General features: G+C 63.9%; 93 protein-coding genes and 1 tRNA gene (2 of these 94 running past the window's edge). 29 read left to right on the top strand and 65 right to left on the bottom strand.

Going from position 1 to position 115,343, the window contains the following annotated elements:
• Together OPIT5_26195 and OPIT5_26190 are read right to left on the bottom strand one after the other, a co-directional pair.
• Positions 1-558, bottom strand: the 5' portion of a protein-coding gene (locus OPIT5_26195) for a sugar-binding protein (protein ID AHF93188.1). Its footprint begins 159 nt before the window's first position; only the first 558 of its 717 coding nucleotides appear in the window; its start codon is at positions 556-558; its stop codon lies beyond the left edge, outside the window.
• 46 nt (positions 559-604) lie between these two features.
• Positions 605-3,061, bottom strand: a complete 2,457-nt coding sequence (locus OPIT5_26190) for a calcium-binding protein (protein AHF93187.1) — start codon at positions 3,059-3,061, stop codon at positions 605-607.
• 293 nt (positions 3,062-3,354) lie between these two features.
• Between OPIT5_26190 and OPIT5_26185 the strand changes: the two genes are divergently transcribed.
• The gene (locus OPIT5_26185; protein AHF94765.1) at positions 3,355-5,319 is read left to right on the top strand and encodes a hypothetical protein; all 1,965 of its coding nucleotides are present in this window, start codon (positions 3,355-3,357) and stop codon (positions 5,317-5,319) included.
• A gap of 154 nt (positions 5,320-5,473) precedes the next feature.
• Positions 5,474-8,041, top strand: coding sequence for a hypothetical protein (locus OPIT5_26180; protein AHF93186.1), 2,568 nt, complete (start codon positions 5,474-5,476; stop codon positions 8,039-8,041).
• Between the two features lie 74 nt (positions 8,042-8,115).
• Here OPIT5_26180 and OPIT5_26175 read toward each other — a convergent pair whose 3' ends face one another.
• The 3 genes from OPIT5_26175 to OPIT5_26165 are packed head-to-tail and all read right to left on the bottom strand — an operon-like array spanning position 8,116 to position 11,916.
• Positions 8,116-9,990, bottom strand: coding sequence for a cytochrome C biogenesis protein (locus OPIT5_26175; protein ID AHF93185.1), 1,875 nt, complete (start codon positions 9,988-9,990; stop codon positions 8,116-8,118).
• Between the two features lie 21 nt (positions 9,991-10,011).
• Positions 10,012-11,190, bottom strand: a complete 1,179-nt coding sequence (locus OPIT5_26170) for a ResB protein required for cytochrome C biosynthesis (GenBank protein ID AHF93184.1) — start codon at positions 11,188-11,190, stop codon at positions 10,012-10,014.
• 51 nt (positions 11,191-11,241) lie between these two features.
• Entirely contained in the window at positions 11,242-11,916 is a 675-nt protein-coding gene (locus OPIT5_26165; GenBank protein AHF93183.1) for a hypothetical protein, read from the bottom strand.
• Between the two features lie 229 nt (positions 11,917-12,145).
• Here OPIT5_26165 and OPIT5_26160 point away from each other — a divergent pair, with 229 nt between their 5' ends.
• From OPIT5_26160 to OPIT5_26145, 4 genes are all read left to right on the top strand, one after another.
• Positions 12,146-13,423: an arabinose ABC transporter permease gene (locus OPIT5_26160; GenBank protein AHF93182.1), complete on the top strand. Its 1,278-nt coding sequence runs from the start codon at positions 12,146-12,148 to the stop codon at positions 13,421-13,423.
• Between the two features lie 100 nt (positions 13,424-13,523).
• A complete protein-coding gene (locus OPIT5_26155; protein ID AHF93181.1) occupies positions 13,524-15,686 on the top strand; it encodes an AMP-dependent synthetase in 2,163 nt (720 codons plus the stop codon).
• Between the two features lie 282 nt (positions 15,687-15,968).
• Positions 15,969-16,706, top strand: coding sequence for an orotidine 5'-phosphate decarboxylase (locus OPIT5_26150; GenBank protein AHF93180.1), 738 nt, complete (start codon positions 15,969-15,971; stop codon positions 16,704-16,706).
• Positions 16,707-16,772: 66 nt separating this feature from the next.
• Positions 16,773-17,450 carry a 2-C-methyl-D-erythritol 4-phosphate cytidylyltransferase gene (locus OPIT5_26145; GenBank protein AHF93179.1) on the top strand — a complete coding sequence of 226 codons (678 nt, stop codon included), beginning with the start codon at positions 16,773-16,775 and terminating at the stop codon, positions 17,448-17,450.
• 270 nt (positions 17,451-17,720) lie between these two features.
• On the opposite strand, the gene OPIT5_26140 is transcribed toward OPIT5_26145, so the two are convergent.
• Complete coding sequence (locus OPIT5_26140; protein ID AHF93178.1) at positions 17,721-20,549, bottom strand: pyruvate phosphate dikinase; 2,829 nt, start codon at positions 20,547-20,549, stop codon at positions 17,721-17,723.
• A gap of 193 nt (positions 20,550-20,742) precedes the next feature.
• On the opposite strand from OPIT5_26140, the gene OPIT5_26135 reads away from it, so the two are divergent.
• Positions 20,743-20,859 (top strand): hypothetical protein, encoded by a 117-nt coding sequence (locus OPIT5_26135; GenBank protein ID AHF94764.1) that lies wholly within the window; start codon positions 20,743-20,745, stop codon positions 20,857-20,859.
• On the opposite strand, the gene OPIT5_26130 is transcribed toward OPIT5_26135, so the two are convergent.
• Positions 20,853-21,047, bottom strand: a complete 195-nt coding sequence (locus OPIT5_26130; GenBank protein ID AHF94763.1) for a hypothetical protein — start codon at positions 21,045-21,047, stop codon at positions 20,853-20,855. The genes OPIT5_26135 and OPIT5_26130 overlap by 7 nt on opposite strands.
• A 231-nt stretch (positions 21,048-21,278) precedes the next feature.
• Between OPIT5_26130 and OPIT5_26125 the strand changes: the two genes are divergently transcribed.
• Positions 21,279-21,788, top strand: coding sequence for a preprotein translocase subunit TatC (locus tag OPIT5_26125; GenBank protein ID AHF93177.1), 510 nt, complete (start codon positions 21,279-21,281; stop codon positions 21,786-21,788).
• Positions 21,789-21,852: 64 nt separating this feature from the next.
• Here the strand turns inward: OPIT5_26125 and OPIT5_26120 are convergent.
• Both OPIT5_26120 and OPIT5_26115 read right to left on the bottom strand, forming a co-directional pair.
• Positions 21,853-21,937 (bottom strand) — tRNA-Leu (locus OPIT5_26120).
• Between the two features lie 174 nt (positions 21,938-22,111).
• A complete protein-coding gene (locus OPIT5_26115; GenBank protein AHF93176.1) occupies positions 22,112-22,396 on the bottom strand; it encodes a LysR family transcriptional regulator in 285 nt (94 codons plus the stop codon).
• Between the two features lie 235 nt (positions 22,397-22,631).
• On the opposite strand from OPIT5_26115, the gene OPIT5_26110 reads away from it, so the two are divergent.
• Complete coding sequence (locus tag OPIT5_26110) at positions 22,632-27,011, top strand: ATP-dependent helicase (protein AHF93175.1); 4,380 nt, start codon at positions 22,632-22,634, stop codon at positions 27,009-27,011.
• A gap of 93 nt (positions 27,012-27,104) precedes the next feature.
• On the top strand, positions 27,105-27,917 hold the full coding sequence (locus OPIT5_26105; GenBank protein ID AHF93174.1) for a hypothetical protein: 813 nt from the start codon (positions 27,105-27,107) through the stop codon (positions 27,915-27,917).
• Positions 27,918-28,145: 228 nt separating this feature from the next.
• On the opposite strand, the gene OPIT5_26095 is transcribed toward OPIT5_26105, so the two are convergent.
• Genes OPIT5_26095 through OPIT5_26080 form a run of 4 tightly spaced genes read right to left on the bottom strand, consistent with a single transcriptional unit; the run spans position 28,146 to position 31,509 of the window.
• Complete coding sequence (locus tag OPIT5_26095) at positions 28,146-29,021, bottom strand: hypothetical protein (protein ID AHF93173.1); 876 nt, start codon at positions 29,019-29,021, stop codon at positions 28,146-28,148.
• A 12-nt stretch (positions 29,022-29,033) separates the two neighbouring features.
• Positions 29,034-29,471, bottom strand: a complete 438-nt coding sequence (locus tag OPIT5_26090) for a hypothetical protein (GenBank protein AHF93172.1) — start codon at positions 29,469-29,471, stop codon at positions 29,034-29,036.
• The gene (locus OPIT5_26085) at positions 29,468-30,388 is read right to left on the bottom strand and encodes a protoheme IX farnesyltransferase (GenBank protein ID AHF93171.1); all 921 of its coding nucleotides are present in this window, start codon (positions 30,386-30,388) and stop codon (positions 29,468-29,470) included. Before OPIT5_26085 ends, OPIT5_26090 begins: the two co-directional genes overlap by 4 nt.
• Positions 30,385-31,509 carry a cytochrome oxidase assembly protein gene (locus tag OPIT5_26080; protein AHF93170.1) on the bottom strand — a complete coding sequence of 375 codons (1,125 nt, stop codon included), beginning with the start codon at positions 31,507-31,509 and terminating at the stop codon, positions 30,385-30,387. Before OPIT5_26080 ends, OPIT5_26085 begins: the two co-directional genes overlap by 4 nt.
• Before the next feature lie 194 nt (positions 31,510-31,703).
• Between OPIT5_26080 and OPIT5_26075 the strand changes: the two genes are divergently transcribed.
• Both OPIT5_26075 and OPIT5_26070 read left to right on the top strand, forming a co-directional pair.
• Positions 31,704-32,642 carry an electron transporter SenC gene (locus OPIT5_26075; protein ID AHF93169.1) on the top strand — a complete coding sequence of 313 codons (939 nt, stop codon included), beginning with the start codon at positions 31,704-31,706 and terminating at the stop codon, positions 32,640-32,642.
• Between the two features lies 1 nt (position 32,643).
• A complete protein-coding gene (locus tag OPIT5_26070) occupies positions 32,644-33,747 on the top strand; it encodes a hypothetical protein (GenBank protein ID AHF93168.1) in 1,104 nt (367 codons plus the stop codon).
• A 32-nt stretch (positions 33,748-33,779) separates the two neighbouring features.
• Here OPIT5_26070 and OPIT5_26065 read toward each other — a convergent pair whose 3' ends face one another.
• Positions 33,780-34,499: a hypothetical protein gene (locus tag OPIT5_26065; GenBank protein AHF93167.1), complete on the bottom strand. Its 720-nt coding sequence runs from the start codon at positions 34,497-34,499 to the stop codon at positions 33,780-33,782.
• A gap of 107 nt (positions 34,500-34,606) precedes the next feature.
• Between OPIT5_26065 and OPIT5_26060 the strand changes: the two genes are divergently transcribed.
• A complete protein-coding gene (locus tag OPIT5_26060) occupies positions 34,607-36,718 on the top strand; it encodes an ATPase P (protein ID AHF93166.1) in 2,112 nt (703 codons plus the stop codon).
• Positions 36,719-36,738: 20 nt separating this feature from the next.
• Positions 36,739-38,037, top strand: a complete 1,299-nt coding sequence (locus OPIT5_26055) for a mechanosensitive ion channel protein MscS (GenBank protein AHF93165.1) — start codon at positions 36,739-36,741, stop codon at positions 38,035-38,037.
• Positions 38,038-38,199: 162 nt separating this feature from the next.
• Here OPIT5_26055 and OPIT5_26050 read toward each other — a convergent pair whose 3' ends face one another.
• Positions 38,200-38,739: a peptidylprolyl isomerase gene (locus OPIT5_26050; protein AHF93164.1), complete on the bottom strand. Its 540-nt coding sequence runs from the start codon at positions 38,737-38,739 to the stop codon at positions 38,200-38,202.
• 22 nt (positions 38,740-38,761) lie between these two features.
• The gene (locus tag OPIT5_26045; GenBank protein ID AHF93163.1) at positions 38,762-39,091 is read right to left on the bottom strand and encodes a hypothetical protein; all 330 of its coding nucleotides are present in this window, start codon (positions 39,089-39,091) and stop codon (positions 38,762-38,764) included.
• A 130-nt stretch (positions 39,092-39,221) separates the two neighbouring features.
• On the opposite strand from OPIT5_26045, the gene OPIT5_26040 reads away from it, so the two are divergent.
• On the top strand, positions 39,222-41,186 hold the full coding sequence (locus tag OPIT5_26040) for a phosphoglucomutase (protein ID AHF93162.1): 1,965 nt from the start codon (positions 39,222-39,224) through the stop codon (positions 41,184-41,186).
• Positions 41,187-41,310: 124 nt separating this feature from the next.
• Here OPIT5_26040 and OPIT5_26035 read toward each other — a convergent pair whose 3' ends face one another.
• The 7 genes from OPIT5_26035 to OPIT5_26005 all read right to left on the bottom strand — a co-directional run bounded on the left by OPIT5_26035 (position 41,311) and on the right by OPIT5_26005 (position 50,386).
• A complete protein-coding gene (locus OPIT5_26035; protein AHF93161.1) occupies positions 41,311-42,720 on the bottom strand; it encodes a biopolymer transporter Tol in 1,410 nt (469 codons plus the stop codon).
• Between the two features lie 140 nt (positions 42,721-42,860).
• Positions 42,861-43,691, bottom strand: a complete 831-nt coding sequence (locus OPIT5_26030) for a hypothetical protein (GenBank protein ID AHF94762.1) — start codon at positions 43,689-43,691, stop codon at positions 42,861-42,863.
• A 17-nt stretch (positions 43,692-43,708) separates the two neighbouring features.
• On the bottom strand, positions 43,709-45,280 hold the full coding sequence (locus tag OPIT5_26025; protein ID AHF93160.1) for a sodium solute transporter family protein: 1,572 nt from the start codon (positions 45,278-45,280) through the stop codon (positions 43,709-43,711).
• A 56-nt stretch (positions 45,281-45,336) separates the two neighbouring features.
• Positions 45,337-46,674, bottom strand: coding sequence for a hypothetical protein (locus OPIT5_26020; protein AHF93159.1), 1,338 nt, complete (start codon positions 46,672-46,674; stop codon positions 45,337-45,339).
• 55 nt (positions 46,675-46,729) lie between these two features.
• The gene (locus OPIT5_26015; GenBank protein ID AHF94761.1) at positions 46,730-47,425 is read right to left on the bottom strand and encodes a hypothetical protein; all 696 of its coding nucleotides are present in this window, start codon (positions 47,423-47,425) and stop codon (positions 46,730-46,732) included.
• A 26-nt stretch (positions 47,426-47,451) separates the two neighbouring features.
• Positions 47,452-48,471, bottom strand: a complete 1,020-nt coding sequence (locus tag OPIT5_26010; GenBank protein AHF93158.1) for a dihydrodipicolinate synthetase — start codon at positions 48,469-48,471, stop codon at positions 47,452-47,454.
• Positions 48,472-48,538: 67 nt separating this feature from the next.
• The gene (locus OPIT5_26005) at positions 48,539-50,386 is read right to left on the bottom strand and encodes a hypothetical protein (protein ID AHF94760.1); all 1,848 of its coding nucleotides are present in this window, start codon (positions 50,384-50,386) and stop codon (positions 48,539-48,541) included.
• A gap of 135 nt (positions 50,387-50,521) precedes the next feature.
• Between OPIT5_26005 and OPIT5_26000 the strand changes: the two genes are divergently transcribed.
• Positions 50,522-51,727 carry an AraC family transcriptional regulator gene (locus OPIT5_26000; GenBank protein ID AHF93157.1) on the top strand — a complete coding sequence of 402 codons (1,206 nt, stop codon included), beginning with the start codon at positions 50,522-50,524 and terminating at the stop codon, positions 51,725-51,727.
• Positions 51,728-51,901: 174 nt separating this feature from the next.
• Here the strand turns inward: OPIT5_26000 and OPIT5_25995 are convergent, their stop codons facing one another.
• Entirely contained in the window at positions 51,902-53,008 is a 1,107-nt protein-coding gene (locus tag OPIT5_25995) for a transcriptional regulator (GenBank protein AHF93156.1), read from the bottom strand.
• Between the two features lie 146 nt (positions 53,009-53,154).
• Here OPIT5_25995 and OPIT5_25990 point away from each other — a divergent pair, with 146 nt between their 5' ends.
• A complete protein-coding gene (locus tag OPIT5_25990; protein ID AHF93155.1) occupies positions 53,155-54,843 on the top strand; it encodes a ribulokinase in 1,689 nt (562 codons plus the stop codon).
• A gap of 154 nt (positions 54,844-54,997) precedes the next feature.
• On the opposite strand, the gene OPIT5_25985 is transcribed toward OPIT5_25990, so the two are convergent.
• Positions 54,998-56,515 (bottom strand): hypothetical protein, encoded by a 1,518-nt coding sequence (locus OPIT5_25985; GenBank protein ID AHF93154.1) that lies wholly within the window; start codon positions 56,513-56,515, stop codon positions 54,998-55,000.
• A gap of 28 nt (positions 56,516-56,543) precedes the next feature.
• A complete protein-coding gene (locus OPIT5_25980; GenBank protein AHF93153.1) occupies positions 56,544-57,968 on the bottom strand; it encodes an FAD-binding protein in 1,425 nt (474 codons plus the stop codon).
• Positions 57,969-58,323: 355 nt separating this feature from the next.
• Between OPIT5_25980 and OPIT5_25975 the strand changes: the two genes are divergently transcribed.
• Positions 58,324-58,770 (top strand): hypothetical protein, encoded by a 447-nt coding sequence (locus tag OPIT5_25975; GenBank protein AHF93152.1) that lies wholly within the window; start codon positions 58,324-58,326, stop codon positions 58,768-58,770.
• 46 nt (positions 58,771-58,816) lie between these two features.
• Here the strand turns inward: OPIT5_25975 and OPIT5_25970 are convergent, their stop codons facing one another.
• From OPIT5_25970 to OPIT5_25940, 7 genes are all read right to left on the bottom strand, one after another.
• Positions 58,817-60,040 (bottom strand): transporter, encoded by a 1,224-nt coding sequence (locus OPIT5_25970; GenBank protein AHF93151.1) that lies wholly within the window; start codon positions 60,038-60,040, stop codon positions 58,817-58,819.
• Positions 60,041-60,087: 47 nt separating this feature from the next.
• Positions 60,088-60,852 (bottom strand): oxidoreductase, encoded by a 765-nt coding sequence (locus OPIT5_25965; protein ID AHF93150.1) that lies wholly within the window; start codon positions 60,850-60,852, stop codon positions 60,088-60,090.
• Between the two features lie 57 nt (positions 60,853-60,909).
• Positions 60,910-64,104 (bottom strand): transporter, encoded by a 3,195-nt coding sequence (locus OPIT5_25960; GenBank protein AHF93149.1) that lies wholly within the window; start codon positions 64,102-64,104, stop codon positions 60,910-60,912.
• Between the two features lie 143 nt (positions 64,105-64,247).
• Positions 64,248-65,522: a membrane protein gene (locus OPIT5_25955; protein AHF93148.1), complete on the bottom strand. Its 1,275-nt coding sequence runs from the start codon at positions 65,520-65,522 to the stop codon at positions 64,248-64,250.
• Positions 65,523-65,585: 63 nt separating this feature from the next.
• Positions 65,586-66,200: a TetR family transcriptional regulator gene (locus OPIT5_25950; GenBank protein AHF93147.1), complete on the bottom strand. Its 615-nt coding sequence runs from the start codon at positions 66,198-66,200 to the stop codon at positions 65,586-65,588.
• Between the two features lie 105 nt (positions 66,201-66,305).
• A complete protein-coding gene (locus tag OPIT5_25945) occupies positions 66,306-67,361 on the bottom strand; it encodes a hypothetical protein (GenBank protein AHF93146.1) in 1,056 nt (351 codons plus the stop codon).
• 163 nt (positions 67,362-67,524) lie between these two features.
• Entirely contained in the window at positions 67,525-68,292 is a 768-nt protein-coding gene (locus tag OPIT5_25940) for a short-chain dehydrogenase (protein AHF93145.1), read from the bottom strand.
• 236 nt (positions 68,293-68,528) lie between these two features.
• Here OPIT5_25940 and OPIT5_25935 point away from each other — a divergent pair, with 236 nt between their 5' ends.
• On the top strand, positions 68,529-69,821 hold the full coding sequence (locus OPIT5_25935; GenBank protein ID AHF93144.1) for a hypothetical protein: 1,293 nt from the start codon (positions 68,529-68,531) through the stop codon (positions 69,819-69,821).
• 401 nt (positions 69,822-70,222) lie between these two features.
• Here the strand turns inward: OPIT5_25935 and OPIT5_25930 are convergent, their stop codons facing one another.
• From OPIT5_25930 to OPIT5_25920, 3 genes are all read right to left on the bottom strand, one after another.
• Positions 70,223-72,661, bottom strand: coding sequence for a glycosyhydrolase (locus OPIT5_25930; protein AHF93143.1), 2,439 nt, complete (start codon positions 72,659-72,661; stop codon positions 70,223-70,225).
• Between the two features lie 79 nt (positions 72,662-72,740).
• Positions 72,741-72,863 (bottom strand): hypothetical protein, encoded by a 123-nt coding sequence (locus tag OPIT5_25925; GenBank protein AHF94759.1) that lies wholly within the window; start codon positions 72,861-72,863, stop codon positions 72,741-72,743.
• Positions 72,864-73,487: 624 nt separating this feature from the next.
• Entirely contained in the window at positions 73,488-74,366 is an 879-nt protein-coding gene (locus tag OPIT5_25920; protein AHF93142.1) for a hypothetical protein, read from the bottom strand.
• 94 nt (positions 74,367-74,460) lie between these two features.
• Between OPIT5_25920 and OPIT5_25915 the strand changes: the two genes are divergently transcribed.
• From OPIT5_25915 to OPIT5_25905, 3 genes are all read left to right on the top strand, one after another.
• On the top strand, positions 74,461-75,573 hold the full coding sequence (locus OPIT5_25915) for a LacI family transcriptional regulator (GenBank protein AHF93141.1): 1,113 nt from the start codon (positions 74,461-74,463) through the stop codon (positions 75,571-75,573).
• The gene (locus OPIT5_25910; protein ID AHF94758.1) at positions 75,563-75,694 is read left to right on the top strand and encodes a hypothetical protein; all 132 of its coding nucleotides are present in this window, start codon (positions 75,563-75,565) and stop codon (positions 75,692-75,694) included. The genes OPIT5_25915 and OPIT5_25910 overlap by 11 nt, the downstream gene beginning before the upstream one ends.
• Before the next feature lie 341 nt (positions 75,695-76,035).
• The gene (locus OPIT5_25905) at positions 76,036-76,272 is read left to right on the top strand and encodes a hypothetical protein (protein ID AHF93140.1); all 237 of its coding nucleotides are present in this window, start codon (positions 76,036-76,038) and stop codon (positions 76,270-76,272) included.
• 9 nt (positions 76,273-76,281) lie between these two features.
• Here the strand turns inward: OPIT5_25905 and OPIT5_25900 are convergent, their stop codons facing one another.
• Positions 76,282-76,584: a hypothetical protein gene (locus OPIT5_25900; GenBank protein AHF94757.1), complete on the bottom strand. Its 303-nt coding sequence runs from the start codon at positions 76,582-76,584 to the stop codon at positions 76,282-76,284.
• A gap of 56 nt (positions 76,585-76,640) precedes the next feature.
• On the opposite strand from OPIT5_25900, the gene OPIT5_25895 reads away from it, so the two are divergent.
• Together OPIT5_25895 and OPIT5_25890 are read left to right on the top strand one after the other, a co-directional pair.
• Positions 76,641-76,919: a DNA-damage-inducible protein J gene (locus OPIT5_25895; protein ID AHF93139.1), complete on the top strand. Its 279-nt coding sequence runs from the start codon at positions 76,641-76,643 to the stop codon at positions 76,917-76,919.
• Positions 76,916-77,182 (top strand): hypothetical protein, encoded by a 267-nt coding sequence (locus tag OPIT5_25890; protein AHF93138.1) that lies wholly within the window; start codon positions 76,916-76,918, stop codon positions 77,180-77,182. The genes OPIT5_25895 and OPIT5_25890 overlap by 4 nt, the downstream gene beginning before the upstream one ends.
• A gap of 137 nt (positions 77,183-77,319) precedes the next feature.
• Here OPIT5_25890 and OPIT5_25885 read toward each other — a convergent pair whose 3' ends face one another.
• The 3 genes from OPIT5_25885 to OPIT5_25875 all read right to left on the bottom strand — a co-directional run bounded on the left by OPIT5_25885 (position 77,320) and on the right by OPIT5_25875 (position 80,264).
• Entirely contained in the window at positions 77,320-78,348 is a 1,029-nt protein-coding gene (locus tag OPIT5_25885; GenBank protein AHF93137.1) for a lysophospholipase, read from the bottom strand.
• 225 nt (positions 78,349-78,573) lie between these two features.
• Positions 78,574-80,046: an FAD dependent oxidoreductase gene (locus OPIT5_25880; GenBank protein ID AHF93136.1), complete on the bottom strand. Its 1,473-nt coding sequence runs from the start codon at positions 80,044-80,046 to the stop codon at positions 78,574-78,576.
• Positions 80,043-80,264: a sulfite reductase gene (locus OPIT5_25875; GenBank protein ID AHF93135.1), complete on the bottom strand. Its 222-nt coding sequence runs from the start codon at positions 80,262-80,264 to the stop codon at positions 80,043-80,045. The genes OPIT5_25880 and OPIT5_25875 overlap by 4 nt, the downstream gene beginning before the upstream one ends.
• A 152-nt stretch (positions 80,265-80,416) precedes the next feature.
• Between OPIT5_25875 and OPIT5_25870 the strand changes: the two genes are divergently transcribed.
• Entirely contained in the window at positions 80,417-81,187 is a 771-nt protein-coding gene (locus OPIT5_25870; protein ID AHF93134.1) for an AraC family transcriptional regulator, read from the top strand.
• Between the two features lie 49 nt (positions 81,188-81,236).
• Here OPIT5_25870 and OPIT5_25865 read toward each other — a convergent pair whose 3' ends face one another.
• The 10 genes from OPIT5_25865 to OPIT5_25820 all read right to left on the bottom strand — a co-directional run bounded on the left by OPIT5_25865 (position 81,237) and on the right by OPIT5_25820 (position 93,570).
• Positions 81,237-82,148: a lipase gene (locus tag OPIT5_25865; protein ID AHF93133.1), complete on the bottom strand. Its 912-nt coding sequence runs from the start codon at positions 82,146-82,148 to the stop codon at positions 81,237-81,239.
• Between the two features lie 26 nt (positions 82,149-82,174).
• Positions 82,175-83,167, bottom strand: a complete 993-nt coding sequence (locus tag OPIT5_25860; GenBank protein AHF93132.1) for a glyoxylate reductase — start codon at positions 83,165-83,167, stop codon at positions 82,175-82,177.
• A gap of 34 nt (positions 83,168-83,201) precedes the next feature.
• Complete coding sequence (locus tag OPIT5_25855) at positions 83,202-85,994, bottom strand: glycoside hydrolase (GenBank protein AHF93131.1); 2,793 nt, start codon at positions 85,992-85,994, stop codon at positions 83,202-83,204.
• A gap of 77 nt (positions 85,995-86,071) precedes the next feature.
• Entirely contained in the window at positions 86,072-87,088 is a 1,017-nt protein-coding gene (locus tag OPIT5_25850) for a molecular chaperone GroES (protein ID AHF93130.1), read from the bottom strand.
• Positions 87,089-87,223: 135 nt separating this feature from the next.
• On the bottom strand, positions 87,224-88,399 hold the full coding sequence (locus OPIT5_25845) for a hypothetical protein (protein ID AHF93129.1): 1,176 nt from the start codon (positions 88,397-88,399) through the stop codon (positions 87,224-87,226).
• Positions 88,400-88,801: 402 nt separating this feature from the next.
• Entirely contained in the window at positions 88,802-89,224 is a 423-nt protein-coding gene (locus tag OPIT5_25840; GenBank protein AHF93128.1) for a 50S ribosomal protein L14, read from the bottom strand.
• A 103-nt stretch (positions 89,225-89,327) separates the two neighbouring features.
• Positions 89,328-90,233: a hypothetical protein gene (locus tag OPIT5_25835; GenBank protein ID AHF94756.1), complete on the bottom strand. Its 906-nt coding sequence runs from the start codon at positions 90,231-90,233 to the stop codon at positions 89,328-89,330.
• Positions 90,234-90,248: 15 nt separating this feature from the next.
• A complete protein-coding gene (locus OPIT5_25830; protein AHF94755.1) occupies positions 90,249-91,040 on the bottom strand; it encodes a hypothetical protein in 792 nt (263 codons plus the stop codon).
• Entirely contained in the window at positions 91,037-92,806 is a 1,770-nt protein-coding gene (locus tag OPIT5_25825; protein ID AHF94754.1) for a hypothetical protein, read from the bottom strand. The genes OPIT5_25830 and OPIT5_25825 overlap by 4 nt, the downstream gene beginning before the upstream one ends.
• A gap of 44 nt (positions 92,807-92,850) precedes the next feature.
• Positions 92,851-93,570 carry an N-terminal cleavage protein gene (locus OPIT5_25820; protein ID AHF93127.1) on the bottom strand — a complete coding sequence of 240 codons (720 nt, stop codon included), beginning with the start codon at positions 93,568-93,570 and terminating at the stop codon, positions 92,851-92,853.
• A gap of 82 nt (positions 93,571-93,652) precedes the next feature.
• Here OPIT5_25820 and OPIT5_25815 point away from each other — a divergent pair, with 82 nt between their 5' ends.
• Positions 93,653-94,675, top strand: coding sequence for a LacI family transcriptional regulator (locus OPIT5_25815; protein AHF93126.1), 1,023 nt, complete (start codon positions 93,653-93,655; stop codon positions 94,673-94,675).
• A gap of 120 nt (positions 94,676-94,795) precedes the next feature.
• Here OPIT5_25815 and OPIT5_25810 read toward each other — a convergent pair whose 3' ends face one another.
• The 5 genes from OPIT5_25810 to OPIT5_25790 form a co-directional block, all read right to left on the bottom strand.
• Entirely contained in the window at positions 94,796-96,934 is a 2,139-nt protein-coding gene (locus OPIT5_25810; protein ID AHF93125.1) for a hypothetical protein, read from the bottom strand.
• A gap of 94 nt (positions 96,935-97,028) precedes the next feature.
• On the bottom strand, positions 97,029-97,769 hold the full coding sequence (locus OPIT5_25805; protein ID AHF93124.1) for a short-chain dehydrogenase: 741 nt from the start codon (positions 97,767-97,769) through the stop codon (positions 97,029-97,031).
• 39 nt (positions 97,770-97,808) lie between these two features.
• Entirely contained in the window at positions 97,809-98,624 is an 816-nt protein-coding gene (locus OPIT5_25800) for a short-chain dehydrogenase (protein ID AHF93123.1), read from the bottom strand.
• Positions 98,552-99,970, bottom strand: coding sequence for a sodium:melibiose symporter (locus OPIT5_25795; protein ID AHF93122.1), 1,419 nt, complete (start codon positions 99,968-99,970; stop codon positions 98,552-98,554). The genes OPIT5_25800 and OPIT5_25795 overlap by 73 nt, the downstream gene beginning before the upstream one ends.
• A gap of 142 nt (positions 99,971-100,112) precedes the next feature.
• Positions 100,113-100,841, bottom strand: coding sequence for a demethylmenaquinone methyltransferase (locus tag OPIT5_25790; protein ID AHF93121.1), 729 nt, complete (start codon positions 100,839-100,841; stop codon positions 100,113-100,115).
• A gap of 104 nt (positions 100,842-100,945) precedes the next feature.
• Here OPIT5_25790 and OPIT5_25785 point away from each other — a divergent pair, with 104 nt between their 5' ends.
• Positions 100,946-101,869, top strand: a complete 924-nt coding sequence (locus OPIT5_25785) for an AraC family transcriptional regulator (GenBank protein ID AHF93120.1) — start codon at positions 100,946-100,948, stop codon at positions 101,867-101,869.
• A gap of 31 nt (positions 101,870-101,900) precedes the next feature.
• Here OPIT5_25785 and OPIT5_25780 read toward each other — a convergent pair whose 3' ends face one another.
• Entirely contained in the window at positions 101,901-103,028 is a 1,128-nt protein-coding gene (locus OPIT5_25780) for a glucuronyl hydrolase (GenBank protein AHF93119.1), read from the bottom strand.
• Positions 103,029-103,055: 27 nt separating this feature from the next.
• Between OPIT5_25780 and OPIT5_25775 the strand changes: the two genes are divergently transcribed.
• On the top strand, positions 103,056-103,952 hold the full coding sequence (locus OPIT5_25775) for a transcriptional regulator (protein ID AHF93118.1): 897 nt from the start codon (positions 103,056-103,058) through the stop codon (positions 103,950-103,952).
• Positions 103,953-103,991: 39 nt separating this feature from the next.
• Here the strand turns inward: OPIT5_25775 and OPIT5_25770 are convergent, their stop codons facing one another.
• The 9 genes from OPIT5_25770 to OPIT5_25730 all read right to left on the bottom strand — a co-directional run bounded on the left by OPIT5_25770 (position 103,992) and on the right by OPIT5_25730 (position 114,038).
• Positions 103,992-104,570 carry a FeS assembly SUF system protein SufT gene (locus OPIT5_25770; GenBank protein ID AHF93117.1) on the bottom strand — a complete coding sequence of 193 codons (579 nt, stop codon included), beginning with the start codon at positions 104,568-104,570 and terminating at the stop codon, positions 103,992-103,994.
• A gap of 89 nt (positions 104,571-104,659) precedes the next feature.
• Complete coding sequence (locus OPIT5_25765) at positions 104,660-106,012, bottom strand: FeS assembly protein SufD (protein ID AHF93116.1); 1,353 nt, start codon at positions 106,010-106,012, stop codon at positions 104,660-104,662.
• A gap of 87 nt (positions 106,013-106,099) precedes the next feature.
• Positions 106,100-107,560 (bottom strand): Fe-S cluster assembly protein SufB, encoded by a 1,461-nt coding sequence (locus OPIT5_25760; GenBank protein AHF93115.1) that lies wholly within the window; start codon positions 107,558-107,560, stop codon positions 106,100-106,102.
• 57 nt (positions 107,561-107,617) lie between these two features.
• Positions 107,618-108,391 carry an iron ABC transporter ATP-binding protein gene (locus tag OPIT5_25755; protein AHF93114.1) on the bottom strand — a complete coding sequence of 258 codons (774 nt, stop codon included), beginning with the start codon at positions 108,389-108,391 and terminating at the stop codon, positions 107,618-107,620.
• A gap of 68 nt (positions 108,392-108,459) precedes the next feature.
• Positions 108,460-108,891, bottom strand: a complete 432-nt coding sequence (locus OPIT5_25750; protein ID AHF93113.1) for a Fur family transcriptional regulator — start codon at positions 108,889-108,891, stop codon at positions 108,460-108,462.
• A gap of 136 nt (positions 108,892-109,027) precedes the next feature.
• The gene (locus OPIT5_25745; protein ID AHF93112.1) at positions 109,028-110,275 is read right to left on the bottom strand and encodes a hydrolase GDSL; all 1,248 of its coding nucleotides are present in this window, start codon (positions 110,273-110,275) and stop codon (positions 109,028-109,030) included.
• 131 nt (positions 110,276-110,406) lie between these two features.
• Positions 110,407-111,345: a dihydrodipicolinate synthase gene (locus tag OPIT5_25740; protein AHF93111.1), complete on the bottom strand. Its 939-nt coding sequence runs from the start codon at positions 111,343-111,345 to the stop codon at positions 110,407-110,409.
• 264 nt (positions 111,346-111,609) lie between these two features.
• Positions 111,610-113,217 carry a histidine kinase gene (locus OPIT5_25735; GenBank protein ID AHF93110.1) on the bottom strand — a complete coding sequence of 536 codons (1,608 nt, stop codon included), beginning with the start codon at positions 113,215-113,217 and terminating at the stop codon, positions 111,610-111,612.
• Positions 113,218-113,366: 149 nt separating this feature from the next.
• Entirely contained in the window at positions 113,367-114,038 is a 672-nt protein-coding gene (locus OPIT5_25730) for a histidine kinase (GenBank protein ID AHF93109.1), read from the bottom strand.
• A 474-nt stretch (positions 114,039-114,512) separates the two neighbouring features.
• On the opposite strand from OPIT5_25730, the gene OPIT5_25725 reads away from it, so the two are divergent.
• Positions 114,513-115,343: the 5' portion of a glutamate dehydrogenase gene (locus OPIT5_25725; protein AHF93108.1), read on the top strand. The gene runs 513 nt beyond the window's last position; only the first 831 of its 1,344 coding nucleotides appear in the window; the start codon lies at positions 114,513-114,515; its stop codon lies beyond the right edge, outside the window.

Raw genomic sequence — 115,343 nt, 5'->3', positions numbered from 1 at the left:
CCAGTTGTCATCGATGCCGTTGCCGTCGGTGTCGACAAAACCGGGTGGCCCCGATGGCACGGTGAAGCTGAAGACGTGTTTGATCTGCCCGATGTTGGCCAAGGCGTAGTTGTCGGTACCTGACGCGTCCGATGGCCACGGATAGGGCTGACCATCCGCCAGAGGAGGACCGCCATAACCGGCGACGGCCAGCCGGTCGTAAAACAGCTTCGCCACCGCCTTCAACTGGCCAAGGTTGAGCGCGGCGAAGTCGTCATGGGTTACGCCTTCGGCAGGCGGTTGTTGCCAGGAGGTAACGAGGGCGTTGATCGCCTCGCCGGCACCGCCGGGCAGTTTTGCGTTCATCTCTGCCGTCGCCTGCGTCGCAATATGTTTGAGCTGACCTATGTTGGCGGCCGCGTAGTCGTCGGGCGTGGCTGCGGGATCGATCACGCCCTGTTGCGTCCACCAGTCGGGAGCCTGTCCGAAAAGGCTGAAAAACTGAAAGCTGAAGGCTGAAAGCAATCCGGCGGCAAGCAGGGCTGACAGATAATAGCGTTTGCGAGCGGAGGCGGTCATGGGGAAGTTCGTTGAGGGTGGACCGGGGCTGGGGAAACCGGCGGGTTTATTCGTTTTCGTAGCGGAGGCCGGCGTCGAGGGCACGGGGGTCGTTGCCTTGCGTGAAGGTGCCCATCGGGATGTCGCCGCCCGGCGGAATGCGGATGCCAAGCTTTGACTCGATATAACCGGATGACCGGAGTGTGCCGTTTTTGTGGATGACTGCGGCATTACTGTCCCCTGTATTCGAATCCCCATTGCCGACTACAAAAAGATCATCGGTGGGTATCCATGCCGTTTTATTGCCTTGAGGCACATTGCGTCGTCCGATGGCAAACAGATTACTGGCTTGTGACTGGATATGCTCACCGAAGGCAGCTGTATAATTTCCACTAGCAGAGTTTTCCACTCCAATGGCCGCCGACGAGTATCCTGAGACTATAGTGCCCCAACCAGCGGCAACAAAGGAATAGTCACCTGACACATTGTTAGATTCGCCTCCCAAAATAACGGAGCCCAATCCGGAAACTACGCTATCAAATCCGCCCACCGAAACCGAACGCCTGCCCGACGTCGTGCTTCCATATCCACCTGCGATAAAGGAATAATCACCCGATGCGATATTTCCCGCCCCGGCAGCAAAAGAACCTTCACCTGATGCGGTATTCGATCCAGAAAAGGCAATGGCATTATAACCAACTGCGCTGGCATATTCGCCCAAAGCGATTGCTCCGTCTCCCGTGGACACAGCATGTTCACCCAAAGCAATAGTGCTACGTCCTGTGGCTGCGGCACCCAAGCCAAGGCTTACGGCATTCCGCCCGGTAGCGATAGCGTTGTCCCCCACGGCAATAGTAGATGCGCCGGCGGCCACAGCATTGCCCCAAGCGATGCTGGTTGCCATTGGACGAGGGGCTTCGACTGGCGCTTGATCCGCAGGCATGGACACGATAAAATATGTCCCGCTTCCACCAACCGCCATATTCCCAATCATAAAGTTCTGAGAACTGCAACCAGTGGCTGTAAGTGTACCATCAGGCGGGAAGCTCAACCTTAACGAACTAGCCGGAATCACTTTGACCCATTGCCCTGCCCCGGCACTGTTGAGCTTAAGCATATAACTATCATCCTGAGTCTGCGCGATAACGGGAATCCCCGCCAAACTGATTGTCTGGACGACAGAAGAGCTTAATCCTCCTGTGATGTATACATTAGCCAAAGGATCTACGGCGACACTCGGAACCGAATTGTAATAGCTACTATACGACAGACTTTGAGCCCATTGACCAACCCCTGCGTTGTTGAGTTTGAGCACATAACCATTTTCGGGATCTTGGGCGGTGACAGAAACTCCGGCGAGGCTGAGCGTCTGTCCGGCAGCACGATAAAAATACCCTGCAACATAAATATTGCCTGAAGCATCCACCGCTACGCTATGGGCCTGATCATTACCGGTGTGACCGAGCACCTTGGCCCATTGGCCGGTTCCAGCACTATTAAGCTTGAGCACATAGCCATCATTAGTGCCTTGGGCGGTGACAGAAACTCCGGCGAGGCTGAGCGTCTGCCCGGCCACACTATAAAAATACCCCGAAACGTAAACATTACCTGAAGTATCCACCGCCATACTCAGGGGAGCCCCGTCAGCAGACCAGACGTTATACCACAAAACTGCCCCGGATGAAGTGCATTTGACGACAAACTGATGCTCTCCCACGTCAGAATCAGCCCAGATAGTCGCATTGCCAATCGTAAGCGAGGATCCAGAAAAAGCTCCCGCCACATATTGGTTACCCGTAGTATCGTAGACCACTACGAGATCCTTGGCCTTTGGCACTGCTGCACCCTTAACATGCGTAGGTGTCACCGGGTTCTCCTGGTAACCCAGGTTTTGGAGGACGGTGTTGAGATAGGAAGTGCTGCCTTCGGTCAGGGTAGCGGTCGGGTTTTGACCGATGGCGATGCCGTTTGCGAAGGAAACACGGCCATCCTCGCCGACCTGCGCGACAATCTGGCCGGCCGCGTTGTACAGGGCAGTGCTGCGAAGAGAGGCTTGATTCGCAATCAGGGTGCCGTCCGATAGCCGGAAGCCGCCCGGAGCTCTGACCTCTCCGGTGGAAGGCGTCAAGGTGATCGTGGCCGCACCGGCGGCGTCGTGGAGCGTGAGCGTGTTGTCCGCGCCCAGCGTCATCTTGGGCGAGGCCGTTCCGGCATCGGTGGAACCTTCCTTCCAGAGGTATTCGACTGCGTCGCGCGCAGCGTAGACGGTCACCTGCCGGGTCTCTCCGTTTTCCTGATAGGTGAGTGACAGGGCAACCTGCCCGTCCCCGGTTGTGCCGAGGTCGACGTGGTTGCTTTCAACATGGAGCTGTCCGGAAACGGTGAGCGAGCCGGTGTCGTCCGGACCGGGCTCGATGACATGGTCGCCGGTCAGGGAGACGGGGTCGGCATGGGCGACGGTTGTAAACGCGGCGGCAAGGATCGCCAGCGTGGCAAACAGGCGGGTGGTGCGGGATGTATTCATGGCGGGGATACGATTGGCCAAGTCAGGGGAGACGCGGGCGATGGAGGAAAGTTGAAAGGACGGGGGAGGCGGGCAGGTGGCAGACTGGCTTCGGATGAAGCCGGCAAATGAACGCCGCTTCAAATCCAAATGCTCCGCAATTATTGGCGGGGTAATCAGTTGTGCTAATAAAATCCCTCTATCAGAAGTTGTAATGATAAAAGGGGTTCCCGGCGGCGCTCTTGATGCACGCGGCGGACTTTGTGAGTCTTGCCATCCGGGTGCTTTCGCTCCGGTTTCCTGTTTGCCGAATCATGTTTCCCTCCTTCGCCAATCCGCTCGCGTTCTGGGCGCTCCTTGGAGTGCCGGTGGTGGTGGCGATCCATTTTCTGCAGCACAAGGCGCGCGAGGTGCGCACGAGCACGCTGTTTCTCATCGAATCGCTCGCGCCGGAGAGCCGCACGGGGCGGTCGTGGGAACGGTTGCGGGTGTCGCGGGCGTTCTGGTTGCAGATTCTGGCCGTGCTGCTGGCGACGTGGGTGCTGGCGGGGCCGCGGTGGGTGCGGGAAGAGTCGTCGCAGACCGTGGTGGTGGTGATGGACGACGCGGCCGGGATGTCGGCGTTTCGCAATGAGGCAGTGATGGCGGCGCGAGCCAGGATGGGGGAGACCGCCGGCCGGGCGCGGCATACGGATTGGGTTATCATGACGAGCGATCCGCGGCGTCCGCCGCTGTATCGGGGAGCCGACCGGGCGCGGGCGGAAGCGGCGCTGGCAGCGGAGTGGAGGCCGCGGCGCGGGTCGCACGATTACGGAGCGGCGTTGCGGCTCGGGCAGGCGCTGGCGGGGAGCGACGGTGTGTGCTGGTTCGTGACAGATTCACGCGCCAAGGTCCCGCCCGGTCAGGCGGCGGTCGGGGTGGGGCGAGCGCTGGAGAATGTCGGATTTGCCGGGGCGTCGGAGGAAAGCAGGGGGAGGGAGAGTGTAAGGGAGGGAGGGGGAGAGGTGCGGTGGCGGGTGCTGGTGAAAAATCATGCGGCGACGGAGCAGCGGCGGCGGTGGTGGATGGAATCGGAGGCGGGCGCGAAGGGGCCGGCCCAGGAACTTGTGCTGCCGCCGGGCGGGCTGGTGGAAATCGGGGCGGGGTTGCCGGAAGGCGTGGCGCGGGCGGTGCTCGCGCTGGAGGGCGACGCGTTCGCGCTCGATGACCGGCTGCCGCTGGTGCGTCCGCGGGCGAAGGTTTTGCCGGTGAGCGTGGAACTGGAGGGCGAGGCGGGAGAATTTTTCCGGCGCGTGGCGGAGAGCGTGCCGGGTGTGCGGATCGTCCCGACGGCGGCCGGCGGAGGGGATGCAGCGGGAGTGAGGGGGAGCGAGGGAGCGAGGTTGCGGATCGGGCGCGGGATGGTGGCGGAGGATGCGAACGGGCGCGGCAACCTGGCGACAATCGTGCTGGCGCCGCGCGCGGGCGTTGAGGGAGGGGATGTGCGGGTGCAGCGCGCTCCGGTGGTGGCCGAGCGGCATCCGCTGGTGGACGGGCTCAACTGGCAGGGGCTGATCGGACCGGGAGCGTGGCGGCTGGAGCGGAGCGCGGGCGACGAGGTGTTGCTCTGGCAGGCGGACAAGCCGCTGGCGTGGCTGGGGACGAGCGGAGGGGGCGCGGGGCGCGGCGATGCGCGGGGGTGGCGGCTGGTGTTCAATTTCGACTGGGAGGCGGGCAACGCGTCGCGGCTGCCGGCATCGGTGCTGATGCTGCGTCGGTTTGTCGAGGCGGTGCGCGATGCGCAGCCGGGCGGATATGCGGCGAATTTCGATACAGGAGCACGCGTGCCGGTGGCGGAGGCAAGCGTGGCGGAGACAAGTCCGGGAGGCGAGGTGCGGCTGGTGACCGGGGCGCTTGCGGGGGGGAACTCTGACGAGGGAGCGAGCGGGAGAGGGAGTGAGGGGGGGCACGGGTTGTCGGCGGGGGAACTGGCGGTGTTGCGGGCGCCGGGCGAGCCGGGATTTTTCCGCGTGGTGGCGGATCGTGCGGCGGCGGGCGGCGGTGAGGCTTCGGGGTTCGACGGGGTGCTGGTGGAGGGCGCGGCGCAGTTTTCCGATGTGCGGCAGGGGGATTTTTCGCAGGCGGAGACGTTCGACACCGGGTTGCCGGCGGAGTCGGCGGCGGCGCTGGAACGGGCGATGCGGCCCGATCCGCTGGCGAATGTGTGGCTGGCGGTCATGGGCGGGGCGTTGCTGTGGAGCTGGTGGCCGGGCGGCGGAAGGAGGCGGTCGCCAACATGAGAGAGGGCGTGTATCGGGAAATTGGCGACGCGGAGCGTCGTCACCACAGGCAGATTGGCGGAAAAAGCCTGTGGCTACGTAGCGGCATGCTTTTTTTGCCGATACGCATGCCGGAAGCGGGCGGGACGCCCGCGGCACTTTTTTTTAACCGATGATGTTTCACGCTCCGGAATGGTTTTTTGTGGTGCCGGCGCTCGTGGTGCTGGGGTGGCGGTTTCGCGTACTGCGGTTGCATGAACCGGTGCGCGCGCTGGCGTTGCTGGCGCTGGTCGTGGCGCTGGCCGATCCGCGGGCGCGGGTGGGCGGGAATGCGCTGGATGTGTGGGTGCTGGCCGACCGGTCGGATTCGGTCGCGGCAACGGCGGCGGCGCAGGCGGGCGAGGTGGCGTCGATCCTGGAGCGTTCGAAGCGTCCGGAGGATCGGGTGTTTTTTGTGGACTACGCGGTCGACGCGGTGCGGCGCGACCAGGGCGATCCGGTGTTTCGCGGCGGCACGTCGCTGACGCGCACGGGCGTGGCTCTGGAACTGGCTCTGGCGCAAATGGCGGAGGACCGGGCGTCGCGGTTGCTCGTGCTTTCGGACGGCTTTTCGACGGAACCGCTCGGCGACGCGGCGGAAAAGGTGCTGCGACGCGGCGTGGCGCTCGATTACCGGCTGACGGGTGACGGGCAGGCGGAGGATTACCGCGTGGGCGCGGTGGGCGCGCCGGCGCGGGTGCGGCCGGGCGAGGCGTTTCTGGTGGAGTTTGTGATTACGGGGCGCGGTGGCGCGGGTGCGGCGGCGTCCGCGGACGCCGTGCGGGTGCCATGGGAGGTGTCGCGCGACGGGCGGGTGGCGGCGCAGGGCGTGGCGGAGTTGCGCGACGGGGTGGCGCGGGTGCGGCTGACGGACCGGGTGGGCGGCGGGGGCGCGGTGCGTTATGAGGCGGCGATCCGGCCGGCGGCCGACGCGCATCCGGAAAACAACCGCGCCGAGGCGTGGGTGGAGGTGGCGGGCGGAGCGCGGGCGTTGCTGGTCACCAACTACCCGGACGATCCGGTGACGGGGCTTTTGCGGGCGCAGGGATTCGGTGTCGAGATTGTGGATACGCCGTCGGCGTTGTCGGCGGCGTCGCTGACGGGAGCGCGGCTGGTGGTTTTCAACAACGTGCCGGCGCATCGCGTGGCGCCGGAGTTTTTGGGGGCGCTGGATTTTTTTGTGCGCGAGCAGGGCGGGGGGCTCTTCATGGCGGGCGGTGAAAACAGTTTTGGCGCGGGCGGGTATTTTTCCTCGCCCGTCGATCCGCTGCTGCCGGTGTCGATGGAGCTGCGCAAGGAGCACCGGAAACTGGCCACGGCGATGGCGATCGTGATGGACCGTTCGGGCAGCATGGCGGCGAGCGCGGGCGGCGGTTTGTCGAAGATGGACCTGGCCAACACGGGCGCGGCGCGCGCGGTGGAGTTGCTCGGCGAGCAGGACGCGGTGGCGGTGTTTGCGGTGGACTCGACGGCGCACGAAATCGTGCCGCTGACGTCGGTGGGGCCGAATCGCGGAAAAATCATCAACGCGGTGCGGCGGGTCGAAAGCATGGGCGGCGGCATTTATGTTTACGAGGGGCTGGCGGCGGGCTGGAAGCAATTGCAGCGGGCGCAGACGGGGACGCGACATCTGATCCTGTTTTCCGACGCGGCGGATTCGGAGGAACCGGGCGATTACAAAAACCTGCTCGCGGAGATGCGGGCGGGCGGGGCGACGGTGAGCGTGATCGGGCTCGGATCGACGGCGGATTCCGATGCGCGTCTGCTCGAGGACATCGCGCGGCTGGGCGGCGGGCGGATGTTTTTTAACGCCAACCCGGCGGACCTGCCGGCGATTTTCGCGCAGGAAACGGTGTCGGTGGCGCGGTCGGCGTTCATCAAGGAAAAGACGGCGGGCGAGGGCACGCCGGGCTGGGCGGAGATCGCGGCGCGGGCGCCGCCGTGGCCGGCGGCGGTGGATGGCTACAACCTGAGTTATCTGCGCGACGGGGCGACGGCGTCGTACGTGACGACGGACGAATACCGGGCGCCTCTGGTGGCGGCGTGGGCACGGGGCGCGGGGCGGGTGGCGGCGGTGTCGTTCCCGCTCGGCGGCGATCACTCGACGGCGGTGCGCGGGTGGGCCGGTTACGGGGATTTTGTGCAGACACTGGGACGCTGGCTGGCGGGCGAGAATGTGCCTCCGGGGCTGGGCCTGCGGACGAAGGTCGAGGGCGAGCGGCTGTCGGTGGAACTGCTCCACGACGAAACGTGGGCGGCGCGCGTGGCGGCGGACGGGCCGGTGGTATTCGTGAGCGCCGCCGCGGCGGGCGCGGGCGGAGGGATGGAGCAAACGCGGGAGTTATTGTGGGAGAAAATCGAGCCGGGGCGGTTTCGCGTGACGACAGGGCTGCCGCCGGGCGGCCGGGTGCGCGGCGTGGTGCGCGTGGGGAAGGCGACGCTGCCGTTCGGCCCGGTGACGGGCGCAAGCGGAGCGGAATGGAGTTTTTCCAGGGAACGGGTGGAGGAGTTGCGGCAGCTTTCGGTGCGCAGCGGCGGACGCGAGCGGCTGGACCTGGCGACGATCTGGGATTCGCCGCGGGTGGTGTCGGAACGGAGCCTGCGCGGGTGGGCGCTGGCCGGCGCGCTGGCGCTGGTGCTGCTGGATGCGTTGCTGACGCGGGTGGACGTGTCGCTGGTGAGGCGGCGGAAGAGTGTATCGTAGGGGCGCACTTCACGTGCGCCCGTTTGCAGGACGAAGCTTCAATCGCCATTCGCGGGCGCACGTGAAGTGCGCCCCTACGAGGAAGAGGCGGGCCGGGACCGGGTCGTGGCGACGGGGCTGCGCCAGTTTTCGGGCGGGAAAAGCCCGAGGGCGATCAGGGCGAGTTGCGAGAGCATGAACAGGCCGAGGATGATCGCACCCTTTTCCGTAAAACCGTAGCTGTGCAGGCCGACGCCGAGGAGATTGGTGCCGAACCAGCTCCAGCCGGTGATGATGTTGCCGCCGATGGCGAGGTTCATCAGGCCGCGCTGCTTGACGAGTCCGCCCCAGCGGGCGTGGAGGATGACGGCGTTCCAGAGCACGATCATGAGGGCGCCGTTTTCTTTCGGGTCCCATCCCCAGAAACGTCCCCACGACTGGTCGGCCCAGATGCCGCCGAGGATCGTGCCGACCATGCTGAAGAGCGTGGCGAAGCATACGATGCCATAGACCATGCCGGTGAGGTTTTTCGCGAGTTGCGGCGTGAGCAGGCGGGTAAAGAAACCGAGCACGACATAGAGCACGGCGAGCGCGCCGGCGACGAAGGTGGCGGCGTAGCCGACCGTGATGACGATGACGTGCGTCGCCAGCCAGAAATTGGAGTCGAGCACGGCGCGCATCATCTCGAGGGTGTCGCCGCCGAGCGACAGGTAGTGCGCGATGATGTGCGTGGCAAAACCGATGAGGCCGGCGGCGGCGGTGCCGATGGCGGTGCGGTAAAACCATTCGAGGGCGATGCAAAGCAGCACGGAAGCCCAGCCGATGAAGACGGCCGACGAATAGAGATTGGTCACGGGCGGGCGGCCTTCGAGCCACATGCGGATGGCGATGCCCGCAGTCGAGGCGAGGAAGGCGAGCAGCATCAGGTAAAAGGCGCTGCGGCCGAGCGCGCGTGGCCAGCGCAGCCAGGAGACGATGGCGAGGAGGAACACGGCCACGTAGAGCACGGTGGCGGAGTAGAAGGGGGCGGCGGCGTTGAAGCGGGTCTCGATGTCGCTCTTGCGAAGCTCGGTGGCGTAGCGGGGTTCGAGCGCCTGGCGATAGAGCCGGAGGATTTCGTTGAACTGCGCGGGTTGCTGCGCGCGCCAGGCGTGGGCGAGGCCGGCCCAGGTAAGGGCGGCGGGATTAATGGCGCCGGTGTCGAAGGTTTCGAGAAGCGAACCGCCGACTTTTTTCCAGGAGAACTTTGCGACATCGCCGTCGGGCGGCGGGATGGCGAGGAGGATGCCGAAGTTGTCCATGATCTGGAAACGCCGGGTGAGATCGATGACGCGGCGGGCGGCGGCCTCGTCGTGCGGCTGGTTGTTGACCTGGGCGCGGACGGCGGCGACGTCGGTGTGGAGGTTTTGCTGGAGCCCGGTGAGCGCGCCGAGCCAGTCGGCGGCTTCCGGATCGGCCAGGCTGTATTTGATCTGCTGGTACAGGGTGATGTTGCCGTAGAGCTGCACGGCGGCGTGCTGGAAGGGCGTGCGCTGTTTGGCCTCGACATTGGCGGCGAGCTGGAACTGGCGTTCGAGGTCGGGAACGCGGGGCTCGAGCTGGCGGAAGGAGTAGCGTTTGCCGCCGTCGCCGTCTTCGGCGGTGACATGCATGAGGGCGAGGAGTTCGGGATGGGTGATCTCGAAAGTCTTGAGCGGGTCCACGGTCGCGGGGTCGAGCACGAGGCGGGCGAGCCATTCGACGGGCTGGAGCGCGCGGCCTTCGTCGGTGGCGACGCGCTGGCGGCCCTGGAGTTGCAGCAGGGTGGTGCGGGCGACGGTATCGAGCGGCTTGATACGGCCGTTCTTGACGACGGGAAGGCGGCCGAAGGAGCCGAGGTCGAACTCCGTCGGCTGGCGGGGCGCGCGGAGGGTGGAGCCGAGGTAAACGGCGCCCAGGACGAGAAGGAGGATCGGGAGGATGCGGGACATCGGTCGGTGCGGGAAAGAGAATCAGGTGCGGTTGGCGACGGCGCGCTTGCGGGCGAAGCCGACGAGGTGGATGCCGAACTGGATGAGGAGTCCGGCGGCGAGCATCACGCAGGAGATGTAGGGCAGCATCCAGCCGGGGTTGCGGACAACCTGGAGGATGGTGGTGGTGTCGTTGTTATCAAAACCTTGCTGGTAGAAGGTGAGTCCGTCGTAGCGCAGCGGGTTGTTCATGTAGATGAGCACCTCGCGGTCTTCGCCGCGCGCGGGGTATTGCAGGCGGAGGTGACTGGAAAAGTTTTTGGGGATGTCGGTGCCGATCCAGGTGTCGTGCGCGAAGTCGATCAGTGTGAGTGACCAGGGGTGATATTCACGCTGGAAGCGCATATGCAGGCGCCAGGTGCGTCCGGCGTAGTCGAACGTTTGCGGCTCGACGAGCCAGGCGGAGGCGAGCCAGATGCCGAGCGAGGCGCCGCCGGGGCCGCGCAGCTCGACGAGGGCGGCGGGGAGGTTGCGGGTGTTTTCCGTGAACGTGAGCGGGCGGGGATAGAGGGCGAGTTTCTCGCCGATGTCGCGGTTGGCGCCGGAGGGCGGGGCGGCGGGGTTGGCCTCGCGCATCTCGAGAGCGGAGTTGGGGAAATATTCCAGAATGTTGAGCGTGAAGGGGAGACGCGGATGCTGGATGGCGCGGGCAGGGTTGCCGCGGACGCGGGCAAGCTGTCCGGCGGGGATGGCGACCACGGTGTCGGTCGCCGGATCGGTGGCGTCGATGACGGCGAGTTCCACCTCGCGCGGGCTTTCGGAGTAGTTGCGCGTCTGGCCCTCGTCGAGGCGCATCTGGAACTCCTCCTGGACGATGCCGGTGTAGAGCTCGCCGACGAGAAGCAGGATGAGGCCGGCGTGGGTGATGAGGATGCCGGATTTTTTGAGCGAAAACCGGAAACGGTAAATGTGCGATGCGACGAGGTTGATGAGCAGGAGTCCGCCGATGAAGTAGCCGCCGGGGAACACGGGGACAGGGATGCCCTTGATCTCGTGCAGGACGATGAAGCTGCGGAACCACTTTTCCTGTACGGCCCAGATGCCGAGCGTCACCTGGTTGAGCGTGGCGAAGAGCACCAGGAAGATCGACAGGACGAGGAGAACGACGGTGAGCCTGAGAGAGGTGAAGAAGCGGACGAATTCCTGCCAGACGGAGCGCATGATGGTGAAAAATGAAGGAGGGGGAGTGAGTGAGCGGGGAAGGAGCGACCGTTAGCGCGAAGGGGCGGCGGGGCCGGCGGGCCGGAGGGTTTTGAGGAACGAGTCGAAGGCGGCGCGTTCGCGGGCGACGAGGGCGGCGGGCCCGGTGAGCTTGAAAAACCAGGTGGCGCCTTCGTACGGGACAATGGCTCCGAGGACGCGCGGCGGCGGGGAGCCGGCGGTGGCGGCGAGTTCGATCACGTCGATGTGCAACGGGCCGACGTCGAGGTGGCGGAGGTCTTTTTCGAGTTCGGCTGCGCCGATCGGGGGGAGCTGGATCTGCTGGCGCCAGCGGTTGACATTGGCGAGGTTGCCGCCGACGTCGCCGGGAAAAGCGGTGACGGTGAGTTCAGCCGTGCCGCCGCCGGCGTCGTCGGCGATGAGGTACGTGGCCTTGCGCATGGGTGCGTCGGGGCCGGGTTTCCAGTGCGCGGGGGCGGTCCAGGAAAGGCCGTCGCCGCTGGCGGTGACGACCGGCGTGCCGGCCATGTTGGTGTTGCCCGAGCCCGGAGCGCCGGTGGCGGGCGGCAGGGCGGCGTCGGTCGCGGCGAGCGGCGGGTGGATGGCGGGTTGTTCTTTCGGGATCGTGTAGGAGGTGATTTCGCGGTCTCGGCAGCCAGCTCCGGCAAGGATCAGGGCAAAAAGGACGAGGTTCAGCGTGGTCGGCGCGAGGCGGTACAAGGTCATGAATCGGAACACGGATTGTGAAAAGCGGGCGAACTGCAAACCAATCCGCCCGCTTATAAGCCGGACCGGAAGGCCGGGAAGAAAAACTGATGGATGACCGATGCCAGTCCTGGAGAGGGAGGGGAGGGGGGCGCCTTGCGGACAACGGGAGGCAGCCATCAGCCATAACGCGTATTGAATTTATCAATTATCGCTGCTCCCTGAGGTCCTGTATGTTCAGGCAACTCGTATGAAACCCGCTTCCAGCGCCTCCGGCACCTCCCGCAATTACCCGCTCCTGCTCGCCGGGCAGTTTCTGGGTGCATTTGGCGACAACGCCATCCTCGCCGTCATCGTCGGGCAACTCACCTGGCTGCACCAGGCGGGGAGCATCACCGAGGGGGCGCTGCGCACGGCGAGCACGTTTTACACCAGCCTGCTCTTCATCCCGTACGTGCTGCTCGCGCCGTTCGCGGGTTACCTCAACGACCGCCACGCCAAGACCCGCTGGCTCGTCGGTGGAAACGGCCTCAAGGTCATCGGCACCCTGCTGTGCGCGGTCAGCATTTGGGGAGGGGCGTTCTGGCAGGGCATCGGCTACCTTGTGGTCGGCATCGGCGCCTGCGTGTATGGCCCGGCCAAATACGGCATCCTGCCGGAAATCCTTCCACGCGAACGGCTCGTCAAGGCCAACGGCACCGTCGAGCTGCTGACGCTCCTCGCCATTCTCTCCGGTGCGATTGCCGGGGCGCAGCTTTCCGACGCATTTCACGACAACGTCCTCGTTTCCTTCGGCATCCTCGTCGCAATCTATGGCGGCGCACTCCTGCTCAGCGTTTGCATGCGGCCCACGCCGGCCAACCCGGGCGTGCGCCTGGGCGCGAGCATCGGCGAATTCGGCCGGCACACGCGCGATCTGTGCGCTTCGCCGCGCCTGCGCAAGGTGCTGCTCGGCACCGCGCTGTTCTGGGTGTGCGGAGCGACGATGAAAATCAACTTCCAGCCGTGGGGCATCCAGGTGCTCGGGCTGGCGAACAACACGCAGATCGCGCTTCTCGGCCTGTGGCTCAGCGTCGGCGTGATGATCGGCAGCATCCTTGCCGGACAGTTCCACAAGGTCGGCGACCTGCGCGCCGCCCCGCGCTACGGCTTCGGCCTGGCGGTGATGCTCGGGCTTTTGTACAGCGTGGAGTCGTTCGGTTTCTGGCGAGGGCCGGTGTTTCACGTCGCGTCGATCCACATCATCGTGCCGGTGACGGCCTTGCTGATCGCGACGGGCATCGTGGCCGGGCTTTTTCTGATTCCGCTCAACGCGGCGCTCCAGGCCGAGTCCGACCCCGCGCGGCTGGGCAAGACGATCGCGGTGCAGAATCTCTTCGACAACATCGGCATGTGCATCGCCGGCGCCTACACCTTCCTGGCGGTGAAGGCGGGGATGTCCGCCAGCGCGGTGTTTCTCGGACTGGCGGTGGCCATTGCGGCGATTGCGCTGCTGATGCGGCAGCGGAAACCGGGCCCGGTGGCATAGGCGATCGAGCCTATGGGACTTATGGGACCCATGAGACTTGTGGGACTTATGCTCCGGGCACTCTGACTATTCTCTCTCACTCTCTTTCTCCTTCTCTTTTATGAAAACGCTTGCTCGTCTCCTCGTTCGCCTGCTTTTCGGCTTCCGCGCCCGCGGCACCGCCGCGCTCTCGACGCCCGGACCGGTGTTGCTCATTCCCAACCATGCCTCGTGGCTCGACTGGCTGTTCCTCTACGCCACGCTCGATGACGACTGGCGGATCGTCACCTCCTCGGTCACCGCAAGGATCAGCCGGCTGCATCGCCGGCTCATGGTCAATCACCGTACGTTCCCGGTGGATACCGCCTCGCCCTACGCCGTGCGCGAGATGATCGATTACCTCAACCGGGGCGGACGCCTCGTGCTCTTCGCCGAAGGCCGGATCACCCGCACCGGCTCGCTCATGAAGATCTACGACGGCACCGGGTTCCTCATTCACAAGACCCGCGCCCGCGTCATCACCTGCTACCTGCGCGGGGCCACGCGGCTGCCATTCGTGCGGCATACCGGCTGGAAACAATGGTTCCCGCGTGTCAGCGCCCATTTTTCCCCGGCGCTGCAGGCTCCCGATTTCAAGCAACACTCCAACACGGTCGCCCGCGACAAGACGACGCTCTGGCTCCGCGACCAGCTCGTGCGGCAACAGTTCGAGGTCGATCTGGCCGAGGGTGCACAAACCCTCCCTGCCGCCATCGCCGAAACCGCCGCGCACCTCCCGGCTCACGTCGCGTTCGAGGACGCCACCGCCACCGAGCTGACCTACCGCCGGCTCATGACCGCGACCGACGCCCTCGCCACCGTCTGGCCGCGCCTCCTCGGTCCCGCGCGCGGCGAACGCGTCGGGGTTGTTCTTCCCAACGTCAACGCCATGCCGCTCGCGCTCCTCAGCCTCTGGTCGGAGGGCAAGGTGCCGGCGATCCTCAACTTCACCACCGGCACGTCCGTCATGCTCCAGTGCGCGCAGCTTGCCGGTATCCGGAATATCGTTACATCGCGCCAGTTTCTCGAAAAAGCCCGGCTCGATCTCGCTCCGCTCGTCGAGGCCGGAATCACGCTCGTCTACATGGAAGACGTCCGCCCGCGCATCGGCCTCGCGGCCAGGCTCCTGGCCGCCCTCCGCAACCGTCTCGCCTGCGGCCGCCGCCTGCGCCGCGCGCCGGTGACGGCGGAGGACACCGCCGCGATTCTCTTCACCAGCGGCTCCGAAGGCGTGCCCAAGGGCGTCGAACTCACGCACCGCAACATTCTCGCCAATCTCCGCCAGGCCATCGCCACGATCGACGTGACGGACCACGACCGCATTTTCAACGCGCTCCCGCTCTTCCACAGTTTCGGCCTCACCGCCGGCCTGCTGTTTCCGCTCGTGCGCGGCTGCTACACGTTTCTCTACCCGACGCCGCTGCACTACCGCATCGTGCCCACGCTCGTTTACGACCGTTGCTGCACCGTGCTGTTTGGCACGAACACCTTCCTCAACGGTTATGCGCGCAAGGCCCATGCCTACGATTTCAACACGCTGCGTTTCCTCTTCGCCGGCGCGGAAAAGGTGCAGGCGGCGACATACGATACCTGGGCGCGGAAGTTCGGCGTGCGCATCCTCGAAGGGTACGGCGCCACCGAATGCAGCCCGATCCTCAGCCTGGCCAACCGCATGGAGCCCGGCAGCGGCACGGCCGGCCGCCTGCTCCCGGGCATCGAGTACAGACTCGATCCGATCCCCGGCGTGGACGACGGCGGGCGACTCTTCGTGCGCGGCCCCAACATCATGAAGGGTTATATCAACCCCGAAGCGAACGCGGAATTCCAGCGCGGCGGCGGCTGGTACGACACCGGCGATATCGCCTTCGTGGACGACGAGCGCTACGTCCACATCCGCGGCCGCATGAAACGCTTTGCGAAAATCAGCGGCGAGATGGTGAGCCTCACGGCGGTCGAGGACGCCCTTGCCGGTGCGTTCCCGCGCTACGGCCTGCGCTGCCAGGTGGCGGTGGTGGCCGTGCCCGATGCCGACAAAGGCGAAAAGCTCGTGGCCGTGACCAACGAATCGCGCCTGCAACTGGCCGACATCCGCGCCGTGCTCCGCGACAAGGGCCTGAGCAACCTCGCCGCGCCCCGCGAGCTTCGCGTGGTCCAGGCAATCCCGAAGCTCGGGACGGGAAAGATCAACCACCGCGAACTGCTGCGGCAACTGGCGGAGGAGAACCAGGGCAAGCGTTCAGCGTAGCTGCGAACCTGGTATCCGTTGAGCGACGAGGCGCGTCAGCGCCTCGCCCGATGCCTCACCGTCCGAACCGGCGACGCGTTGCGTCGTCTGCAGCGGCAAGTACCGAGGCCGAAGGCCGACAGCTTGCCATGCCGCCGCTCCGTCACACGCCGTCGTCGCTCAACAGTTACCGAACTTGCGTTCGCAGCTACAGGGGGCGGGCTGGCCAGACAGATACGAAGTGCGCCCCTGCCTTCCGTTTTTCAGGCTCGCCCCATTCCGCGCTGCCCGCATTCAGGAATCATGTCCTGCGAACTCATTCTCGCTCTCGATGTGCCCACGCGCGAAGAAGCCGCGCCTCTTTTGAAAAAACTCCGCGGCTCGCTCCGCCGGGTGAAAATCGGACTCCAGATGTTTACCGCCTATGGTCCCGACTACGTGCGCGCGGTCGCCGACGAGGGGTTTGATCTTTTTCTCGATCTCAAGCTGCACGACATCCCCAACACCGTGGCCAAGGCAGTCGAGTCGCTGGCGTCGCTCCCGATCGGGATGCTCACCCTCCACGCGTCCGGCGGACGCGAGATGATGCAGGCCGCGCTCAAGGCGCAGCAACAGACCCGCCCCGACCTGCTTCTTCTCGGCGTCACCGTGCTCACCTCGATGGACGCCGCCGGGCTCACGGAACTCGGCATCGGCGCGGAGCCGGCCGTGCAGGTGTCGCGTCTCGGCGGCCTGGCGGCCTCGGCGGGTTTGCGCGGGCTGGTGTGTTCGCCGCTCGAAGTCGGCTTGCTGCGCGGCCAGCTTCCGGCTGACGTGAAACTCGTGACGCCCGGCATCCGCCCGGCGGGCAAGGCAGGCGGCGATGACCAGAAGCGCGTGATGACGCCGACCGACGCCGCCCGTGCCGGTTCGAGCTACATCGTGGTGGGCCGGCCGATTCTCAATGCGCCCGATCCCGCCGCCGCCGCCCGCGCCATCCAGGACGAATTGCGAAATGCGGAACTGCCAAATGCGGATTGCGGATTGCGGAATGCGGAATAACGCTTCGCGTCTTCCTTCCTCCGGTCACTTTCCCGCATTCCGTTATTCCGCAATCCGCATTTCAACATGAGCCGCACCGCCGCCATTCTCCTCGCCGCCGGAAGCAGTCGCCGCATGCAGGGCGCGATCGAGGACAAGATCCTCGCCCCGCTCGCCGGACGCCCTGTTTTTCACCACTCGGCCTCGGCCTTTCTTGAAAGCGGCGTGGCGGATTTTTACGTCGTGGTGTACCGGGACCAGCGTCAGATGATCGAGCTCTCGGCCTACGCGCCGACGCCCGCGGTGTTTGTGCGCGGGGGACGCGAGCGGCAGGATTCCGTGGCCGCCGCGCTCGACGCGCTGCCGCCGGACATCGGCTACGTTTTTATCCATGACTGCGCCCGTCCGTTCGTGCGTCCCGAGCAGCTTGTCGGCCTGTTCAAGGTCGTGAAAAAGGAGCACGCCGTCGTGCTTGCGCACCGGGTGACCGATACCATCAAGGAGCACCGCGACAGCGGGCACCTGCGCAATCTCGACCGCGAACGCCTCTGGGCGATGGAGACGCCGCAGGTGTTTGACCGCGACCTCATCACCCGGGCGTACGAGAAGGTGCGCGCGCGCAAGCTCCGGATTACCGACGACGCCGCGGCGGTGGAATTGCTCAAGCACCCGGTGGCCTTGCTGGAAAACACCACGCCGAATCCGAAACTGACGACGCCGGCCGACCTGCCGTGGTTCGAGTTTCTGCTGGCGGGAGCGCAGTGACCAGGGGCGTGTTGCCACAAAACAGCTACGCCTGGCCCGGGAGGAGAAGGAATGGCCACAAAAAACACAAAATGACCTGCCGCGCATGAAGCCTTCCATCGCGCTTATAAGCGCGCGGGAGAATTTTCGCCGGTCGGGAAGAAATTTTGTGTTTTTTGTGGCCATATTGTCCGTTCTTCGACGCGACGAAGAACGGGCGTAATGCAAAAGCCCCGCGCTTTCCGGGCGCGGGGCTTTTGCGGTGGCGGATGCGCTGGCGTGCGCGATCCGTTACTTTTTCTTTTTGGCCGGAGCGTTCTTCGCGGCGGCGAACGCCTCCTCGACGGCGGCCTGGGCGGCGGCGAGGCGGGCGACGGGCACGCGGTACGGAGAGCAGCTCACGTAGGCGAGGCCGACGCGGTGACAGAATTTCACCGAATCCGGGTCGCCGCCGTGCTCGCCGCAGATGCCGAGCTTGATGCCGGGACGCGTGGCGTTGCCCTTGGCGATGGCGATCCTGATGAGTTCGCCCACGCCCGTCTGGTCGATGGACGCGAACGGGTTCTTCTTGACGATCTCGTTCTCCTGGTAGGCGCCGAGGAAGCTGCCGGAGTCGTCGCGGCTCATGCCGAGCGTGGTCTGCGTGAGGTCGTTGGTGCCGAAGCTGAAGAACTCGGCGGTCTGCGCGATTTCATCGGCGGTGAGCGCGCCGCGCGGCACCTCGATCATCGTGCCGACGGAGTAGGTGAGCTTCACCTTCTTCTCGGCCTGGACGGCCTTCGCGGTCTCGTGGACGATGCCGACCTGGAGATCGAGCTCCTTCTTGAAACCGACGAGCGGGATCATGATCTCGGGCTTGGCCTTGATGCCTTTTTTGAGCGCATCGGCGGCGGCCTCGAACACGGCGCGAGCCTGCATGCGGGTGATCTCCGGATACTTGATGCCGAGGCGGCAGCCGCGGAAACCGAGCATCGGGTTGAACTCGTGCAGTTCGTGCACGCGCGTCATGATCTTCTCCACCGGGATGTCCAGCTTGCGGGCGAGGTCCATCTGCTGCTCCTTCGACTGCGGGAGGAACTCGTGCAGCGGGGGATCGAGGAACCGGATGGTCGCCGGGAAGCCTTTCAACGCCTTGAAAATGCCGAAGAAGTCGGCGCGCTGGTAGGGGAGCAGTTTGGCGAGCGCTTCCTCGCGCGCCTCGAGGGTGTCGGCGAGGATCATCTCGCGCATGGCGTCGATGCGGTCGCCCTCGAAGAACATGTGCTCGGTGCGGGTGAGGCCGATGCCGGAGGCGCCGAAGGCGATGGCATTGGCGGCCTGCTCGGGCGTGTCGGCGTTGGTGCGGACCTGGAGTTTGGTCGCCTTGGCGCACCAGGCCATGAGCTGGGCGTAGTCCTTGTACTTCTGGGTCTTCTGCGCGGCCTTGTTACCGTGGAGGAGGCCGGCGATGATCTCGGACGGAGCAGTCTTGATCTGGCCGGCGTAAACGGTGCCGGCGGTGCCGTCGATCGAAAGGTAATCGCCTTCGGCAAAGGTCTGGCCGGCGACGGTGGCGACCTTGCGGTCGTAGTCGATCTGGATGGCGGCGGCGCCGCAGACGCAGACCTTGCCCATCTGGCGGGCGACGAGCGCGGCGTGCGAGGAGACGCCGCCACGGGCGGTGAGGATGCCTTCGGCGGCAATCATGCCGCGGAGGTCCTCGGGCGAGGTCTCGACGCGCACGAGGAGGACTTTCTCACCTTTCTCGGCGGCGGAGACGGCGCGGTCGGCATTGAAGTAGATCTTGCCGGTGGCGGCGCCGGGACCGGCGGGAAGGCCGGTGGCGATGACCTTGGCCTTCTTCACCTCGGCGAGATCGAAGATGGGAGCGAGGAGCTGCTCGAGCTGGTCGGCCGGGTTGCGGAGGATGGCGGTCTGCCAGTCGATGAGCTTCTCCTTCACCATGTCGATGGAGAACTTGAGCGCGGCGGCGGCGGTGCGTTTGCCGTTGCGCGTCTGGAGCATGAACAGCTTGCCTTCCTGGATCGTGAATTCGATGTCCTGCACGTCCTTGAAGTGTTTTTCGAGGATGGCGCGAACTTTCAGAAGCTCGGCGTAGGACTTCGGCATCTGCTTGCGAAGCTCGGCGACGGGCTCGGGCGTGCGCACGCCGGCAACGACGTCCTCGCCCTGGGCGTTGATCAGAAACTCGCCGTAAAATTCGTTGGTGCCGTTGGCCGGGTTGCGCGTGAAGGCGACGCCGGAGCCGGAGGTGTCGCCGGTGTTGCCGAAGACCATGGCCTGCACGTTGACGGCGGTGCCCCACTCGGTGGGGATGTTGTATTTGCGGCGGTAGACGATGGCGCGGTCGTTCATCCAGGAGCCGAAGACGGCGCCGGCCGCTCCGCGGAGCTGGTCCCAGGGATCGTTGGGGAACACTTTTCCGGTGCGTTCCTTGACGAGGGCCTTGAAGCGCTTGACGAGTTCCTGCTGGTCCCCTGCGGTGAGTTTCGAGTCCTCGATGTCCTCGTGATAGACCTCGTGCTTGTAGGTGTGGATGACGGTCTCGAACGGTTCGTGATCCTCCCCCTCGCGCTTCTGCACGCCGAGCACGACGTCGCCGTACATCTGGATGAACCGGCGGTAACAGTCCCAGGCGAAGCGCGGGTTTCTGGTCGCGTTTTCGAGGGCGACGACGGTCTGGTCGTTGAGGCCGAGATTGAGGATGGTGTCCATCATGCCCGGCATGGAATCGCGCGCGCCGGAGCGGACGGCCACGAGCAGCGGGAAGCCGGAGGCGTCGCCGAACTTCGTGCCCATGATCTTTTCCATGTTGCGGATGCCGGCCTCGATCTGGGTCTGGAGGGAGGCGGGGTAGGTCTTTTTGTTGGCGTAGTAGTACGTGCAGACCTCGGTGGTGATGGTGAAGCCGGGAGGCACGGGAAGACCGATGCGGGTCATCTCGGCGAGGTTGGCGCCTTTGCCGCCGAGGAGGGGTTTCATGCCGCCGTCGCCATCGGCCTTGCCGGCACCCCAGGTGTAGACGTACTTGACGTTTTTGGAGCCTTTGGTGGAGGCGGATTTGATCGAGGATTTCGCGGAGGATCTGGACGCCGCGGTCTTCTTGGTTTTGACTGCCATGGTTGGATGTGGGTGTGGAAAAACAGAGGGTTGCCCGAACGGTCTCTCCGCACCCGGGCGCAGCGAAGGCGCGCAGGCGCGGAAAGGTTGAGACGCAATGCCTGCGCATGCGGGGTGTCAACGGCGGAGGAGGAGCAACGCTTATGCGCGTGTGAATTTTCAGGAATAACGACACGCGAACAGCCCGCACGGAATGCCGGCCTCGTCCCCGCTCCGGCCGCAAGGGGGGGGCGAAACCGAAATTCCCGATCCGTTTCCGGGCTTCCTGGTTGAAATGCGGGCCGGCGCATCTTTCCTGCTCCGTCAGTGAATCGCGACGATCCAGAACCCGCAGACGAACCCGTTGATGGCGAAAAAGTGCCGGAGGCTGCCGAACCGGAGGACGACACGGAGGTCGCCGACGACGACGGGGAAGGGGATGACGAGTGGATGGAGGGCGACGATGACGCCGGGGAGGATATTCCCGAGGGCGAGCGCCCGATGGGTTTTTTCGATCATCTCGAGGAGCTGCGCTGGACGCTGATCAAGTGCGTGATCGTCTTCGGCGTCTTTGTGGCGCTGATCGGATATTTTCTGAAAGAGTCGAACGAATTGCTGCTCTGGCCGCTGCACCGGGTGCAGGGAGAGGCGGGCAATGCGTCGCTGAGTCTCGACCTCGGCACGCACTCGATCATGGAGAGTTTCACGATCGTCATCCAGATGTGCTGCATGGGCGGCCTGGTGCTGGGATTGCCGTTCATGTTTTTCTTTGTCGGCCAGTTTGTGGCGCCGGCGCTGCACGAGCGGGAAAAAAAACTGGTGCTGCCGGTCTGCCTGTCGGCGCTGGCGCTGTTTGTCATCGGGGCGGCGTTCAGCTTTTTTCTGCTCGTGCCGAGCACGATCCGGGTGTCGGTCGAGCTCAACCACCTTTTCGGTTTCGTGACGCGGTGGACGCCCGAAGCGTATTACAGCCTGCTGATGTGGCTGGTGCTGGGTGTGGGCGCGGCATTCGAGTTTCCGCTGCTGATCGTGGTGCTGGTCTGGCTGGGGCTGCTGACGACGCGCAAGCTCGTCGGCTGGTGGCGGCATGCGTTGCTGGTGATTTTTATCATCGCGGCGATCGTCACGCCGACGCCCGATCCGGTCACGCAAACTGTCCTGGCGACACCGCTCTATGCGCTCTACTGGCTGGCGATTCTGGTGGGGCGGCGCGTCGAGAAGCGCCGGGAGCGCCGCGAGGCGGCCCTGTCTTCCCGCTGATCAGGCGGGCTCCGGTCATGCCGGCCGCAAAAAAGCCGCCAGATCAACTGGCGGCTTTTTTTGATGGTGCCCAAGGCGGGACTCGAACCCGCACACCGTGAGGCACAGGCTTCTGAGACCTGCGTGTCTACCAATTCCACCACCTGGGCATTACAGAGAGGCGCCCAGAAAATGGACCTGCCGGGGTCTGGCAAGTCCTGATTTCCTTTTTATTTGCAACAGTTCCGGACGGACGGGAGTTGCCGCAGTTTGTTTATCCGGAAAGACGAGGGCAGGGAGAACTGCGCTTTTCGGGGGTTTTGTGCGGCAAAAACAGCGAGAGGCTACTCCTTGGCCGTTTTCAGGGCCGCGAGGTTTTCCCTGGCCAACTTCATTTCGTTCATGATGACGTTGGTGTGCTCGAGCAGCTTGGTGCCGGAAGCCGTGATCGTGACGGTGCGGCCGAGGCGGTTGAAAAGGCGTGTGCCGAGGTCTCGCTCGAGGCCGGCAATCGCATGACTGATGGCGGACTGCGTGAGGTTAAGCTCGCGGGCGGCGGCGGTGAAGCTGCCGACTTGCGTGAGGGTGATAAAAGCGAGCAGTTTGCGGCTGTCGATGATTTGAGTCATGATAGGTGGTAGCGGAGGTTCGTATTCTGGAACGGGAAAGAAAAAAATGAGCCTGGCTCACTGGAATTTTTTAATAATTAAAGAGAGTATTACGAATACTGAATGAATGGATCACATCAAGTGTCGAGTGGCGTTTTGACGGGCAATCGACAGGATGCAGGTCTCGATTGTCCGATTCAATTAATATTGCGCACGGAAATTTTTGCCAGTCTTGTGCGCACTTTTTTTCATTTCCGTGTCTGCGTTCCGCATTGATTTTCCGCCCGAACTCCCGATCAGCTCCCGCGCGGGAGAGATCGTTGATCTGATCGGGCAGCATCCGGTGCTGATTCTTGCGGGCGAAACGGGGTCGGGGAAAACCACCCAGATACCGAAGATGTGCCTCGCCGCCGGGCGCGGCCGGGCTGGCCTGATCGCCTGCACGCAGCCGCGGCGCGTGGCCGCGCTCTCGGTTTCCCGCCGGGTGGCCGAGGAACTCGGGGTGGAGTGGGGCCGGCAGGTGGGCTGCAAGATCCGGTTCGACGACCGCACCTCGCGGGACACGGTGATCAAATTCATGACCGACGGCATGCTGCTGGCCGAGGTGCAGGGTGATCCGATGCTGCGCGCCTACGACACGATCATTCTCGACGAAGCCCACGAACGGTCCCTCAACATCGACTTTCTCCTCGGCCACCTGCGCACGCTGCGTTTCCGGCGGCCGGAACTGAAGATCATCATCACTTCGGCCACCATTGATACGCAGGCTTTTTCGCATGCGTTTGACGATGCCCCGATTATCGAGGTCTCCGGGAGGACGTTTCCGGTCGAGGTGATCCATGAGCCGCTCGACGGACTGGGCGACGACTCGGCCGAAGGCGACGAACCGGAGGCCCGTTCCGAAGCGTTGCACTACATCGACGGCGCCGTCGAGGCCGTGGAGCGTGTCGTCCGCGAAAGCCGCACGGATGGCGGGGGCGACATCCTCGTGTTCATGCCGGCCGAGCGCGACATTCGCGAGGCGCGGGAACTGATCGAGGGCCGGCGGCTGCCCGACTGCGAGGTGGTGCCGCTCTTCGGCCGGCTCTCCAATGCCGACCAGCAACGCGTGTTCGCACCCTCGCAGCGGCGAAAGATCATCGTCGCGACCAATATCGCCGAGACCTCGCTGACCATTCCCGGCATCCGGTTCGTGATCGACACCGGGCTGGCGCGGGTGAGCCGCTACTCGCCGCAGGCGCGCACGCGACGCCTGCCGATCGAGCCGGTGTCGCAATCGAGCGCCGACCAGCGCAAGGGCCGCGCCGGCCGCGTGGCCGCGGGCGTGTGCATCCGGTTGTATTCCGAAAAGGACTACGAAGGGCGTCCCCGTTTCACGCAGCCCGAGATCCAGCGCGCCAACCTCGCCGACGTGATCCTGCGCATGAAGGCGTTTGGTCTCGGCGACATCGAGCGGTTTCCCTTCATCAACATGCCGGCGGCGAAATCCATCCGCGCCGGTTACGCGCTGCTCGAGGAAATCGGCGCGCTGGAAAAACCCGGCGCCGGGGCGGCGGCCGACACGTCCGTGCTCACTCCGCTCGGCCGCGAACTGGCCCGCCTGCCGGTCGATCCCACGGTGGGGCGGATGATTCTCCAGGCGCGCGAGGAAAAGGCGGTGCGCGAGGTGCTCGTCATCGCCGCCGGTCTCTCGATCCAGGACCCGCGCGAGCGTCCGCTCGAAGCCCGCGAGAAAGCCGACGCGGCGCACCGGCGTTTCGCGCATCCCGATTCGGATTTTCTCACCCTGCTCAACATCTGGGATGCGTTCCACGACGAGGTGGACCGGCTTTCGCAATCGCGCCTGCGCCGGTTCTGCAAGGATCACTTTCTCAGCTACACCCGCATGCGCGAGTGGCGCGACGTGCACGCGCAACTCCTCGACGTGCTCGAGCAGCGGCGCGACTTCCGGCTCACCTCGGTCTTCGACGGCCTGAAGCCGCACGAGATCACGCCGGACAAGGAAGCCTTCGGCACGCCCGCCTACCGCGCCATCCATCGCAGCATCCTTGCCGGCCTGCTCGGCAACATCGCCTCCCGCGACGACGAGAACGGCGGCTACAAGGGCACGCACGACCGCCGCGTGGCGATTTTCCCCGGCTCGGTGCTTTTCCGCCGCGAGGAAAAACCGAAAAAACACACCGACGCCAACCGCGCCGCCTCCGTCAAAGCCGCCGCCGCCGACAAACGCGGCCCGCGCTGGCTCCTCGCCGCCGAAATCATGGAGACCTCGCGACTCTATGCCCGCACCTGCGCGCGGCTCGATCCGCTCTGGGCGCTGGAACTGGGCGCGCACGTCGTCCGTGTTTCGCACAGCGATCCGTTCTGGAACGTGGACAACGGCCGCGTTCTCGTGAAGCAGCGCACGCGCCTCTACGGACTCGAGCTCGAATCGCGCGCCGTTTCCTACGGCCGGATCGACCCGGCGCACGCGACGGAGATTTTTATCCGCGAAGGGCTCGTCAACGACACGATCACCTGGCCGTTTCCGTTTCTCGAACACAACCGCGCCGTGCGCGCCGAAGTCGAGAGCCTGCTCACCCGCACCCGCGACGCCAGTTACCTCAATCTCGACGAAGCGTTTTTCCGATTCTACGCCGCCCGGCTCGGGACCAGCCTGAAGGCTGAAGAAGAGAAGGCCGGGCAGAAAACCGGCGGCGAAGCCGATGCAACCTCCCGAAACTCCGGGTTTCAGCCTGCGGCCTTTCCCCACGGCGTTTCCTCCGTGCAGGAACTCGTCAAGCTTGCCCGCGCCCGCGCCGGGGCGGACCCCGACTTCCTGAAAATCGTTCCCGCGGACCTGCGCGACCCGGAGGAACTGCGTGTCGATGCCGAGGCGTTTCCCGAGGCCCTGCCGCTGCAAAACACCGCGCTCCCGCTCAACTACGCCTACAAGCCCGGGCAGGCCGACGACGGCGTGACGCTCGACGTCCACATTCGCGACGCCGCCGCTCTCACCCCCGCCGCGCTCGACTGGGCCGTGCCCGGGCATCTGCCCGAGCGCATCGAACATTGCCTGCGCGCCCTGCCGAAGGAGCTGCGCCGCGGTTTTGTGCCGCTGGCCGAAACCTCAAAAACCCTCGCCGCCGCGGCCGCCGCCCGCGACCGCCTCACCGGCCGGCGCGAGACCCTCTCCCAATCCCTCGCCGCCTGCATCGCGGAAAAACACGGCGTGCGCGTCGATCCCGCGCTCTGGACCGAAAACGAAACGGCCCGACCGCTGCCCGACCACCTGCGCGTGCGCATCCGCGTGCTCGACGACGATGGCCGGGAAATCTGCGCCAGCCGGGATCTCGCCGAAATCCACGCCCTCCTCGCCACCCGGGGCCGCGAGGCGAGCCGGAGCGTGGCGCAGGAAGACCCGGAAAACTGGCGCCGCGCCCGCCTCCGCTGGGAAAAAGCCGGGCAATCCGCGTGGACCTTCGGTGACATCCCGGCGCGCGTGCCCGTCGGCGATCTGGCCGGCGTTCCTGTATTCGCTTTTCCGGGACTCAAGCCGACGCCGGCCGGGGATGTGTCGCTGCGCCTTTTCAAGACGCCCGAAGCCGCGCAGGCCTCTTCGCGTGAAGGCATCGCCCGGCTGCTGGAACTCCATCTGCGGCACAAACTCGCCTGGTTGCAAAAAGACCTGCGGCAGCTCCGCGAACTCGGTGCGCTCACCGCGACGCTGGCTTCGATGAACCAGCTCCAGGACGACGCGATGGCCATGTTGCAACGCTGGCTCTGCGACCCCGCGCGTCTCCCGGAGCGGCGGCATTCCTGCCGCTGCGACGAGGCGCAACGCGCCTCGCCTCTTGCCGGAGCAAGCTACGAATTTCCCGAACCGGGCGACGCTTCGCGTCGTCACAGCGGCAGGTACCGAGGCCAAAGGCCGACAGCTTGCCATGCCGCCGCTCCTTCAATCCCTCCGCCATCGGATACGCTTCTCTCCGCCGCGGACTTCACCGCCGCCGCCGCGAAGGCCGAGGATGACCTGCGCGGGCTCGTGCCGCGCCTGCTCGATCTGCTCCGCGAAATCCTGACGCTGCGCCAGGCGTTGCTCGTGCACCCGCAGCCGTATCCGGGTCTCGAAAAGGATCTCGCCGCGCTGCTGCCCTCCGGCTTCCTGCGGACGACACCCTGGCCTCGCCTCCGTCATCTGCCCCGCTACCTGAAGGCGATGAAACTGCGCGCCGACCGCTGGCGGCAGAACGCACCCAAGGACGCCGAACGCGCCCGCACCCTCGCGCCCTATGTGACCGCGTATGCCCGCGGCGACGGACTCGATGCCGACGCGCGCGAGACCCTGCGCTGGCTGGTCGAGGAACTGCGTGTGAGCCTCTTCGCGCAGGAACTGGGCACCGATGGCCCCGTCTCGCCCGTGAAACTCGACCGGATGCTGGCGGCCTGGCGGCAGGGGAAAGCCGCGGCGGCCGGCGACGGCCCGGCAGGCGCCCCCGTCCCCGGCAGTCCGGTCCCGACGACGCCATCACCGGCTCCCTCGCCGTCCCCGGCGCCGAAAACCTCGCCGATCGTGGCCGCGCCGGTCGTCCGCCCGGCGGAGAAAAAATCGCCGATGAAGAGTTTTGGCGCGCTCGACACCCTCTTCCGCCGCTGAACCCGGAAACCTCCGCCGCGACTCCAACTCCGTCACTGTCTTGCTTTTCTCCCCGCACTCGACTCAGTTGCACGAGATCAACTCCTGACCCTTATGGCACAACAATCTTCCCTGCTCAAAAAGCTCTTCGTCCTGCTTTGCCTGGTGGTGGCGCTCGTCGTCGTCGGGCTGGTGGTTCTCAGCATGTACCTCGGCCCGATCATCAAGAAAGGCGTGAATACGGCGGGGCCGCGCCTGACCGGCACGCGCGTCGAACTCGAGTCGGCCAAAGTGTCGCCGCTGGCCGGCGGCGCCAGCCTGAAGGGGCTGTTCGTCGGCAACCCGGAAGGATGGAAATCCGACAAGGCGTTTTATCTCGGCGAAATCCGGGTCAGGATGAGCCCCGCGTCGCTGCTCGGTGATGTGATCAACATCGAGGAAATCTACATCGACCAGCCCGAGTTCGTTTACGAAAAGAGCCTCACCGGCTCCAACATCAAGGACCTGCTGGCGCAGATCGAAAAAAACACCGGCGGCACGTCGCCCGCCGAAACCCCGGCCCCGGACGGTTCCGGGGCGGGTCCGGCGAAGAAATTTGTTGTCAAGAGCTTCCGGCTCCAGAACGCCAAGGTAACGCTCGCCCTCGGCGACCGGACGGCCGAGGTGAGCCTGCCGACCGTTTCGCTGAACGACCTCGGGGTGAAGGAAGGCGGGATCACCTCCGAGCAACTGGCCTCGACCGTTCTCAGAAAAGTGCTGGCCGACGTGACGACCGCAGCGGTCGATGGCCTGGCAAACATGGGGAAGTCGATAATCAGCAACCCGGCCACGGCCGAGGAAAGCGTGCAGCAGGCGAAGGACAACGTGAAGCAGGGCCTCGACGATGCGAAGGCCAAGGCCCGGTCGATTTTCGGCGGTTCGAAGTAAGACCAAAGCTCCAGAGCTTCCGGATTTTTACACAAAGGCCGCAAAGAGCGCAAAGGATTGCCGTTTATCTCCTTCGCGTCCTTTGCGGTCTTTGTGTAAAATCAGAAACATCCGGAATACCGGTACAAAACCGGCGGTCGCTGGTTGCCGGAAAGGACAGAAAGGACGAAACGGCTGCCTTCCTGCTTCCCTTGCGTCCTTTTTGTCCCTCCGCGAAGCGCGCCCCTGCTATTCCACGTTGGCGATCTGCTCGCGGATGCGTTCGAGCTCGTTCTTTTGTTCGATGACGGCGCGGGCGATCTCGAGATCGTTGGCCTTGCTGCCGATGGTGTGAACCTCGCGGCCGATCTCCTGCAGGATGAACTCGGCTTTCCGGCCGATCTCGCCGCGGCTTTTGAGGAGCGCCTCGAACTGCTGCAAATGACTGCCGAGCCGGGTCAGTTCCTCGGCGATGTCGCAACGGTCGGCGAAAAGCGCCACCTCCCGGAGCACGCGTTCGTCGCTCACGTCGAGCTCGAGTCCGGCCTCGCGCAGGCGGCGCAGGAGGTTTTCACGGTACGCGGGCGCGACTTGCGGCGCGCGTTCACCGACGGCGGCGACGTGTCCGCGGAGTTTTTCGAGCCGGGCGAGGAAATCGGCGAGGAGCGCGGCGCCTTCCTTTTCGCGCATCGCCACGAAAGCGCGCAGCGCCTCGTCGAGCGTGGCCAGCACGGTCTCCTGCACGGAGGCCGCTTCGGGGAGATCGGAGCCGCGGCGCTGGGCGCTGACGATTTGCCAGACGAGTTCGGCCGTCGGCGTGAAGGGCACGCTGGCGCGTTCGGCGAAGACCCGCAACTGGCGCAAGGTGGTCTCGGCGGCGGCCTCGTCCCACGTGGCGGCCGCGGCGGCTCCGGTGCTCGCGGTGAGCTCGACGCCGACGTGGACTTTTCCCCGCGCGGCGTATTTGCGGACGGCCTCGCCGAATGCCGGCTCCAGCTCTTCCCACGCGCGCGGGAGGGCGAGTGTCAGGTCGAGCGTTTTGCGGTTCACCGAATTGACGGTGATCGTGAGCGTGTCGTTATCGAGCGGAGCGGTGGCGCGTCCGAAGCCGGTCATGCTTTTCATGGGCTCCCAGCATCACTTCATCGGCCACCAGACGTAGAGGAAAAAATAAACGAGGACGCCGGTCACGCTCACGTAGTACCAGATCGGAAAGGTCCAGCGCGCCCATGCGCGGTGGCGGACAAAGTCGCCCTTGATCGCGAGCAGGAAGGTGCGCGGCACGAGCCAGGCGATGGACATCGCCAGCAGGATGTGCGAGATGAGCATCGTGTAATAGACGCTCCGGATGATCCCCTCGCCGCCGAAGGGAGTATGGACGCCGCGGATGAGAATCTTGTGGGTCACGTAGCCGACGAGAAAGACCGCGGAGACGACGACCGCGGTCATCATGAGCTTGCGGTGGATATCCTGCCGGCCGGCCTTGATGCAGATGAAGCCGGCCGTGAGGAGCACCGTGGCGATGCCGTTGAGCGTGGCGTTGAGGGCAGGGATTTCCTGCACGGTGAGCGTCATGGAGCGAAAAGGAAACGGTCGGCGACGAGGACACCGAGTTGCAGGGGCAGCCAGATGATCGAGCAGAAAAAGAGTTTCCGGGCGGTGCGGTCGCGGTCGCCGCGGCGCAAGAAGGCGACGGCGCGCCAGAGAAACCACGCGCCGAGGAGCGCCGTGACGGCCACGTAGGCGAGGCTGGCGCCGGCGATCCAGCGCGGCAGGAGCGAGGTGGCGACGAGGAGCAGCGTGTTGACGAACGACCAGCGGGCGGCGCGCACGCCGCTCGGGTCGATCACCGGCAACATCGGGAAGTGGACGCGTCCGTAGTCCTGCCGGTACGTCCAGGCCACGGCCATGAAGTGGGGGATCTGCCAGAACAGCAGGATGCCGAACAGCACCAGGCCGAGCCCTCCGGCGCCGCCGGTGGCCGCGCTCCAGCCGATGAGCGGCGGAAACGCGCCGGCCACGGCCCCGATCTCGGTGGCGCGGGGCGAGCGGCGCTTGGCCGGCGTGTAGAGCGCGAGGTAGGTGGCGATGGTGAGCAGCGCGAAGAGCGTGGCCACGCCGTTGGTCTTGACGAAGAGCATGCCGAGACCGGCGGCGCAGAGCACCCAGCCGAGGACAAACGCGCTGCCGGTGGACACGCGGCCGGCCGGGATGGGCCGGTCGGCGGTGCGCTCCATCTGGCCGTCGGTGTCGCTCTCCATCCACTGGTTGAGCGCGGCGACGCCGCCGGCGCAGGCGGCGGTGCCGAGGATCGTGAAAAAGAACTCGCCGGCAAACCACCCGGGCCAGGCACAAAGGTAACCCACCAGCGTGGTGACGACCGAAAGAAAACTCAGCCGCGGCTTGGTCAGCTCGAGGTAGTCGCCGAAGCGGGCACGGGGGGTCGCGGCGGAGCCGGCGGGAGAGGAAGAGGCAGTGGCGGGGACGTTCATACGGAAGCGGAAGGAGCGGCGGCATTGCTGCCGCTGCGACGACGCGGAGCGTCGCCCGGACTGGCAGCCTGATGGCCCGCGCCGGCAAGCGATACGGGATCGGAGCCGCCGGCCGGCCGCCAGCTCCACCAGGTGAGCCCGAAGGTGGTGGCGAGGAGCAGCGCGCCGACGATGACGTGGGCGGTCGTGTAATGGGGATTCCGGTACGTGAGCACCGAAAGCGCGCCGAGCGTGACCTGGAGGGCAACCAGAGCGACGACCGCACCGGCGGCGATCCGGACGCCGGCGGAGGCCACACGATCGAGCCAGATGCGGACGACAAGAACAGCGAGCGAGATCGTCAGCGCCAGCGCGAGCACGCGGTGCGCGAAGTGGATGCCCACCCGAAAATCCCACGCTGCGGGCAACCAGCCGCCTTCGGGCGTGCTGTGCGGGAAGACCGGAATCGCGAGGCCGGCGAAACTGTGCCGCATCACCGCGGCGACGCCGAGTTGCGCGAGCAGGAGCGCGCAGCAGAAAACACCGGCCCGCCGCCAGCCGGGCGTCCGGGCGGCCTCGGCGCCAGCGTCCTGTCGGTCCCTTTCGTCCTTTCCGTCCCTTCCTCCCGCCGCGTCGATCCACGCCCGCGAAAGCGACAACGCGATCGCAAGCAGCACGCAGACATAGATCTGGGCGAGGCAGGCGTGACCCATCGCGAAAAGGCGGCCGACGCTGGTCTCGATGGCGTCGATGTGCAGGTGGTCGAGCAGCACGCGCAGACCGCCGAGCAGCGCCTGGGCAAAAACGAGAGCGACGGCGAGATACCCGAGCCGGCGCAACCACGGACGCGCTTCCCTGCGCCAGAGCCAGAGGGCGAGGGCGAGGGTGATGAGCGACATCAATCCCGCGCTCAGGCGGTGCGAGTGCTCGGCGAACATCGCCACGTCGCTGAGCCATCCGGCGGGGTTGAGCGAGCCGTTGGAAAGCGGCCAGTCGGGGAAAATCATGCCGGCCCCGATGCTGGTGGTGAACGCCCCGAGCAGCACGAGGACGAAGACCTGGAAACCGCCGATCGCGGCAAACCACGCCAGCCCGGGCTGGTAGCCGGCAGTGCGGCGGCCAGTGCCGTCGGACGCGGTCACGGGAAGGCTCGCGCCTCGGGAAAGCGGCGCGGACGGGTCGTGGCGGTGTGTGGTCCTGGTCGGGTCGGTCATGGTCGGCGCCCTCGGCGGGCGCAGGTCGTGGCAGTGGCGAGCAACAGCAGAGCGAGCGCGGGAAGCCGCTTTTGGCAATGCCCTTTGACAATTTTTTGACCCTGGTGGAACGATGGAGGCTGATGATCCAGGAATTTTTCAAAGGAGCGGCGGCATGGCTGGCCGTCGTCATGCTGGTGTCGTTCCCGGCCGGTTGCACGCGGCAGGAGGCGGCGCGGCAGCCTGCGGCCGCACCGGGGGAAAAACGGTTTCCGGTAAAAGGGCAGGTGGTGTCGGTGGACCGCGAACGGGGCACCCTGCTGGTGGATCACGAGGAGATTCCCGGTTACATGCCGGCGATGGCGATGGAGTTTGCCGTCTCGCCGGGCGATCTGGCCAATGCGACCGAAGGACGGCGTTTGCAGGCCGAACTGGTGGAAGAGGACGCGGCGCCGGGCGAGGCGGGAGCCGCGCCGGTGCTGCGGCTGGAAAAGGTGTGGTACGTTGACGAGGTGGCGGATGCCCGCGTCGCCGCCGCGGCGGATGCGTTGCGCCAGGACACTTCGATCCGCGGGCGGGGTGCGTACCGCGAAATCGGGGAAAACCTGCCGGGTTTCACGCTCTACAACCAGAAAGGCGAGGCGGTGTCGGCCGACCGGTTTCGCGGCAAGAAGATCGTGCTCAACTTCATCTACACGCGCTGTCCGATCGACACGATGTGCCCGGCCTCGACCCGCAACATGAAAACCGTGCAGGAAAAGGCGAAGGCGGCCGGCGTGACGAATCTCGAGCTGATTTCCATTTCGTTTGATCCCGAACACGACACCCCCGGCGTGCTTCGCGACTACGCCGAGGCGCACGGGATCGATACGGGGAATTTTTCGCTGCTCACCGGACCGGAGCGCGCCATCAAGGATCTGTTGCGGCAGTTCGGGGTGATCGCATCGGAGCGCGACGGGCCGATCATCAAACACTCGTTGTCCACGCTGCTGATCAACGAGCAGGGGCGGATCGTCTGGCGCGCCGACGGCAGCGGCTGGAATCCGGACGATTTTGTGCAGCGGCTCAAGGGAGGAGCGTGAGATGGCAGCCGAAACCGGATCACGGGCCGGAAGACCGTCTCCTGTCGCGGGCGATCGACAGGACCGGCAGGAAAAACCCGCGCCCCGCCGTGGAGCGGAGGCCCCCCCCGGGGGGGGGGACCGCCGGCGGCGCGAGTGGCGGCAGGTCGCCTGGATCACGGCAGGAGCGATCGCGTTGTATTTCGTGGCCCGCTGGCTGCCGACAGGGACCAACCTGAGCCATGCGGATTTTGCGGCCGGCAGCCGGCCGGGAGAAGGCGGCGTCAGCGCGCTCGATCTGTGCGATCCGGCGAATCCGCAATTTTTGCCGGTCATGGCGGTGCGCTCTCCGGTGAGCACGACGCTGCGCAGCGACGGACCGGCGGTGGCCGGAAAGGAAAGCCGGTTTGTGCTTTCGCTGACGACGGCGAGCGGCAAACCGATCGGACCGGACGATCTTTTCCTGGTGCACACGCAAAAGCTGCACCTCATGATCGTGGACCCGACGCTGGAGGATTACCGGCACCTCCATCCGGAGCCGGGCGAACGGGAGGGGGAATGGGTTTTCCGGATGACACCGCAGCGGGGCGGGGATTATCGGCTGTTTGCCGATTTTATGCCCGTGGCGACGGGCCGCGGGCTGTACGCGATGGCGGAGTTTGCGGCGGCGAGCGGCGCAGCTGATGCTGGCGCGGAAGGCGAAGCGGGCGGGGAGTCCGCGTCCCTTTTCCGGAGCGGGCGATTGGCAGAAAAAGCCCGCGGCACGGGCGCCACGGTGGTGGTGCGCGACGGATACCGGTTCGAACTGTCCGCGTCGGCGCAACCGGTGCGGGCCGGGCAGCAGGCGGAGCTGGCGTTTGCGGTGACGCGCGAGGGCGGGGGGGCCGTGCCGCTGGAGCCGGTGATGGATGCCTATGCGCACCTGGTGGCGTTTGACGAGGCGCGGAGCGGATTTGCGCATCTGCACCCGCAGGAGGCCGATTTGTCGAAAAAACCGGATGCGGAGCATCCTCGCCTGACGTTTGCCGTCACCATTCCGCAAGCCGGCCGTTATGTGGTCTGGGCGCAGGTGGATCTCGCCGGAGCCGAAACCTTCGTGCCGTTTCCCCTCGAGGTGGCGCCGTGAGGCGCGGCTTGCGAAGACACGGGAGGGGACTGCTACCAGCCGTCCTTCTTGAGTTCTTCGGAGGTGGCGTATTCGGCGACCATGATCTTGCCGCGGTAGATGCGCAGCCAGATGCCGTCGAGTTCGTCGGCAGTGCCGCGTTTGTTGGTGTCGGCATAATACCAGTCGGCGCGCAGCTTGCGGCTGAGGAGGGTAATGGTCTCGGTCTTGAGATCGATTTTGGATTTCCTCTGGATGTAGTCGGCGGTGAGATTGCCGGACCGCTCTTTTTTGCGACGGTTGCCGGTGACCTTGCTCCCCACGGCGTAGCGGTAGTTGTCCTCCTTGTAGATGCGATATTCGATCTCGAGACCGGTCAGGTTGACCATGGATTCGTTGAAAAGGCTGATGACATAACCCGCCTCCTCTTCCTTGTAACTGACGGCCGTGCCTTTGGTTTTTTCGGTGGTGTCCTTGAACTTGCTGACGTTGATGCGCAGACGGCCGGCGGCGGCCATGATCTGCGCGTCGAGCCAGTCGGCGATGTAGTCGCGGTCGGTTTTGGAAAGGGTGTTGAGCGGGAGAGTGAAGGTGCGTCCGTCGGTGCGGCGGACTTTGGCTTCCTTGTCGTCGGCATCGAGCAGTTCGGCCTCCATGGAGCGGCCTTGCGTATCGGTAAAGGTTCTCGGATCGGCCTGGGCAGTGAAGGCGGCAAGGGCGGCGATGAACGGGGTAAGGGTACGGAGCAAGGTATGGGATACGTGAGGGATCATGACGCTAATCGATATACCAGGTTGAGGATTGAAGCGGAAGTCCGAATTTTGACGATTTGCCGTTTTCTCATGCACTCTTCTGGCCGGGCCAAAACCGTAAACATCCCGTGAGCGACGATGCTGCGACTCTGGCGTCTCCCGGCGGCATCGAGCCGGGTTTGCAGGCTGACCAGCGGCTGGTGGATCGCGCCTGGCTGCGGATCGGGATCGGCCTGGCGGTGACGGGGCAGGCGATGGTGTTCAGTCTGGGGGTCAATATTACGGCCGCCGAGGGCGCCGGCTATTGGGTGGTGCATGGCGGATTGATGGCGAGTGCGTTGCTGGTGCTGGTGTTTCTCGGCGGCGATCTGGCGGGCTCCGCATGGGCGGCGATCCGTGAACGGCGGGTGAGCGTGGATCTGCTGTTTCTGGTGACGTTGCTGGGGGCGCTGGGTGGTTCGCTGGTAAGTACATTAACACGCACCGGACCGGTTTATTACGAAGTGGTGGCGATTCTGGTCGTCGTGCATACGACGGGAAAGATGCTGGGGGCGCGGAGTCGCGTGGCCGCGCTTGCAGGCGTGGAGGCGATGCGGCGCCGTTACGACCGGTGCCGGGTGCTGGGGGGCGATGGTACGGTGCGCGACATCGCGGTGCGGGACGTGACCGCGGAGGATCGCGTGGTAGTGGAGCCGGGAGACGAAATCTGTGTGGACGGCGAAATCCTGGTGGGTTGCGGCTACGTGGAGGAAACCGCCCTGACCGGCGAATGGCGACCGGTGTCGCGCGGGCCGGGGGAGCGAGTCATGGCCGGGACACGGTCGGTGGACGGGCGACTGGTGATCCGGCCGGGCGGCGAAGGAGACGGAAGAGAGGGCGAGGGAGAGAGCGGGGGAGGGGGAAACCGGGGGGTCGGGAGACGGAAGATCGACGCGATTTTCGATGCGGTGGCGCAGGCCCGGCTGGCGCCGTCGCGCTGGCAGCGGCAGGCGGACCGGCTGATGGCGTGGTTTTTGCCACTGGTCGTCAGCGTCAGCCTCGGGACGTTTGTCGTCTGGTGGTGGATACTGGAGGCGGGCTGGGACCGGGCGCTGTTCAACGCGATGGCGGTGCTGCTGGTGGCGTGTCCGTGCGCGATGGGCCTGGCGACACCGGTGGCGGTGTGGGGCGGGCTGGCCCGGCTGGCATCGTTTGGCGTGGTGGCGCGCAGCGGGGATTTTCTCGATGCGCTGGCACGCGTGGACACCGTCTGTTTCGACAAGACCGGGACGCTTTCCGAATCGCGCGTGAGCGTGCTCGAGTGGCGCTTCGCGGACGCATGGAGCGAAGAGGAGCGCCGGGCGTGGCTGCGCGCAGCCGTGGCCGCGGCGGAGCGCCGTGTGGAGCATCCGGTGGCGCGGGCGCTGGCGGAGGCAGGGGGGGCGCCGACAGGAGGCGTGCGCGTCAGCCGCGTGACGCCCGTGCCCGGCCGGGGTCTGGTGGCGGAAGTGGTTTCCGCGGACGGCGCAGGAGCGCGTACACGCGAGCTTCGCATCGGCGAGCGCTCTCTGGGCGGAGCCGATGCGAGCGCTGACGACGACGGCAGCGATCCGGCGGGCAAGCGGATCCATGTATTCGTTGACGGCCTACATGCCGCCTGCGTCACGCTGGGAGAAACGTGGCGCGAGGGGCTGACGGCGACGCTGGCGGCGCTGCGCGAGGCCGGTGTCATCGTGGAGGTGCTGACCGGCGATCCGCATCCACCGCCGGATTTGCAGGCGGCAGGCGTGACGGTGCGCGGCGGCCTGTCGCCGGAGGAAAAGGTGGCGCGGGTGCAGGCATTGCGCGCGGAGGGACGCACGGTGCTGTTTGCCGGCGACGGCGTGAACGACGCGGCGGCGATGAGCGCGGCCCAGGCCTCCATCGCGATGGGCGGCGGCAGCGAACTGGCGCGCGTGTCGGCGATGGCGGTGTTTGCGGGCGACGAGTTGCGCTGGCTGCCGGATGCCATGCGGATGGCCCGGGCGGTGGCGGGCGGGGTGCGCGGCAATCTGCTGTTTGCCGCTTCGTACAATATCATCGGCATGGCGCTCGCGGCGGGCGGCGTGCTGCATCCGGTGGTGGCGGCGCTGCTGATGGTGGTTTCGAGTGTGTGGGTGAGCGGGCGAGCGCTGCGCAGTTCGCGGAGCAGGGAGCGATCGTCAGGCGCGGAAGGGCAAAAATCGAAAACGGCGGTTGATCCTGACTCGCAGGGCCTTTGAGTGCGATGATGCACTCATTTATCAACTGGTTGAGCGACTGGGTCGTAAAGCAGGGCGTTTCGCAGGAAATTGCGGAACTGATCGTGCGTGGCTGCCTGTTTCTGGTGGTTCTGGTGGCGGGGTATATTGCTCTGGTCATCGTGCGTGCCACGGTTGTGCGAACGATCCGGAAGGTCCTGATCGCGACGAAAGCGAAGTGGGACGACAAACTGATCGAGGCCGGGGTGCTGGCCCGGGCGTCGCACATCGCGCCGATGATTGTCATCAAGTGGCTGGGCACGATCGTTCTTCTCGGCAACGACCAGGCGCTGGTCTGGCTGGATACGTTCCTGAAGGCTTATCTGCTGATCATCATCATGGCGGTGTTGAGCGCGTTCATCAACGCCGCCCAGGCCATCCTCGCATCGACCCGGGCGGGCGCAAACATGCCGCTGAAAGGATTTTCGCAGGCGATCAAACTCGTGATTTTCCTGATCGGCGGCATCCTGCTTCTCTCGATCCTGCTGGGACGTTCGCCCTTGTTTTTCTTTTCCGGCCTTACCGCGCTGACCGCCGTCCTCATGCTGGTCTTCAAGGATTCCATCCTCGGCTTCGTCGCCGGCATCCAGATTTCCGTCAACCAGATGGTGCGCATCGGCGACTGGATCGAGATGCCGAAACAGGGCGCCGACGGCGACGTGATCGACGTGTCCCTCACCACCGTGAAGGTGCAGAACTGGGACAAGACCATCTCCACGATCCCGACCTACGCCCTCATTTCGGAATCGTTCAAAAACTGGCGCGGCATGTCGGAATCGGGCGGACGCCGCATCAAGCGTTCGATTTACGTGGACATGCAGACGGTGCGGTTCGCCGACGAGCCGATGCTGGAAAGCTGGCAAAAAATCCGCCTGCTCAGGCCGTATCTGACCGCGCGGCTGGCCGAGATTGCCGAGGAGAACAAGGAGCGCGGCGAGGATCTCGGCATCCTGGGCAACGGACGTCGTCTGACGAACATCGGCACCTTCCGCGCCTACTGCGTGGCCTACCTGCGGGCGAGCCCGCACATCCACCAGACGATGACCTTCCTTGTGCGTCATCTGCAACCGACCGAGCACGGATTGCCGATCGAGCTGTATGTATTCACGAGCGACACACGCTGGGCGGTTTACGAGGGCGTGCAGGCCGACGTGTTCGACCACCTGCTCGCGATCATGCCGCAATTCGGTCTGCGCGTGTTCCAGACGCCGAGCGGCAACGACCTGCACGATGTCATGCAGGCGCTGGCCAAGCCGAAGGAAGTGAGCCATAGCCCCGAAGCGTCACGGCAGGGCGGGTGAGTTTCGGTCAAACCTGAATAGCCACAAAAAGCACAAAGAGACTCTCTGCCCGTCGAGAGTTTTCCGTGCGCTTATAAGCGCGATGGAGAGTTCCTATGCGCGGCGCATTTTTTCGTGCTTTTTGTGGCCATTATTGACTGTCTCGCGCCGGCTTTCCGGTCCTTACCGGAAATCCACCAGCTCGACGTCGAAGATCAGCGTGGCGCGCGGCTCGATCTTGCCGCGGATGCCTTTCTCTCCGTACGCGAGCCAGAAAGGGACGATGAGCGTGCGCCGTTCGCCCTTCTTCATGGAGAGCACGGCTTCGTCCCAGCCGGCAATCACCCGGCCCATGCCCGCCTGAAAATTGAACGGCCCGCCGTGCTCCGCCGAGGAGTCGAACGGCGTGCCGTCGACGAGCCGGCCGGTGTAGTTGACCGTGGCGACCTGACCGCGTTTCGGCATGGCCTCGCCAACGCCGGGTTTTTGTACGATGTAGCGCAGCCCGCTCTCCGTCACGACGACCTTGTCCGCGGCAAACTGCTGTCCGATCACCTTGGCATCGTGTGTCGGCAACTCGCGGGCCTCGTCGGCCAGCGCCTGCCGCATGGCCGCATTGATCGGCACGCCCGGGTGCTTGCGGGCGGCGATTCCCGTGCGCACGACGATGCCGATCGCCAGCAGGATGAAACCCAGCAGCAGGACGTAGAGAAAGCTGCGCATGGTGCAGGAGAGGAGGTCGTGGTCAGCTCAGGTAGGAGCAGATATACTCGGTGATGCCCTCTTTCACTTCGATGGTGAAACCCGAGTGGGCGGGCACATCGAAGTGGCTGCCCGCGGCGTACTCGTTGGTGACGATCTCGCGATCGAGCGTCACCCGGCAGGAGCCGGCGACGATTTCCATGCGTTCGGCGGCGGATGTGCCGAAATGGTACGAGCCGGGACGGATGAGCCCGAGGGTCTTCCGGGTGCCGTCGGGGAACGCCACAATATGGCTGACGACATTGCCGTCGAAATAAACATTGGCTTTGGCTGTCACAGTGACGCCGGTGAATTGAATCGGGAAGGAAGACATGATCGGAAGAGCACGCTGAGCCTTCCCGGGCCGGAGCGGAAGACGGAAAACAGGAGAAAACGGAACTTCCGCCAACGGCAAACTTGCACCGGACAACGCCCGCGCCTCACAATCCCGCCACTTTTTACATATGAGCACACTCTCCAGGATTCAGGCTGCCGGCCAGGCCGGCCACCTTTTGCCGTCCACCGTTGAAAATCTGGCCTCCTGGCTCGCCGTCTCGCTCCCCGCCTGGGCCGTGGCGAGCATCGACGAACTCGTGACAAAGGAAGCCTGGGCCGAGCTCAACGACCGCTTCTATCGTGACATGGCCTTCGGCACCGGCGGCATGCGCGGCCGCACCATCGGCGTCGTCACCGCCGCGGCCGAGACCGGCACGCCCGACGCCCGGGGTACACCCGAACACGCCGCCATCGGCAGCAACATCCTCAACGATTTCACGCTGATCCGCGCCACCGTCGGCCTCTTCCGTTACACGAAAAACTACCTCGCCGGCTCCGGCCGCGCCGCCACCGCGCCGAAACTCGTCATCGCCCACGATGTGCGCCACTTCTCGCGTCACTTTTGCGAACTCGCGGCCTCGACCTGGACGCGGCTCGGCGGCGAGGCCCTCATCTTCGATGGCCCCCGCTCCACGCCGCAGCTCAGCTTTTCGGTCCGCAAGTACGGCGCCCACGCCGGCGTCGTCATCACCGCGAGCCACAATCCGCCCCACGACAACGGCTTCAAGGCCTACTTCGAGGACGGCGCCCAAGTCGTGCCGCCCCACGACGCCGGTATCGTCAGCGAGGTCAATGCCGTGCCGCTCGCCGAACTCGGCGTGTACCTCGAAAAGGATCTCGCCAAGGTCACCACCCTCGGCGCCGATGCCGACGCCGCCTATCACGCCGTCGCCGCGCAGGCGGTGATCGACACGGAGGCCGTCCGCAAGGCGAAGCTCGCGCTCGTCTTCACCAACATCCACGGCACCGGCGCTGTCGCCTCTGTGCCGCTGCTCGAGGCCGCCGGCTGCGAGGTGCATACCGTGCCCGAACAACTCGCCCCCGACGGACGTTTCCCGACCGTCAAGTCGCCCAACCCGGAGAACGCCGAGGCGCTCTCCATGGCCGTCGCCCTCGCGGAGAAGGACGGTATCGACCTCGTCATGGCGACCGATCCCGACGCCGACCGCGTCGGCTGCGCCGTGCGTGGCAAGGACGGCAAGATGCACCTGCTCTCCGGCAACCAGGTCGGCGCGCTCCTCACCGAGTATCGTCTCAACAAATACAAGGAACTCGGCTGGATCCCGCAAAACGGCTCCGACCGCGTGGCCGTCATCAAGACGTTTGTGACGACCTCCATGCAGGACGCCATCGGCCATGCCCACGGCGTCAAGGTCATCAACACCCTGACCGGCTTCAAGTGGATCGCGGCCAAAATCCGTGGCTACGAGGAACAGCTTGTCACCGCGCTGAAAAAGGCAGGCGACACCGCCTTCGACTACGACGCCACGCCGTTTACGGAACGCGCAAAGCTGCTCCAGGAGCACAGCACCTTTTACGCGTTCGGCTGCGAGGAGAGCTACGGTTACCTCGCCAACGACGCCGTACGCGACAAGGATGCCAACAGCGCCACACTCATGGTCGCCGAGCTTGCCGCCACGCTCAAGCTGCAGGGGATCACCGTGCCGGAGTACCTCGACAGCCTGTATCTGAAATACGGCTTCTTCCTCGAAGGCGTGATCAACATCTACTACGAAGGCGCGAGCGGCGCGGCAAAAATCAAGCGCATCCTCGACACCTACCGTTCGTCGCCTCCGAAGGCGTTCGGCGACGTGGCGGTGACGAAATTCCAGGACTTCGGCCGGGAAGTCATCAAGGACGCCGACGACGAGGCGATTCCGCAGCAGGACCTCTACATCGTGTCGTTGGCCAACGGATACAGTTTCGCCGCCCGCGGCAGCGGCACCGAGCCGAAGATGAAGTTTTACCTTTTCGCCCACGCGAAGGTGTCCGACGTCGGCGCGCTGGAAAAGGTAAAGGCCGACGTGAAAGCCGAACTCGACCGCGTAAAGGCCCTCATCGAGGCCGACGCCAAGCAGCGCGCCGAAGGGTGAAGTTTTGCACCCATCCGCCGGTACGTAACCGTTCGCAGCTACAGGGTGCGGGCTGGCCAAACAGATACGCCGGTACCGGCGGCATGGTTTCCGATGTGACGGTGACCTGCACCGGATGCCGGTTTTATTCCGGAACTCCGACAACAAAGATCTGTGCGTATTCGTTCTCCGGTGATTCGGGATCGCGAATTTTCCTCTGAAAGGCGATCTGCCGGCCATCGGGCGACAAGACGCAGGCGAATCCGAGCGGAGCGTCGGCCCCGGCGCGCTTCGGAGCAAGACGAGTGACGCCTCCGGTTGTGGCATCGATCAGGCAAACGCTGCCGTCGATGACGGCCGCAAGGCGGCGTCCGTCAGGGCTCCAGGAAAACGCGGACGAAACACCTTCGCGGAAATCGGGTGGAGCGATCCGGGTGAGCTGGCGGGGCAAACCTCCGCGAGGTGAGGCCAGCCAGAACTGGATGATGCCGGTGTCGTCGCACATGAGGAACGCAATATGTTCGCCGTCAGGGGAACTGCGTGGCCAGTGCCGTGGCGTGGTGGCAACGCCTGGGTGCAGATGGTGATCGGTAAACGTGATTCGCCTTTGTACGACGCCGGCCGGCAGACCGGGGCGGGTGGTCGCCGTGCCTTCGAGCGGCAAGGCGGGATTCGCGGCGCGGGTGAGACCCGCGGGATTTTCCGGAAGATCGAGAACGAAGACCTCGGCATGTTCATGGCCGCCGGGCGCGACGACTTGCCCGAGGAAGGCGACCGCCTTTCGCTGGCGCGTGCCGTCGCCACGGCGGTAGCCATCGACACCGATCCAGGCATCCTCGATGGCGCGATTGATCTCGTCGGAACCGGGACGCGGATGAGCGACGGTGTGGCTGACGATGACGGAAAACCGGTCGGCATCGAGGTTGCGCGGATGGTTGCGGTTGACGCGAACGAGACCGTCGGGTCCGGCGAGGGTGGCGGGGATGGAAATACCGATGTTGCGCTGGTCGGGATCATGCTCCGGCGGGCGAGCGGATGCCGGGAGGGCATCGAGCGAAGCGAGAAGATTATCGTTGCAGGTAAAACTCACCCACTGCCCGTCGCCGCTGAACGTATGCGCATGCGAGCCGCCACGGAGAGCGCCGGGAGTGAAGGGGGGAGCATGATTGAGCGCTTCGAGCGGGGACGCCAGCGGCGGGAGGACCGGGGATTCACGCAATTCCAGGATCACACCGCGGCGACGCGAAAACGCATAGGTCCAGTCGGGCGTTTCCGGCTCGGGTCCCTGGATAAAGACAAGACGCGGCCGGGCCGGATCGGGGTTGGCGGGGCTCCAGGTGACGACGCCGCAATGCGAACCGGCGGGAGCGGCGTAGAGGATTTCGACCCGGCCGGATATCGTATTGACACGTTCGATACGACTTCCGGTGAACGCACCGGAAGCCGGACGCACATCATAAGCAATCCATTGTCCGTCGGGCGACCACACGGCGATATTGGTGAGGATGTGATCACAGGGTGAATGTGTGACCTGATACTCCGGAGTACCGGCCATGGTTATGGCAAGGGCGGGGAAACCCGGCAGGCAGGGAATCCTGCATCGGACCATTCGCCAAAAATGGCGCATGAAATCGTGGGGAAGATGGCGAAATCTCACACGGTTTCTCCGTGAGGGAAAATGATGAGGGCTGTCCACTATTGGGGCCACAGGAAGGAGATGGTCCCGGGCCAGGGATCCAGGTTTTCCAGTGCAACCGCTTTTACATGGCCATCCGCAAAAAGAATATTGCAAAGACCGGCTCCCGCGGCGGGGTCCTGGTCGCGGCGATGATTGGCAGAAGGTCCGTACAATTGATCGGGATATGGCGCGGTATTATTCAGTTCGAACCCTTTGAATGCGCTGGACGCATCGCCGGGGCGTGAGCCGCCGCCGGGAAAGCGATCGGCCACAAGCACGGTGCGGGACGGTGCGGTTATGCTGCCCGCAGCAATGCCGGTGAGATTGTACCCGTTGGTATTTTTGGTAACGATGGCGAGGTTTGCTCCGTAACCCCCGACGGAAGAGTAGCCGCCGTTATAGGAACTTGTCGGAACAGACGCGCAGTGGAAGACAGCCTGATTGTCGCATTTGTCTCTCACGGAAACGATCTGTCCATTACCGGCATCGAGGTGAACGACCGGAGATCCCAGATCCATATAGTAGCCGATGCGGTAGTGCCAGCGTAGCCGGCCCTGGTTTCCATTGGGGGGAATACTCCCTCCGGGGCCGTTGCCGGGATAGCGGTCCTTGTTGTCCTGGAGGAAAAGCGAAAAACCCTGACCGATTGCGCGAAGATTGGCGGTGCATTGGGTTCGTTTTGCGGCAATGCGAACGGAAGTAACGACCGGAATCGTGATGCCGGCGAGGATGCCGATGATGGCAATCACGACAAGCAACTCGACGAGAGTAAATCCCGTCCGGAGCGGTAGCGCGGCGCGAGGATGCGGGCCGGCGAAGCGGGTTCGGTGATGGAGGCGGGTATGCATGGGATACGAGTGTTTTTTTATTCGAGCGAAGCGGAGGTCTGGTTCCAGACCGTGAGGTTGGTCAGGTCACGTGGGCGGGGCCTGAGCAGGAGCGAGAGAGGGAGAGCTACGGCGAGGGCGATGAGATTGCCGAGAATGGAGATATAGTAAGGCGGGATGCGAACGCTGATGCAGGCGGGCAGTTGCCCGGCATTGCCGAGCATCACCCAGAGCATGAAGGCGAGAGCAACGATAACGCCTGTCCAGATCGCGGCGGTATCCACGCGGCGGGTGAACATGCCGGCAATGAAGATGGCGGGGACGCCGATGGTGATAAGCGTGCCGGCCGCGAGCATGAAATCGGCAAGCGTAACGACATCCAGGGTATGGATGAGGAGGGCGCCGGCGATCATGAGGAGGGAGACGGCAAGGGAGATGAGCTTGCCGAGGCGAAGGCGACGACGGTCGCTCGCGCCGGGGTTGATGTACTTGCGGTAAATGTCATCCACGGCGACCATGCTGGAGACATTGATGCAGGCGCTGAGCGTTGACATGGCGGCAGCCAGGGCTCCCGCGATGACCAGGCCGACGATACCGGCCGGCAGGTAGTGCATGATGAAGTGGGGCATGATGCGTTCGGCCTTGTGGAGTCCGCCGAGAATACCTTCTGCGACCGGGTCGGGCGTGTGGAGAAAATAGACGTAGAGGCAGACGCCGAGGAACTGGAAGAGCCCCCAGATGGGCAGACAGCCAAGACCGAGAATGTACATGGACTTGCGGGCGTCATGAGCGGTGCGGGCGGAGCACCAGCGTTGAACGGTGGACTGATCGAACTGGAGGTTGAGGTATTGCATCAGGCCAACGAGGAAAACCATGAGGACGGTCTTTTCGCCGAAACCTCCGAACCATTTCGTCGGGACAAGCTGGCCGGTAACGGTATCGAGGTCGTAAAAGGAAAACTTGTGGTGGGCGATGCCTTCGCTGAACACGCCGGGCAAGCCGCCGGGCGTGTGGGCGATCGCAACGGCGATGCAGGCGAAGGCCCCGACGAGAAGGACGATGGCCTGGATGACGTCGGTCCAGATGACGGCATTGAGACCTCCCTTGACCGTATAGATGGCGGTTACACCGACGACGAGGAGCAGGGAACCGGTGAACCCCCATCCGGTGATTTCACCGACGAGAAGGGAGAGCAGGTAGGCAATCATGCTGGTGCGCAGCACCTGGGTGGTGATAAAAACGACGGAGGCGTAGGCAGAGATGGAGCCGCCGAAACGGAGGGCGAGATACTGGTAGGCCGAGGTAAGGGTGCCTCTGCGGAAGAAGGGCACCAGCAGCCAGGCCGCGAGCAGGGTGACGACGGGGAAGGCAAAGTTGGGGATGAAACGATACCAGGCCGTTTTGAAGGCATCGGCAGGGGTGGCCATGAAGGTCACGGAACTGATGACCGAGCCGATAAAACTGATGCCGATGACGAGTCCCGAAAACGATTTGCCGCCGAGAAAATATTGCTCGGTGGATTTGTTTTTTCGCCCGACCCAGAGACCGATGGCGATCTGGCTGATGAAGTAGAGGGCGAGGACAAGGAGATCGGTGAAGGAAAGTCTCATGAGAGGCAGCGAAAGGGGGCAGCAGCGCGAGCGGATGCGGGGTGGCAGGGAATGGTTCAGTAAACGAGGTCGCGGAAATTTTTGACGCGATGAAACGTGACGAGATTTCCGTTGTGAGCGGACTGGGCCCGTTCGTCACCGCTGCGGGCGAGAATGACGAGGTCGTTGCCGTCGATGTCCATCGAGGCGTAGTGACGGGAGCCCTTGTTGCCGGGTCCGATCGCGACGAGGCCGGCGAAGCACCAGTCGACCATGTTTTTCGAGAAGTGAAGGACGAGCCGCTGGCGTTCGTTGTTGGGGAGATCGTAACGGTCGGGATCCATGGCTTCGAGGCGGACCATGGAGTCGGTGGCCTGGGTGCCGAGGAGCCAGTAGAGTCTGGTGTTGTCGTCGTAGAGGATGTGAAAACGCATCTGACCGCCGGGGAAGGGAAGAAAGAGGAGGGTTTTCCCGGAGGGGGCCTTCTGGAGCGAGGTGGTCATGGTGCCATCGTCGTTTTCGATGACTTTGGCGAGAGCCGCGTACCCTGTGCTGCCGGTGTGGGTACGCATGAAAAGGTGGAAGGTTTTCCCGGCGGGGTCGTACCAGTAGTGATCGGGGTCGGTAATCTGGACGACGTTGGTTTCGAGCCATCCCATGGGATGCATGGGACGGCGGGGAGCAAGTTGGTGGGCGGTGGGAAATGTCTGTGCGAAGAAGGGGATGCCGAAAAGATCGGTTTGGGGATCGTTCTCCCGGTAGCCGGGGACGAGATCGGCGAAGACGAGTTCGCTGGCGAAGGTCCAGCTTTCTCGCCGGGTGAGATCGTCGGCTTCACGCGCGCGCATCAGCACGGGGGCGAGCATGCCGACGCCCCAGCCCTTGATTTCGCGGGATGTGGAGCGTTCCATGACGAGGTATACGTTGCCATTGGTGTGCCAGACATTGGCGGCGGTCTGGTGCCAGGACTGGCCATCGGTCAACGGAACCGGTTCGCTCCATGTGAGTCCGTCGTCGTCGGAGCGCATGATCATGAGGTCACCGTCGTGGCCGAGGTAATACAGGATTCTGCCAGCCTGGAAGAGACGACCGTGGGTGATGCCGCCGGTGGCGCGAAGCGTCCAGGTGACGCCTCCGTCGTCGGAGGTCTTGATGCGAGCCCAGGGGTTGCCGAGTTTTTTCCACTGGCCGGCGCGTTCGCTCGCGGCGACAAGGCGACCGCCGGAGAGACGGAGAATGCCTGGCGTGTAGAGCGGGATCGTTGCCGGGTCGGGCGACTCGTCGAAGACAACATGGTCCTGTGCGAGCGCCCGGATCGGGGCGCCGGCGAAGGAGGCGGCATGCACGAATGGCGGCACGGAGATCAGCAGGGCAAGGGAGAGGACGGGAAAACAAAACGGCAGGCAGGAGTGCATGGATCGAGAGGAGCGAAAATCGGGGAAGGGGCGGTGCAGGATGGACAGCGGAGGCTTAACGGGTTCCGGCGGGCCGGTCGCGGTAACGAATCCGGATTTGCTCTGCCGTGAGGACCTGACGGTAGAGGCGAGGCTGGAGAATGATGCCGTCGAGACGGCGTTGTTTATAAAAGTTGCCCAAAGCGAGGGTCTGGAGCTGGTCGCTGGAGGAAACGGTTCCGGTGGTGCGAAGGCTGATGTCACCGTTGAGATAGAACGTGCCGGCGCTGGCGTTGCGAGTGTAGGCGAGGAAGTGCCAGGTATCGGGGGCCGCTGTGGCGCTGAAACCGGAAAGCGCTTTCCATTTGCCGGCGTTTTGTTCGGTAACACTGAACTTTCCACCTTGCACGCGGATGACGAGACGCCGGGTGTCGGCTTGGCCGGCGGTGGAAAAATCGGCAAGGGTAACGGGAGCGTTTCGACTGTAGTCCGTTCTGAGCAGGGCGGGTGTGTCGTTGAGGCGGACCCAGAAGGTGAGTGTCCAGGCGTCTCCGACGGGCGCAGGGAGATGCAGATCAGGGCAGACGGTTTGAGGGGAGAGTGTGATTCGCTCGATCTGGTCTCCGGAAGCCTCGGGCATAATGACAGGAGACTTCGCAAGGACGAGCGCTATCGGCGACGGGAGAGTCGCGTCCGTGTCTTGCGCATGGAGGGACGGTGCAGCGACAAGAAGAAACAGAATGGCGGTGAACAGGCGGCGGCGGGAGGGCATGGAAGGTGAAGGGGACGGGATACCGGTCAAGGATTGGCGGAGCAGACGGGAACAATGTTGGCAAAAGGGGAGGAAATGCCGAGTCGTTCTTCCCAGCGAGCCACATCGACGTGGAAGGCGCGGAGTTTTTCGATGTCGGCAGCTTCCATATTGTTTTCTGCAAGGCGGGAAACCGTGGTCATGGGGAATCCATTGAGGCGGAGCCAGGTTTTGACCGAGTGCGGGTAGCGAGTATCTACGGCTGGACTACTTTCAACGAGAAAGGCTTGCAGTTCGCGAGCGACATCGGGCTGGGCCTGGTAATGTCGGCAAAGCCAGGCGTAGAGGTGCGGGATGGCATTGGCACCGACGCCGCTGAAGCCGTGCCCGCCAGCCTGGAGGCTGGCGAGAAGAGTCGCTGTGTTGGCGTTGTAAAAACGGAGTGGCGAACCGGCGAGAGCGGCGAGCTTGGCCTTGATCTGTGGAAGGTTGCAGCAGGTGTCCTTGGTGAAGTGGAAGCGTTCTGTCCCTGCTGCCCAGCCAACGAGGCGTGGCGAGAGGAGGCGCTTGTAGGGGATGGGGCATTCGTAGATGCCAAGAGAAAGATCGGATCGTACCCGGTCGAGCGTGGCTTCGATATTGGCGAGCCAGGTGTCATCGGTGTCGGTTTCCTCGCCGAACTGGTTGCTGAGCAAAATGACGGCCTGGACGCCGGTGTCGGCGAGGCGATTGGCGGCATCGGCGATTTCGGAGGGCGTATTGCCGAACGCGCCCGAAGCGATGACAGGTACGCGTCCGGCAGCGAGAGTGGTGGCGCGACGGGCGAGTTCGAGGCGTTCAGCCGCAGTGAGCTGGAAAATCTCGCTGGAAAGGCAGGCGGCAAAGAGACCTTGGCTGCCCGCGGCGATATACCACTCCACGAGATGGCCGAAAGCGTGCCAGTCGATGCGCTTTTGGTCGTCGAAAGGCGTGAGCATTACGGGCCAGGAGCCGGCGGTGAAAGATGCGACGGTGTGTGAACACCGTGGAGAGGTGATGGCGAGTGCTGCGGGAGCGGTGGTTGGCATAAGGAACAGGACGGGAGGACTGGAGATGGAGAGCCGGCGGTCCTGGAGGGACCCCCTTCACCCCGTATCAGCGGCGGCGGCACATCGCTGTGGCGACGAGACCGAGAATGCCGGCAAGGACGGCACTCGTGGCGGGTTCGGGAACGGCTGTCACGTTGAGGAGGAGAGACGTGCCGGTATGGGTGAAGCTGTAGCTGAAACCGGCGGGCGCACCGGAGGCGACAGTGAGGCTGGTGCCGGTAATCGAAGCGGCTTTGAACAGGGTATAGCTGCCTTCGCCAAAGGCAGAGGAGCTGCCGAGATCGAGGATCGCTCCGGAAGCGAGCACGAGGTCGCCGGTAACGGTGACGATGGAGTCGATGTTGCCGAGGTCGAAGGCGAAGAGGGTGCCGGTGCCGGCATCGAGATTACCATCGACAGAGAGCGCGCCGTCGACATCAAGCCGGCCGCCGGCGGTGTTGATGTTGCCGATGATGCGACCTCTGCTGGTCGTGCTGATGACCTGGCCGGTGGCAAGGGAGAAGCCGGCGTCGCGGGCGCTGACATCGAAGACGGAGTCGTTGTCGATAACGATTTCCTCGCTGTTCGTGATGGAACCTGCGGAACCGAGCGCGAGCGTGCCACCCCTGATGATGGTCTTGCCCGTGTAGGTGTTGGCGCCGGCGAGGCGGAGGGTGTTGCCGCCAATCTTTTTCAGGTCGCCGGAGCCGCGCATGACAGCGTTGATGGAGGCAACGCCGTTGGTGCGGGTGGTGTCGATCTGCGAGGTGTCGAAGGTCACGCCATTGGAGCCGATGATGACGTGGTTGGTCGTGCTGTTGGCGAATCCGGTAATGAAATTGTCGAGACGAGTCTGCAACTGCCCGTCCGTGATGGAGTCGTCGGGCGCCGAAAGTGCGGTGGAGACCACGATGGTGCCGCCGTTGAGATTGAGGATGGCGTTGGCGCCGGTGGAAGCTGCCGCGCGGATATTGGTCGTGATCAACGTGCCGCCATTGAGATTGAAGGTGCCGCCGTTGTTGCTGGCGCTGATTCCGAAGGCCACGCCGGCGTGGGCGATGGTTTCGCCACGAGGATCGCCGATTGCGGTGACAGTGCCGCTGTCAAGATTGAAGGTGGCGGTGCCCCCGCCGGTGGTGGTCGCGCCGATCGCGATACCGAAACCCCGGCTGGTTGTTACCGTGTTCGTGCCGGCGTAACCGGTTGTGACAGTGCCGCCGTTGACGTTGATCACACCGTTTTCGAGCGAGATGCGGGAGCCGTCGGCGGGATCGGTGGAAAGGGTGCCGCCAGGCCCCGTATACAGGGAGCCTGTCCCAAAATTGAGTGTGGTGCCGTCGCGGACAGTGAGGCGACTGTTGGCGGAGTTGTTGCGCAAGAGCGCTCCGGACTTGAGATCGACCGTGCCGCCTCCCGAAAAGACGAGACCAGGACCATCGGAAACAGTTGAACCGGAGACGAGGGCAATCTGGTTGCCATCGCCACCAACCGTCAGTCTGGCGGAGGCGTCGATATTCCAGACGATATGGCCCGTGCCGCCGCCGATCCATGCCCCTCCCGTGATGGCGAGAAGCGTGTAGTCGCTGCCATCGGCAAAATTGAGGGTGTGGGTACGGGCAGTGCTGCTGCCGAAATTGGCCGTGAATTGTTTGATAATCGTACCTGTTCCGTAAAAATTGAGGATAGCATTCTCCGTCGCCGAACCAAACGGCGTGGTCGTACTGCCGAGAGCCTGGGCGGCGGTGCCGTCCCACCAGTGAGCGCCATTGTCCCAGGTTCCGGAGCCGCCGCTGGCTGCGCCGGATGCGGTGCCGTCCGGAGTCCATGTGTAGCTGACGTCGGCGCGGGTGATCAGGCAGATGGCGGAGGTGATCGCGGTCAGCAGAAAAGGAAGGAGTATGGATCTGGTTTTCATGATATGGGTGTGGATCGGGTTGCCTGACCGGGAGAAAGACCCGGGTCCGGCGGGGAATTGCGAAGCCGAGTATGACAGGCGGCGGGCAAAAAATCTTTACCGGATACGGTAATAATTATTTCGTTTTTGCCCAAAATGAGAATGCCGAAAAAACGGGGAGTCTACCGGATGCTGATGACCGTTCGCACCGACTGGGAATATGGACGCAATATGACGCTCGGGGCGCGCCACTATGCGTTTACGACAGGACAAATCGAGGTGGGCAACGGATCACTGCAGGCCGGTGAGTCGCTGGAGGCGGTGGTGCGCCGTCAGGCGATTGACGGAGTCATCGCGGCAGCACAAAGCCGGGAAGAGGAAGAGCAGTTACTGGCCTTGCCGGTGCCGGCAGTGAACGTTTCGAACGTCCTCGGCTCTCCACGGCTGCCGCTCGTGACGCAGGACGACAGGGCGGTGGGCAGACTGGCAGCGGAGCATTTGCTCGCGTGCGGCTGCACGACCTTTGCGTACTGGGAACAGCATGACGCCCGGTTTTCACAGGAGCGGGTTCGCGGTTTCTCCGGGGAGCTGGAGCGGCGGATGCCGGATGTGACCTGCATTGCAGGCGGAGGAAAATCGCTCGCCTTGGAGGAGGGCCCCGTGCTGATCGCCCGCATGCGAAAGTGGCTGAAAAAACTGCCGCCACAGACCGGCGTGTTCGCGGTGCTCGATCCGTTTGCCTTGCACCTGCTGCAAGCCGCGCGCGAAATCGGGAAGCGCGTGCCGGAAGATATCGCAGTGCTCGGCGCGGGGGATGACGAGTTCTGGACGGATTTCGAAAACATCCCGCTCTCCAGCGTGAAACTGCCGGCATGGCAGATCGGGATGGAGGCGGCGAAGTTGCTGGAGAGGCTGATGCACGGCGGCGGAACGCGGTCGAGACAGGCAGGAGAGGCGACTCCGGAATCACCCCTGCAGCAGCATCTGCCGGTCACGGAAGTGGCGGCACGGCGTTCGACGGATGTGCTCTATGCGGAGGACGAGGCAGTGACAAAGGCGGTGGCGTATATTCGTGAACATGCCGCCGAGAACATTTATGTCGAAAACGTGGTGCGGGCATCGGGCATCTCGCGCAGCGGATTGCAGCGGCGGTTTGCGGCGTCGCTGGGACGCTCGCTCCTGGCGGAGATCCAGCGGGAGCGGATCGCGCGAGTGAAGACCTTGCTGCGGACAACCGAGATGAAAATGACCGCAGTCGCCGAAGCCTGCGATTTTCCGAATACGCCGCGCCTGCACGTGCTGTTCCGCCAGCACACGGGTCAAACGCCGGGAGAATACCGGGCGATGTTCCGGAGGCGGTGACGAGCACATGGAATGTATTTCTGAATACGGATGAAACGGCGCCTGATTTTCAGAAGTTGAACCACAAAGACACAGAGCCACAGAGGATTCACAGAGAATAATTCCTTTCTGTGGTTTGTCCTCTGTATCTTTGTGTCTCTGTGGTTAATTTTTCGGTTTTTGCGCAGTGAGCAATCAGCCGTGGCCGGTCGAGGCGCGCAGGGTTTCGATGAGAGAGGCGCGGATCGTCGCGGGCGCGGCGCCGGGTGAGGTCAGCGCCCGGATGAGCTGGCGGCTGGCGAGTTCGGCCAGCTCGGCATGGGAGACGCCGATGCAGGACAGGGGCGGGTCGAAAAACGGCGACATCTGGTAATCACCCACACCGATCACCGCAATGTCGTCGGGGATGCTCAGGCCGTGCTCGCGGATCGCCCGGTACGCGCCCATGGCGAGCGCATCGGAAACCGCGTACAGGCTGTCGCAACGTTGCGACCTGCCGCTGCGGCCGGTCGGTTTTTCGTATGTCTTCAGGTAGCTTTTCATCGCCTCGTAGCCGGCGGCTTCGGAGAGCTGTTCCGCCACCACCTCGACAGCGGGAGTTCCGGTCAGCTCGGCGCTGCGTCGCAGGAAGTTGGCGACACGGCTTTGTGTGATCTGTGTGAGAGGGCTGCCATGAAGCACGGCGTGCCGCGAACGTCGTGTGCCGGCGAATACTTCTGCCGGGCGACTGCCGCAGGTGTCCGGCTCGATCACCGAGGTGCAGCCGGGCACGGCGCGGTTGACGAGGACGGCAGGGAAGGGGAGCGGCGTACGCGCGAGGAACAGGTCATCCTCCGCCACGGTGTTGAGGATGATGGCGGCGTTGAAATGGTCGCCGGTGGTCAGGCCGGGCATTTCGCGCAGATGGCCGGCGGAAAACATCTCGATCATCACCGAGCAGGTGCAGTCGGCCTGCGCGAGCGTGCTCGCCTCGACCTCGCGGCGCAGCGCGAGGATGAAGTGGTTGATGAGCGGGATCGGCGCCTCGAAGCTGGTGACGAGCGCGAGAAAAAGGGAGTTCTTTGCGCTGCCACCGCCGCGCAGTTTTCGGGCACCGATGTTGGGCAGATAACCGAGCCGGGCCGCGGCCTTGCGGATGGCCTGCGCCGTTTCGTGCGTGATGCGGCGTTCGAGGTGGCGGTTGTTGAGCACGCTGGAAACGGAACCGACCGAAACGCCGGCCAGCGCGGCAATGTCCTTCAGCCCGGCGCGTCCGCTGCGCGGCGACGGAGACGCGGATGGTTTTTTCTTAAGCATGTTCATGTTCTCCAATGCTAAAATTTTTGGATGGTTTTAGCAGTTCGACAAAAGCCGGCGACATCAAATATCCCCTTTCCTGTATCTGTCTGGCTAAAACATTATTTCAGCCGGACGGTTTCCCGAACGTTTACTCTCGATCTCTCCTCCCTATGGCTACTCCTCTCTTCCTCGGCATCGACGTCGGCACGGGCAGCGCCCGCGCCGGGCTTTTTACGGAAAACGGCCGCATGCTCGCCTCGGCCAGCCGCGCCATCCGGATGTGGAAACCGCGTCCGGATTTTGTCGAACAATCCTCCGACGACATCTGGGCGGCCTGCGGCGAGGCCGTGCGCGAGTCCCTGAAAAAGGCCGGTGCAAAACCGGAGCAGGTGCAGGGCATCGGTTTCGACGCGACGTGTTCGCTGGTCGCGGTGGACGCCGTGGGGCAGCCGGTGACGGTGAGCCCGGACGGCAACGACGCACAAAACGTCATCGTCTGGATGGATCATCGCGCCATCGACCAGGCGGCGCGGATCAACGCGACGGAGCATGCGGTGCTGCGTTATGTGGGCGGGGTGATTTCACCCGAGATGGAGACACCGAAGCTGCTTTGGCTGAAGGAAAACCTGCCCGAAACCTGGCGGCGGGCGGCACGCTTTTTCGATCTGCCGGATTTCCTCACCTGGCGGGCCACGGGCGACGACACGCGTTCGCTCTGTTCGCTCGTCTGCAAGTGGACCTACCTCGGCCATCGCGGCCTCGACGGCGCAGGCTGGGACGAGAGTTATTTCCGCGAAATCGGCCTCGGCGATCTGGCGGCGGAGCGTTTCCTGCGGATCGGCACGCGGGTGCGCCCGATGGGCGAACCGGTGGGGCGCGGGCTCACGGAAAAGGCGGCCCGCGAACTCGGGCTGGTGCCGGGAATCGCGGTGGGCGTCTCGATCATCGACGCGCACGCGGGCGGACTCGGCATGCTGGGCGCTCCGCTCGGTAACAAAAAAACCACGACGGCGGCGCTCGGCGCGCGCCTGGCGCTGATCGGCGGTACGTCGTCGTGCCACATGGCGGTGTCCCCGGAGCCGCGGTTCATCAAGGGCATCTGGGGTCCGTATTTTTCGGCGATGATTCCCGGCCTGTGGCTGACCGAGGGCGGGCAGTCGGCGACGGGGGCGCTCATCGACCACATCATTTTCTCGCACGCGGCGGCGGCCGGATTGCAGGAGGAAGCGAAAAAACAGGGACGCACGATCTACGAACTGCTCAACGAACGGCTGGATGCGCTGGCGGCAGCGGAAAAGGCGACCGGCGCGATCCGGCATCCGGCGGAGCTGACGCGCGAACTCCACGTGCAGCCGGATTTTCACGGCAACCGTTCACCCCGCGCCAATCCGACACTGCGCGGCGCGATCAGCGGGCTGACGCTCTCCGCCACGGCGGACGATCTGGCGCGCCAGTATCTGGCGGCGATCCAGGCGGTGGCGTACGGTACGCGGCACATTCTGGAGGAGATGAACCGGAAGGGCTATGCCATCCGCACGCTGTTTGTCTGCGGAGGCGGGACCAAAAATCCGGTCTTCCTGCGTGAGCATGCGGATATCACCGGCTGCAAGCTCGTGCTGCCGAAAGAGCCGGAAGCGGTGCTGCTCGGCTCGGCGGTGCTGGGTGCGGTGGCGTCCGGCCGTCACGAATCGGTTGTCGCGGCGATGAACGCGATGAACGTGGCCGGCCAGACGCTGGCTCCGGCAGCGGGAGCGGTCCGCGCGTATCACGAGAAAAAGTACGAGGTTTTCCAGCGGATGCACCGTGATTTCCTCGGGTATCGGCGGCTCATGACGCCGGCCGGCAAGAGGCGGAAGTAACGGTGAAGTGGCACGGGCTTCCAGCCCGTGTTTCGAAAGGAAGAGAGGACCACAAGAAAGAGGAATGCTTGCGGCGCGGAGCGCCGTCCACGGGCAAGGATGCCCGTGCCACGTCGAGCCGACGACTTCGTCGTCAGCGGGCGGGACGCCCGCGCTACTTCTCCCGCCGGTAGGCTTCGGCGAGGAGGCTGATCGGGTGACGGACGGGGGTCGTGCGGCCGCGCGCGCGGAGGCCGTTTTCGAGCTGGATGTGACAGCCGGGATTGGCCGTCGTGACGAGGGTGGCGCCGGTTTCGGCAATGTGGTCGAGTTTGCGGTCGAGGAGTTTTGCAGACATCTCGGGCTGCGTGATGTTGTAGATGCCGGCGCTGCCGCAGCACCAGTTGGATTCTGGCAATTCGACGAGTTCGAGTCCGGGAATGGCGCGGAGAAGATCGCGGGGTTGTTTCGTGACCTTCTGCCCGTGGCAAAGGTGGCAGGACTCGTGATAGGTGGTGCGACCCGGAAGCGGGTGATTGCCGGATTCGCAGGCGCCGTCGCCATCGCAGGTTTTTGCCGGATCGTGACGGCAGGGTGTGGCGGGCGGGCGGCAACCGGTTTCCGCGAGGTATTCGTGAATGTCGCGGACTTTTTTGTCCCAAAGCGCAGCGCGGGCGGCGTAGGCGGGATCGTCGTGGAGGAGGTGACCGTAGGACTTGAGGTGAGCGCCGCAGCCGCCGGCATTGGTGATGATGGCGTCGTAGTTTTCCGGCGGCATCAGGTCGATGAGGCGGCGGGCGAGAGCACGGGCGTCGGCGAGGTCGCCGTTGTGGGCGTGGAGCGAGCCGCAGCAGGGTTGCACAGGGGGCGTGTGCACCTCGACGCCGTTGGCGAGGAGGACGTCGGCCGTATCGCGGTTGATGTCGGAAAAAACGAGGTCCTGCACGCAGCCGGTGAGCAGGGCGACGCGGCGCGAGACTAACGCAGGGGCATCGGGGGCGGGCGAAGTGGCTGAAAAGTCGAGGGAAGAGGCTCCGGAGGCATCAGGGGCAGGATGCCCGTGCCACGAGGCGGGCGAGACGCCCGCGCCACTTTTATCCGGTCGCTCCACGGGGCGAATGAGCTGATGGCTGAATTTCGCCCGGATGCGCGGGGCCTGCGGTTCGAGGCGACGGAGGTTGGACGGGAGCAGACGATTGAGGCGAAACTTGCGAAACAGCCATTGTCCGCCGGAAGCCTGCCAGAGCCAGAGGCCGCGGCCGAAGAGGCGGAGGAGGCGGGGACGTGTGAAGAGAAATTTGACAACGGTGGCGCGCCAGAAATTGCGTTGCGGGGCGGAGAGCACGTTGACGCGCTCGACTTCGGCACGAGCGGTTTCGAAAAGTTGCGCGTAGTTGACGCCGGCGGGGCAGGCGGTTTCGCAGGCGAGGCAACCGAGGCAGAAATACATTTCGTCACCGAAGGCGGCGGTGGCGGTGATTTTTTCGTCGGCAATCGCGCGCATGAGCGCGATGCGGCCGCGCGGGCTGTGGCGTTCGAGTTTGGTCGCGTCGTAGGTCGGGCAGGTCGGCAGGCACATGCCACAGTGCATGCACTGCTGGAGAACCGAGTAGTCGAGATGCGCGAGGAGGCCGGGAGAGCTGCCAGTGCCGGGCAGATTCGCGTCCGGAGATTCGGCGGTAGGGATGCTCATGGTGCGTGTGGTGATCGCTTGCCGCGCGTCACAGATCGAATATTTTTCCGGGATTGAGCACGCCTGCCGGATCGAAGGCGCGTTTGAGCGTGCGCATCGCATCGAGGCTGGCGCTGGAGTACTGCTTCGTCAGGAACGCCTTTTTCGCCACGCCCACGCCGTGTTCGCCGGTGATCGTGCCGCCGAGGCTGAGTGCGTACTCGAAGATTTCCTTCATCGCGGCTTCCACGCGGTGCATTTCCTCCGTGTTGCGTTCGTCGGTGAGAAAAGTCGGGTGCAGGTTGCCGTCGCCCATGTGCCCGAAAATGCCGACACGCAGGTGATGCCGGTCGGCGCACTCCCGGCAAAATCTCACCATCTTCGCAAGCTCGCTGCGCGGGACGGTGGCGTCTTCAAGGATCGTGGTCGGCGAAACACGGGCGAGCGCGGAAAACGCCACGCGGCGGGCGGCGGCGAGGCGGAGCGACTCGGCCTCGTCGGCGGCGATCTGCACGGAAGTCGCGCCACAGGCGAGGGCGATCTCGCGCATGGCAGCGGCCTCGGTCTCGACGACGGAGGCAGGGCCATCGGTCTCCATGAGCAGCACGGCGGCGGCGTCGGTGGGCAGGCCGACATGCGCGTAGTCCTCGACGCAACGGGCGGTCGTCTGGTCAAGAAACTCGAGCGTGCAGGGGATGATTTTTTGCGCGATGATGGCGGATACCGTATCGGCCGCGGCTTCCATCGTGTTGTAGAGCGCGAGGAGCGTGCGCTTGGCGGCGGGTTTGGGCACGAGCTTGAGGAGGACTTTGGTGATGACGCCGAGCGTGCCTTCGCTGCCGATAAAAATGTCGCGCATCGAGTAGCCGGCGACGTCCTTCACGCATTTGGAGCCGAACCAGGCGATGTCGCCGCTGGCGAGGACGACCTCGATGCCCATGACGTAGTCGCGGGTCACGCCGTACTTGAGGCCGCGCAGGCCACCGGAGTTTTCGGCGACGTTGCCGCCGATGGTGGAGATTTTTCCGGAGCCGGGATCGGGTGGATAAAAAAGCCCGGCGGCGGCGGCGGTTTCGGCGATTTTTTGGGTGATGGCGCCGCACTCGGCGAAGAGCGTGAGGTTGGCGCTGTCGGTTTCGAGAATCGCATCCATTTGCGTGGTACAGAGGACGACCGCGCCGGGGACGGGCAGGCTGCCTCCGCTGAGGCCGGTACCGGAGCCGCGGGTGATGACCGGAAACGTGGCGCCGGGCGTGTTGGCGAGCCTGAGCAGGGCGGAGATTTCCTGCGGGGTTTTGGCGAGAACCACGGCGGCAGGCAGCGCCTGGAGGGCGGCAGTGCCATCGTAGCTGTAGGCGAGGAGGTCTTCGGGCGTGTGCAGGAGACGTGCGGCCGGGAAGATTTTTGCGAGTTGCGCGAGGAGCGCCGGTGGAGTGGGCACCGGCGAGGCGGAGACAGCGGAGGGTGAGGGCATGGTGGCGGGAAACAGGCGATGGTCGGGAAGTGGTCGGAGAGGTCGTCGAAGAACGTATGTCTGGCAGGGGTTCGTCGATTTTCAAATCACGAATATGAGCGGATGTGAGCGGATTGATTCAAAAAAGCGAGAGTGTTCAGCCATGGAGAACAACGGGAAAGCAGTCGACCGGCCGCTGATTGAAGCAGAATGGAGCGGGCGCGTCTTTGGCGCGGCTTGACCGGATTTTCATTTTTTTGATCCGGCGACCGGGCGGACCGGCGAGGGCGGGGCAAATCACACGCCGCGTCGTTTGATTTTTTTGTCCGGCAAGCGGATGGTCCGGACCGGAGGCAGCCAGCCTCCCCGCTCAGCCATGAACACACAAACTCCGGTCAGCGACCATATAGAGACCAACGGCATCGTCTATTTCGCGCGCATGGTGGACAAAATCCGTCTGCACGCCGCGGGACGCCTGCCCACCGACTTCCATGCCCACCTCGGTTTCGCCGATCCGACCAGCTTCGATGCCCGTTTTTGCCGCTTCTGGGAACTCGACTACGAGCAGGTCAGGGTTCGCACCCTGCAAGGCGGCACGGCGGAGGCGATTTTCGCCGACCTGTTTCGCGACCGCAAACCGCCCAACGTCGAGCAGATCCTGGTCTGGAATCTGTTTCTGCTGAAACGCGGCTGGCGCGACAGCGGCAGCGACGGCCTCGCGGCCGACAAGGCCCGCAGCGGGTTTGCCGGTCGCGACGATATCCGGACCTTTGTCGATCTCCACGACGCCGAGGAGGGCAGGCCGGTCCGCGAGCGGTTCTGATCACGCCGCCCGCCCGGAGCCCTCCGCCCCGCGCGCACCATGGCTCCTAAACCAGATGCGGCTGGCGCTCGCCGGACGCGATCACCGGAGCATGGCGGGAAAGCCTCACCATCGCCAGCGCGGTCAGCGAGACAGCGCCGGCGCCCCACATCACCGCCGGCGTGCCAAAGTGATCGACCACGATGCCGCCGGCCACGGAGCCGATGGCGATGAAGATCTGGAAAACGGAAACCATCATCGCCGCGCCGCCTTCGAGAGCGTCGGGCGCGGATTTGAACACCCACAACTGAAGGGCGACCGGCATGGCGCCGAAGGTGAGGCCCCAGGCGATCACCAGAACGCTGGCGCCGGCCGGAGACAGCCCGACAACCGGAAGAAGCAGGATCGCTGTCGCCATCAACAGGATGACGGTGACCAGCGTGCGTCGCAGATCGCGCGCCGCAGCGGCGCCGCCAGCAAAGTTGCCGACGATGCCGGCCACGCCGTAGGCGAGCAGCAGTGTGCTCAGCATACCGGGATTCACGCCCGTCTGCTGCTTCAGAAAGGGAGCGATGTAAGTGTAGGCGGCGAAGTGCCCGGCGATCACGAAAGCGACGGTGAATAGTCCGTTCCGCGCGTCGGCGTTTCGCAGCAGGTGGGTGATTTGCCTCACGCCCAAAACCTGTTTCGGGCGGATGGACGGCAACAGGAAAAACTGCGCCACGCCGACCACCAGCGCGATACTGCCGACCAGCGCGAACGCAAAACGCCAGCCTGCGAAATTGGCGATCAACGCGCCGGCCGGCACACCGATCACCGTGGCAATCGAGATCCCCGCAAGGATGATAGTCGTCGCCCGGGCCATCGACGCCGGCGGCACGAGCCGGCTGCCGAGCGCGACGGCAACGGTCCAGAAACCGCCCAGCGTGATGCCGAACAAGACCCGCGCGACCAGCATCACGGCAAATCCGGGGGCCAGCGCGGCGACGAGATTGGAGACGACGAGCAGTGTGATCAACGACAGCACCAGCGTCCGGCGATCGACCTTGCCGGCCGCGACAGCCATGACCGGCGCGGCGAGGGCCGCGACGAGGCCGGGAATGGTGACCATAAGACCGGCGGTGCCGTCGGAAACGTGAAGACCCGCCGCGATATCGGTCAGCAGTCCGATCGGCAAAAACTCCGACGTGACCACGACGAACGCGCCGAGCGCGACGGACAGCACCGCGAGCCACGATTGCAACGGGGAGCGGTGAGGGCTGGCGATGGTCTGGATGCGAGATTGACTCATGAGGTTGCGGGTGTCCGGCGCAGTGATGGCAGGAATGCGGGCCGGGTTCAGTTGGAACCGCCGGAGACGGGCAGGCTTTGTCCGGTGACCCAGCCGGAGTCGTCCGAAGCGAGAAACACGGCCACCCGGCCGATATCGTCGGGTTGACCGATGCGCCCCAGAGGAGTCCGGGAGACGACGTCCTTCTGGAAATCCGAACCCTCGAAGCCGGCGGCGTGAAACCCTTCGGTTTCGACCATGCCGGGATTGAGTGAGTTTACCCGGATGCGACGCGGACCAAGCTCCTTGGCGAGTGATCGGGAGATCGCATCCACCGCGGCCTTGGTCGCGCTGTAAACCGATGCGCCGGCGGGAGCGGCCGTGCTCACGAGCGAGCTGATGTTGATGATGACCCCGCCGGCTTCGGGATCGAATTGCGCCGCGGCTTGCTGCGAGGCGAGCAGGAGACCGAGGACGTTGAGATCGAACTGCCGGTGGAAATGCGTTTCGGTGACCTCAGCAAGCGGAGCGAAGTCAAAGATGCCGGCGTTGTTGACAAGGATGTCGATCCGGCCGAAAGCGGCTTTGGCTTCGGAAAAGAGACGATCGATGTCCGGTTTTTTCGATACATCCGCCTGCATGGCGATGGCTTTGCCGCCGGCGGCGGTGATGGTCGAGACGACCCGCTCGGCCGCTTCGCGGCTGGAGGCGTAATTGACAACAACAGTCGCGCCGGCGGCGGCGAGGTGGCGGGCGATGGCGGCGCCGATGCCCTTGGAGGCGCCCGTGACGAGCGCGGTTTTTCCTGCGAGTTTATGTGTGACGGTGCTCATGATGGTGGAGAAAAAATTCAGGAAGTAGCGGCATGCGTCCCTGCATGCCGCTACGTTCTAGTTGGTTTCGGGAGCGATGGTCGGTGATGCCACCCCGTCCGGCGCGTGGGCGGGCTTCGGTTTTTTCACACCGAGCTTTTCCAGGACGACGTAGAACACCGGCGTGAGGAACAGGCCGAAGATCGTGACGCCGATCATGCCGGCAAAGACCGCCACGCCCATCGCGCGGCGCATCTCGGAACCGGCGCCGGTCGAGACGACCAGCGGGAAGACGCCGGCGATGAAGGCGATGCTCGTCATGAGGATCGGGCGCAGGCGGAGGCGCGACGCCTCGATGGCGGCCTCGGTGATGCTCTTGCCTTCCTCGCGCAGTTTCACCGCGAATTCGACGATCAGGATCGCGTTCTTGGCCGCGAGGCCGATGAGCACGATCAGGCCGATCTGGGTGAAAATGTTGTTGTCGCCTTTCGTGATCCACACGCCGGCCATGGCAGAGAGCAGCGCCATCGGCACGATGAGCAGCACGGCGAAGGGCAGCCGGAAGCTCTCGTACTGGGCGGCCAGCACGAGGAAGGCGAGCAGCACGCTGAGCGGGAAAATCACGATGCCGGTATTGCCGGCGATGATACGCTGGAAGGTCAGTTCGGTCCATTCGGTAGCCATGCCCTGCGGGAGGGTGTCGATGGCGAGTTTTTCCATCAGCGCCTCGGCGTCGCCGGAGCTGGTGCCGGGCGCGGGAGCGCCGTTGATCTCGGCGGCGGGATAGCCGTTGTAACGCATGACGCGGTCGGGTCCGTAGGTCTCGCTGACCTTGACGAGCGAACCGAGGGGGACGAGTTCGCCGGCGGCGTTGCGGGTCTTCAGGCGGCGGATGTCTTCGGCGCTGTCGCGGAAATCGGCATCGGCCTGGGCGAGCACCTGCCAGGTGCGGCCGAAGCGGTTGAAGTCATTCACGTAGAGCGAGCCGAGGTTGATCTGGAGCGTCTCGAAGACGTTTTGCAGCGGCACGCCCATGGTCTTGGCGCGGGCGCGGTCGATGTCGGCCTCGAGCTGCGGCGTGTTGACGGTGTAGCTCGAAAAGATGCCGGCGAGGCCGGGCGTCTGGTTGGCGCGACCGATGAGATCCTGCGTGGCGGCATAGAGGGAATCGAGGCCGGCGTCGCTGCGGTCCTGCACGTAGAGCTTGAAGCCGCCGATGGAGCCGAGGCCCTGCACGGCGGGCGGCGGGAAGATGGCGATGAAACCGTCCTGGATCCCGGCGAACTGTTGCTGGAGTTGCTGCGCGATGGCGGGGCCGGAGAGGTCCTTCGACTTGCGGTGTTCGAAGTCCTTGAGGCCGACGAAGACGATGCCGCTGTTGGGCGAATTGGTGAAGCCGTTGATCGAAAGGCCGGGGAACTCGATCGCGTTGGCCACGCCGGGATGCGCGAGCGCGATCTCGGACATGCGGCGGATGACGGCGTCGGTGCGATCGAGCGAGGCGGCGGCGGGGAGCTGGGTGAAGGCGACGAGATATTGTTTGTCCTGCGAGGGCACGAAGCCGGCGGGCGTCTTCTGGAAGAGGAGCGCGGTGACGACGAGCAACCCCACGTAAACGACAAGCGCGATGACGGAGAGGCGCAGGAGGCGGGCAACGCCGTTGGAATAGTTTTGGGAGATCCACTCGAAAAACCGGTTGAACGGACGGAAAAACCAGCCGAACGCGAAATCCATGGCGCGGGTGACGCGGTCTTTCGGCGCGTGGTGCGAGCGCAGGAGGAGCGCGCTGAGCGCGGGCGAAAGGGTCAGCGAATTGAACGCCGAGATGACGGTCGAGATGGCGATGGTGAGCGCGAACTGTTTGTAGAACTGGCCGGTGAGTCCGCTGATGAAGGCGGTCGGCACGAACACGGCGGAGAGCACGAGCGCGACGGCGATGATCGGGCCGGTGACCTCGCGCATGGCGCGGCGCGTGGCCTCGACCGGCGAGTGGCCGAGGGCGATGTTGCGCTCCACGTTTTCGACCACGACGATGGCGTCGTCCACCACGATGCCGATGGCGAGCACGAGGCCGAAGAGCGAAAGGGCGTTGATGGAAAAACCGAGCGCGCTCATCGCGGCGAAGGTGCCGACGAGCGAGACGGGCACGGCGGCGAGCGGGATGATCGAGGCGCGCCAGGTTTGCAGGAAAAGGAGCACCACGATGACCACGAGCACGATGGCCTCGATCAGGGTGTGCACGACGGCCTCGATGGAGCTGCGCACGAAGATGGTGGGATCGTAGACGATGTCGTAGGCGAGACCCTCGGGGAAACGTTTGGCGAGATCGGCCATGGTGGCGCGGATGGCGTCGGACGTGGCGATGGCGTTGGAGCCGGGGAGCTGCGCGATGGGCAGGGCCACGGCGGCCTTGTTGTTGAGCAGCGAACGCAGCGAGTAGCTGTCGGCGCCGAGTTCGATCCGGGCCACGTCGGCGAGGCGGACGCGCTCTCCGCCGGGTCCGGTCTTGATGATGATGTCGGCGAATTCCTCCTCGGTGATGAGGCGGCCGCCGGCGTTGATGAGGAGTTCGGTTTCGGAGAGGCGGGAGCCGGCGGGTTGCTGGCCGACGGCGCCGGCGGCGACCTGCACGTTTTGCTCGCGGATGGCGGCGACGATATCGGAGGCGGTGAGGCCGCGCGCGGCGACCTTGCCGGGATCGAGCCAGATGCGCATGGCGTAGTCGCCCGAGCCGAAGAGCCGGACCTCGCCGACGCCCTCGACGCGGGAGAGCACGTCCTTGACCTGGATCGTGGCGTAGTTGCGCACGTAGATGTCGTCGTAGCGGCCGTCGGGCGAGAAGAGGTGCACGACCATGAGCAGATCGGGCGAGGTTTTCGTTGTCGTGACACCGACACGACGGACTTCCTCCGGCAGCTTGGGCAGCGCCTGGGCGACGCGGTTCTGCACCTGCACCTGGGCGGTGTCGAGGTCGGTGCCGAGGCGGAAGGTGATGGTGAGCGTCATCACGCCGTCGGCCGTGGCCTGCGAGAACATGTAGAGCGAATTCTCGACGCCGGTGATGGCCTGTTCGAGCGGCGCGGCGACGGTCTCGGAAATGGTTTTCGGGTTGGCGCCGGAATAGGTGGCACGGACCACGACGGTCGGCGGCACGACCTCGGGATATTCACTGATCGGCAGGCGGAAGAGCGCGATGGCGCCGACGAGGAAAATGATGATGGACAAAACGCCGGCGAAAATCGGGCGCTTGATGAAGAAGTCGGAGAAGTTCATGCGAGTGGACTGGACGCGGGCTTGTTCGGTGGCGTGCAAAATCCCGTAGGGGCGCACTTCATGTGCGCCCGTTCGCAGAACGAAGCGACAAACGCCATTCGCGGGCGCACGTGAAGTGCGCCCCTACGGGAGGTGTATCGGTTTTATCTGAGTGCGACGGCGGTGGCGGCGGCGGGCGCGTCACTGGCGAGTTCCGGCGTGACGGTCATGCCGGGGCGCACACGATGGAGGCCGTTGACGATGACACGCTCGCCGGGCTTGAGGCCGTCGCGGACGACGCGCTGGCTGTCGAGCGCCGGGCCGATCCTGACGGTGCGGTAGGCGACGGTGTTGTCCGTGCCGACCGTGAAGACGAATTTCTGGTTCTGGTCGGTGCCGATGGCGCGTTCGCTGACGAGCAGCGACGGCTCGGGCGAGCTGACCGGCAGGCGGACGCGGGCGAAGAGCCCGGGGACGAGCCGGCCATCGGTATTCGGGAAAACCATACGCACGACGAGACTGCCGGTGGCGGGATCGATGCGGTTGTCGGTGGATTCGATAACGCCACGGTGCGGGAAGTTTTCCTCGTCGCTCAACTGCATCTCGACCGGCACGCGGCCGTCCTTGTCCGTGGCGATGCGGCCGGCGGCGCGGAGGCGGTTGAAGGCGAGAACGGTGTCCTCGTCCACATCGGCGTACACATAGACCTCGCCGACCGAGACGATGGAGGTCAGCAGGGTTGCGCCGGCGGGCGAACCCGAGACGAGATTGCCTGCGGTGACGTAGGCGCGGCTGACGCGTCCGCTGACCGGTGCGCGCACCTCGGTGTGTTCGAGGTCGAGTTGTGCGGTGGCGAGGGTGGCTTCGGCGGAGAGCAGTTCGGCGCGGGCCTCGGCGACGCGGGTGCTGCGGGTGTCGGCTTCCTCGACCGAGATGACGCGGGCCTTGAGCAGGGCGTCGGAACGGCGTGCCTCGCGTTCGGCGATGCTGAGGCGGACGCGGGCGCGTTCGACCCCGGCCGTGGCCTGGTCGACCTGCGCCCGGTACTGGCGCGGGTCAATCAGGAAGAGCACGTCGCCCTTGTTGACGAGTTCGCCGGACTTGAGCCGGACTTCGTCGATATAGCCGGAAACGCGGGGACGCACTTCCACCGTTTCGGTGGCATCGACACGGCCGAGCAGTTCGCGGTGATCGGTGACGATGCGTTGCTCGACCGGGGCGACGGTGACCTTGGGCGCCGGCGGGGGAGTGGGCGAACCGGTTTCCGCGGCGGTCACGCCACTGGTGAGATAAACGCCTCCGCCCACCCCGAGCGCGGCGAGGAAGAGCAGGACAAATGGCAGACGGAAGCGGGAAGCGAGGGAAACCCCGGTGGTTCCCGCGGCGGCAGCAACGGGTGTGGTCGTGTCGTTGCCGGAGACTGAGTCGGCTGGATTCATAACGAATGGATGGATGACGTGGTAGTAGTTGACTAAATAGTAAACAATCTGGGCAAAAAAACGCTATGCCGGTTCGGGCAAGCGGTTGACGCCGAGAGTTTCGAGCGCGAGGTCGGGAAGGATGCGGAGAAAGGCGAGGTCGTTCTGGATGCGCGCCTGGCCGAGGCTGCCTTCGAAGAGGGCGAAAAGGCTGCGTGCCTTGGCGGTGGCATCGCCGGGAGGCAGGGAGCCTTCGGCCTGGGCATCGCGGATGGCGGATTCGAAATAGCGGATCTGGCGCTGGAGAATTTCCTGCACCTTGAGGCGGATGGCTTCGTCCTGCGTGCAGATTTCCGAACCGAGGGAAAAGCATGGGCATCCGAGGACGCAGCCGTGCTCCTTTTGCAGGCGTGCCTGGTTGTTGTGGCTGGACTGGAAAAAATTGCGGATGCGTTCGAGCGGAGGCAGGGAGGCGGAAAAAAGGCTGTCCCAGACGGGCTTGCTGTTGTCGGTCCAGTTGGTGTCGATCGCGGCGACGGCGAGATCCGACTTGGAATCGAAGAAGTAATAAAAACTGCCTTTCTTGACACCGGCCTTGTCGCAGATGGCGTCGATCGTGACCATGCCGTAGCTGCGCTCCCAGATCAGATCGCGAGCGGCTTTGAGCAAACGTTCCTTGGCGTCACTTGGTCGGCCCATGGGAAAGGACCTTGTTGACTAAATGGTAAACTACAAGCGCCGGGTGCATTTTTTTCGAAATGCGAGCGTGCCCGCACTCGGGTTTCGTGCCGGACGGCACCGGAGCTACAGTGCCTCGATCTGCTTGAGCACCTTGTCGATTCGGTCCTTGGGCTGGCCGCTGCCTCCGGGAATGACGAGTTTGCCGGACCTGTCCACGACGACGAGATGGGGTATGGAACCAAGGACGGTTGTCTGGTTGAGCAGGAACATCCGGTTGACCTTGTCGAAGGGTACCAGCAGCGAGCTGAAGTCGATCTTCTTCAGGTAGTCCTTCATCTCGGGAATGCTTTTGTCTCTGGAAACGATGAGCAGCTTGATGTGGCTGTCGTCGCGGTCTTTCAGTCCGGCATACCATTTCATGACGTCGGGCGTGGCTTGGGCGGAATAGGGACACCAGCCGGCGGTGTAGTAGATGGCGAGATACTCGGGGCCGCCGTCATGCAGAAAATCGACGGGCTCGAGCGTCGCGGCATCGACCACGCCGGTGGCCAGTTCCTGATAGAGGCGCGAGGCCGGGGGCGGCGTGACCACCGCCTGAAGGCAGGCGGCATAAAAATCGGTCGCGGCGGGATCGACGCGATAAGTGACGTTTTTTTCCGGCTGGAGGATGTTGAGTTGCCGACCGTCGAACTCCATCAGCGGAAATGATTTTCCCGCGGCCAGCACCGTGCCGTCGTTCCAGGCCTGCTCGTCCCTGAGTTGCACGGTATAGGGCCACAGCTCCTTGCGGTTCCGCAGGGCGGCGGGCGTGAGTTTTTGTTGTTCGGGCGTGAATGTCGCCAGCCGCGCATCCGCGTCCTGGATAAGGGTTGTATCGGAAATATCGACACTGAAGATGCTTTTTCCGTCGGGGAACCAGAGCTGGCAGCCTTTGTTGTCGATGCCGGAAATGCGCAAGCTCTGGCCGGCCTGGATGGACGTGCCGTCGGCAAAGGCGAGGCCCTTCTTCAGGGTGGTGGTTTCGGGCAACCACAGCGGATTGCGTCGCAAGTCGGCCGGTGTGACGGCAAGGACGCTTGCCGCCGCCGCAACAAAGAGGAAAAGCGAAACGACAGGCAGCCGGAACAGATGTGTGATCATAACGGATGAATTCCGGACGGAGAGAATGCCGGACGTCATGATTTTCAAGGGACTCCGTGTTTGTATAAGCAACTTGCAACAGCGCCGGTGCTGGCGTGAGCGATTCTGTCGGGTCACCGCGACGGGAGCGCGTCGGCGGAGAATGATGGCGGGAACCGGGAGTCGCCCGTTGACCGAACGGTATCGGGGACCCGGGTTTCGATCATCGTCCCATCCATCCGCCGTCGACGAGGAGGATGGAGCCGTGGACGTAGCGGGAGGCGTCGCTGGCGAGGAAGACGACGGGGCCCTTGAAGTCGTCGGGTTCGCCCCAGCGTCCGGCGGGGATGCGGTCGAGGATGGATTTGGCGCGGGCGGGATCGTTGCGCAGGGCCTCGGTGTTGTCGGTGGCGATGTAGCCGGGAGCGATGGCGTTGACGTTGACACCCTTGCCGGCCCACTCGTTGGCGAGGGCCTTGGTCAGTTGCCCGACGCCGCCCTTGCTGGCGGCATAGCCGGGGACGTTGATGCCGCCCTGGAAGGTGAGCAGCGAGGCGGTGAAGATGATCTTGCCGGAGCCCCGGGCGATCATGTCGCGACCGATCTCGCGCGAGAGGATGAACTGGGCGCTGAGGTTGGTTTCGATGATGGCGTCCCAGTACTCGTCGGGATGTTCGGCGGCGGGCTTGCGGAGGATGTTGCCGGCGTTGTTGACGAGGATGTCGATGACCGGATGGGCAGCCTTGACCTCGGCGATGAAGGCGGTGAAGGCGTCTCGCTTCGAGAAGTCGGCAGCGTAGCCGGTGAAGGTGCGGCCGAGCGCTGCGACGTCGCGGGCGACACCGCTGACCGCGCCGCTGGCGGTGGTTTCGAGCGTGGCGCTGACGCCGACGATGTCGGCGCCGGCTTCGGCGAGAGCGACGGCCATGGCGCGGCCGATGCCGCGTTTGCAGCCGGTGACGAGGGCGGTTTTTCCAGTGAGGGAGAACATGGGTTTCGGTTCAGGGTTCAGGATTCGGAGTTTGGTGTTCGGAGTGACGGCATGCAATGCGGCGGAACTGGCGAAGAGTGATTAAAGCAAATCCCGCCTCCCGCGTCTTTGGCGCGGATTGACGGGATTGTCACTTTTTTGACGTGCCGGGCTCGCAGGTGCGGGTCATGCATCTCTCCGGATACCCTGCCGTTGTTCTTTTGACATCGGCAAGGCCGGGTAACAGGTTCGCCTGCATGTTGATGAACCTGTGTTTTCCTCTCGCCTGGCGCTCTTCCGTTCGCCACCGGGTGCAGCCGGTCGGCACGCGTTATCCGAACATTACGGGCATCCTTTGCCTGTGGATTGTTGTGATGGCGGTCCCCTCAAAACTCTCCGCCAACGCCGGGGTTTTTGGCGGTTCGGGTTACGATATCGAACTCATCCGGAACGACGATATCCGGATGGTCAGCGAAACCGTAACGATCGTGCCAGGACGCGGACGCGAACCGTTTGACGGCGGACTGCCCGGGCTCGACCGGGTGAGTTTTACCTGTCACTTCGTTCTCCAGAACCTTCGCGCCGAGCCTGTGAGCGTGCAAGTCGGGTTCCCGCTCGACAGCGAGTATCTCGAAGCAGATCGCAGTCCCGACGCCCAAAATACCGACCTTGGGGCGCATGTGGAACATTACCGCTTCGTCGCGCACGACGGCCAGCGCACGTATTCGCTACGCCATGTTCCCGGCGACAAAAAGAAAAAATTCCGCAGCCTTTTTATGTGGGATATGGATTTCGCTCCCGACGAAACCAAAAACCTGCGCGTCTCTTACCAGATACCGATTGCTGTCAGCATGGGGGCGACCTACTGGCGGCCGGGACAGAAGTGGCCCGACACGGATTACCCCGACTGGCAGGAAAACCTGGCTGACTGCATGGTCGAATGGTTCAGTTATGTGACTGCCACCGGCGCGAGCTGGGCGGGCGGCGTCATCGGGAAAGCCACCTTCTCCATCCGCCTCGATCCCTTCGACCGCTACATCGCCACGCGTCCGCTCTTCGGCGAAAACAAATCACTCAACAAAAACGAGGCGCGCGCCCGTGAAAAATTGCCGACGTTGACGCCTCCCGTCGTGCGCCTTCTCGCGCCCTCGTCCGACGAATGGAAACCGGATGCCCGGAAAAAAGAGTTCCTCACCCGCGAACTCCACCACTTCCGTCCGACGGATGCGGACAACATTCACGTCCTGTATTACCTGGTTTTTTTCCCGATGAACGCGCAGGAAACGGAACGTTTCATCGGACGTCTTGGCAGTTTCAACAAACGCCAGCCCGAGAAAAATTTTGGCGGCAAGCCCGATCGCGTGGCCGCCGATTTTGACGCGCTTCGCGATATTTTCCGCGAATTTAACGGCGAGCGCACGGGCAATCCGGCGATTGAAAAATTCGTTTCAGGACAACACTGGCGCGGCGTCGAGCCGCTGAAAAAGATCCCCGACGAGGTTTTTCAGGCGATAGAAAATCTTCGTTCCCGATATCTCGCGGCGCCATAGCCTGCGCCGGCCGAAGAGCTGTCGATTGTCATTAGTTCTGGTTTGGTAAGTTAACAGAATGCGCAGAAAGAAGAAGGAAATGCCGGATTTGACAGCCACAAAAAGGCACAAAAGAACACGCCGCGCATGGAATCCTCCATCGCGCTGGTTGCGCGCCGTCCCGTGCCCGGGAGACGGCTTGGGAGTTTGTGTGGGTTTATCGACTGGAACACGAGGGGCCGTTTACACTGCATCCGGAGGAAATCGACGACGGGCGCTGGATCACTCCGGAAGATCTGGCGCGCGAGTCCACGGAAGATCCCAAGACATTTGCGAGGTCATTCCTCTATCTGTGGTGGCAGTTGGAGGCAGCGGGCAAACTTGGACTTCCGATCTTTGATCTGTGACCAGATAATAGGTCGTCATTTTCCGATTATATATAAGTCGCTAACTTCAAGGGTATTGCTCTCGGTTTTGGAGTTGAGTCCGATTGAGATCTTCATTGGTTTTCCAACATCGGCCTGCAAGAAGTTCTCATAGGAGACGTAAACTACATGCCATTCGCCATCGGCAGGAAATAATGAAAAGGGAGTGTAGCTCTGTCGTCCTTGATCATCCCAGGCCATAAGCCGAATGGTCGCAGGATTTGCACAACGCGCTCTCAGCAATACGCCTGTGGTGCGGGCGGAATCCACTTCCTGAGGCAAGGTAAAGCGGGGATACGCCCAGCGGTCCACGCCTTCGGGGAAATCCACACGAAAGCCCCATGTCGTTGGTGCCTGATGTTCGAATACAATCCGGCCACTGGAATGATTCGTCCAGCGATAAGATTCCCCCAGAGACAGCGGAAATTGATAATTGCTCTCCTTGAGATGCCTTCCGATGTCCCAGCCACCCGACGCATTTAGCAGCAGAACAACAGGAGCAACCCGTTCACCGCCATCGGAAGTTGTGGTGATATCAAGCTGTTTTGTCTCAGCAAATCCAGCAGGCAATGTTTCAACATCGACTTCCATCGTCACAATCTCACGCGCCCCACCTGCCACGGTAATTGTTTTCCGGGACGCGCTCGCGCCTGCCTGAAGCGTAATTCGGCGGGCGTCTTTGCCCAAATTATTGACTCCTACATTAACCGGAATTCGCGTCATTTCCTTAGGGAAGAAGTAACCTGATGAGGACACGGCGGACAGGGATTTCATGTCCATCTGAGGCTGCAAAACAATGGGGGTGGCTGATGGCGGCGGAGGAGATTTCTTTTGGGCCAATTGATAGAGGCGCATGGCTTCCGTATCCTCGACCAGCAGATTTTTCACGTCTCTGGCTGCCACTTTTAGATAAGCGATGCCATCCGGAATGGGAAATGTTTGCCCGTCCGCCAGCTCTAACAGGCGTCCATCAATGCCTTGGGCGGATTGCACCGGGAACGGCACCTTCATTATGGCGCCCAATGCCACCGTCCCGGAATACGCCACGACTAACATCGATTCCTTGTCGTCAGGTATTTCAAACACACGAAATCGTTTGGCATCCTTGGCGGTTTCCTCTGGCAGATCCCCCGCATAAACAGTTCCTGACAAGGCGTGCGCCGCCTGAGCGGAAGCGGCCAGCGTTCGCAATGGCGTCCTCATATGATCCAGCATCCCATAATGTCTCGAACCTGAACGTTCACTATAAGCCGGATACACAAAGGGGAAGAACCGCTCAATTCCACAAGCCCGGGATTCCACCGCTTGCATGGCGTAGGTGAGGGCCGTTCTTGCCTGGACTTCGCGATCTGGACGCACTCCTGATTTCCCGGGCCGGGTAATTCCGGTTTCCGTCAACCAGAGTGGTTTGTGGGGTTGGCCGAATTCCGCCAGCCACATGCGGTGCTGTCCAATCAGTCGCTCCAGCCCAAGCGGGTCGCCATAATAATGAAATGAAACGAATTCGCATTCATCCAACAGTCCATTGCGCGCGGCAAGTGAGATGTAGGCGCGACCGTTCGTCGCAAACACGCCGCCTCCAATCGGCGTATCAATGCCCGCCTCACGCATCGTGTAACGAATCGTCTTGAGCAAAGGCAGATACTGGTCGGCCGGCTGATGCCCACCAAAGGCAATATCCGGCTCATTCCAAACTTCCAGCGCACCCCAATAAGCATGCCACCGACGCGCAAGTTCACGCCATGAACGTGATGCCGCCAAAAGATCATCGGGGAAGCGTCCTCCTTGCGACCTGCCCCATCGCATGGGGGCATTGTGAAAAACTTCCAACAGGGATATCCCGGCCTCCGCGTACATCTTGCGCGTGCTCTCATAAGCAGACTTCGTTTCCCAATTCCACTTATCTTCCCGCACATGTATGTCTTGCCACGCCATTCTCTCCCGGACCAATGCTGACGAACCGATTACGTTTCGCAGGTTCCGAATTAGTTCGGGGCGCTCTTCCGGTTTCGTCAGCCAGGACAAGGCCGCATCAATGTCTAAAAACGAATCCACCTGGTTGACCGGGACATTCAACAAGGAATGACGATTCCGGCTCCATATGCCCGTGGCGGGACTGTCCGGGGAAGCTTCCGGAAAAATCAGCTCATAAAAACCGGCAGGCAACGCGGCTTGAACCGAGACTTTCCCGGCGTCATCCATGGATGCCCGTCCTCGCGCGATCTCCTTCCCCTCGTAGTTGAGAATACGATAATGGGGTTCTCCCGCCAATATCGGACCTTTATCTCCCTTTGCGGCAAAAGTCAGCCGAACGGCCTCTTTGTCCAGAGGGAATAGTTCGGTGATATTCTCCGGAACAAGTGCGGAGGACAGGCATATTCCCGCTGAAGGAAGAATGCACAGGCATTGAATGATGCGGCGGCGTAGCGAGATCATGGATAAAATGAAAGGGGAATGGTGGCAATGATCAGCAGGAAGGCATCGGTCTGCTGAGGCGGAGCGCAACGGGGACGAATCAGTTCCCGACCGATTTGGTATAAAACACGTCCCAGCGATTCTCGATCTCCTGCCGGGAAAAAGACCTTACATGGCCATCGGCAAACAGGGCATTGGTGCGTTCGCGATGCGGATACGACACACCATCAAAGACAGTTGGATCCGATGAGTTGAAATCGGGATTTCCTGTTCTTCCATCGGTGACGAGCAATGATTGGGAGGGAGTCCTGATATAGGACATGGCAAGACCCACGGGCTTGATTTCCTTCGGGTCTCTCTTGAGAGTATTTCCCAAGTAGTATCTATGTGCGGCGGTCATTTTGTAAGTGATCCATGTGATACCTTCTACTCCGACCGAGCCAGGGCACCCTAATGGTCCTTTGGGATTGCACGCGGCCACCGTCCCATTCCAACTCGGCTGCACAACCAGACCCAAGTAGGGAGCCGTGTTGTATTGCCAGTTGTTATCATAAGATCCGTCCCCCTTTGCCCAACTGAGGGGATAGTGGTCTTTATGATCGGTCGCAAACGCGATGAAAGCCTGACCTATTTGCCGAAGATTACTGGTGCAGAGAGAGGCTTTGGCTGTCTCGCGAACCCGCCCCACTACGGGAATCAGAATCCCCGCCAGAATGCCGATAATGGCAATAACCGTGAGTAACTCGACAAGGGTGAAACCGGATGAACGATGGCGGGGGCGGGGGAGGAGGGGATTCATGATGAATTTGATTTTGAAGGATAAGTCGGGGAAAGAGTGGAAGCCGTGCTATCGGGAAAGATGGCTCTTCCTCCAGGCAAGCAAGCCAACTGCCAGACCTGCCGTCAGCGCCAGCAACAGGGCAACATTCCCTGGTTCGGGCACAATGGCCAGCGAGGTTGTCAGTTTGAAATTATCGATGGAATACTTGTCAGTATCCGACACGCCCGCGCTCGTATGAATACGAAAAGCGGTCACTCCAATTGATGCCGTGTCTGCCGTGGAGAGCCCTGCGTCCACCCAATCCTTAAGAGTGGTATCGGTCGTCCCATTGGTCAAAAACACACGGACCTTTTGAGTGTCCATGTCCAAGCTCAATCCAATGTTGTAGGAAACTGAGGCGTTATAGCCATTGATCTTTCCTTTGATAGTCGAAACTTCGCCATTCACTATGAGGTTCCAGTCACCATTGCTCTTAACAAAAACCGAAAGAACATTGTCGGTGGATCCTGCCCAAGTATCGCCTGACGGAGTTGTTTTCCAGAAACCAACGCTGATCCAACCTGTGGTATCTGTAATGATATCCGCGGTGATCGTCATTACTCCTCCGATGTAAGCGGAAGGAACCGCAATACCCATTGCGGTTGGATAAATGGTTCCAGCAGTATTTTTGTAGGAGGTAATTTTGCCATCTGCAGTGAATACGCCATTCAGCAAGGTCGTGGCGGCTACCCAGGTCGCATTCCCCAACTGTGTTTCCGGAGAGGTCCCGCCCAGTCTGCTACCTTCAATGCGAGTGCCAGAAAGGGAGAAAGTATCTTCAATGATGACCGTTTGAGCAGTGGCAGCCAAAGCGAACACGCACGTGGTCAAAAAAATGGCAAGAGCCGCCATGAGGCGAGAAACCTCGCGTGGGAACAGGGAATCGGGAGTTGTTTTGTAATTCATAGTAATAACAGGGTGAAGTAGACAGCCTTTCAAAATCATTTGCTTCGGAGCGCAATTGACAGGATGCGTTAACCATAACACACAAATGTCACAAATGGCTGAGCAGACCACCCCAACGATGACGCAAATCGCGGAACTGGCCGGAGTGTCGGTGATGACGGTGTCGCGCGCGCTGAAAAACCATCCGCGCCAGTCGGCGGAGACGCGGGCTCGTATCCAGAAAATCGCGATGGATATCGGCTGGCGGCCGAATCCGATGCTGGCCGCGCTGATGGCCCATGTGCGCAGCAACAGGACGGGGCAGACACCCGGATCGCCGGTGATCGCGTTTCTGACCTGGCATCTGGACAAGCATGTTTACGACGAGAAGGCCGGCCTGTGGCTGTCGTCGATTTACGAAGGGGGCAACGCGCGCGCCCGGACGCTCGGTTACAAACTGGAGCGTTTTGCGCTCAACGCGCCCGACATGAGCACCGCGCGGATGGAAAAGGTGCTCCGGGCGCGCGGCATCCTCGGGGTGATCCTCGCTCCGCTTTCGGACCCGATTCCGGACATCGATTTCGACTGGAGCGGGTTTGCCAGCGCCACGATCGGGTTCAGCTATCGCGGAGCCGTGCTGCACCGGGCCGTGAACGACCAATTTTCTTCGATGCGGCTGGCCGTCACGCGACTGCGCGACCTGGGTTACCGGCGCATCGGGCTGGCGATCCGGTACGAGGACGACGCCCGCGTGGAGCACAAGTGGACGGGGGCGTTCCTGTCATTCAGCTCGCTGCTTCCCCGTGATCACCACCTGCCGGTTTTTCTCTGGCATGACTGGCAGCCCGACGGATTCGGAGAGTGGGTGGCACACGAGAAACCGGAGGTGATCATCACGCTCCATGCGGAGGTGCGCGGCTGGTTGCAGAAACTCGGGAAACGCGTGCCGCGCGACATCGGCCTGGCGAGTCTCAACCTCCAGGGCGATCAGGCGGGATTTTCCGGCATCAACCAGAACAACCGGCTGCTCGGCGCGGTGGCGGTCGATCTGGTGGTGGAGCAGATCAACCACAACGAGCGCGGCGTGCCTGCGCAGGCCAAGACCGTCATGCTGGCCAGCGAATGGATGGACGGAACCACCACCCGGCGGCGGTCGACCCGACCTGCCCGCGACCCATCCACCATGAAGGGGAAAACACGCGTCTCCTCCGGCGTGGATGGCGTTTGACCAGGTCCAACAGAAGGAAAGGCTTCAGGCGTTCATGATCGAACGCAGGCGGTCGCTCGAAGTCGTCACGCGGGGCGCGAGAATGGCGGGCGCAAAGGGGAACGGGCGCACAAGACAGTAAAAGTGCGCCCCTACGGTCCGGAGCGGCGGGACGCTGCCGCTCCATTACTCCCGCGCTCCCCCCCCCCGGAGCCTGCGAATTGTGGGCGTTGCCACGCCCAGCCCTTCGGGCCATCGCCTGCGGCGACGCCTTCTCCGCTCTGCTGCGCTCCGTTACCTTCGCAGCTATCATCGGGTATTGGAGAATCCTGGCGAAACGCTGCTTCTGTTGAGGGTGGATGGCCCGGTTCTCAGGCCTGATTGCACTATTTGATCACTATAAATAGTGAATATAATCACTATTTGAGGTGTTTGTTTTCCCCTTTCTTGCACAAAACGGCGAAAAGCTTCCCAAGAGGACACATGCCAAGAAATTCCGATGCAAGAACCGGCCTGAAGATGGACAAGACCTTGTATCTGCTTGCTCAAAAGAAAGCTATATCGAGGCGACAGTCGTTTGCGGCCTATGTCGTGGATCTGATTGCACTCGATCTGATCGACTATCCGGGCGGAGAACACATCCCGGACATCCAGCGAATAAGGGCACTGCAAAAGAATGCCGACGGTGGTGGCGCGGGCAGCAAGGCCAGGGCTTCCTGATCGACAGTTTCACCCCCTGGCAATCCAGGCGGATGATGAAACTGGCAGCTGACCATCAGGAAAATGGTCGGGGGCCAGCGCCCGGGAACAGCAAGGGCCGCCGCGCGTGTTCACGCCGAGTGCGGCGGTGACGATGTCGGCCACGTTCCAGCGGAGGAGGCGGGCGGCGTGGTAGGGATACTCGCCATGATGCGAATGGGTGATCGACGAGCCGTAGGCGAGCCAGGTAACGGAGGGCTTTTCGGCAGCGGCCGACGCCGGCTTTTTCGAAGGCGATGGGCGGTTCGAGTTGCCGGTGATCCACTGATGCACACTGACAGACCCTGATGGTTGACCTTGGCTCAAAAGAGACACATTTGTGTCTTTCTATGCCAACCACCACTCAAAAAACCGTACTGCTCAGGGCACGCGTCCCGACCGGACGCATGCGCAGGACCGAAAAGATATTCGCCCGACTGGGGCTCAAGCCGGGCGATGCCATCAACGCATTCCTCGCCCAGGTCGAGATCCGCAACGCCATTCCGTTCATTCTTACAGCAGACCCCGAAACCGCAGAACTGATGGCTGATGCCGAATTCCGCCAATTCCTGGCCGACGACAGGGCAGGGAAAATCAAATACACCGACGCCAGTGACGTCCCCCTGTGAAATTTTCCCAACAAGTCATCGCCGCCCTTGCAGCCATGCATCCGGGCGTCCGCAGGGATATTCGACGGGCACTTGACGACCTCAATGCCGGCAAAAAACGTGACACCAAGGCACTCTCTGATGATCTCTCCGGATACTATCGACTTCGCATCGGGAAATATCGGGCGATCTACTCCTTTGATTCCCTCACCGGCGAACTCATGATCAGATTCCTCAAGGGACGAAGCACTGTCTACGAAACATTCCAGCCACCTCAAGACTGACTCGACCCGCGCAGTGCAATCCCGGCCGTCAAAACCTTGGGCGGCATTTCCGCGCTGCCACGTTTGCAGGCGTTCCATCGTCATCAGACCGGAGAGGCGTGACGCGATGGAGTGGGTCGCAAGCGGCAGTTCCTGGCTCAGGTTCCTGCGAGGGGGCGCAACCGCTCCGCCAGATTGTGGCCCATGAGGGCGTGGCCGGAGGGGGAAGGGTGGAGGAGGTCGGCGGAGAGGAGCGTGAGATCGGGCAGAATTTCCGCGCCTTCGATCAGGTGGAGCCGGGAATCGCCGGCGGCGCTTGCGCGGGAGGCTATATCCCGGAGGACGGCATCGAAACCGTGAAGACGCTCGAAGTCGTCACGCGGGGCGCGAGAGTGGTGGGCGCTGTTGGTGAAGGCGGTGATGAGAACGAGCGGTGTATCGGGATTGACCGCACGCATCGTTTTCACGAAGCCGGCGGCGCGGCGGGAAAATTCCTCGACGGTGTAGCCGCCGCGCATGTTCACGCCGAGTTCGGCGGTGACGATGTCAGCCTTCACTTCGGCGGCGGTGGCAGCGAGATAGTCGGCGGCTTCTTTTTCGATGTGGCACGCGCCGGAGAGGCCCTTGCCGAGGAGATTCCAGTGGAGGAGGCGGGCGGCGTGGTAAGGATAGCCGCCATGGTGCGAGTGCGTGATCGACGACCCGTACGCGAGCCAGGTGATGGCGGGCTTTTCGGAAGCGGCTGGCGGGCGTACGGGGTGACCGAAGGTTTCGATGTGGTGGAAGAGGCACGCGGCGCGGCCGGGGGCGATCCGCCAGACATCGGGCGACCACCCGCCGGAAGCGAGTGCGGCGTCGGTGGCCTCGGGGAAACGTTCGGGCGGCGTGAGGTGGAGCGCGGTGGGGACACCGCGGGCGAGGCGGTGCGTGGCCAGGAGAAAGGGGCCGCGGTAAACCTGCACCTCGACGTCGGCGTCCTCGGCGGTGAGGGTGATGCGGATATTCTGTGCGGGAGTGACGAAGCGGAGCTCCACGCCGCAGGAATCCATCGAGACCATGCGGCCGCGTTCGTTGAGCGCGTGGCGGACATTGGCCGGATAGCGGGGAAGCTGCCAGACGCCGCCTTCGCGGGGTTCGGGGTGGCAGTTGTGAAATTCGAGGGTGGAGGGAGGCGTGCAGACAGGCATGAGCGTGGCGGGCAGTCGTGGATGGTGATTGCGGAATGACTTCCGGACGAAAGATAGAAGGGCTGGAATCTGTCTGGCAATACGAAGTGATTGCCCGGCGGCGTGCTCATGCGCCGCGCAGCCGGAAGCCGGGGGCGACGCCTGTATCCGTTCAGCTACAGGGCGCGGGCTGGCTAAACAGATACCTGCGCTTCGCGTCGTCACCACAGGCGCGGAGGCCTGTGGCTACGCCGGTTCGAGTAACATCCGTTGCTTCAGGAAGCTTTGTCCGACCTCGCAACCGTCGGTGATGAGCCGCTGGCGGAGTTTTGTTGTATCCACCTTGCGCGGCGTAACGCCGGCCTCGAGCGACAGCGCCGCCGCCGTGCCCGCCGCCTGCCCCATGTTGCAACACGTCAGGATCAGGCGGCACCCGGCCTGCGCCATAAACTCGCTCGACAGGCAACGTCCCGCCACCAGGAGGTTGTCGATCCCGAGCGGCACCAGCGAACGGTACGGAATCGAGCTGGGCAGTTCCTTGCGCCGGAAATCCGCTCCGGTGCGCCCCCAGCCGTCGGAAATCGCTTCGTAACCGCCCGGCGGCGCCCACGAGCCGCCTTTGCCGTGCGTCGAAACGTAGCGGATTTTCCCGTCGATCTCGATCTCCGCCCATTTGACGTTGCCGGGGCCATCGGGGTTGTGGAGGTCGTAGTGATGACCGGTCATGCAGACCGTGTCGTCAAAGGGAGTGGCGCGGGCGAAATCCAGCGTGGTCAGGACATATTCGCCCACGACGCGGCGGCTTTCGCGCACGCCGAGCAGGCTGCCGGTGTCGATGAGGTAGCTGTCCTCGAAACCGGGCACGCACTTCTTGATGAATTTCGAGAGGATGTCCGCCTGTTCGCGTCCCTCGATATACATGCGGGTCAGGTCTCTGGCGTCCAGCGGGCGGCAGTTGCGCGAGTGGGCGAAGCACATCGAGATTTCGTCCTTGCCGCAGTGTTGCGGGCGTCCGGGGACGTGCGTCACCCAGTTCAGGTGGTTGTCGATCGGATACGGCATATCCCCGTCGGCAACGGCTTTCCCGATCAGGTTGATCCAGGAGGGATCGGTGCGTTTCAGTTCCGATTCCTGATAGCGGTCCCAGTCGACGCCGCCGAGACGGAACTCCAGCGAACACGCCTGGTGTTTGCCGTCCGAGGGGCGGCCCGCCATGCATTCGCAACCGGCGAAGAAGGCGATGTCGGCGTCGCCGGTGCAGTCGATCACACGCCCGGCGAGGACGACCTGGCGGCCGCTCTTGTTTTCGATGACCACGCCGCGGATGCGGCCGTTTTCGACCATGGCATCGACGGCGTGGGAAACGAACAGGACCTCCACGCCGGCTTCGGCGGTCATGCGGTCGAGGATCAGCTTGTGCTTTTCCGGATCGCTGTTGCGGTGCCAGTGGCCGTTGACGGCGTCGAGGCGGCGGAGCATTTCGGCGCTGATGCCCTTGGCAAAATCGAGCGGGATGTTGACGAGGCCGGCGGTGGCCAGTCCGCCCAGCATGGATTCGCGTTCGAGCAGCAGGGTTTTGCAGCCCGCGCGGGCGGCGGACAGCGCGGCGCCGATGCCGGCCATGCCGCCTCCGCAAACGACGATGTCATACTCGCCGCATGACGGCATGGAAATCTCGGGATTGATAAACTTCCCGTTGCGTTCGATCAGTGGGATCATGTGTGTGTTTCTCCTGTGGTGGCTGTGGTTTTTTCCGCGAGCGGGATGATCCGGACCGCCTCGTTGGGGCAGTTTTCGTAACATCGTCCGCAATGGCGGCACCGCTCCTGATCGATCTGCATGAGATCATCGACCACGACGATTGCATCAGCCGGGCAAGTCCACTTGCAGTTGAAGCAAAATTTGCAGCCGCGATCTATGACATACTGATTCTTCATGGAGTGTGGGTGGGTGGGTCAGTGCGACGTCATCATAACCGCCCCGCCCGCCGGGGACAATGACCGCGAATGCCGTAGTCTTGACGCGCCTTGTCGAAAACAGGCGTGAAGATTGCCAAGGGCAGCCGGAAAGGTCTTGCTGGCGGGTGATCATGTATGACCTCGAACCTGCCGTTGTCGATTTCGAGAAAGTGTGCGGCTGCAAAATCACCGTGCACGATCTGGCCGGGGTTTTTGCTCACCGGGACCGCAAGCCGATGCTGGGCGAGGTACGTGCGTCACACCGCCAGTCCTACACCGAATGCGCGGCGGAGGAGCGCGATTATTGCGTGAAGCATTGCATGTTCGATTTCAACCGCAGGGTGAACGAGAGCGGCCGGCCTTGTTATCTGAAACGTTGCCGGAGGCGATTGCTGGAGGTCGCGATTCCGCTTTACCGGCAGCAGAATCAGGTGGCCACGCTTTTCGCGGGGCTCTGGAAGCATCCGTCGGGAGCGGAAGCGGAGAGGATTCGCCGTTTGTGCAACGTGCTGCCGGTGTTCGGAGAGGGGCTGTTGCGGCGGGCGGAGTTTCTGCGACGCCATCCGGAGAGCGGATTTCGCTACCGGGACGAGATCGCCGGATTTGTCGAGGCGCATTTCAACCGGCCGGTTTCGGTGGCGGATCTGGCGCGCAAGCTGTCGCTTTCGGTTTCGAGAACCTGCCACCTGACGAGGACGCTGTTCGGCAAAAGTTTCTCGGCCCTGCTGGTCGCCGAGCGTCTCGAACATGCGAGGATTTATCTGGCGAGCAGCGACTACCGGGTGGGCGAGATCGGTCTGTTGTGCGGTTTCGGCAGCGCCGAGCATTTTTGCAGGATGTTCACCCGCCACTGCAAAATGCCGCCCGGCGAATACCGCAAAACCCACCGCCCGACGATCTGAACGGCAAGAAGGACACGGACACGTGACCCGCGGGGGGGGAGGGGGGGGCTTATGGGGCCGGTAGGGGAACCGGGGTGGCCGCCGGTTTGCCGAGGTGTTTTTCCAAGAAGGCCAGCACGGTGGGGCGGAGGTCCATCTGCTTGGGCTGGAGGTGGAAGGTGTGCGGCGCGCCGCCGACTTCGACATACCAGTAGTCGAGGCCGAGTTTCCGGAGGTGTTCGGCGAGGAGGCGCGAGCGTTCGACGGAGACGGTTTTGTCGGCTGAGCCGTGGGCGATGAGCACGGGCGGGGTGTTTTTGTCGATCCAGGTGATGGGGGAGGCGGCAGTTTCATTGGCGGCGGTTTCCTCGGGGGTGGCGCCGGCGAAGGGAGAGACGCGGCGGCCGCGGATGTCGTAGTCGCCGTAAAAGTCGATGATGGCCGAGACGGCGTTGGACTGGTCGGTGTAGAGACCGTGGCGGTTGAACTCCTCGTGACGGGCGGTGGCGCCGACGAGCAGGGCAAGGTGTCCGCCGGCGGAGCCGCCCATGACGGCGATGCGGTCGGGGGCAATGTTGAAGCGGGCGGCATTGGCGCGCATGAAGCGCAGGGCGGTCTTGCAATCGTAGAGGTTTTGCGGCCAGGCGAGGCGGGTGAGTTTCAGTTTGCCGGTGGCGGGGTCGTTTTCCCCGACGTTGAGGAGATAGTTGATGGAGAAGACCGCGTAGCCGTGTGAGGTGAGCGTGTTGCCGATGTTTTTTTCGCGAGCGGCGGCCTTGTCGCCGCCGCGCCACCCGCCGCCGTGGATGAGGAGCACAGCGGGGTGGGGGCCGGGAAAGGCGTCGGCGGAGGGCAGCCAGACATCGAGTTTTTCGGCGCGATCGGGGCCGAGGTAGGAAATGTCGCTTTCAATGCCGGGGGCGGCAGTGGCGAGGAGGGTGGACATGGCAAGAGCGGCGAAAAGAGGAGGCAGGTGTTTCATGATAGAGGTTGGCGGTGCAAAAGGCATCAGGATTCGCTCATGACCTTGGCGCGGTCCACGTTGAGCGCGGTGAGCGGGCGTTCGCCGCGGGCGAACCGCTCCAGTTCGTCGGCGAGAAACTGCCAGCGTTGTTCGAACTCGCGCGGAGCGTTGGCGCGATGCGGCGCGAGGAGAACCCGGTCGTTGCGTCGCAGCGGACTGTCGGCCTCCAGCGGCTCCTCCTCGAAAACGTCGAGGGCGAGCAGGATGTTTTTCTTTTCCACCACGGCGATCATGTCCTCCTGGCGCACCATCTTGCCGCGGGCGATGTTGATAAAAAGGGCCTCGTCGGCCATTGCCTCGAAGTGTTCGCGGCGGATCATGTGATGCGTCCTGGGGTTGTGCCCGCCAGCGAGGATGATGACTTCGCATTCGGCAAACAGCGAGAGCAGCGAAGCCGCCTTGCGGAATCCCTGCTCGCGCAGCGCGGCCTCGGTGGAGTGTTCGGAATGGACCACGACGTGATCGCTGAACTGGCGAAAAAGCTCCGCGATGCCTTTGCCGATCCAGCCGAAGCCGATGACGCCCACCTTGCGGTTGTGAAGGATGCGGGTGCGGCCAAATTTCATGCGCGGCCAGACTTCGCCGCTGCGCATGCAGTGATGGTAGTTGGCAATCCGGGTGAGGGCGGTGAGAGCGAGCGCCAGCGTATACTCGGCCATCGGACGCACCCGCGTGGGCCCGGTGTGGATGACGCACAGGCCCTTGGCGAGCGCGTGGAGTTCGTCGATGTTCTGGCGGACTCCTCCGTAGGTGCTGCCGATGAGTTTGAGGCCGGGCAGGCCGTCGATCACTTCGCGGGTGATGAGGTGCTGCGCGGTGAAGGGCACGATGATCGCCTCGGCGTGCTCGCGGACGGCGGCGGCGAGGATTTTTTCCGGAGTGCCGGCTTCGGGTGCCTCGACGAGCGTGGTGACTTTTTCAATACGCGCGCGGGCGGAGGGATCTTCGATGGTGCAGGCGAACAGGATTTTTTTCATGGATGGAGAGCCGGGAGAGTGGCGGATTGGATACTCAATGGTCGAGGGCGGCGGCGAGCTGCGCGAAAAGGCCCATGCCCCAGGGGGCGATGACGCGGAAAGTGGAGCGCTGGATGTCCATGTGGTGCGTTTCCCTTTTGTTGCTCTGCGCGGTGCCGCGAAGCCAGCCGTCATGCGTCATGAAGGTCATCAGGCCGTCGAAGGCTTTGGCGGCGGCGGGAAGGAGAGAGGCATCGACCATGCCGTGCCGGACACCGAGGGCGAGGGCGGCGGCAATGCCGGCGCTGCCGGAGGAGTCGGGGAGAAGATCGTTTTCCTTGAGGAAGCAGGGCCAGAGTCCGTCGGGCAGTTGATGCCGGGTGACCCAGGCGGCGACGCGTCCGGCTTCAGCGACGAGCGATGCGGGACGTTCTTTTGGCGGAAGCAGGGCGAGGGTGCGGACGAGGCCGAGGTAATACCACGCGACGCCGCGACTCCAGTTGCGGAAGGTTTTTTCGCCGGTATCGAAAAAGTGCCGGAGGTAAAGGTCGTCGGGCGCGGTGAGCCGTTCACGGGCGACCTCGAGCTGGCGGAGGGCACGTTCGCGCAAGTCCGCGCGTCCGGCCTCGGTCGCCATCATCATCATGGGGTAGGCGATATTGTAGTTACTTTCCGTGACAATGGTATTCAGCCCGATGGTTCCGGTCCCGGGGCGGAGGTGTTTTTCGAAACCTTCATCGGCGAAACGCAGGGCGGGGTGTCCGGGAGCGAGGGCGGCAAGGATGGCGAAAGGGCCGGTGGACTCGGGGCCGCCGGCTTCGTCGTCGCAGGGGTGGCTTCGGATGTTCTCGCGCTGGCCGGTCCCGGGGTGAAGGAAGGTGTCGAGGTGGTCGAAGACGGTCTGCTGCGCGTCCTTGCGGCCTTTCATGGCCCAGTCGAACAGGCCGTCGAGGACGCAGATTTCCATCCAGTCGCAAGGCTGCAGGGAGGCGGCGGAACAGAAGAGGGCGAGGAAGTTTTCGAGGGTGGGCGGGGCGTTGTCGGCGTAGAGCTGGGGCAGGACGGCATCAGGCGCGTTGGGGCCGGGGGCGACAATCCAGAGAGGGGACGCTCCGTTCTTCGCGCTGAGAGAGAGACCGTCGCGGAGGGCGGCGGCGGTCTGTTCCGTGGTGAGGGCGAGTTCAAAAACCTGGCCGGGGCAGGCGTAGAGCACGTCGATGGCGCCGTAGTGCTCGCCGGTGGCGGCATTGGCGACGTCAACCTGATGGGGAACGCGTTCGTCCACGGCGGCGACGATGCGCAGGCTCATGGGGCGGACAGTGCCGACGCCGGGGGCCGGTTTCCAGCGCAGGCGGGCGGGGCCTGTTTCGGCCGGGGCCACGGGGATGACCCGGCGGCGGGCCATGGGACGCTTTTCCGGCGGGAAGAGGATTTCGGGCGCTTCGATGATGTCGGCGACGCGGCGGGCGGTGGCTACGGCGGCGGGGATTTGGGGCGGGTGGCGGAGGATGTCGGGCGAGGCGAGCGGATGGAGGATCACCCGTTCCTCGCGCAGGGTTTCCATCGCCTCCCGGAGCGGGTTTTGGAAGGCGTGGATTTCCAGGTTTTGGAGGGTGACGTTTTTCAGCGGATGACCGGGCAGGCCGCGCAGGTGCAGAGCCTCCCGCGCCGAGTCGCAGCGCACGTTGCGGATGAGGATGTTTTCCACCGCGGGCACGTGCTTGAGATTTTTGGGATCGGGCGGTTTTTCGAGCGTGTCGCCGTAGTGGAAGGTGAGTTCCACCGCCGCGTGGCGGATGCGGCGGGCCGTGATGTTCTCGATGAGGATGTCTTTGATGAAGCCGCCGCGCCCGGGTTTGGTTTTTATGCGGATGGCGGTGTCGGTGCCATCGCAGGTGCAGTCGTGGGCGTGCAGGTTGCGCACGCCCGCAGACATTTCGCTGCCGATGGTGATGCCGCCGTGGCCGGAGCGGATTTCGCAGTGGCGGATGAGGATGTTTTCGCAGGGGATGCCGGCCTCCCAGGCGTCTTCGTCGCGCCCGGCCTTGATGCAGATGGCGTCGTCCCCGGTATCGACGACGCAGTGTTCGATGAGGACGTTGCGGCAGGCATCGGGGTCGATGCCGTCGGTGTTGTGGGAAAAGGGCGAGGGCGGGTTGAGGATGGTGGAGTGGCGGAGGGTGAGATCGGCGCACCAGACGGGCTGGAGTGTCCAGGAGGGGCTGTCGCGGAAGGTGACACCTTCGATGAGCACCCGTTTGCATTCGATGGGCTGGCAGAAGACGGGGCGCACCCCGGCCTCCCGCGTACCGAACACCCGCTCTTCCAGAGGAGTGCGCAGGGCGGCGAAGTTGTCGGGGCCCTGGATGCTGGACATGCCGGGCTGGGAGTGCTTCCAGGGCCACCAGCTTTGTCCCTGCCCGTTGAGCAGGCCCGCGCCGGTGATGCTGATATCCTCGCAACGGTGGGCGTAGAGAAAGGGCGAGTAGTTGTAGATCATGACGCCGCCGCGCTGGGAAAGCACGGGGGGCAGGTAATCGTCGGGATTCTGGCTGAAACGAAGCTCGGCTCCGGCTTCGAGGTGGAGGTCGATGCGGCTGCGGAAGTGGATGGCGCCGGTGAGCCAGATGCCGGAGGGAACGACGACCCGGCCGCCGCCCTGGCGGGCGCAGGCCTGGATGGCATCAGCGATGGCACGGGTGTTGAGGAGGGCGCCGCCGGGGTGTGCGCCGTGATCCCGGATGTCCACCCGCCGGTCGGGGATGACGGGCGGCACGGGAAGCGCGAAAGGGGTGAAGACTGACATGGGCGTGATGGTGCGGACGACGGCAGGCAGACGGCGTTTCACGGTGATGAAAGACCGGCCGGATCCGACCAGGTTGGTTCGACCTGATCGTTGTCCGGAAGGGAACAATGCCGCCAGATTTACGCCTGGCAGTCGATGAGGATTTTCATCGCATCGGGCGTGCTGCCGAGGTTGTCGAAGGCCGCCTGGATGCGGGTGAGCGGTTCGACGCGGGTGACGAGTTTTTCGAGCGGGAGCTCGCGGCTGGCGATCAGGGCGAGGGCTTTTTCGTAGTCCTCACGTTCATACACCCGGGCGCCGATGAGTTTCAGTTCCTTCCAGAAAAACTGGTGGAGGTTGATTTCAACCGGTTTGGGGTAGATCGCCACGACGACGATGCGGCCGCGGATGGCGAGGAGGTCGGTCATGGTGGCGGCGGCGGATTTCGCGCCGGACACTTCAAAAACGATGTCGGCCCCGGCGTCGCCGCTTTTCTCGCGGCAAAGCGCGGGCAGGTCGGTCGCGAGCGGGCTGTGCGCCTCGAAGCCGAGCGAGCGGGCGAAGGCGAGCCGGAGTTCGTTGACTTCGCTGATGATGACCTGCGCACCGGCGGCGCGGGCGACGAGCGCCACGAGGATGCCGATGGGGCCGCCGCCGATGACGACGGCGAGTTCGCCGGGCTTGACGCCGCCGAGACGCACGTCGTGGCAGGCGACGGCGAGCGGTTCGGCCAGCGCGGCGAGCTTGAGATCGGTCGCAGGCGGAGCCTTGTGGACGGCGAAAGCGGGAACATTCCAGTACGTCTGGAAACCGCCGGGCGAGTCGATGCCGATGAATTTCAGGTTGCGGCAGATGTGGCTGTTGCCGCGGTCGGCGGGCGTTTCGGCGCGATTGTCGAGCGGGCGGACAACAACAGAATCGCCGACGGCGAAGCCGGTGACGCCGGGGCCGACCTCGGCGATGGTGCCGGACATCTCGTGACCGATGATTTGAGGTATTTTGACGCGCTGGTCCATGTGCCCGTGATAGATGTGGACGTCGGTGCCGCAGATGCCGACGTAGGCGACCTTGAGGCGGACTTCTCCGGGGGCCGGCGGAATGGCGGGAGCATCGGCGACGCGGAATGTTTTGTTACCTTCGTAGTAAGCGGCTTTCATAATGCGGGATGTGGAATGCGGAGTGCGGAATAAATGGAACGGGGAAGCGGGACGGGCGGGAATGTCTTGCCAATGCCTGCAGGTGATTAAAACAAATCCCGCACGCCGTGTCTTTAGCGCGGATTGACGGGATTTTCATTTTTTTGATCCACTGCCCTCGCGGGCAGGGAGAGATGCAACCTGGCGCATTCCGAGGAAACGCGCCAGTTCCTTCACCGCGTCGCCGGCGGCATGACCCCGGCGCACGGAGCGGCCCATGACGAGGAGCCGGCCGGCGGACCGGTCGGCTTTCGGGTCCACGTGGCCGACAAAGTCGTGGCCGGACAGGACGGGAAGCGCGTAATACCCGCGCACGCGCCTGGGCGCAGGCGTGTAAACCTCCCAGGTGTAGTTGAAATCCCACAACCGGGCCGTGAGGCGCCGGTCATAAATCAGCGGGTCGAGCGGCGCGAGCAGCCGGATGGAAGTGGTGGCAGTCTCCCGGAGACCGACGGCGGGAGCCGGCGGAAGGGAAAACACGCCGGCATCCTCGCGGAGGCAGTGAAGACGAAGGCCGTTTTCGACGGCGACCGCCTGCACCCGATCCTCGACCAGAGGCAGCTCCGTCTTTTTGAGGAGCACGAGCCGGTGCTGGCGCAGGCGGGCGAGCACGAGCCAGCGGGCCGTTTCCTCCGGATCAGGGCGGGGCCGGGCGAGCGTGGCGGCAGGCAGCACACGCTCCGGCAGCGCATAATAACGCCGCTGGGCACGACGGGCGGCGATGAGCACGCGACCATGGAAGAAGAGTTTCTGGAGTGTGGATTTGGCGAGTGTGCTGGCTCCCCATCCGCGTGTGGTCCGGCGACCATCGTGCAAATCTTCGGAGGAGAGCGGTCCGCGGGAGGCGAGTTCCTCCAGCAGCCGGGGAGCAAATTCCTTTTCACGGGGTGTGAGCCGGCCGGACCACGCGCCGGACTGGCGAGTGCGGGCCTCCATGGTCCCGAGCAGGTGCGGCCAGGCGTCTTGCGGGAATGCCACGAGAATGTGGCTGGAGGGCAGGTGGTGCTCGAATGCCATGCGCGTGGTCGCGTCTTGCGGGTTGCCTTCCTCGCCGTGCAAGTGGCGCATCAGGTCACCTTCCCGGTAACCGGCCACGCGATTGCGCAGGATGAGATCGTGCATGCGTCCGCAGACGTTGATGGGGTCGATCTGGATGTAACCGTGATGCGCGAGAGCGGTGGCGACATCGGGCGCCGGCGTGTCGAACAGATGGGCACGCCGCATGAAACGACGGGCTGCCTCCACAGTGGCCTTGATTTCGGCGGCGGACATATGCCGAAAGAAAGGTTGAAATGGAAAAACTGAAAAGCTGAAAGACTGAAGGTCCGGGGGAGGGGAGACCGCTAATCTGCGCTGATCTTCGCTAATCCGATCCCGGAAAACTTCGGTTGCGGCGCAGTTGCCCCAGGGAATCCGTGGTTAAAAAGGCAGCCCGGTTAGTCGGTCTCTCCCGGTTCGATTTTAGCGTTTTTCAGCGTTCTTTAGCGGTTTCCAATCTTCTGAATCCGGATACAGCGACCGTCGGGGAAGAGGCGGTTTTCAGGGCGTGCCGCCAAGCGCGAGGATCGGGGATCAGGATTGGCGCAGATCAGCGAAGATTAGCGGTTTCCACCCTGTCCGGTCGCGTCCCCGTCGTGTGCAAGCGGAACGGACAGGCACGGGGTCCGCGCGCTGTCAGAGCATCGGCTTGGCGCGCTTGAGGACTTGCACGGCGAAACCCCAGGGATCGCGGAGCATGATGATCTGGTCGCCGTTGGGGAGGTTTTCGAGATCGGCGGCGAGGGTGGCGCCGTTGGCGAGGAGATAGTCGCGGGCGGCGGCGGGATTTTCCACGGCGAAGGCGACGTGGAGATGGAGCGGGTCGTAAGTACGGTAGTCGGGAACGCTGGCTTTGGGGTTGTTGTAGATCTCGATGACGAGACGACGTGTGGCGTCGGCGATGAAGTGCATGTGCACGGGCGCGGGGCCCTGGCGCACGATTTCGAAGCCGAGATGCTTGACGTACCAGGCGGCGACGGCGACCGGGTCGGCGGCCTGCCAGGCGACGTGCTCGGCGGAGAATTTGATGGCGGGTTGGGAGGAGGTGGCGTTGGACATCGTTTGTTGGATGATTCGCCGCGAACGTGCCGTGGTCGTGCAACAAGGGGAAGGGCCGTTGTGTGCGAACGATGGCAGGCCGGGCGACACCCGGCGATGCGGTTCACTGCCAACGACGGCGCAGGGCGGCGAAGCCGATGATCGCCGCGCCGAAAATCAGGGCGACGGCGGCGGGTTCGGGGACGGTGCTGATCTGTATGTTGTCCACGGAGAAGGTGGCGGAGGCACCGACAGAGGTGCCGCTGAACACTTCCGCAGCGGCGAACGTCAGCCAGCGGGAGTCGGCTATACTGTCCCCGCCGCCTGTGGCCCAGACCGAGGTGCGAAAATTCAGGTCGGTGAGCGTCCTCGAGGTGGCGCCATCGGAAATGGAGACCGACCATCGCAGGGTCTCGGGGTTTTCGTGAATGGCGATGCTGTAGGTGACGCCGGTCTCAAAGGCCAGGCCGGTGCTGACGAAGTTGTCGCCGGCCCCGTTGCCCGCATACCAGTAGCCGTCGTAGGCGGAGAGCACCCAGGTGGCGGTGCCGTCGTAACTGGCAGTGCGGGAATTGGAGTTGGAGAGATTGAAGCGCACGGAGCCTGTGACACTGTCGGCCCGGAAGTCGAAGCGGGTGGAGAAGGCCGTGGTGCCACCGACAGAGACCCCGGTGGCATCATACGGGCGGAGAAGGCTGCTTGTTGCGACGCCGTTTCCCGCCACCGTGGTCACGGTGTAGGAAAAGTAATTTCCGCCCACGAGCAGAGGATTGGTATCCAGAACATAGGCGCTGGTGGTGCCTCCGGTGTTGTTTGAAGAGCTGCGCCAGCCCCTGAGCCAACCGGCGCCGATGGGGCCGAAGCCGTTGCTGTGACCCAACTGGCCGGAGGAGGTGCCGGAGAGGTTGGTGGTGTCGCTGGCGGTGTAGGACGAAAAATCGTCGGAGATGACGATGGCGCGAACGGACAGCGGAGTCAGGGCGAGCAGGCCGAGGGCGAGCGTGGGGAGGAGGCACGAGTGAGTATTCATGGCGATACGATGCGGTTATTTGCTGATGACAATGGAATCCACGGAGAAGGTTCCGGTGACGCCAACGGAGGTGCCGCTGACGATTTCCGAAGCGGAGAACGTCAGCCAGCGACCGCCGGGGGCTCCTGCGCCCCCCGTGGCCCAGGACGCGGTGCGGAAATTCAGGTCGGTGAGCGCAACCGGGGAGGCGTCACCGGAAATCGTGATGCTCCACTTGCGGGTCGCGGGATTTTGTCGGATGGCAACATTGTAGGTGACGCCGGCAGAGAAGGCCACTCCGGTGCTCATGAAGTTGTCGGCGGACCCATTGCCGACATGCCAGTAGCCATCGTAGGCGGACAAGACCCAGGTGGCGGTGGAGTCAAAATAGGCGCCGCGGGTATTGGCATCGGAAAGGTTGTAGCGCAGATTCGCCGGTGTGGTGTCGGCCCGGAAGTTGAAGCTGATGCCGAAGGTCTCGGCTCCGGAAGCGGAAATCGCGTTGGCGTCATAGGCGCGGGCGAGGGAGCCGCCGCCGCCCGCCGTCTCTCCCGGGGACGTGGCCACGGTAGTGGAAAAATAATTGCCTCCGTCGCCAAGCGGGGTGCCATCGGCGATGATGGCGCTGGCGGTGGTTCCCGCGCTGACGGTCACGCGCCAGGGCGACAGCCAGCCACCGGAGGGGGTGCCGACATTGGTCTGGCCGGGGCGGAGGGAGGTTCCGACCGCATAGGCGCTGAGGTCGTCAGTGATGGTGCTGGCAGGCAGCGGCGCGAGGGCAAGCAAGCCGAAGGCAAACGAGGCGAGGACGCGCGGGTTGGTTTTCATGGTAATACGGTATGGTTGTTTTGAATGCGATTGTTCCCGATGACGGTTCCGGGCACGTCGTGGAGCGAAACGGGGCCGGTGGTGAGAAGCCGGGTCAAGGGGTCGGTGTGCCCGGCGCGGAGGACTCGGTTGGTGTTCACCAGGGTGTTGTCGCGCACGATGATTTCGCGGGCGGCGTAAGCGTGGATGGCGGCCACGGTGGTGTTCTCGATGCGGTTGTTTTCGATGACGATGTTGTGGTTTTCGGACGGATACGGGGGTGTCGTGCGTTCGGTCCGGGCAAAGATGCCGATGGCGCCGGGAACATAGGAGCCGGGGGCGGCGAGGCTGTGGTCGGTGCCGATGTCGCGGATCGTGTTGCCCGTGATGCGAAGGTTGTTCACCCAGCCGGCCTCGCGCCAGTGGCCGAGTTCGGGACCGATGGAGATGGCGGACTTGGTGAGGCGTTCGAAGCGGTTGTTTTCGACCAGGCCGTCGGAAGCCATGAGACGCAGGCCGCGGCCGCGGTGGTCGTGAAAATAACTGTCACGGATGACATAGCCGTCGCAGTTGTTGGCGGGGGTGTCGAACCATTGGCCGGGTTTGACGTCGAGAGGGGCATCGGTGTCCACCTGGTAAAGGGTGTAGTTGCCTTTCGGATATGTCGGAAAAAGGGCGGCAATGTCGCCCATGGTGACGCCTTCGTCGGTTTCCAGGGGGGTGATGGCGGTGATGGTGGCATTCCCGGCGAGGGAGAAATCGCCCTGGTTGTAGAGGCGGAGGGCGTCGCCCGCCCGGATGGTGGAGATGATGTCGCCGGGGCCGTATTTGTAGGCGGCGAGGAAACGGGTGGGGGTGAGGGGACGAATGACGGGGATGAGGAAACCGTGAAGATTGATGGAGTCGTCGCCCATGCCGGAGAAATCGCAGTTTTCGACGACGGGGCCGCGGCGACACTGGACGAAGTTGATGCCGTCGGCGTTGCTGGAAAGGAGGCGGGGGCGGGTGGCTCCGGGGGGAGGCGGGCCGGGACGGATGTGGACGCGGCGGAAGGTGACGGTGTCCTCGCTGTAACGGCCGACAAACGCGAGGCCGGGGGAGGCGTGAAGGGTGGTGTCTTCGATGATGACGGGGCCGGTGCAGTGCCGGATATAGACCGCGCTGGTGCCATCGACCAGGCGGCGGTCCATGACGAGCTGGTCGCCGGGCGCGAGGGGGGCGGGCTGGTTGGATTGCAGTCTGAGGCGGCCTTCGCGGGGGCTGATTATCGTGAGGGGCAGGCGGTTGAAGTCCCATGAGCCGGGATGGCGGCGTCCTTCGGCGGTGAAGAAGTGGGTCGGGGCGCGTTGGTAATCGTTGTCGAGGGCAGGATAGCCGTCGTGGATACGGAATTCGATGCCGGCGCTGTCGGCGCGGGTGATGGTGCCTTGGGTGAAGGGGAGCGGATCGTAGTCGAGGGTGAGGCCGTGGATCTTGAGGTTGCCGGATTCCTGGATGCGGAGGATGGGCTGCCGGGTGCTGGTCATGATGAAGGTAACCCCGGTGGCGTCGATTTCCAGGTTGTCGGCGTTGCGGATTTCGACGGTTTTTTCCAGCCGGTAAACTCCGGCGGGAATGCGGAGGCGGGGCTGGCGGGCGGCGATGGCGTCCCGGATGAGCGCGTCCGGGGCGGCCGTGGCGGGAGGGATAGTGATGATGAGAGGAAGGAGGGTAGCGGAGAGGGTGAGGAGCGTCTTGAGGATTGCTTGCATCCGGGTGGTCGGGCGATGGGTGGCCTTGGTCGTCATTACGAGGTGTGTGGGTGGGCGCGGGATGTTTGAGAGGGAGAAAATCAGTTGCGGAGGTTTTTGATCCAGTCGTCGAGGCGGGTGTCATTGAGCTGGAATGACAGGACGTGGCCGTCGAGGAAGACGCCATTGATCTTGCCTCCGTGGCGGGGATCGAAAAGGAGGGAGCCGCCGCCGCTGTTCGCCGCCCGGAAATAGGCGGTCGAATCGTAGTCGCCGGGATTCCAGGGCGCCCCGTCGGCGACGATCAGGGTCTGCGACCATTTGGTGTTCTGGTTCGGCGCGAAGCGATCATCGGGTGTGCCGCCTTGGGCGTTGATGGCGTAGACGCGGCGGACGCCGTTGGGATAGAGGCCGCCTTTCGGGGCGGCGGCGCAATACCACGGGTTCATGGCCAGGTTGGATTCGTCCACGGCGGGATAGATGAATTTGGGCGTAAAGTAGGCCTGGATGATGTTCCACCAGGCACCGGAGGCATTGTCCTTGGGCGGAGGGAGGGCGGGGTTATTGGAAGGCTGGGGATAGAGCCCTTTGTTTTCCTCGGCATAAAGCGTGAGCCAGTTGTGGATGTTGCGAAGGCTGGAAATGCAGTTAACGTTGCGAGCGGTTTCCCGGACTTTGCCGACGACGGGAATCATGATGCCGGCCAGGATGCCAATGATGGCGATGACGGTGAGCAATTCGATGAGGGTGAAGGCTCGCGTCCCGGAGGGAGGACGAGAATGAAGAATCGGGAAAGAGAGGATGGGCTTTTGCGTAAACATGGCGGGGACGGGATTACAGGAAGAGACATTTCCATGATTGCCCAAGGGAACAAGCGCATCGTAGTTTACCACGTTAAATAGAATGAGCACGAAACCTCCAACCTTGCGTGATCTGGCGGTAAAATTGGGTGTGAGCCACGCCACCGTGTCGATGGCGCTGCGCAATTCCCCGGCGATTTCCGAGGCGACACGTTCGCGTGTGCAGACGCTGGCAAGGAAGGAAGGGTATCATGGCAACATACTGGTAAGGGCGTTGCTGACGCAGGTGAGGCGAGGGCGTCTGGATGGCACGGGAGAGGTGATTGCCTTGTTGGTGGAAGGTTCCGGACAGGATGCCCAGTGGCGTCCGGATTTAGTTGAGGGTGTGAAAGCCGCCAGGCGTCGCGCACATCAATCCGGGATGGCCGTGGAGGTGTTCCCGACCGGGCAGCACGGTTGCGATTCAAAGCGTGTGGGGCGGGTATTATTCAGTCGCGGCATCCGGGGGCTGATTCTGCCGCCAGTGTCTCTGGAGCTGGGGCCATTGGATATCGACTGGAATCTGTACGCAGTGATGGCAGTGGGATATTCGTTTCGCCAGCGGGAGATGCACCGGGTGGCGAATGCGCATTTTGACGGCATCATGACAGCATACGCGCGGTTGCGGGCGGCGGGATGCAGGCGGATCGGCTGCATGTTGCGCCGCAACGAAGACGAGAAGGCGCGACACTACTGGCTGGCGGGCGCGCTGGCCGCGCCGCGTGTGTATGGCGGCGCGGCACTCGTGCCGCTGATGCAGGACGATCCGCCGGATGAGGCGGAATTTGCAAGGTGGTTCAGCAAAAAGAAACCGGATGCAGTGATCGGCAACCAGCCGGATTATGCGCTGCAGTGGTTGCGGGGGATGAAGGTGCGCGTGCCGGGCGACATGAGTTATGCGAGTCTTGATGTGACGCCGGGGTCGGGCGTTTCGGGCATCGGCCAATCATGGGGAGGGATGTTTGCAACAGCGGTGGATCAACTGGCGGGAGAACTGGCGCGCAATGAGTTCGGGCTGCCGGCGGAGCCCAAGGTGACGCTGGTCGGGGGCGAATGGGTTGAGGGGGAGACGGTGCGAAAGCAGTGAGGGGAAGGTCCGTTGTGTGCGAACGATGGCAGGCCGGCGGGCGGTGCTGTGGTTTCCGGTAGCCAGGACGGCGAGGCGCTGTTCGCGCCTCGTCGCAGCGGCAGGAATGCCGCCGCTCCTTCAGGCGAGGATCCAGGTGCCGTCGGAGGACCGGGTGACGGTGTGGGTTTCGCCGGTGGTTTTTTCGGTGAGGACGAGGCGGGCCGGGTCGGCGTGAGTGAGGGTCCAGGTTTCGGTGGCGCCGGGGCTTTCGAGGGCGGTGGTGTCGGGCGCGGGCGTTTTCAGGTGCCAGCCGGCGGTGGCGCCGGGGTCGTCGACGCAGATGGCGTGGACGGCGAGGCGGTCGGTGGCGGGGGTTTTGTCCGTCCAGCGGACGAGGAGGCCGCTGCCGGGTTTGCCTTCGCCAAGCTGGTTGGGGAGCGGGTGATAGGCGTCATGGACATACGAATACATGGGGTAGGCCATCATGTTGCCGCCAGCGCAGTGGAAGAGCTTCATGCCGGCGTTGCCGCGGCGGGCGACGAGGCGGTCCGGGCGGACGAGCTTGAGGTCGAGGGCGTTGTCGCGGTTGTTGAGGAGCCAGTGCCAGGTGGTCGTCACGGGGACATCGGCCCGGATGCGGTCGATGACAAAAAGGGCGTGCGTGCCGCAGAGGAGCCAGAGGCGGGTAAACTCGGTGAGCGGGGCTCCGTAGAGCGCGGCGGCTTCGCTGGCGATGGCGGTGACGCGGCCGGCGCGGGCGAGGAGGGTGCGGCGCTCGTTGCCGGAGGAACGGCCGCCGCGGGTGACCGGGGCGTCGGCTTTGCCGGTGGCGCGGTCGAAAAGACGGCGCGCGGTGCGGGTTTGTTCGAGTTCGCGGTTGAGGTGTTGGTCTTCCTGGAGTTTGAGGTCGGGGGTAGCGGGCGGGACGCCCGCGCCACTTGCGACAGTGAAGGTACAGGTGTTATGGGTGTTGGTACGGGCTTCGAGTTCGTGGATGAGGTTGCGGTAACAGGAATGGCCCGGGTCAACGAGGAGGCGTTCCCGGTTGTGCACGAGGATGAAGCTGTTGAGGTCGCCGTGAAGATGACCGGGGCCATGGAGGGGATCGGGGGCGCCATGGACGGCGAGGATGGTGCGTCCGCCGTTTTCGGGCCAGGCGTCGCGGGCGAGGACGTCGCCGCAACTGAAACCGGCGGCGAGGTCGATGCCGGCTTCGGGGGCGGAGGGGGCGAGGGGAGCGGTCGCGAGTGCGGCGGGGAGGAGGGAGAGCGTGAGGAAGCCGAAGTCGTTGACGAAACCGAAGGTGGCCTGGTCGTGCGGAGGTTGCTCGATGCAGGGCGTATAGTGGGTGTCGAAAAGCCAGCGGGCGAGGCCGGCTTCGGCGGGGTGTTTTTCTTTGGCGCGAGTGGCGATGTGCAGGAGGAGGTCGGCGGAGGCGCGGTAGAGGGCGGCGGAATCGTTGAAATTGGCGGCGCGGGGACGCGGGTAAGAACCCCAGTCGCTGAGGGGTTTGGTGTAAAAATGGGAGGCGGCATCCCAACGGGGTTTCAGCGCGTAGGGGGCGAGGGGGAGGGTGGCGTCGAGCGCGGGCGTGTGGCGGGTGAGGGCCTCGCGGGCGAGCATGAGGGTGTAGGCGGCGTAGTTGCCGTACTGGAGCGACTCGCCGTAAGAGCCGTCGGGCTGGAAGACATCGACGCAACGGTGGAATTCGGCGGCGGCGCGGTCGAGCGCGGCGGTGTCGCCGATGACGGCGGCGGCGGTGGCGACGCCGGCGTTGAGGACGCAGCGCCAGTTGGCGAGGTGGTTGCCGTCGTCGAGCCAGCGCTGGCAGAGCGGGATGGCGGTGTCGCGGAGTGTCGTGGTGAGTTCGTTACGCTCGGCTTCGGTGAAGATGTCGCCGGCGAGGTCGAGAGCGGCGGCGACGGCCCAGGAAAGGTGGGCGGTTTCGAGGTGGCCGATGGGCGGGTTTTTGGTGTGGTTGCGGAAGGCGGGCCCGACCCAGTCGGCGACCGGACGGCGGGCAATGGCGAGGGTGTTGGCGCGAAGCCAGGCGTCGAGGGCGGGCGAGGGTTTCAGCGCGTGGACCATCGCGGCATCGGTGATGTATTCGCCGACAAAATGCCACCAGTCGGTAGTGGTTTCGCCGGTCGCGAGCGAGGGGCTGGCGGCGCGGCGTTCGGCGCGATTGACGAGCGTCCAGAAGAAGGCGCGGGCGGGATTTTGGGCGCGGGCGGCGGCGAAGGCGGTTTTTTCGGTATCGGTGAGGAACAGTGGCATGGTGGCGAGCGGGTTGACAGAGTGATGAGGGGGAGTCCCATGGGACTGATGGGACACATGGGACGTAGAGGACGGATGGGACTTGTGGGTAGAATCAGCGGAGGGCGGCGAGATCGAGATCCTTGATCAGGACGCCTTCGGGCTGGGCGGCGATGAAGTGAATCGCGGCGGCGACTTCGGCGGGTTTCAGGAATTTGGCCCGGTCCACGGTGCGTCCGGCCCAATAGTCGGTATCGACAGAGGCGGGAGACACGAGCGAGACGCGAATGTTGTCGGCAGCGACCTGTTGCTGGAGTCCGGAGGTGTAGCCGTTGAGAGCGTGTTTGCTGGCGCAGTAGATCGGCGCCACGGGATTGGCGATTTTGCCGACAATGGAGGAGACGTTGATGATGTGGCCGGACTTCCGGGCTTTCATGCCCGGGAGAACGGCGCGGACGGCGTGGAAGACTCCGGTGAGGTTGGTGTCGATGATGCGGCGATAGTCGTCGGTGCCGACGCTGGCGAGGTCGGTGGCGAAGCCGACGCCGGCATTGTTGACGAGGATGTCGATGCGGCCATCGCGGCGTTCGATATCGGCGAGAGCGGCTTGCACGGCGGCTTCATCGGTGACATCGACCGCGGCGCTGTGGAGACGGTCGCGCGCGATGCCGGCCTCGGGCGTGGCGGCGAGGTTCTCGATAGCGGCGGCGAGTTTGTCGGCGCCGCGGGCGAGGATCGTCACGCGGGCGCCTTCGGCGGCGAAGAGGCGGGCGGCTTCGAGACCGATGCCGGTGGATCCGCCCGTGATGACGACGACCTTGTCTTTGGAGGACTGCAGATAGGTGTGCGTAGGCATAACGGGCGGAGTGTGACAGATGCCGGCGAGGGTGCGCGGTTATTTTTTGAAGAACTCGAACGACTCGAAGCTGACCTCGTGCATGACGATGTGCGACGGGAGCGTGAGGATGAAGTTGATGACGTTGGCGACGTCGGCGGCCTGCATGAACTTTTCCCGCGGCACGGGGCGGTCGCCCCAGAAACCGACGGTATTGACCGGGCCGGGTTTGATCGAGGTGACGCGGATGTTCTGCTTCATCACCTGGAGGGCGAGCCCCTGACCGAAAACGGAAACGGCGGCCTTGGCGGCGCAATAAACGGGAGCGTTGGGATTGGGACGGGTGGCGGCCTGCGAACTGATGAAGCTGATGAGCGGGTTTTGCGCCGGGTCGGTCAACGGGATGAAGTGCTTGGCGGCGAGGAAGAGGCCCTTCAGGTTGACGTCGATGATCTTGTCGTAGGACTCGACGGGCATGTCCGCGACGGGCGCGGCGATGGACATGCCGGGGAGATTGATGAGGATGTCGGCGCGTCCGAATTTTTGTTTAACACTCGCGAAGAAGGCTGCGGTGGAGGCTTCGTCGGTGATGTCAACGGCGCCGGTGACGACATCGGCGGCGCCGAGTTTGCGGGCCTGGCCGGCGAGTTCGGCGAGGGGCGCGCTGCCGAGATCGGCGAGGGCGAGGCGGACGCCTTGCGGGGCGAGGGTGTCGATGAGCGCGCGGCCAAATCCGCCGCCGGCTCCGGTGATGACAATGATGCGGTCTTTCATGGTGTGTGTTGGTGTGTTGGAGAAAATGTTCAGAGCTTGCCGCGGCGTTCTTCGAGGAGGCGGCGGGTTTCGCGGGCGCGTTCTTCGGTGATGGGGAACCACCAGAGGAGGAAAAGGGCGATGATGGCGGAGGCGGAGGGGATGATGTAGAACCACCAGCGCATCGCATCGACGACACCGGCGGCCTGGGCGGAGCCGGAGGCGGCGTGGTAACCGGTGACGGCGAGCACGAATCCGGCGAGGACGGCGGTTGCCGAGGTGGAGAGTTTGGAGATCCACGCGGAAACGGCCCCGATGGCGCCTTCACGACGGTAGCCGGTGTTGAGTTCGTCGTCGTCGCAGATGTCGGCCTTGATGGAGGCGATGAGCAACCAGAAGCCGGAACCGGAGGGCACGGTGAAGGCCAGCACCACAAGGCTGAGCCACGGGCTTTCCGGCGTGTAGAAGAGCCACTTGGCAAATCCGCTGATGACCAGCAGGATCAGGCAAAGGGCGAGCGTCTTGCGTTTCCCGATACGTTGGGAAAGGCGGTTGAGGAAGAAGACCGAGGCCAGGCCGATGACGAGGCCGACATTACCGCCCACGCCGGCGAGCACGCCTTGTTTGACGGTGTCGCCGTTGAAGAGATAATAGAGCCCGATGTAGAAGCCTAGGTGGTTGACGGTGCGCCCTCCCACCACGGTGAAAAAGGTGATGAGCACCATCATGATGAAGGGCTTGTTTTTCAGGGTCATTCCGATCGATTTCAGAATGGGAATCTGGCCCTGGTTTTGCGCTTTTTTGAAAAAACGTTCGCGAAGAAAAATCACCGGGATGAGGCCGGAGAGGATAATGAGGATGCCGACGCAGACGCCCATCCAGCGCGCGCCGGTGATGGTGCTGCCGCCCCAGACGGGAAGTTGCGTGAAGGCGTAGGTCCAGGGGACGACGAGTCCGACGGCGGTGCCCATGTAGGCACGCAGTTCCATGACACGGGTGCGCTCGTTGTAGTCGGGCGTGAGTTCGAAACCGAGGGCGGTCCAGGGAATCGTAAAGAAGGTCTGGAAGGTGAAAAAAAGAATCGAGAAAGCGGTGAACCAGACAAAGACCCCGGTGGGCGAGAGACCGCCGGGCACGAGCCAGAGCAGGGGAAAGGTGATGCCGGCGCCGAGCGCGCCGAAGAGCATGAAGGGGCGGCGGCGGCCCCAGCGGGTGCGGGCGTTGTCGGAGAGGGCGCCGACGACGGGGTCGGTGATCGCATCCCAAAGGCGCATGATCGCGATGGCCACGCCGAGCAGGCGCGGGTCCATGTGGAGCGCGATGTTGAAGATGGGGTTGGCATTGGACATCAGCGTGTCCGTGCCGATGTGATCGGAAAAGTTGCCCATGCCGTAGGCGAGGCGTCGGGAGGGCGAAACCTTGTCCTCGGTGGCGGTGGGCTGGACTTTGTGGAAGAGTTTTGAGGACACGGAGAGTGGGGCTGAAAACCTGAAGGCTGGAGGTCCGCGGAGGGACGGAGGGAGGAATGAGAGGGATGGGATGGGGACTTGTGGCGCGAAGGACTGTGGCTGGCCGGTTTGCAGCCTTCAGTCCTTCAGCTTTCGGGCTTTTTCAGAAATACCCGCCGCGTTTCACGATCTCGACGGCGGACATGCCTTCTTTTATCCAGCGCTTGAGGTCGGATTCGCCGTGGGCGATTTCCTCGGCGCGCTCAAGGATGGGGACGGCGAACTGGCGCGGAACACAGAGGGCGCCGTCGATGTCGGCAAAAATCAAGTCGCCGGGATTCACAAAAACATCGCCCATCTGGATGGGCGTCTGCCACCCGCTGATGCGGAAGCGGCCGAGCATGCCGTTGGAACTGCGGTAACGGATCCAGAGCGGGAAGCCGAGATTGAGCACCTGGTCGGTGTCACGCACGCCGCCATCGACGACGGCGCCGCGGCAGTGTTTGCGCTGGGCGGCCATGGTCATGCACTCGCCCCAGTGGGCGGATTCGGTGTCGAGCGATGTGTCCCAGACGACGAACGAGTTTTCCGTGATGGCGTCGAGCATCTCGGCGCGGCGGGCCATCTCGCTGGTGAGCTGGAGGTTTTTGGCGCCCTTGATAGTGAAGGCGAAACCGGCGGCGCGCATGTGGTCGCGCAGCGGCATGAGGCCGTTGGGGAGCGTCTGGCGGGTGAGCTTGCGCTCGCGGAGCGCGTCGTTCACCGCGGCGGTGAAGATCTTTTCGTAGCGCTCGCAAATTTCCTGCTCGGGCAGCGGAAGCGGCGTGTGGGGATCGATCTGGCGCTCGGCTTCGAGGTCTTCGAGTTTCATCGCGGGGGGCGGTTTTTCCATGACGGCGAGTAAAGCAGATCGAAGGCGTGACTGTCTTTAGACCGGATTGACGGGATTTTCATTTTTTTGACATCGACCGGAAAACCGGAAAGGATCGCGGTTCTATGGGATACGCTGTTCATTCCGTCGAGGGGCTCGGGTCGCCGTTCTTGCTGGTCGACGAGATGGTTTTTGTGATCCCGCGCGGCGGCGAGGTGCGGCTGGCGCGGCATCATTTCAAGTTTCTCTTCATCCTCGGAGGGGAATTCGAGCACGAGATCGAGGGCGTGGAAGGGCGGCGGAAACTGGGGCCCGGCGACATCCTCGTGGCGCCGCTGGTCGAGAGGCATTGTTATGTGAATCCCCACCCGAGAAAGGCGGCCCAGGCGCATGTGGTGCGGCTGTTTCTCGATGGCGTATTCCTGAAAAAACGCGCGGCGCGACGCACACGGAAGCCGGAAACCGATTTTGCCGATTTTGTGATCCACCACTTCCCGCAGGTGGTGCAACTCCCGGGGGGCATCGACAACGAGATCACGGAGCTGGTCACGGCGCTGCGACGCGAGACGGAAGAGCGCGCCGCGGGCTTCCGGCACCGCGTGAGGTCGATTTGCACGGATTTGATTGTGGCGGTGGCGCGGCGGGCGGGAGCGGCCACGGGCACGTCGACGAAGGCGGCGGCGCCGGCCGCCGGACATGCGGGGGCCACGATCGTGGCGGCGGCCAAGGAGTATGTGCTGAAGCATCTGGCCGAGGACATGGCGCTCGGGGAAATCGCCTGGCACGTGGGGCGGGGGGAGGAACACTTGGCCCGCGTGTTCAAGCGCGAGACGGGGCGGAGCGTTTTCGACTATGTGCGCGAGATGCGGATCAACGAGGCGAAGACACATCTGCTGGACCCGGCGCTGACGCTGACAGTGATCGCGGAGCGGTGCGGGTTTCACTCGCTGTCGTTTTTCAGCCGGACGTTCCGGCAGCATGTGGGGATGTCACCTTCGGCCTACCGGCAGCATGCGCAGGCGGAGTTGCGGCCGATGGTGCGGCGGTGAAAGAAACGGCGGCGGGGACGCCGCCGCTCCGTCAGATGGCGATGCTTTCGATGCCGAGGCGGAGAGCTTGGGTGTACGCAAGCGTGACGGGGCCGAAGGCGTGCGGATCGTTGAGGCGGTGGGGGTGGTTCATGTAATCCTCAATGGTGCCCTGGCCGGGGCAGAGGCAGCCGACGCAGGTGTTGTGCACGGAGCCATCGACGGCAACGTAGGGGAGGAGGGCGCGGAGGCCTTTTTCAAAGGCGGCGCGGGCGTCGGGGCCGAGCAGGCCGCGCTCCAGGCCGGCGCCGATGGCGTAGAGGATGAGGCCGGTGCCGGAGGTCTCGACAAAGGAGTCGTGACGGGTGAGTTCCTGGTGCCAGAGTCCGGCCGTATCCTGGGACCGAATACAGGCGGTGGTGAGGTCGGTGAAGGCGGCTTCGGCTTCGGGCCGCGCGGGGTGGGTGTCGGGGAGGTGGTTGACGAGTTCGGTGAGAGCGAGGATGCCCCAGCCGTTGCCGCGGCTCCAGTGGTCTTGCGAGCGGTGGCCGGGGCCGCGGAAGTTGCGGGCTTGGTTGATGAGGCCGGTGGCGGGGTCGCGGAGGAGTTTCAGGTGGTCGCGGATTTGGTTCCAGGCTTCCTGGATGAGGTCGTCGCGATTGAGGGCGAGGCCGGTGTAGAGGAGGAAGGGGGTGACGGCAAAGGCCACGTCGATCCAGATTTTTTCGGCGGGGATGTCGGCGGGGTGCGAGAGGATGCCGTTGCGGTCGCGGGGGGCCTTGGTCATGATCTGGTCGGCAGCGGCGACGAAGAGGGCGCGGTCGGCGGCAGGGAGGTGACCTTGGCTCAGGAGGTAGGCGGCGCCGTTGCCGCCGATGCGGTAGTTGGGGAAGTTGCAGGAGCCGGCCCAGTTGGGGTGACCGTCCAGGCCGTTGTCGAGGAAGGGGCGGAGGTGTTCGCGGACGAGGGCGAGGAGGCGTTCGCGTTCGGCGGGGTCGGCGACGCTGAGGGCGAGGCGGGCGAGGCCGTGGAGGGAGACGATGCCGGTGTAGTGGGCGAGCGAGTGGGTGGCGACGTTACGGTGAAAGGCGCGCTCGGCGAGGTGCGCGCAGTCAACGGCGGCGGTCGCGGGACCGACGGGCAGGGATACGGGGGGGACGGGTGTGTGGTTGTTTTTCATTCGGCTAATCGGAATAATTATCCATTAATGATGTATAATCTTGCGCCGTCAAGCGACAACTGCGAGGCTGGTGCCAAGGGAAACGATCTTATGAAACAGGCAACGGGCATGACGGACGGGACGAAGCACGACGGGGAGCTGCGCGAAGGGAAACCGGGCAGTGGCGGCGTGCAGTCATTACAGCGCGGACTGGCGGTTCTCGAGCGGGTGAGCCAGGCGGAAGACGGGCTTACGCTCGGACGCCTTTCGGAGCTGACGGGGCTGAAAAAAACCACCGTGCACAATCTTGCCCGGACGTTGCTGGAGGACGGTTATCTGGCGCGGCTCACGCAGCCGGTGCGTTATGCGGCGGGGCCTGCGCTGGCGGCGCTGGCCAGGCGTAATGCTTCAGCCAATACGCTGCACCTGGCGGCGGAGCCGGCGTTGCTGGCGCTGGCGGCGGAGTTTCCCGGATCGGCGGCGTTGCTGGTCGAGGCGGCGGGGGCGGAAGTGCGCGTGACGCTGCGGGTCAGCCCCGAAAATCCGGCAAGCGTGGAGAGGCCGCTGGACCGGTTGAGCCCGCCGTATATCAGCGCCACGTCACTGGTGTTTCTCGCGTTGGGCAGCAATGCCTGGCGCGAGGCGTGCATGAGCCGTTATCCGTTTGCCGATTTCGGCGCGCCTTTGTGGGGATCGTTCGAGGCGCTGGAGGCGCAGCTGGACAAGATACGCAAGGAACGCCGCGCTGTCCTGGACAGACCCGGAGCGACCCTGGCGCCGATGGCGTTTCCCGTGACGGGTTCGCGCGGCGAATTGCTGGCGGCGCTCGGGCTGGCGTTCCGCCCGGCGCAGGCAGGCGGCGCCCTGGCTGCGAAGCGGCGCGCGCTCTCCCGCACGCATGAGCTGGCGCAGCGGCTGGGCGCCCGGTTTGGCGGAGGAGCGTGAGCGGGCGGAGCCTGGCGGAGAGATCAGATCAGGCCGAAATCAGATCAGGCCGAGCTTCATCTTGCCTTCCTCGGTGATCATTTCCTGGCTCCAGGGCGGTTCCCAGGTGATGTTGACGTCGGCGGCGCTGACGCCGGGGACGAGCAGAATCTTGCTTTTGGCATCCTCCGCGATGGCCGGGCCCATGCCGCATCCGGGAGCCGTGAGCGTCATCGCCACGACCACCTTGTAACCGGGATCGGCGGCCGGAGCGGGAGCATTGGCAACGGGTTCGATCTTCTCGACGTCCATCGAATAGACGAGACCGAGGTCGACGATATTCACCGGAATCTCCGGGTCGTAGACTTTCTTGAGCTGATCCCAGATGGCATCGGGATCGGGGGCGCCGTCGGCCAGCGTTTCGGCGTGGACCTTGTCGTCGAGAATCTCCTCGCCGAGGGCGTCGCCGTCCTTGCCGTCGATGCGGTAGAGGCCGAAGTCGGTCTGCACGGTGAAGCTGCCGCCGAGTGTCTGGTGCAGGTAGACGCGGGTGCCGGCGGAGAGGGTCTGCCGGTCACCGCTCGGGATCTGCGTGGCGATGATTTCGCGGGTGAGATTGCGATCTTTGGTGGCGGACATGGCGTGTGTGAGGGGGGGAGAGACTGATGAGAGTTATGGGACTGATGTGAGTTATGGGAGTGATGGGAACGGTGGTGGGTGGAGGCGGGCTATTTTTTGAACTTGCCGCGGATCAGCGCGACCAGGGCGTCGTGGAGGGACTCGTTTTCGAGCTTGCCGAGGACTTCCTCGAAGAAGCCGAAGACGAGGAGTTCGTGGGCGTGCTTCGGGTCGATGCCGCGGGCTTGCAGGTAGAACTGCTGCTCGGGTTCGATGCGGCTTGTCGTGGAACCGTGAGTACAGCGCACGTCGTTGGCCTCGATCTCCAGGCCGGGGAGGCTGTTGGCCTCGGCGGCGTCGCTGAGCATGAGGTTGCGATTGCTCTGGTAGGCGTCCGTTTTCTGGGCGTCGGGCTCCACGATGATGAGGCCGGAGAAGATCGTCTTCGCGGTGTCGAGAAGCGCGTTTTTATAGAGAAGATTGGACGAGGTGCGCGGCGCAGCGTGGGTTTGCAGGGTGCGCTGGTCGAACTCCCGGGAGCCGTCGGCGATGGTGAGCGCGAGCATTTCGGAGTGCGCGCCGGGACCGAGGAGGCGGCTGTGGGATTCGTGGCGGGCGCGGCGGCCGCCGAGGTGAACGTTGAGCGAGAGGACGCGGGCGTCGCGCTCGGCCACGATGCTGTTGCTCTGGAAGGCGAGGGTTTGTCCGGACCAGGCTTGCGCGCCGACGTAGGTGAGCTGCGCCCCCGGACCGGCGTGAAGGTCGTTGACGCCGCTGGCGAGGTGGCGGGCGTTGGCTTCGGCGCTGATGAAGAACTCGACGAGCGTGGCCCGGGCCTGGTCTTCGAGGATGACGAGGGTGTGCGGGAAAACGGCCTTGTTGTCGCCGCTGAGCGTGTGCTGGAGGACGAAGGGCGTGGCCACCTCGACGCCTTTGGGAACGTAGAGGAGCGCGCCGGCGGCGGTGAAGGCGGTGTTGAGGGCGACGAATTTTTCGCTGCCGAGATTGGCGGGGAGTTTCTGGAAATAACGCTGGACGATGTCGGCGTGGTTGCGGAGCGCTTCATCGAGCGGACAAAAAATCACGCCGCGCGCGACGAGATCGGAAGACAGGGGGCTGCGGGCGACGAGCTGGCGATTGGAGAAGATGATCTCCGCAGCATGCTCGAAGGTGGAAAAGTTGGGGATGTTGGTGGCGGGATCCTCGGGCAGGTCAAAGCCGGAGAGATCGGCCTCCTTGAGCGTGCTGCTGAAGCGCCAGGTCTCGGCGGTGCGGCCGGGGAAGGGATTTTTCTGGAACTGCTCGAAGGCGGCGCGTTTGGCGTCGAGCCACCAGGCGGGCAGATAATTGCGCTGGCGAAGATGCTGCGCGAAGCGATCGGCGTCGAGGCCACTGCCGACCGGCGACGTGGTGACGGAGGCGGAGGCTGCGGGTTCGGCGATGGAGGAGGGAGCGGCGGACATGCGGTGTGTTTGTGAGAATGGCGCCGACGGGACCTGAGCCCCATGCGGCTTGTGCGTGAAGTGGAGTTCTGGATACGGAGCCGGGCGTCAGCCGACGGAGCCTTCCATTTCGAGATCGATCAGGCGCTTGAGCTCGACGCTGTATTCCATCGGGAACTGGCGGACGAGGTCGTTGACGAAACCGTTCACGGCAAGGCTCATCGCCTGCGCTTCGGTGAGGCCGCGCTGCTGCATGTAGAAGATCTGCTCTTCGCTGACCTTCGACACGCTGGCCTCGTGCTGCACGGCGTGGCTGTCGCCGCGCACGGTGATGGCGGGATAGGTGTCGGTGCGGGAGTTGGTGTTGATGAGGAGGGCGTCGCACTCGGTGTTGTTCTTGCAACCCTTCAGATGCTTCGGGATGTGGACCTGGCCGCGGTAGGTGGCGCGGCCCTGGCCGACGCTGATCGACTTGGAGACGATGGTCGAGGTGGTCTCGTCGGCGGCGTGGATCATCTTGGCGCCGGTATCCTGGTGCTGCCCGTCGTTGGCGAGGGCGATGGAGATGACTTCGCCGCGGGCCTTGCGGCCTTTGAGCACGACGCCGGGATACTTCATGGTGAGGCGGCTGCCGATGTTGCAGTCGATCCACTTGACCTCGGCGTTTTCCATGGCGAGGCCGCGCTTGGTCACGAGGTTATAGACGTTGGGCGCCCAGTTCTGGACGGTGATGTACTGGATCTTGGCGCCTTTGAGCGCGACGAGCTCGACGACGGCGGAGTGCAGCGTGGAGGTGCTGAACTTGGGCGCGGTGCAGCCTTCCATGTAGGTGACCTCGGCGCCCTCGTCGGCAATGATCAGGGTGCGCTCGAACTGGCCGAAATTCTCGGCGTTGATGCGGAAGTAGGCCTGGAGGGGCTGCGCGACTTTTACGCCCTTGGGCACGTAGATGAAGGAGCCTCCCGAAAACACGGCGCTGTTGAGCGCGGAGAACTTGTTGTCGGAAGTCGGGATGACCTTGCCGAACCACTTGCGAAAGAGCTCCGGGTGCTCGCGGAGGGCTTCCGTGGAGTTCATGAAGATGACGCCCTGCTTGGCGACGATCTCCTTGACGTTGGAGTAGGCGGCTTCGCTGTCGAACTGGGCTTCGACGCCGGCGAGAAACTTGCGTTCCTGCTCGGGAATGCCGAGGCGCTCGAAGGTCTTCTTGATGTCGGCGGGCACTTCGTCCCAGGTGCGCTTGGGCTTCTGGCCTTGCGAGAGGTAGTAGCGGATCTTGTCGAAATCGATGTTTTCGAGATCCTTCGTGGCCCAGTGTGTGGGCATGGGTTTGTCGAGAAACGTCTTCAGCGCGTTCAGCCGGAATTCGAGAATCCACGGGGCCTCTTTCTTGACGGTGCTGATGTAGCGGACGGTTTTCTCGGAGAGACCGGAACCGGCGTCGAATTCGTAGGCGACGTCGTAGGTGAAATCGCCGACGGACTGGTCGATGCCGACGGTCGGGTTTTCGATCGTGGCGGGTTCGTCGTCGGTCGCGGCGGCAGTGGAGAGTGTGGCGGTGTCGGACATTTTTGGAAAAGGCTGAAACGCTGAAAACTGAAATGCTGGAGATGACGCAGCAGCAGGTCAGGCGGTGGCGGGTTCGGCGACGAGGTCCTTGACCCAGTCGTAGCCCCGGGCTTCGAGTTCGAGGGCGAGATCCTTGTCGCCGCTCTTCACGATGCGGCCGTCATACATGACGTGCACGTGGTCGGGAATGATGTGATTGAGGAGCCGTTGATAGTGCGTGATGAGAAGGACGCCGAGGTTTTCGCCGCGGAGGGTGTTGACGCCTTCGGCGACGATCTTGAGCGCGTCGATGTCGAGGCCGGAGTCGGTTTCGTCCATGAGGCCGAAAATGGGCTCGAGCATCGCCATCTGGAGAATTTCGCAGCGTTTTTTCTCGCCGCCGGAAAACCCTTCGTTGACCGAGCGCGAGGTGAATTTGCGGTCGATCTTGAGGAGGTCCATTTTGGAATAGAGCTTCTTGTAGTAGGCGGTGGCGTCGATGTCCTCGCCTTCGCCGAGGCGGGCCTGCTGGGCGGCGCGCAGGAAGTTGGCGATGGAAACGCCGGGGATTTCGGACGGGTACTGGAAGGCGAGAAAGATGCCGGCGCGGGCGCGCTCGTCGGGCTCCATTTCGAGGATCGACTGGCCGTCGATGAGGACATCGCCACCGGTGATGGTGTAGTCCGGATGGCCGGCGATGGCTTTGGAGAGCGTCGACTTGCCGGTGCCGTTGGGGCCCATGATGGCGTGAACTTCGCCGGTCTTGATCGTCAGGGTGACGCCTTTGACGATGTCGTTTTCAGGGCTCTCGGTGAGAGCGACGCGGAGGTCTCGGATTTCGAGGGTGTGCATGATCGGAAAATCAGGAATGAAGAATCAGGAATGAAGAATGGCGGCGGAGCGCGGTGCGTGGGAGGCGGTCAGCGTTTGGTGGCGTGGCCGCGGAAGGTGATGTCGATGGTATCGGCTTCGTAGCCGGGAGGCAGGAGCGACTTGAGCCGGGAGAGGACGGCAGGGGGAAGGTCGATGTCGTGGATGTGGCCGGTGTCCTCGTCGTGAAAATGGGCGTGGGGCTGGAGGTGCGGGCAATAGCGCGTGGGGGCGCGCTCGAAATGGACGGCGCGGACGAGATCGTGGGCGACGAGGGCCTCGAGGCAGTTGTAGACGGTGGCGAGCGAGATGGTGGGGAGGTCGGCCTTGACGCGGGCAAACACTTCGTCGGCCGTCGGGTGATCGCGCTGGGTAAGGAGCACGCTGTAAACGAGTTCGCGCTGGGGAGTGCTGCGCAGACCGCTGTGCGCAAGTTTTTGCGCAAGATCGGTATCGTCTGGACTGGATGCGGTGGAAACCATTGTGCGGTGCCGGTGGATGAGTCGTCTGAAAGGCGCAACAAACTGGAATGGTTCTAAATCGCAAGCGATAATTAGAACTATTCCAAGCCAGGGAAAGGGCGGGGGTAATGAAGGGGAGGGCGCTGTATGTTGCCGGTCAGCGGCCGGCGGCGCAGACGCTTTCGATGCGGAGTTCGGCGCCGGGAGCGGCGCCGGTGAAATCGGGGGCGATTTTCAGGACGTGCTCGCCGTCGGGAAGGGCCCTGGTGAGGAGCGTCCATGCAAAGAGGTTGGCGGCGCCGGCGGCAGGGCTGCCGAAACGGGCGGTGCTGATGTTCCAGAGGTACGGATCGGCGGCGCGCGACCCGGGCTGCGGCAAGGGCTTGCCATCGATCCACACGCGGAAGGGCGGGGTGAGCGGATTGCTTTCGCCAAAAAGGCCGACCATCGAGCCGCGGAAGGTGATTTCGAGCGGAGCGGCGTCGGCAGACCCGGCGCGGGCGACATCACCCATCCAGCGGCTGGAGAGGCCGTCGAACCACATGGTGGTGCGGTATGTCTTCGCCCGCTCCCAGCCGGCGGGGAGCGGCGTATCCACAAGGATATGACGGTCGCGGCGCGAGTAGAGGTCGGCGTGAAGGGTCCGGTCCGGAACGGGGGAAGCGGCGGTGGTGGCGGCAGCCTTGATCCATGCGTCGCGGACGGCCTCGAAAAAGAGGGCGTAGCCGGAGTCGTCGGGGTGGGTGCGGTCGTTGCCGATGGAGTAAAGCTGCGCGGGGTCCGCGCGGCCGGCGGCGACGGCGGCGCGAGCCGCGGCCAGCGTGTCGGCGGCGACGAGGCCGTAGGCGGTCGCGAGTTCTCCATGCGCGGCGTAACGCGCGGGGAGCGGACTGCCGGCGGGGGCGGTGATTTGCCCGTGCATGCACATGAGCACAGGGAGGACGGCGGCGCCGGAGCCGCGCAGGTCGCGGAGCACGCGCTCGTAGCTGGCGAGATTTTGTTCGTCGGCGCCGGTGATGCCGTCGTTGACCGTGAAATCGAGGAAGACGAGATCGGGCTTGTGCGGGAGCACGTCGCGGTCGATGCGGAAGAGCGCGAGCGCGGAGCCTGTGCCGCCGATGGCGGCGTCGTGAAACGTGATCGGCGTGCGCGGATACGTTTCGCGCAGCCACTGCATCATGCGGCCGCGGTAGCTGGTGCGGTTGGGATCGGAGGCGTTGGCGCCCCAGGTGAGCGAGCCGCCGAGGAAAACGATGGAGAGCGGTTCACGGTTTTCGGCGCGCCGGGCGACATCGGCGACGGTGGGCAGGACGGCGGAACCTGCCGCGGTGGAAGCGGGCAATGTCGTGGGCATGACGGAAAGGATGCAGGCGAGCGAAGAAAGGATGCGTGCGATCCGGATCACGGGAAAACGGGTTTGCGAGTCATGGAAAAACGGATGGACGAGGGTATCGAAGACGATTTTCCCAATTCTGGAAAGCCCGGCGATGAGGTCGCCCGGCGGGAATCCGCAGGCGACGGCGATATCCGGCCTCTTCAGGCGGGAAAGTCGCGCAGGTCATCGGCGAGCAGCGCCTCGACCTGCGCGCGTTCGGGCGGGTCGAAGCGGGCGAAGGGCTCGGCCATGGCATCGTCGCAGATGCCGCGCAAGGCGAGCGCGCACTTGAGGCCCTTGATGATCGACGAGGCGTGTTTCCCGATGCGGTAGAGCCGGTCGAGCGTCTCGATCTGCGTCTGGAGTCTTGCACACGCGGCGGTGTCATTCGCCTCGAAGGCGTTGAAGAGCCCGACGAACAGGCGAGGGAAGAGGTTGGCGCCACCGGCGACGCCGCCGTCTCCGCCGAGCGCGAGGCTTTTCAGGAGCAGCGCCTCGGGTCCGATGAGGACAGACCAGTCGGGGCGCTGGCGGGCGATGGCAAGTGCCTGTTCGTAGAAGGCGAGATCGCCGCCGCTGTCCTTGAGGCCGATGACGTTGGGGAGGTCGAGCGCGCGGCGCAGGGTCTCGGGCGCAAACACCGTCTTGGTCATCGCCGGCATGTTGTAGAGAAAAACAGGGAGCGGCAGTTCGCGGGCGAGGTGTTCGATGTAGGCGGCGAGTTCCGGCTGCCCGGCCGGGTGATAATAGGGAGCGGAGAGAACAAGAGCGGTTGCCCCGGCCTCGGCCGCATGGCGGGCGAGCGCGAGCGATTCGGTGAACGAGGTGTCGGTGATGCCGACGAGCACGGGCACGCGGTCGCGCACCTGGCGGCAGGCGCGGACAATGAGTTCGCGACGGAGGCGGTAGCCGAGGCTGGGCGCCTCGCCGGTGGTGCCGAGGAGAAACAGCCCGTGGACGCCGCCTCCGAGGATGTGTTCGACGAGCCGTTCGAGACCGGGAACGTCGAGCGTGTCGGGACCGGAAAGCGGCGTGACCATCGGCGGAACAATGCCGCGAAGACGGGCGGGGAAAGGAGAACGGGCAGCGGAGGTTGTCATGGAGTATCGATGTTGAAATGACGTTTTAGCTGATTGCAATAACGATTGTGCGAAAACAGGGCCGCTACTGGCCGTTTCGGGAATGCCGGCGGCGCGCGTCTGCGGATTTTCGCTCCGGCCGGAGGGGGGAGGGGGCTTATACCAGCGTCCCGAATGTTTTTGATTTTACACCAAGGCCGCAAAGGACGCGAAGAAGGTAATTGGCAATCCTTTGCGCTCTTTGCGGCCTTGGTGTAAAAATCCGAAGGCTTTGGGGCTTTGGTATTACGTGTCTTCCGTCGCCTGGCCGCTGGCGGGGATGTCCACGGTGACGAGCGCGCCGTGGCCGGGGCGGGATTCGATGGAGAACATGCCGCCCATCAGGAAGGCCCGTTCCTGCATCGTGCGCAGGCCGTAACGGGGGCGGGCTACGCGGAGCGTCGAATTGTCGAAACCGAGTCCGTCGTCCTGGACGGTAAACACAAGTCGCTCCTCCTTGCCCTGCATCTGCACGTAGATGTTTTTCGCGCCGCCATGTGTCACGGCATTGGCCAGCGATTCCTGGAGCACGCGGAAAAGATGTTCGCGCACCGGGATCGGCAGCACGGGCAGGTCTTCGTCCCCGATCAGCTCGACATTGACCCGGTGCCGGCGGGCAAATTCTTCGCAGTGGTCGCGGACGATGCCCGTGAAATCGCTGCGGTCGAGCGTCTCGGGCCGCAGGCCGGTGATGTTTTGCCGCAGCTCGTCGAGCGCCTCGTCGAGTTCACGCGTCAGGGGGTTGAGGCTGTCGGCGGGCACGCAGCCGCCGGTGGCACCGCCCTTGCCGGCCTCGCGGGCGAGGAGTTTCATCCGGATGACCACGGCCTGGACGGTCTGGCAGACGCTGTCGTGGAGGTCGCGCGAGAGGCGGCGGCGCTCGGCTTCCTGGGCGTTGAGCACGCGGGTGGAAACACCGCGCAACTCGTTCTCGGCCCGGCGGTGATCGAAGAGGCCGGCGGCGGTGATGAGGCCGGTGGCGATCACGTCGATCATCAGGCAATGGGCGAAAACGAGCTGGTTGTCGGCCGGCGAGGCGGAGAGGTCGCGCGCCCAGTCGATCTGCGCGGCGACGGAGACGAAGTAAAAGAGGGCGTTGGCCACGATGCTCAGGGCCACGCCGTTGCGCAGGGCGATCATGATGCTGGCGGAAAACATCAGGAACAGGCCGGGGATGGCCGGATCGCTGTGCAGGTCGGTCTTGAACACGAACCAGGCGCCGACGATCAGGGCACCGGCATAGACGAGGAATTCGGGGAGGCGCCGCCGGTCGGAACGCGCATCGATCGCAAAGGGCATGAGCACGAGCGGCGTGAAGACGATCACGCTGCTCACTTCGCCGATCCACCAGATGAGGACCTTGTGCCAGAGGGCGGGATCGGCGAAGGGAAACCCGTACAGGAGGCTCGTGCCGAGGAACGAGAAGGGCAGGGTCACGAGCACGCCTCCGACGCCGATGAGCACCACGTAGGAGCGGATATTGGGCCGGAGCCGCGGGTTGGGGTGGATCCGCCGGATGATCAGGCGGGTGAGCCCTGCCTGGACGGCGTAGAGGGCGCCGAGCAGCCAGGGCAGCGAAAGTGGATAGAAACAGGCGATGGCGAGCGTGCAGCCGAGCCACACCGAGGGCAGGTGACGGTAGCCGAAGAGAACGACCAGCGCGAGGGAGCAGCCGGTTTCGGGCCAGAAAAGGTCTTCCCATCCGAGCGAATTGTTCCAGCCCTGGATCGTGTGGCCCAGCCAGAGTCCGGCAAACGTGGCGGCGAAGGAGGCCGCCGCGACCACGAGCACGGCAGGCAGGTATCCGGTTGAGGAAAGGAGCGGCGCAGGAGGGCGAAGACCTCGGGTTGGCATGGGAAAGACGGATGGGCGATTCCCGGTCTGGTGGACGGCATCGGACCGGTGCGGAAAGGAAAAAACTCCGGTCAGACCCGGGAAAAGCGCCGCATGGGCCGGAATGGCAACCGCCGACGGCGGCGGGAGGGAACGCGGCCCCGGAGCCGCTATCCTCGCTTCTGCTCGTCGGGCGGCGGATTCACGGTGAAGGGCGGGGTGGTGTCGAAATTGCCGAGGCCGGCGCGCATGGCTTCGCGCACCAGTTCGGTCGCCTTGGTGACGTTGAGCTTTTGCATGATGCGGCTGCGGTGGGTTTCCACCGTCTTGGAGCTGATGGCGAGCCGGCGGCTGATCTCCTTGTTGCTGAGGCCGGCGGCGATGCCTTCGAGCACGTCCTTTTCCCGGGGTGAAAGCGTGGAGGCGATGGAGGCCTCGAAAGGCGGCAGGCCCTTGCTCGTGAGCTTGCTCTCTCCGGCATGCACGCGGCGGATGATGTCGATGAGATCCTCGAACGCATCGCTCTTGAGCACAAACGCCTCGGCGCCGACCGAGAACGCTTCGTGCACCGTGAGGCGCGTGCGGTGCATCGTCAGCATGACGACGCGGCTCGGGAGACCGAGGCCCTTGATCTGCTGGATGAGATCCAGCCCCGATACGCCGGGCATGCTGAGGTCGGCCACGACGACGTCCGGCCGGTGGGTCTTGATCAGCTCGAGGGCGTCACGGGCATTCTGGGCCCGGGCGACAAGCCGGATATCCGGAGTCGACAGGAGAAGAGATGCGATCCCCTCGAGCATCAGCTGGTGGTCGTCAACGATGAGAACGGAGATGGGTTGCATGCAGGCGATTTGATTTCCTTGAGTGGCGGAGAGACGGCAGGCAGCCATGCCCGGTGATGGACGGGAACGGCCGGTGGTACGTGAGCATTAAATTGTTTAAAAGAATGAAGGAGCCGGGGGAATGACGGCAATCGCAAGTTTTTTGTTACCCATTGGCGAAATACCGGGACAGAATCAGGGTTTTACCGGACTTCCAGGCGAGACCGAAAATTGCCAGGATGTCATTTCCCTGGGCTTGTATCCCGGCCCGGGGCAAAAACAAAGTGAAACCACACGAAGAACGAAACCCGTTGACCAAGGCCAAACCGCCTCCTGCTCCTGCCAACCGGTGCGCCCGCATCCCCGCTGCGCCGCCCGTACCGCCGCTTCCGCCCCGGCCAGCCCGGCGCACAAGGCGCCGATGATTTTTCATGATCGGGGCCCGCAAGTCGTTCTCGTCAAAACCCGTTTCAATCCTTCAACCTTTTCAGTTCCATGTCCGATCAATCCCTTGATTCCTTTCTCGCTCGCATTCGCCAGCGGGACCCTGTGCAGCCGGAGTTTCACCAGGCGGTGGAAGAGTTCTTCCGCAGCCTCTGGCCCTTCCTGAAGCATCACCCGAAATACGCCAAGGCCGGCATCCTCGACCGTCTCGTCGAGCCCGAACGCGTCATCATGTTCCGCGTGCCCTGGGTGGACGACACCGGCGTCGTCCACGTCAACCGCGGTTTCCGCGTGCAGATGAGCAGCGCGATCGGCCCCTACAAAGGCGGCATCCGTTTCCACCCGTCCGTCAATCTCGGCATCCTGAAGTTTCTCGCTTTCGAGCAGGTTTTCAAAAACTCGCTGACCACGCTCCCGATGGGCGGCGGCAAGGGCGGCTCCGACTTCGACCCGAAGGGCAAGAGCGAGAACGAAATCATGCGCTTCTGCCAGTCGTTCATGACCGAGCTGTGCCGCCATATCGGCGCGGATGTGGACGTGCCGGCCGGAGACATCGGCGTGGGCGGCCGCGAGGTCGGCTACATGTTCGGCCAGTACAAGCGGCTGACCAACCAGTTCACGTCCGTCCTCACCGGCAAGGGTCTCGCCTTCGGCGGCAGCCTGATCCGGCCCGAGGCGACCGGCTACGGCTGCGTGTACTTTGCGCAGGAGATGATGCAGCGCGCCCGACTCGGCTTCGAGGGCAAGCGCGTGGCGGTCTCCGGTTCGGGCAACGTGGCCCAGTATGCGGCCGAGAAGGTCATCGAATTCGGCGGCAAGGTCGTGTCGTTCTCCGATTCCAACGGCACGGTCGAGATCCCCGCCGGCATGACCGACGAGCAG

The sequence above is a fragment of the Opitutaceae bacterium TAV5 genome (assembly GCA_000242935.3).
Classification (GTDB): Bacteria; Verrucomicrobiota; Verrucomicrobiia; order Opitutales; family Opitutaceae; genus Geminisphaera.
Note: the sequence above shows the minus strand (reverse complement) of the source record. Positions and strands in the feature narration are given on the sequence as shown.

Coding starts and splice junctions, on each gene's coding strand:
- OPIT5_26155 (AHF93181.1), top strand. CDS start 13,524: ATGAAAACGCTTGCTCGTCTCCTCGTTCGCCTGCTTTTCGGCTTCCGC.
- OPIT5_25805 (AHF93124.1), bottom strand. CDS start 97,769: ATGCCTACGCACACCTATCTGCAGTCCTCCAAAGACAAGGTCGTCGTC.
- OPIT5_25950 (AHF93147.1), bottom strand. CDS start 66,200: ATGGGCCGACCAAGTGACGCCAAGGAACGTTTGCTCAAAGCCGCTCGC.
- OPIT5_26180 (AHF93186.1), top strand. CDS start 5,474: ATGTTTCACGCTCCGGAATGGTTTTTTGTGGTGCCGGCGCTCGTGGTG.
- OPIT5_26140 (AHF93178.1), bottom strand. CDS start 20,549: ATGGCAGTCAAAACCAAGAAGACCGCGGCGTCCAGATCCTCCGCGAAA.
- OPIT5_26135 (AHF94764.1), top strand. CDS start 20,743: ATGCCGGCCTCGTCCCCGCTCCGGCCGCAAGGGGGGGGCGAAACCGAA.
- OPIT5_26010 (AHF93158.1), bottom strand. CDS start 48,471: ATGCCAACCACCGCTCCCGCAGCACTCGCCATCACCTCTCCACGGTGT.
- OPIT5_25920 (AHF93142.1), bottom strand. CDS start 74,366: ATGAATTACAAAACAACTCCCGATTCCCTGTTCCCACGCGAGGTTTCT.
- OPIT5_25765 (AHF93116.1), bottom strand. CDS start 106,012: ATGTCCGCCGCTCCCTCCTCCATCGCCGAACCCGCAGCCTCCGCCTCC.
- OPIT5_25915 (AHF93141.1), top strand. CDS start 74,461: ATGGCTGAGCAGACCACCCCAACGATGACGCAAATCGCGGAACTGGCC.
- OPIT5_25755 (AHF93114.1), bottom strand. CDS start 108,391: ATGCACACCCTCGAAATCCGAGACCTCCGCGTCGCTCTCACCGAGAGC.
- OPIT5_25945 (AHF93146.1), bottom strand. CDS start 67,361: ATGACGTCCGGCATTCTCTCCGTCCGGAATTCATCCGTTATGATCACA.
- OPIT5_25830 (AHF94755.1), bottom strand. CDS start 91,040: ATGAAAACCAACCCGCGCGTCCTCGCCTCGTTTGCCTTCGGCTTGCTT.
- OPIT5_25870 (AHF93134.1), top strand. CDS start 80,417: ATGTATGACCTCGAACCTGCCGTTGTCGATTTCGAGAAAGTGTGCGGC.
- OPIT5_26165 (AHF93183.1), bottom strand. CDS start 11,916: ATGACCTTGTACCGCCTCGCGCCGACCACGCTGAACCTCGTCCTTTTT.
- OPIT5_25820 (AHF93127.1), bottom strand. CDS start 93,570: ATGTTTACGCAAAAGCCCATCCTCTCTTTCCCGATTCTTCATTCTCGT.
- OPIT5_26070 (AHF93168.1), top strand. CDS start 32,644: ATGGCAGCCGAAACCGGATCACGGGCCGGAAGACCGTCTCCTGTCGCG.
- OPIT5_25730 (AHF93109.1), bottom strand. CDS start 114,038: ATGCAACCCATCTCCGTTCTCATCGTTGACGACCACCAGCTGATGCTC.
- OPIT5_25785 (AHF93120.1), top strand. CDS start 100,946: ATGGGATACGCTGTTCATTCCGTCGAGGGGCTCGGGTCGCCGTTCTTG.
- OPIT5_25880 (AHF93136.1), bottom strand. CDS start 80,046: ATGATCCCACTGATCGAACGCAACGGGAAGTTTATCAATCCCGAGATT.
- OPIT5_26035 (AHF93161.1), bottom strand. CDS start 42,720: ATGGCCGGTACTCCGGAGTATCAGGTCACACATTCACCCTGTGATCAC.
- OPIT5_25955 (AHF93148.1), bottom strand. CDS start 65,522: ATGAATCCAGCCGACTCAGTCTCCGGCAACGACACGACCACACCCGTT.
- OPIT5_25895 (AHF93139.1), top strand. CDS start 76,641: ATGCCAACCACCACTCAAAAAACCGTACTGCTCAGGGCACGCGTCCCG.
- OPIT5_26090 (AHF93172.1), bottom strand. CDS start 29,471: ATGACGCTCACCGTGCAGGAAATCCCTGCCCTCAACGCCACGCTCAAC.
- OPIT5_26190 (AHF93187.1), bottom strand. CDS start 3,061: ATGAATACATCCCGCACCACCCGCCTGTTTGCCACGCTGGCGATCCTT.
- OPIT5_25875 (AHF93135.1), bottom strand. CDS start 80,264: ATGAAGAATCAGTATGTCATAGATCGCGGCTGCAAATTTTGCTTCAAC.
- OPIT5_26045 (AHF93163.1), bottom strand. CDS start 39,091: ATGTCTTCCTTCCCGATTCAATTCACCGGCGTCACTGTGACAGCCAAA.
- OPIT5_26030 (AHF94762.1), bottom strand. CDS start 43,691: ATGCATACCCGCCTCCATCACCGAACCCGCTTCGCCGGCCCGCATCCT.
- OPIT5_26160 (AHF93182.1), top strand. CDS start 12,146: ATGAAACCCGCTTCCAGCGCCTCCGGCACCTCCCGCAATTACCCGCTC.
- OPIT5_26025 (AHF93160.1), bottom strand. CDS start 45,280: ATGAGACTTTCCTTCACCGATCTCCTTGTCCTCGCCCTCTACTTCATC.
- OPIT5_26145 (AHF93179.1), top strand. CDS start 16,773: ATGAGCCGCACCGCCGCCATTCTCCTCGCCGCCGGAAGCAGTCGCCGC.
- OPIT5_26075 (AHF93169.1), top strand. CDS start 31,704: ATGATCCAGGAATTTTTCAAAGGAGCGGCGGCATGGCTGGCCGTCGTC.
- OPIT5_25850 (AHF93130.1), bottom strand. CDS start 87,088: ATGAAAGCCGCTTACTACGAAGGTAACAAAACATTCCGCGTCGCCGAT.
- OPIT5_25960 (AHF93149.1), bottom strand. CDS start 64,104: ATGAACTTCTCCGACTTCTTCATCAAGCGCCCGATTTTCGCCGGCGTT.
- OPIT5_26105 (AHF93174.1), top strand. CDS start 27,105: ATGGCACAACAATCTTCCCTGCTCAAAAAGCTCTTCGTCCTGCTTTGC.
- OPIT5_25930 (AHF93143.1), bottom strand. CDS start 72,661: ATGATCTCGCTACGCCGCCGCATCATTCAATGCCTGTGCATTCTTCCT.
- OPIT5_26065 (AHF93167.1), bottom strand. CDS start 34,499: ATGATCCCTCACGTATCCCATACCTTGCTCCGTACCCTTACCCCGTTC.
- OPIT5_25835 (AHF94756.1), bottom strand. CDS start 90,233: ATGAATACTCACTCGTGCCTCCTCCCCACGCTCGCCCTCGGCCTGCTC.
- OPIT5_25775 (AHF93118.1), top strand. CDS start 103,056: ATGATGTATAATCTTGCGCCGTCAAGCGACAACTGCGAGGCTGGTGCC.
- OPIT5_26085 (AHF93171.1), bottom strand. CDS start 30,388: ATGAACGTCCCCGCCACTGCCTCTTCCTCTCCCGCCGGCTCCGCCGCG.
- OPIT5_25905 (AHF93140.1), top strand. CDS start 76,036: ATGCCAAGAAATTCCGATGCAAGAACCGGCCTGAAGATGGACAAGACC.
- OPIT5_25810 (AHF93125.1), bottom strand. CDS start 96,934: ATGCCACTGTTCCTCACCGATACCGAAAAAACCGCCTTCGCCGCCGCC.
- OPIT5_26040 (AHF93162.1), top strand. CDS start 39,222: ATGAGCACACTCTCCAGGATTCAGGCTGCCGGCCAGGCCGGCCACCTT.
- OPIT5_25935 (AHF93144.1), top strand. CDS start 68,529: ATGTTGATGAACCTGTGTTTTCCTCTCGCCTGGCGCTCTTCCGTTCGC.
- OPIT5_25885 (AHF93137.1), bottom strand. CDS start 78,348: ATGCCTGTCTGCACGCCTCCCTCCACCCTCGAATTTCACAACTGCCAC.
- OPIT5_25975 (AHF93152.1), top strand. CDS start 58,324: ATGAACACACAAACTCCGGTCAGCGACCATATAGAGACCAACGGCATC.
- OPIT5_26185 (AHF94765.1), top strand. CDS start 3,355: ATGTTTCCCTCCTTCGCCAATCCGCTCGCGTTCTGGGCGCTCCTTGGA.
- OPIT5_25750 (AHF93113.1), bottom strand. CDS start 108,891: ATGGTTTCCACCGCATCCAGTCCAGACGATACCGATCTTGCGCAAAAA.
- OPIT5_26005 (AHF94760.1), bottom strand. CDS start 50,386: ATGAAAACCAGATCCATACTCCTTCCTTTTCTGCTGACCGCGATCACC.
- OPIT5_25995 (AHF93156.1), bottom strand. CDS start 53,008: ATGAACATGCTTAAGAAAAAACCATCCGCGTCTCCGTCGCCGCGCAGC.
- OPIT5_25860 (AHF93132.1), bottom strand. CDS start 83,167: ATGAAAAAAATCCTGTTCGCCTGCACCATCGAAGATCCCTCCGCCCGC.
- OPIT5_26115 (AHF93176.1), bottom strand. CDS start 22,396: ATGACTCAAATCATCGACAGCCGCAAACTGCTCGCTTTTATCACCCTC.
- OPIT5_25985 (AHF93154.1), bottom strand. CDS start 56,515: ATGAGCATCCCTACCGCCGAATCTCCGGACGCGAATCTGCCCGGCACT.
- OPIT5_25865 (AHF93133.1), bottom strand. CDS start 82,148: ATGAAACACCTGCCTCCTCTTTTCGCCGCTCTTGCCATGTCCACCCTC.
- OPIT5_25815 (AHF93126.1), top strand. CDS start 93,653: ATGAGCACGAAACCTCCAACCTTGCGTGATCTGGCGGTAAAATTGGGT.
- OPIT5_25965 (AHF93150.1), bottom strand. CDS start 60,852: ATGAGCACCGTCACACATAAACTCGCAGGAAAAACCGCGCTCGTCACG.
- OPIT5_25845 (AHF93129.1), bottom strand. CDS start 88,399: ATGTCCGCCGCCGAAATCAAGGCCACTGTGGAGGCAGCCCGTCGTTTC.
- OPIT5_26050 (AHF93164.1), bottom strand. CDS start 38,739: ATGCGCAGCTTTCTCTACGTCCTGCTGCTGGGTTTCATCCTGCTGGCG.
- OPIT5_26000 (AHF93157.1), top strand. CDS start 50,522: ATGAGAATGCCGAAAAAACGGGGAGTCTACCGGATGCTGATGACCGTT.
- OPIT5_26095 (AHF93173.1), bottom strand. CDS start 29,021: ATGAAAAGCATGACCGGCTTCGGACGCGCCACCGCTCCGCTCGATAAC.
- OPIT5_26170 (AHF93184.1), bottom strand. CDS start 11,190: ATGCGCTCCGTCTGGCAGGAATTCGTCCGCTTCTTCACCTCTCTCAGG.
- OPIT5_25840 (AHF93128.1), bottom strand. CDS start 89,224: ATGTCCAACGCCACCTCCTCCCAACCCGCCATCAAATTCTCCGCCGAG.
- OPIT5_25940 (AHF93145.1), bottom strand. CDS start 68,292: ATGTTCTCCCTCACTGGAAAAACCGCCCTCGTCACCGGCTGCAAACGC.
- OPIT5_25825 (AHF94754.1), bottom strand. CDS start 92,806: ATGACGACCAAGGCCACCCATCGCCCGACCACCCGGATGCAAGCAATC.
- OPIT5_25790 (AHF93121.1), bottom strand. CDS start 100,841: ATGGAAAAACCGCCCCCCGCGATGAAACTCGAAGACCTCGAAGCCGAG.
- OPIT5_25990 (AHF93155.1), top strand. CDS start 53,155: ATGGCTACTCCTCTCTTCCTCGGCATCGACGTCGGCACGGGCAGCGCC.
- OPIT5_25780 (AHF93119.1), bottom strand. CDS start 103,028: ATGAAAAACAACCACACACCCGTCCCCCCCGTATCCCTGCCCGTCGGT.
- OPIT5_25740 (AHF93111.1), bottom strand. CDS start 111,345: ATGACAACCTCCGCTGCCCGTTCTCCTTTCCCCGCCCGTCTTCGCGGC.
- OPIT5_25980 (AHF93153.1), bottom strand. CDS start 57,968: ATGCCCTCACCCTCCGCTGTCTCCGCCTCGCCGGTGCCCACTCCACCG.
- OPIT5_25770 (AHF93117.1), bottom strand. CDS start 104,570: ATGTCCGCCACCAAAGATCGCAATCTCACCCGCGAAATCATCGCCACG.
- OPIT5_25910 (AHF94758.1), top strand. CDS start 75,563: ATGGCGTTTGACCAGGTCCAACAGAAGGAAAGGCTTCAGGCGTTCATG.
- OPIT5_26175 (AHF93185.1), bottom strand. CDS start 9,990: ATGTCCCGCATCCTCCCGATCCTCCTTCTCGTCCTGGGCGCCGTTTAC.
- OPIT5_26150 (AHF93180.1), top strand. CDS start 15,969: ATGTCCTGCGAACTCATTCTCGCTCTCGATGTGCCCACGCGCGAAGAA.
- OPIT5_25970 (AHF93151.1), bottom strand. CDS start 60,040: ATGAGTCAATCTCGCATCCAGACCATCGCCAGCCCTCACCGCTCCCCG.
- OPIT5_25760 (AHF93115.1), bottom strand. CDS start 107,560: ATGTCCGACACCGCCACACTCTCCACTGCCGCCGCGACCGACGACGAA.
- OPIT5_26015 (AHF94761.1), bottom strand. CDS start 47,425: ATGCCCTCCCGCCGCCGCCTGTTCACCGCCATTCTGTTTCTTCTTGTC.
- OPIT5_26130 (AHF94763.1), bottom strand. CDS start 21,047: ATGATCGAAAAAACCCATCGGGCGCTCGCCCTCGGGAATATCCTCCCC.
- OPIT5_25735 (AHF93110.1), bottom strand. CDS start 113,217: ATGCCAACCCGAGGTCTTCGCCCTCCTGCGCCGCTCCTTTCCTCAACC.
- OPIT5_26020 (AHF93159.1), bottom strand. CDS start 46,674: ATGCACTCCTGCCTGCCGTTTTGTTTTCCCGTCCTCTCCCTTGCCCTG.